The following is a 108,433-nucleotide window of genomic DNA, read 5'->3' as shown; positions in this document are numbered from 1 at the left end:
GCGTCGACATGATCGACGAGTCCGAGGTGCTGACGCCCGCCGACGACGAGTACCACACGGACAAGCGCGACTTCACCTCCCCGTTCGTCTGCGGCGCGCGGAACCTCCCCGAGGCGCTCCGCCGGATCCGCGAGGGCGCGGCGATGATCCGGACGAAGGGCGAAGCCGGCACGGGCGACGTCAACCAGGCCGTCAAACACCAGCGCACGATCAAAAACCAGATCCGGACGCTCACCGGGCTCAACCACGAGGAGCGCGAGAAGTGGGCCCGCGAGCACGGCGCCCCGCGCGACCTCGTCCACGAGACCGCCGAGGCCGGCCGGCTTCCGGTCGTCAACTTCGCCGCGGGCGGCATCGCGACGCCCGCCGACGCCGCGTTGATGATGTACCACGGCTGCGACGGCATCTTCGTCGGCTCCGGTATCTTCGGCGCGGAGGACCCCGAGGCGATGGGCACCGCCATCGTCGAGGCCGTCAACAACTGGGACGACCCCGAGGAGCTCGCCCGGATCGCGAGCGGCACCGGGAAGGGGATGAAGGGCCAGTCCAACGAGGACATGGAAGAAGAAGAGAAGCTCCAGAGCCGCGGCGTTTAAATAGGAATTTTCGGCAGCGCGGCGATTTTTTATAAGTGAACTGCGGTGGCGCGTGCCGACGAGCAGCCGTCAGGCTGCGAGTCGCACGCGCGAGGGAGTCGCGAGCGAAGCGAGCGACGAGGCTGGGGAGGCGTGAGGCTGCGGTGCTGTGCGGTGCGGGGGGGGGACTCAAAGGGGCAGGCGTGAGGACGAAGCACGCCGCAGTAAGCACCGCAGCGAGAGAGCGAGCGAAGCGAGCAACTGAGCGAGGCGCGCAACAAGGCGCGCGAGTCCTCACGCCTGGGGCTTTGGAGGCGTTCCCCGTCGATCTAGAGTCAACGATTTATAAGTGGTCGCCTGGGGCTTTGGAAGTGTTCCCCGTCGATCTACAGTCAGTGATTTATAAGCGAGCGACCGCGCTTATCGAGACTCTTTCTTACGCGTCGAGATCCGACTACTGATCATCCCGACTACGTACCCGACAACTCCGATCACGACCGCGAACAGAAGTCCGTATCTGACGCCGTACTCGATCCCGCCGAGCAGCTCGGCGCGCGCTAATTCGTAGCCGTAGCCCAGCATTCGCGGGTGATTGTACCGCGTCGACTCCGCCCAGCCATCAGTGACGTAGCCGACGAGCGGCGGGAACGCGAACCACCAGAGACCAACGATCCACAGCGACCCGACGGTCGGGACGAGGCCCGCGCTCGCGAATCCAGCCGCGATTGCGATCCCGAGAGCCAGCGCGATCCAGCCAAGGGAGAGCCCGACGTTCAGCCCGAGCGCGAACCCGGCCGAGGCGATCAGGAGGAGCGCGACCACCGCCAGCGCGAGCAGCCGCCTCGCCGGGGAGGCGCCGACGACGTGCGGCGAGGCGCGCACCGCTTGGAGGGCCATGCCCGGCAGGTGCGTCGTCGCGCGCAAAAGCCGTTTGGGGGATTCAGAAGCCGGTTGGCCTCCACAGGAACGATCTCCGGAGCAAATCGACGGGAGAGACGTTCATCGCTCGTCGTCGTCATACACCCACGCCCCGACGACCTCCTCGTCGTCGCCCTCCCGACGCCAGCGGACCGTCACGATGTCCGGGAACCGGATCGGAAATTGTACCCTTTCCCCGTCGATCGCGTCGTCCGGTCCGAGGTCGTCGTCCAACTCGGCCCACGCGACGGTGTCGGACTCGCCCGCCTCGTAGTCCACGCTGACGTCGGTGACGAACACGTCTCCCGCGCGGAGCCGTTCCGTCCCGCCGGTGTGTTCGATGGTCAACCGACTCGGCGCGTCGTCCGCGCCCTGATACTCGAACGCGAAGCAGGCGAACTCCTCGCAGTCCGTCAGTTCGCGGTACCCGAGGGCGCCGAATCCGACCGCGCCCGCGCCGAGGAGGATGACGGCCCGCCGCTTGGGGGACATAGCCCGCCTCACGGAACAGCGATAAATAGGCGTTCGGGCGTTTGTACTGTTTATAAAGTGTTGACCGTGACTCGGCAGCGAACACCTCCAAAGCCCCAGCCGCGAGGAGGTCGCACGCTCGCTGTCGCCCGAAAATCTTTGATTTTCGGGATGACGAGAGAGCTTCGCTCTCTCGAACCACGCTCCTCGGTCGCTCACTTCGTTCGCTCCCTGCGGTGTCGCCGGCGGCTCCGCCGCCGGCTTTCCGTGGCGCGTCGCGCCACGCTACTTACGTCGCCTGCGACCTCCTCGCGACTGCCCCTTTGAGTCCCGCCCCGCACAGCACCTCACGCCTCCCCAGCCTCGTCAGTCGCCTCCGCTTCGCTCCGGCGACTGACTCCCTCGCGGGCGGCTCGCGCCCTCCGGGCGCTCGCCGGCGCGCCGTTCGGATTTTAAATAGCACGGCGCGGTGCGGCCGCCCAATCAGTCGCCGAGATCAACTCCGCAGCGCCTCGACCGGCCGCTCGTTGGCCGCCTTCCACGCGGGGTACGCGCCGCTGACGATCCCCACGCCGACCCCGAACACGAGCGCGAGGAGGAGGTAGTAGGCGTTCGTCCGGTCGAGAACGAGCGCGGCGTCGACCGCGGGCGTCGCCACCACGAGGCCGGCGACGAGCAGGACCGTGAGCAGCGTGCCGGCAGCGGCGCCAGCAGCGCCGATCAGCCCGGCCTCAGCGAGCAGGACGCGCAACACGTCGCGGCGGGCGACGCCGACCGCGCGCATCACCCCGATCTCCTGTCGGCGCTCGACGGTGCTCATCAGCATGACGTTGAGGATCGAGACGCCGGCGACGACGAGGGAGATGGCGCCGAGCCCGAGCAGGAACGTCGAGAGCAGGTTGAAGAACTCGTTGATCTCGTCGACGAGGGCGGCCAGCTCGAACAGGTCTACCCGCTCCTCGCGGGCGTTCACCTCCTCGCGGATGGCGTCGGCCGCGACTCGCGCCTCGGCGCCCGAGTCGGAGACGACGAGCGCCTGCGCGTAGCCGTCCGCCGAGAACGCCGACTCCGGGAGGAAGACCGCGTCGTCGGGCGCCACCGGGCTGAACGTCTGGCTCTCGACTAACACCGCGATCACCCGCACCTGCGACCCCGCTATCTCGACGGTGTCGCCCGCGCCGGCGTCGAGGTCCTCGGCGATGCCCGCGCCGAGGATCGCGCCCTGCCGGTGCCGCTCCGGGAGCCGGCCCTCTGCGGCCTCGTACGCCAGCGCGGGCTCCTCGACGCCGTACACCGTCGCGAACGTCTGGTCGCCCTGCCGCGCGACCGTGGCGCTGTCGGAGTACAGCGGTACCACGGCCGGCTCGCCGACCGCGCGCCGGATCGAGGCGACGTCCGCGTTCGACAGCGACTCCACGCCCGCGTCCGCGTTCGGCGAGATGACGACCTGCGTGCCGATGTCACCGATGGCGTCGTCGGCGCCCAGCGCCAGCACGTTCCCGAAGATACCGAGCGCTGCGACCGCCAGCACGCCGATACAGACGCCCAGCACCGCGAGCACCGTCCGCACGCGGTTCCGCCGCAGGTTCCGTGAGGCCAGTGACACCGCGGGGCCCCAGCCGCGGAGCCACCCCGCGGCACCGGTCGTTGCGCGGTCGCTCTCGCTCATCTGTCTCCCCGATCAATCCGGCGGTCGTCGTCGCGCTCGGGAGCGGTTCCCGGCGCCGGCCCGCCATCGGCCGGCAGCCCGCCGGTCAACACGCCGTCGGTGAGGTCGACGACGCGGTCGGCATACTCCTCGACGAGCGGGTCGTGTGTCACCGCGACGACGGCGACCCCCTCGGCCTTGACGCGCTCGAACTCGCGGAGGATCGCCTCGCCGGTCTCGGTGTCGAGGTTCCCCGTCGGCTCGTCCGCGAGCAGCACGGCGGGCTCGTTGATCAGCGCGCGGGCGATGGCGACTCGCTGCTTCTGCCCGCCTGAGAGCTCGCTCGGTTCGTGGTCGAGTCGGTCGCCGAGCTCGAACCGCCCGAGCAGCGCCGCCGCCCGGTCGCTCGCGTCGCCGGGGTCGAACGCGGTCGGCATCGCGACGTTCTCGACGGCGGTCAGCGTCGGCAGGAGGTGGAAGTCCTGGAAGACGAAGCCGATCGACTCCTTGCGCGCCCGGGTGCGCTCGGCCACCGAGAGGCTCGTCACGTCCGTCCCGTCGAGCAGCCGCCGCCCGGCGGTCGGGTCGTCGAGCAGCCCGAGGACGTTCAACAGGGTCGACTTCCCGGAGCCGCTCGGGCCGACCACCGCGACGAACTCGCCGGGCCGGACCGCGAAGTCGACGTCGTCGAGCGCGACGACCGGCTCGCCGCCCCCGCTCGGGTAGCGCTTGACGACCCCGCGGAGCGCGACGGCGGCGGCGTCGCTCTGGGCGTCGTCAACCGGCGAGCCGTCGTCGTCGACCGCCGCGTCCGCGGGCTCCGCGTCGAGTCCGGCGTCCCCGCTCACGGCGCCGACCCGTCGCGTTGCCGCCCCGTCGAACCGCCGATCCGTCCGGTCCTGACCGCGACGCCGACCGCTCCGGCGAGGCCGACGAGCGCGAGGCCGCTCGCGACCGCGCCCGCGGCTCCCACCCCGCCGGCGCCGATCCGGCCGAGCGTGCCGCCGCTCGCATCGTCGTCGTCGTCCGGCTCAGGGGCCGCCACCGTCAGCGTCTCCGTATACCGGACGCCGCGCTCGGTGTAGGTGACGCGGATCGGGATCTCGTCGGCGACGGAGGCGTTCACCGCGGTCGTCAGGTCGAAGCCGACGAAGTCGCTGCCGCCGAGCGTCCCGACGAAGTACTCCCCGCCCGCCGGCGTCGGCTCGACGCCGGGCGCGTCGCCGACCGAGACCACCGCGCCCGTCATCTCGCCGCTCCCCGCGTTGCCGAGGTTGGCGTCGACGACGACCGCACCGTCCTCGCCCTCACGGACCGTCGCGTCGGTCACGGTCGCCGTCGCCTCGCGCACCGGGTACGTCACCGTTGACCTCGCGATGCGGTCGGCCCCGCGGTCGTTCCGCTGGTCTGTGTCTGCGCGGAACGCGGCGGTGACCGTCACGTCGGACCGCCGGTCGAGCGGCCCGAGGTCGACGATCACCCGCCGCTCCTCGCCGGGCGCGACGTCTTCGACGACGAACGGGCCGACGTCGACCGTTTCCGCGGCGTCGTCGCTGGAGTCGTCCCCGCCGTCGCCCTCAGCCGCGGTCCCGACCGCGCGGAGGCTGACGCGGTCGGCGGTCGTCGTCCCGGTGTTGACGACCGTCACCTCGACGGGCGAGTCGGCGACCGGCTGGGAGTCGTCTTGTCCGTCGCCCGTGTCGAGCCCGCCGCCACCGCCGAAGATGCCCTGGATGCCGCCGACGCCGAGGTCGCCGGCCGAGGCCTCACCCTCGTCGTCGCTCCGGAGGTCCTCGGGGTCGAGCGCGCGGGTCCGCAGGTCGAGCGCGACCTGCGTCGGGCGCACCTCGATCACGGTGTCCCGGCTGACGGTCACGAACTCGCCGCTCGTCGACTGGTTCGCGACCGCCTCGACGGTGAGCCGCTTCTCGCCCGGCTCCTCGAACGCCGTCCACAGCGTCGCGTCGAGCGAGTCGCCCGCCGAGAGGGCGCCGACGCCCGAGACGTTGTCGAGCACGTCGCCGTCGGCGTTTCTGACGCGGATCTCGGTGACATTCGCCGCCGCGGCGCTGCCGCCGGAGTTCGTGACGGTGACGTTCAGCGCCGTCCGCTCGCCGGCGGTCGGGTCGCCCGGGGACGCCTCAACCTCGCCGACGGTGATCCGCGCGTCCGGTACCGCCGCCGCGCCGATCGCGAAGGCCCCGCCGACGGCCGCGAGCAGCGTCAGCGCGGCCAGCAGCGCGGCTGGGGTTCGTGTGTACGTCAATGTCATACCTACTACGCGACTGCCGTGGATATATCCGTCGGCGACGGAAGCGAGGGCCGCGTCAACGACGGAAGCGAGGGCCGTCCCGCCGCTTCGCGAGGGACGCGTCGATACCGGTCTGACGGCTATCGCGCCGCCGGGGCTTCCGCCGGCGACTGTCACCGAGACGTACCGGTTACGGATGCTTTTTCAACGGGCCGACGTAAGTGGTGGTAATGAGCGAACGCGACACCGCGCGAGCGGGTGATCGGCGATGATGGGCGGCAACGACCAGCAGGCGTACGACCGCGGCACGTCGCTGTTCTCGCCCGACGGGCGCATCTACCAGGTCGAGTACGCCCGCGAGGCGGTCTCGCGCGGCGCGCCGAGCGTCGGCGTCCGGACGACCGACGGCGTCGTCTTCGTCGCGATGTCCCGCCCCTCCTCGTCGCTGATGGAGGCCGAGAGCATCGAGAAGCTCCACAAGCTCGACGACCACGTCGGCACCGCGAGCGCGGGCCACGTCGCCGACGCGCGCCAGCTGATCGACTTAGCGCGCCGTCAGTCACAGGGGAACCGCCTCCGCTACGGCGAGCCCGTCGGCGTCGAGACGTTGACGAAGTTCATCACCGACCACATCCAGGAGAACACGCAGCGCGGCGGCACGCGCCCGTACGGCGCCGCCCTCCTCATCGGCGGCATCGACGACGGCGAGCCGCGCCTGTTCGCGGCGGACCCGTCGGGCACCCCTAACGAGTGGAAGGCGACCGTCATCGGCGGCGGCCGGCAGGACATCCAGGGCCACCTCGAAGAGGAGTGGCACGATGACCTCTCGCTTTCGGACGGCATCGAACTCGCGGTCGCGGCGCTGGCCGCCCACGACGACGAGTTCGAGCCCTCGGACCTCGCGGTCGCGGCCGTGACCGAGACCGACGGCTTCCGGACGGTCCCGACCGAGGAGGTCGAGACCGCGTTCGAGGCCGCCGGCCTCGTCGCGGACGACGAGGCGGACGACGACGAAGCGGACGCGGACGCCGACGAGTAGCGACCCCGCTCCGGCGCCGTCGACCGAGCCGCAGTCGGCGTTCGTCAGCCGAATGCGCGGAATTGTATGTCTCACACACAATACTTTTAGCGACGGGAGTCGTATGTTGGCTGTAAAATGCCCGATTCGATGTCCGAACAGCTCCAACGGGACATGGAGTGCGAGGGGTTACTCGAGTGTTTCCACGGCCTGAAGCAGTTGGACAAGGACTGCTACCAGACGCTCGTATCGGCTGACGAGGCGCTCACGATCGACGAGGTCGCCGAACGCGTCGACCGAGAGCGCTCCACCGCCTACCGCGCGGTCCAGCGGCTCCTCAAGGCCGGTTTCATCCAGAAAGAGCAGATCAACTACGAGCAGGGAGGCTACTACCACGTGTACCGGCCGACGGACCCGTCGCAGATCGCCGACGACATGCAGCGGATGCTCAACGACTGGTACGCGAAGATGGGCCAACTCATCGGCGAGTTCGAGGAGAAGTACGAGCAGCCCGAGCGTGCCACGGTCAAAAACTGACCGAGGGACTGACCGGCCGTTCGGGACCAGCTGTTCGTTCGGGACCGGCCTCAACAAGCGGCGCTCCGGGTGAGCGCGGCCGGTGTCGGCCTCGCGTCGGTCCTTCCGGGGAGAACGCAGCCACCGGCCCGACTCCCGGTTCGGCATTCAGAGCGGTTCGTGGTGCGTTCCGCGCACCGTTTCCCGTCGCTATTCCGTAGATCAGGGTCCGTCGGCGTCGGGACAGGCGTACGGGACCGGCGTGAGGATCCGTCCCCTCGGAGACCGCCGAGAAACCCCTCGTTCGACCCCTTGGCGACGACCGAGAGCGACTCCACGGCGCTGGTTCCCTGTCGCTCCGTCGCTTCGTGCGGTTTTTCACGGTCCGGACAGCGCTTTTCAGCTGGCACGTGTGCGGTTTACCCACTACTTTCGAAAACGAATTTGGTCCGTTCTCGCACGGTACGGACACGCGCTGCGCTCGCGCCGGTCGGGATCTCCTCGGCGAGCGACCGTTTCGGACGACGACGACGCGTCCGAAAGGCGGATACAAAAGTGGGAAGACCGAGGGTAGCTGACGCGGCGACGGCGCTCAGAACGTGAACACGTGGTCGGCCTCCTCGGCGGCTTCGAGGAAAGTGACCGCGCCGGCGAACTGCGTCGTCAGATCGTCGTCGATGGCCCCCTGCTCCCACTGGAGCATGTCCAGCGTCGTCGTACACGCGACCGAGGTGACCGCCTCCCCGCCGTCGGCGATCAGTTGATCGAGCATGTCGTAGGGGTTCGGCATCCCCTCGTCGAGCAGCGGCCGAATCGACGAGAGGTCCTTCTCGCCCTCCAACAGGTGCGTCAGCCCGTCGAAGGTGAAGTAGAGGAACACGTCCGTGTCCATCGTCAGCGCGACGTGGCCGAGGTTAGTCGCCATCGCGAGGTTCTTCGGGTCGTCGTCGGAGACGATGATACCGATCTCGTCCATGGTCACTCCCCCTTACGGACGTAGTGCGTGTACACGTCGTCGCCCTCCTCCTGTTCGAGGAGCGTGACGCCGTCGGTGCCGGTCGCCCACCCGTCGATGTCGCTCACGCTGCCCGGGTCGGTCGCGACGACTTCGAGCACTTCGCCGGGGGCGAGGTCGTCGATCGCGCCCTTCGTCTTCACGATGGGCATCGGGCAGCTCAGTCCTTTCACGTCCAGCGTCTCCGCGATGTCGAGTTCGGTGCTCATGTGTAGTGGATTGTGCGCGATAGACAATACTCTCTGGAATGATTTTAATCTTGCGCATATAATCCAATTCTATGATACTACCCGTCGACGTCCGACGGCGAATCGGTCGGCCGACCGCCGATGGCGGCACTTACGCTCGTCGGGACCCAAGGAGGAACCATGTCGACGACCGTCCGCGTTCGCTGTACCGACTGCGCGTACGAGGAGGCGTTCGACTCGCTCCGGCGGGCGCGGACCGCGCTCGAAGACCACGAGCGCGAGACGGGCCACGCCGCCGACTGGGAGATCGGCGGGTTGGCCCCCGGCGTCGAGCGCGCGGGCGACGACGCCGGCGTCTGTGGCCGAGAGGGGTGTGCCAACCCGGACTCGCCGCTCCTCGATCACGACCCGTCGGCCGCCTCGGACCCGAGCGCCTGAGCCCGATTGCCCGGTGGGAGCGACCGCTCGCCGGCCACGCGCCCGCGGCCGCGACACGAACGTCGCGAGGCGTCTCGTTGCCGGTATATTGTACAACAAAAACAATATTACTGTCGGGGACGAACGGTCAGGTATGCGTATCGTATTCGCGACGGACCTATCGGACGCGAACGAGGCGGCGATCGAGTCCCGGACCTGTCTGGAGTGCCTCGACAACATCGGCGTCCGGGAGGTTCACCTGCTGACGGTCGTCCCGGACAACGTCTCCAGCGGGCTGCCGGGGATGGAGGCCGCAACCGACGCCAAAGAAGCGCTCGCCCCGCAGCGACGCGTGTTCGAGCGCGCGGGGTTCGACGTGGAGATCCACGTCGCGCGCGGGACCCCGCACCGGCGCATCAACGGCTTGGCCGAGCGGATCGACGCCGACATGATCGTCGTCGGGTCACGAGGGCAGTCCCCGCTCCGGAACCGACTCGTCGGCGGCACCGTCCGCAACGTCGCGCGGACGGCCGTCAGGCCGCTGCTCGTCGAACGGATCGAGAAGACGCCGGACGGCCACGCGGTCAAGAAGGAACACCTGTTCCGGGACGTGCTGTACGCGACCGACTTCTCCGAGAACGCGGCCCGCGCCTACGACTTCTTCCCGGCGCTGACGGGCGCGACGGAGCGGGCGTCCCTGCTCCACGTCGGCGGCGGAGGCGATCCGGGGGCGACGGGGAGCGCCGAGGAGCGGCTGGACGAACTGGCGACGGACCTCCGCGATCGGATGGGTATCGACGTCGAGACCAACGTCAGGTCAGGGAACCCGGTCGAGGAGATCACGGCCGAAGAAGAGCGCGTGGGCGCGACGGCGACGCTCATCGGCGCGCGCGGGACGAGCCGGCTCCGGCGGCTCCTCCTCGGGAGCACCGCGGAGTCGATCGTCGCGCGCGGGACGAACAACGTCCTGCTCGTCTCACCCGAGGCGACGCCGACGCCGCGGTGACATCGTCGCGGAGACGCCGACCGGGGTTTTTGTCACCGGAGCGCCCACAACGACGTGATGACACGCGAGACGGTCACACACCGCGACGGCCACGTGTACGAGTTCGGTCCGGCGATGGACCCGGTCTACGAGGCCGCCGACGGCGAGTCGCTGACGATCGAGACGGTCGACAGCCTGAACGGCGAGATTCAGGCGGACAGCGATCTGCTCGACGAGATCCCGGAGGAGGTCAACGCCGCGACCGGTCCGATCGCGGTGGCCGGCGCGAGCCCGGGCGACCTCCTCGCGGTGGAGATCGAGGACGTCCGCGTCGCCGAGGACCGCGGCCGCGTGCTCACCGCGCCCGGGTTCGGACTCCGACAAGACGACCCCGAGATCGACCACCCGGCGACGCGGATCACGGAGGTCGCGGGCGGCGGTGCGGCCGATGGCGACGCCCGAGGAGGGGCAATCGACTTCGAGGGGATCGACGTGCCGATCGAGCCCGTGATCGGGACGATCGGGGTCGCCACGGGCGGCGAGACGATATCGACGCTCACGCCCGACGACCACGGTGGCAACCTCGACACGACCGACGTGACCGGCGGGACGACCGTCTACTTCCCCGTCTTCCAGGAGGGCGCGATGCTGGCGATGGGCGACGCGAAGGCCGCGATGGCCGACGGCGAGATGTGCGGGACCGGCGCCGAGATCGCGGTCGAGATCGACGCGACGCTCTCGGTGATCGAGGACCCGGCCGTCTCGCCGGACCGCCCCCTCCTCGACACCGGCGACGCGGTGAAGACGGTCGCGAGCGCCGCGACGTTGGAGGAGGCGGTCGAACTGGCGAACGGCGACATGCTGGATCTTTTGGCCCACCACCACGGCTTCTCGCGCACCGAGGCGTACCTCTTTTCGAGCCTCGCGGGCGGCCTGGAGATCAGTCAGGTGGTCGACCCGCAGGTGACGGCCCGGAACGCGGTGCCGAGCGAGTACCTCTCGCTGCCGTTCTGACGAGCCTCAGCGGTCAGACCGCTCGGCGAACCGCCGCGCGGCGTCGCTCAGGCCGGCGTCGGTCGGCGTCTCGGTCTCGTCGGGTTCGGCGGGCGTCTCGGTCTCGGCGGCGGCAGTGGCGTCGGCGTCGGCGTCCTCGTCGGCCGCCGCGGGTGCGTCGCGATCGTCGGCGACCGCCTCGCCCTCCACGTCCGATGGGTCGGCGTCCGGCGGGTAGTTCAACTCGGCGGGCGGGACGAAGACGGTCTCGACGGCGCGGACGATCTCGTCGACCTGGTCCTCGTCCAGCCGGTCGGCGTACGCCTCACGGACAAGGCCCGGCACCGCGTAGGCGTAGTGGCCGCGGCCGGCGTGGCGGATGAGCCCCGCGCGCCGGATCGGCCGGTGCCGGCTGTAGGCATGCCCGGAGTCGCCGTCGCCGCCGGCGTCGATGTGGGCCGCGACGGGGTCGCTAGCGCCCTCGCGGCGGTAGTGGCGCAGCATGCCGCGGGAGAGATCCGGGAGCGCCTCGATCCGCGAGCGGAGCTCCTCGATGACCGCCTCCCGAGTGCCGAGTTCGATCGCGTCGTCGAACCGCAGCGCGCTCTCGGCGACGTCGTCGCGGGTGACCGGGTCGACGTCGTCCGGCGGGCCCGCCTCCTCATCGGCCGCGGGATCGGCGTCGGAGGCGTCGGGGTCTGCGTCCGCGGCGGAGTCCGCGTCGGCATCGGCGCCGCCGTCGGCGGCGGAGGGGGAGGGTTCGCCGTCGCCCGCGGCGCGCCCCTCGGTCGCGGCGACCGCTTCGTCGTACGACTTCAGCACGGACTGGTCGTCGTCTCCGCCGTCTCGGGCGTTCCGGGCATCCCGGACCTCGTCGGGCCGCCCGGCGTCGAGTCGCTCGGCGCCCGCACGCGAGGGGGCGCCGCCACGGTACGGCGCCTCGGCCTTCCCGAGGAGCGCCTGCGCGAACTGGTCGGCCATGTTGCTCAGGTCGCGGGCCTCCTCCAGCTCGCGTTCGAGGTCGGCGATCCGCCGGTCCTTCTTGTCGAGCTCCTGTCTGAGGTCGGCGATCTCGGACTCGCGGCGTTCCTCCTCGTCGGAGATGGACTGTAGCTCGCCGACGAGGTCGCTGGAGACCGACTTCAGCTCGGGGCGCTCGAAGTCGTCGAGCCCGGGTGTCGCGCCCGCGTCGAACGTCTCCTTGCGGTGGAACTGGATCCGGCGGATCGACTCGTCCCAGTCGGTCATTAAAAAGGCCTCGCCGTCGCCGAGGTCCTCGACCGCGCTCGCGTACTTCGACCCGAGGATTCGCCCGACGACCTTCGTGTCGTTGTCCCAGGTGAGCCGGTGCCAGCAGAGCCAGTCGCATTGGGTGATGAAGTCCTTTTTCACGTCGGCCGGGCGCTGGCTGATCCCGACGATCCCGAGCCCGTGTTTCCGCCCGCGCTTGCCGACCTTGATCAGCATCTTGCCCGTCTCGTCCATCCCGCCGCCCTCGGGGATGTACTCGTGACACTCCTCGATCACGAGCAGGAAGGGCTTCTTGAGGCGCTTCTCCTTCGCGAACAGCTGTTTGACGACCTCCAGGAGGAGCTTGTTTGCGGTCTCCTCTTCGAGGTAGCCGGAGACGTCTAAGATGATCGGGACGTTCTGCTCTAAGGCGAGGTTCGCGAGCTTCTCGGCGTGTTCGGGGGAGACGACGATGTCGCACTCGTCGTCGGCGCCGGCGTGAAGAATTTCATATTCTTCTTTTAAACCGTAATATTCACCGTCAGTGTCCACGATCATGACCGGAAATCCGTTAGATAGCAGATTTTCTATCACGACGCTCGCGGTGTTGCTCTTCCCGGACCCGCTTTTACCCGTGATAAACGACCGGCCGGTGAGCACGTCGACGACCGGGAGCTCGACCGGAGAGCCGGGGTCCGCCGTCGCGTCGCCGCCGATCCCCTCGCTGACGTCCGCGACGTGGATCGTCTCCTCCTCGCTCATACCCGTGTGAGGTGGCGCCCGCCTCATAAACCATCGCCTCGGTCGTCGCTCGGGTGCGCCGGCGGCGTCGAGCGCGGAACGGTCGCGCCGGGCCCGACCGAGGCTCCTTCGAGCGTCCGCAAGACGTATGCCGTCCCCGGGAGTCTGACCGCCCATGGACACCGAGAACACCCTCCTCAACGCGCTGGTCGGCGCGATCGCGTCGGCCGTCCTCTCGTTTACCGGCATCTCGCCGCTCCTCGGCGGCGCGGTAGCCGGATACTTAAATGGCGACGACGGGCTGCGGGTCGGCGCGCTCTCCGGCGCGATCGCGTCGATCCCGATCGTCGGACTGCTGCTGCTCGCGCTGGTGGTCCTTCCGTTCCTGGGCGTCTTCGGGTTCCCGCTCGAAGCCGGTCTCGCGGCCGGGGGGATCGTCCTCGTCGCGGCCGTCATCGTGTTGGGCGGCGTCGCCTACACTGTGGTGTTGAGCGCGCTCGGCGGACTGCTTGGCGTGTACGTGAAAAACGAACTGTAAGTCGGTCGCTGTTACTTATAAATAGCCAAATCCGGATCGTCGGCGAACACCTCCGAAGCCCCAGCCGGGAGGACGGCGCACGCTCGTTTCGCGCTTCAGTCGCTCGCGTTGCTCGCTCCTTCCAGTGCTTACGTCGTCATCAGAACGCGAAGCGTTCTGATTGGCTCACGAGAGCTCCGCTCTCGTGAACGCCTGCGACGTCCTCTCGGCTGCCCCTTCGAATCCCACCCGACCGCGACCGCACCGCAGCCTCACGCCTCCCCAGCCTCGTCGGCCGGCCTCCGCTTCGCTCCGGCCGGCCGACTCCCTCGCGCGTGCGACTCGCGCCCTCCGGGCGCTCGTCGGCACGCGCCACCGCACATCTATTTATCAAGATCGTGTGCGAGAATCGGCCGGCGACGCTGAGCGGAGACGCCTCAGTGCTCGCCGCCGGTGCCGCGTCGGTCGGAGTCGAGGTCGATGTCGAGGTCGTCGAGCAGTTCCTCGGCCTCCTCGCGCTTCTCTTGGTGGTCTTCGAGGAACTCGCGCATGAGCTCTGCGGCCTGCTCCTTACAGCCGCCACAGAGGCGCTCGCCGTTGACGCACTCGGAGTAGACCTCCTTGGTGAGCTCGTCGTCGTCGCCCGCGAGCAGGTAGGCGTACAGCTCGTAGACGGGGCACTCATCGGCCTCGCCGCCGAGTTCGCGCTGCTCCGCGGCGGTGTCGCGGCCGCCGGTGGTCGCCGATCTGACCTTGTCGTAGCCGTCCTCGGGGTCGTCGAGCAGCGAGATGTGGCTCGCGGGGATGGAAGACGACATCTTCCCACCGGTGAGCCCGGTCATGAAGCGGTGGTAGATCGAGGAGGGCTGCCGGAAGCCGAACCCGTCGTGGTCGATCTCGACCTCGCGAGCCAGCGACTCGGCCGCCTCGCGGGTGAGGTCGAACGCGTCGACGTGGCCCTCGAACACGCGCTTCTCGCCGTCGACCGCCTTGATCAGCGCCTCGAACGCCTCGTCGGTCGCGTTGCGGTCGAAGAAGCGCACGCGGGGGCGGAGCGGCTCCTTCCCACCGGCTTCGAGCTTGTCGAGCGCGCTCGACTTCGCGGCCGCGAGGTCGACGCTCTCGCGGTCGCTCTCCGGCGGCTCGTAGTCCGCGAGCCACTCGGCGGCGTCCTCGCAGCGGACGTCGCTTTCCGGGTCCGCGACGTCCGCCGCCAGCGCGTCGTAGGCGGCTCGAACCAGCCGGCGCTCGTCGTCGTCGAGCTCGAAGGAGGCGAACGCCTCGGTCACCTTGAAGTAGCGTACGCGGGTCGCGAGGTCCCGAGTGAGCCGGACGTGGGGGTCCTGGTCGGGGCCGACTGGGATGACTGTGGGTTTCGGCTCGTCGACGAGCTGGGGGTAGAGGATGTCCGCGGTCTGGGTGACGACGCTTTGCATGTGCGAGATGTTCGTCTCGCCGTCGAAGCCGTAGATCGCCTCGAACTCCGAGAAGTTCGCCTTCGAGCCGAGTTCGAAGCCGAGGTCCTGTACCGCCCGGTTGTCGGACTGGCGGTACAGCTCCCCCTCTTCGGCGTCGAAGCCGAGCGCGAGCAGCGAGAGGAGGTAGTTCCGGGCGTGCTCGTCGATCTCGTCCCACGACATCCCCCGCGCGGAGTGGGCCTCGAGGTCGGCGATGAGCCCGAACGCGTCGCCGCCCATCTCCTGGTGCCAGATGATCTCGTCGAACACGAGCTTGTGGCCGATGTGCGGGTCGCCGGTGGGCATGAACCCCGACAGCGCCGCGAACGGCTCGTCGTTCGCCATCGCCTCGGCGACCGCGTCGTACTCGCGGTGGCCGAATATGACGCCCCGGCGCATCAGATAGTGCGGGTCCGGCACGTCGTCGGCGACCTCGTCGAACGCCTCGATACCGAACTCCGCGAACAGGTCCGCGTAGTCCCCGACCGACGCCGACCCCCACGGGTCGAGCGCGACGTCCTCTGTCGGCTCGTCCGCGCGCTCGGTCCCGCCGTCGGTCCGGGGGGGCGTCGACGACCCGCGGGCGCCTGCGGACCTGCGCCCGTCGCCGCCCGTCGTCGCCCCCTCGGGGGTGTCCTCGTCCATACCACTCCTCCCGTCGGTCGACGCAAAAACCGTTCGCTTGCGCGGGACCGGTTGCCACGGGGCGGCGGCCCGAGACGGCCCGCGGCGAGCGGGATCACTCCGCGTGCGCCACCAGCCGCGTCGCGGTCGCCTTCCACCGGATCGAGACCGGGTCGCCGGGAGCGAGCCCGAGCCGCTCGACGCTCTCGGCGGTGATCAGCGCAGCGACCTCGACGTCGGCGTCGCCCCCGTCGCCCGCTCTGACCGCGATCCGGACCGTCGATACCGTCTCGCCGGAGTCGATCGCGGAGACCCGCCCGTCGAGGCGGTTCCGGGCACTCGTCGCGTCGGGGTCGACCGCGCTGGCCGCGTCGTTGACGGTGACGGCGTCGGCCCCGATCCGGACTTGAACCGCGTCGCCGACGGCCACGCGCTCGCGGTCGACGCCGGGGTCGTCCGCCTCGCCGCCGCCGCTTCCGCCGTGGAGTCCGGACAGCTCGCCGACCGCGGTGTCGACGGCCGCGAGCTCGCCGTCGACGGCGGTGACGGTGCCGTCGAGGACCGTCTCGGGCACCGCCGCGGTCGCCGCGAGGACGGCCTGGAGCCGGTCGTAGCGGTCGAGGAGGTTCCGGCCCGACGCGGCGAGCCGGCTCCCGCCGCCGCCCTCGCCGCCCCGCCGGCGCTCGACGAGCGTCCCGTAGGCGTCCTCTAGCGCCTCGATCCGCGAGAGGGCGCGGGCTCGAGAGCGCCCGAGGGCCGCGGCCGCGCCCGCGACCGACCCCGCCGCGTCGACCGCGCGCAGCAGCGCGGCGTCGCGGCCGTCGAACTCGACGCCGTCCTCGATGAGCGCGGCGCGCCCGCGCCCCGCGGCCGCGTCCGGCCCGGGTTCGGTCGGCTCTCCCATGTCCGGACGATGAATCCGGGCCGTGTTGGCGTTTTCGCCCCGACGTCGACCGCCGCACGCAAGCTATATGTGGGCCCGACCCACCGTTGTATCTATGTCGATACAACGGCGCGAGTTCGTGGCGGCGTTGGGCGCGGGGGCGGTCGCCGGTACGGCCGGCTGTTCGGCGGTGGGGGGGAGCGCGGGCGGAGACGGCGGGGGAAGCGCGGGCGACGGGGAAAGCGGGGACGAGAGCGAAAACGGCAACGAGGGTGAGAGCGGGCCCGGCGTCGCCGGCGAGACGCTGACGCTCACGACGACGACGAGCACCTACGACACGGGGCTGCTCGACGCGATCCACACCGGGTTCGAGGAGCGGTTCGGCGTGAGCGTCGACGCGGTCCCGAAGGGGACCGGGGCGGCCCTCCGGACGGCCCGCGACGGCGATGCCGACGTGGTGATGGTCCACGCTCGCGGGCTCGAAGACGAGTTCCTGCGCGACGGGTACGGCGTCAACCGCCGCGACCTGATGTTCAACGACTTCGTGATCGTCGGCCCCGAAAGCGACCCGGCGGGGGTTCAGGGGATGGGCTCCGCGACCGAGGCGCTCACCGCCGTCGCCGAGGCGGAGGCCGCCTTCGTCTCACGGGGCGACAACTCGGGAACGCACACCAAGGAGCTGAACCTCTGGGAGGCCGCCGAGACGGAGCCGGGCGGCGGCTGGTACCAGGAGACCGGGTCCGGGATGGGCGAGGCGCTGAACATCGCGAGCCAGCAGGGCGCGTACACGCTCTCGGACCGCGGGACGTTCGTCTCGCAGCGCTCGACGGTCGATCTCACCGTTCTCGTTCAGGGACCGATCGAGGACGGCCCCGAGATCCTCGCGAACCCGTACGGGATCATGGCGGTCAACCCCGCGGTCCACGAGGACGCCAACTACGACCTCGCGATGGCGTACATCGGCTGGATCACCAGCCCGGACGTCCAGGATGCCATCTCGGAGTATCGGGTGGACGGCGAGCAGCTGTTCTTCCCGCGGGCCGTCTCCGAGGACCCGGACTTCAAGCAGTACGTTCCGGAGGGTTGGAGCAGCGAACGCGACGACGCGGACGCGTAATCGTGCCGATCGAACCGACCGTCCAGCTGGTCCCGGCGCTGCTCGACTCGACCCCGCGGCTGGTCCCGGCGCTGCTCGACGTCTCGTTCAGGGACGGCTACGTCGGGAGCGTCGTCGCCGTCTCGCTGTACGTGAGCCTCACCGCGGTGGCGCTGAGCACGCTCGTCAGCGTCCCGGCCGCGGTCGCGATCGGCCTCGCGGAGTTCCCCGGGAAGGGGTTCGTGAAGTCGGTCGTCAACACCGGAATGGGGTTCCCCAGCGTGGTCGTCGGGCTGGTCGTGCTGTTCGCGGTCTCGAACCAGGGACCGCTCGGCTCGCTGAACCTCGTCTTCACCCGCGAGGCGATGATCCTATCGCAGTTCGTCTTGGCGACGCCGCCGATCACGGCGATCACCCTCGCGGCCGTAAGCGGCGTGGACGACGGGGTCCGCGACGCGGCCCGCGTCCTCGGCGGGACGCGCGTCGACGTGGCACTCGTCGTGATCAAGGAGGTCCGCTACGGGATCGCGACCGCGGTGCTGGCCGGGTTCGGCCGCGCCGTGAGCGAGGTCGGCTCCGTGCTCATCGTCGGCGGGAACATCGCGAGCGCGGACGGGATCTCGAAGACGCGCACGCTGACCACCGCGATCCAGCTCGAAGCGCGGCAGGGGCAGTACGAGACCGCGCTGGTGTTAGGCGCCGTGCTGGTCGCGCTCGTGTTGACCGTCAACGCCGTGGTCGTTCACTTCGGCGACAGCGGGGTGACGCGGTGATGCTCTGCGCGAGTAACGGACTGATGCGCCGGGAGGTGACGCGGTGATGCTCCGCGCGAGTGACGTCTCGAAATCGTACGGCGACGAGACCGTGTTCCGCGACCTCTCGCTCGACGTCGACGCCGGCGAGGTCGTCGCGGTCATCGGGCCCTCCGGCGTCGGCAAGACGACGCTGCTCCGGACGCTCGCGCTCTCCGCGGAACCGGACGAGGGGGCCGTGACGCTCGACGGGACCGACGCGTGGGCGGTCGACGAGGCCGAGCGCCTCGCGCTGCGCCGCCGCGTCGGGATGGTGTTCCAGGAGGCGAGCCTCTTCGACGGGACGGTCGCGCGCAACGTCGAGTACGGGCTCCGCGTCCGGCGCTCGTGGAGCGACAGGATCGCCTCGATCCTCCGCCTGAACGGCGCCGCCGACGCGGTCGACGAGTCCCTGGAGGTCGTGGGACTGGCCGACAAGACCGACGAGCCCGCCGCGTCGCTCTCGGGCGGCGAGGCTCAGCGCGTGTCGTTCGCCCGCGCGCTTGCCTACGACCCCGACGCCCTGCTGCTCGACGAGCCCACCTCGGACCTCGACCCGCGGAACACCGCCGTCATCGAGGACGCGGTCGACGAGGCGAAAGCGAGGGGGATCGGTGTCGCGCTCGCGACCCACGACATGCATCAGGCCGAACGGGTCGCCGACCGCGTCGCGGTGCTACTCGACGACGGGATCACGGAAATGGGGCCGACGGAAGCGATCTTCGAGGACCCGGCGGACGAGCGCACCCGGAAGTTCATCTCGGGCGAGTTGGTGTACTGACTCGCGTCTAGGAGAGGCGGGAGGTCAAATCCGGCGATCCGATTTAGATTGTCGACACCGCTGCGGTGAACCCCTCCAAATCGCGGTCGCTTACTTATAAATGACTGACTGTAGATCGACGGCGAACATCTCCAAAGCCCCAGTCGCTCGCTTATAAATAATCGACTATGGATCGGCGGTGAACATCTCCAAAGCCCCAGTCGCTCGCTTATAAATAATCGACTATGGATCGGCGGTGAATATCTCCAAAGCCCCAGTCGCGAGGACTCGGGGGCCTTGCTGCGCTCCTCGCTCACTTCGTTCGCTGCGGTGCTTGCTGCGGCCGCCTTCGCCCTCGCGACTGCCCCTTTGAGTCCCACCCGCCCGCGACCGTACAGCGCCTCACGCCTCCCCAGCCTCGTCGGTGGTCCTCCGCTTCGCTCCGGACCACCGACTCCCTCGCGCGTGCTGCTCGGCCGCGAGGCGACCTCGCAGGCACACGCCACCGCACCGGTTCTTTATAAGCAATCGACACCGCCGGCTCAGACATCGAAGTCGAGTTCCACCGCGTCGCCGGCGTCGACGTCGCCCGGATCGGTGGCGTTCTCGTCGGCTGCGAACCCCGCGTGAAGGTGCTCGTAGGTGCGCTCTATCGCCTCCACGATCACCTTCGTGTTGCCGGTGACGGGCATGAAGTTCGTGTCGCCGCTCCACCGCGGGACGACGTGCGTGTGGAGGTGGTCGATCGACCCGCCGGCGGCGTCGCCGCCGAGGTTCTGGCCGGTGTTGACGCCGTCCGGGTCCAGGTCGCGTCGCAAGGCTTCGAGCGTCGCCGCCTTCAGTCTCGCGTGGTCGAGGAGGGCCGCGTCGTCGAGGTCGGTCGGGTCCTCGACGTGGTCGTCCGGGATCACCATCGCGTGGCCGGGGTTGTACGGCGCGTTGTTGAGCAGGACGTAGTTGTGCTCGCTTCGGGCGACCACGCGCGCCTCGCGGGCGTCCTCGCGGTCCGGCAGCACGCAGAACGGGCAGCCGTCAATCGGGTCCGAATCGCGCTCGACCCACTCGATCCGCCACGGCGCGAAGATCTGATCCATCAGTCGTCGAAGCCGTGGATGCCCGCGGTCGTCACCTCGACGCCGTCCTCGGTGACGAGCAGGGTGTGCTCCGCCTGGCTCACGAGGGCGTCGTCGTCCTCCTTTAAGACGGGGTACCCCTTGATCGCGTTCGCCTGCTTCAGGCGGCGGAGCGCCATCTCGGCGCGGTCCGTCTCCAGCCACCGCGCCGCGAACGGGAGGTCGTCGAACGCCTCGATCTCCTCTAACGCCTGCCGCGCGCGCCGGTCGCGGACGCTCGCGGAGCCCTGCTGTTCGAAGATCTCCTCGACGGTCCCCTCGCCGACCTTCCCGCGGCCGTCGGTGGCGAACGGCTCGATGGCGACCGCCTGCCCCGGTTCGAGTTCGACCGAGCGGTCGACCCCGCGGTTCGGCACCGTCGGGCCGGTGTGGGCGTCGTAGCGCTGGACGCCGTGACCGGAGAGGTTGAGGACGGGCGTGTAGCCGTAGCCGCGGATCACGTCCTCGATCGCCTGCCCGACGACGCCGACCTCGACGCCGGGTCCGGCCTCGTCGAGCGCGGCTTCGAGCGCCATCTCGGCGGCCTCGACCAGCTCCGGGGTCCCGCTGTGGTCGACCGTCACCGCGGCGTCGGCGATGTAGCCGTCGACGTGGACGCCGACGTCGAGACACACCATCTCCTCGCCGAACTCCGTCTCGTCGTCGCGGCCGGGGGTCGCGTGCGACGCCTCCGGGTCGACGCTGATGTTCACCGGGAACGCGAGGCCGGCCCCCTGCTCGCGGACGAAGTCCTCCGTCCACTCGGCGACTTCGAGGTGGGTCCGGCCCGGTTCGACCATCTCGCGGGCCTCGTTCATCGCCTCGACCAGCACCGCACCGGCCTCGCGGTAGCTCTCGACCGCGTCCTCGTCCAGAGGTCCGTGACTCATGGACTCGGGTTCGGCGACCGCGCGCAAAGAGGTTGCGGAGGGCGGTCGCGCTCTGGCGGACGGTCGACTCGCGGCGGACGGTCGACTCGCGGCGGACGGTCGACCGCGGTCGGATCAGGCGGGCGTTATCTCGACGTACCACTCGTCGGCCGCGGGATTCGCCGTCTCGTGGGTGTACCCCCGCTCCGCCAGCACGTCGTACAGCGGCACCGGCTCGAAGCCGTTCACCAGACAGAGCGACTCTCTGTCGTCGAGATCGTCGAGCGCGGCCATGATGTCGCCGAACGGTTCGCCGTCTATCTCGCGGGCGTCCAACTGCTTGTCCGCGTCGTCGAACGGGTCGGGGCTCATAGGTCGGTCGTGGCGCCCCGCGGTGGTATAGCTCTCCCCGAAGGTGTTCGGGAGTGTCGTTCGAACGCGGCGGCCCGCTTGAACATGTTCGCTCGAAGACGTACGTGACCGGAGCGCGTCCGATCGAGTATGTCGAGTACACCCTCGGAGCACGACTACGACCACGGCGCGGACCCGGTGACCGACCACGTCCACGAGAACTCGTGGTCGGCGAACCTCGAAGGCCCCGAACACGCGGACGACCGCGACCTGCTCGTCCGGCAGGCGATCGATGCGGTCGAACACACGGCCGCGGGCAACCACGTCAACCTCGTCACCCACGGCGACCACGGCCACCCGGAGGCGTACCTCTTCGAGGCACTCGAAGCGGCGTTCGGCGACGATCTCGACGCCGAGTACGTCGAGCAGTGCGGCTGCGGCGGCCACGTCGTCCGCGTCCGCGTCTGAGCGGGGGTGCCCGGGACGCCGGCGGGCCTACTCGCTCTCCTCGCTCTCCTCGGTCGCTCGCGGGAGCCACATCCGTACCACCGTTCCGGTCGGCTCGCGGGTGTCGATCTCGAGGTCGCCGCCGGACTCCGTGACGATCCAGTGGACGAGCCAGAGGCCGAGCCCGCTCGCGTGTTCGAGCGCCGTCTCCCGGGCCTCCGAGAACACCGTTCGCTCGACCGGCGGGATCCCCGGACCGTCGTCGGCCACGTCGAGCCGGAATCGGTCGCCGTCGGCGACGACGGTCGCCTCCACGTGCGGGTTGTCGCCGTCGTTGTGGACGACGGCGTTCTCCAACACGTTCCGTATCGCGGACTCCAACAGCTCGTCCGCGGAGACGACGGCCGACTCGGGGACGGTCACCGTCACCGTCGCTCGCGGGAACGACGACGACAGCGACTCACAGAGCCGGTCGACGAGCGCTGCGAGATCGATCTCGGTCCGGCCCGCGTCGCTGTGGAGCGCGACGTCGATCTCGCGGGCCTGATCGCTGAGGTGGGTCAGCGTCCGGACCTTCCGGTCGATGATGTCGAGGTAGGGGTCGCCCTCCTCGTCGACGTGGTCGCGGAGCAGGTCGGCGTACCCTCCGATGACGTTGGTGTCGTTTTTCAGGTCGTGTCGCAGCACCCGGTTTAACACCTGAAGCCGCTGTTCGTACCGCCGCGCGTCCGTGACGTCGGTGGCGGTGATGACGACCTCGCGGGCGTCCTCGAACAGCCGCTCGATCACCGTCTCGAACCGGCGCCAGCTGCCGTCGTCACAGGCGATCCGGTGCGTTATCGACTGCGGCTCGGCGGTGTCGAAGGCGCGCTCGAAGGCCCGCTGGGCCTCGCGTCGGTCCTCGGGGTGGACCAAGTCGATGATCGGGCGCCCCTCGATCTCGTTCGTCTGATGGCCGAGCAGCCGCTCTATCGACGGGCTCACGTACCGGAGGAGCCCGTCCTCGCCGCAGACCGCGATCACGTTCGGCGACTTCTCGATGAGGGCGCGGTACCGCCGCTGGAGGGTTTCCCGCTCGGTGACGTCGTGGAACAACAGGACCGTCCCGCCGCGGGTCGTTCCCGGCCCGGTGATGTCGTGGACGCCGACCGTCAGGAACCACGGGGCGCCGCCGTCCCCGCCGACCGTCACGCGGAACTCGTCGTCCGACCTCGCGTCGGTCACCGCGTCCGCGACCGCCGGGACGTCGGCGAACACCTCGTCGACCCCGACGCCGAGTTCGGCGTCGGGGAACAGCGCCTGGGCCGGGTCGTTGCGGTCGACCACCCGCCCGTCGGCGTCGCAGACGACGACGCCGTCGGAGAGGTTTGCGAACACCGCGTCGCGGGCGATCGGCGAGACGTCGAGCAGCCGATACCGGAACACGACCCATGCCAGGAGCGCCGGGGTCCCGCTGAAGGCGATCGGGGTGAAGTCGACGAGCCCGTTCTCCGGCCCGACAAACCCCGCGATGCCGGCCGCGCCGAGCGCTAGCGGCGCGACGCCGGCGACGAAGAGGACGGCCGCCTGTCGGCGGAACACGCCGTCGCGGGAGACCGCGGCGTAGCCGAGAACAGCGAAGGTGAACAGGTTGACCGCGTAGGTGTAGCCGACGAACCCGAGCAGCGCGGGCGTCGGCGTGTACTCCAAGACGCGGTAGCCGCCGGCGTCAACGAGGGAGGGCTCTGCGTAGAACAGGGGGTCGACGCCGACCGTCCAGACGGCGGCCACGACCGCGGCGGGGACGACCCAGAAGAGTGCGAAGCGACGGCGACCGAGCCACCCGGTCCGGTCGACGTACGAGAGGACGAAGGCGGGCCACGCCACCGCCAGTCCGGCGGCGCCGAGCCAGACGAAGCGGTTGAAGTACAGCGTGAGACCGAGCGCGGTCGCCGACAGCTGCGCCGCGTACGCCAGCGACCAGACGCCGGCGGTGCCCGCGACGCCGACGAAAGACCAGAGGAGGGCGTGGCCGCCGCGCGAGCGGTTCCCGAGCGCGTAGGCGGCGAACGCAAAGGACGGGACGGCCGCGACAAGCAGCGGAACCGTGTACGGCGTCGGTTGCCACGCCATCGATACCAGATGAATGCGAGACCTCGATAAAAAGGGACCGAATCCCCTAACACGGTTGCGGAGAGTCGATCCCCATGCTCGAACCGGGCGACTCCGCACCCGAGATCACGCTCACCGACCACCGCGGCGAAACGGTTACCGTCGACCCGGCCGCGGCCAGCCACACGGTCGTGTACTTCTACCCCCGCGCCGACACCCCTGGCTGCACCGCCGAGGCGTGCGGTTTCCGCGACGAGTGGGACGCGTTCGAGGCGGCCGACGTCGCCGTCGTCGGGATCAGCGACGACCCGGTCGACGACCTCGAACCGTTCGCCACGGAGTACGACCTCCCCTTCACGCTCCTCTCGGACCCCGACGGCGAGGTGTCGAGCGCGTACGACTCCTACGGCGAGAAGTCGATGTTCGGGAACACCTTCGACGGCGTGTTCCGGAACACGTACGTTCTCGACCGCGAGGGCACCGTCGTCTTGGCCTACGAGGGGGTCTCCCCCGAGGACCACGCCGTCGAAATTCTCGACGACATCCGCGCGCTCGACGACTGAGCGCTGACCGGCCGTCGGCGAGCGGGAACCGCCGGCGGCGGCGGCCACCCGGTAGTATTATTACTTGTCATGAGTCAGGTGAAACGATGCCCTCCAAGCGAACGTTCGCGAAGCGTCTAGCGGCGCTGGCGGCGACCGGGCTGGGAGTCGGCGGACCGATCGACGCCCTGACCACCGAACCGCCGCCCGACGGGACCCTCGCGGTCGATCCGGTCGCGGCCAGAGCCGAGTCGAGCGGCGGCGAGACGGGGAGCGACGGCGTCGCTTCAACTTCCGACGAGCCGCGCTCCGCGGTCGCCGCCGGGACCTACGATCCGGCCGCGGCCGCGTCGAGCGCCGTCGACACCGTCGTGACCGGCCGCGTCGACCCCGCGGCCCTGACGGCGACCGGCCTCCCGAGCGGGATCGGCGGTCGACTCCGGCGACTGATCGACCGGTACGAGAGCGTGTCGCTCGCCGCCGTGCGGCAGGCGACCGGCGGCGCCGCGCTTACGGCGGACGGAGTGGAGGGGTGCGCCGTGGCGGTCGGCGATGTCGACGCCGCCGCGCTGACCGCCGAGCTCGACGCCGATCCTGACGCGGTTCGCGAGGCGGACGACGGCTCCGGGTTCGCCCGGTTCCGGGCGCGGGGCCTCGGGTCGGCCGTCGCCGTGGCCTCCGATGAACTCGTGGCCGGGTACGGCCCGAGCGCGGCCGTCGCCGCGGCACACCGCGACGCCGGCGTCGGCGAGCGCGTCGACGGCGGAACCCGGCGGCAAGCGGGAACGACCGCGAGCTACGGCCCCCTCCCCTCGCTGCTCGGGGGCGACGCGACGGTGTGCGTCGACCTCGGACCGGACGCCCGCGATCACCTCCGGAGCGTGCTCGCCGACGCGCCCGACGAACTGCGCACGGCGGTCGACGCCTCGGGCGCGGTCGGGGCGTCGCTCCGCGTGACCGACGAGAAGGCGGCGACGGGGACCGACGCGAGCGGCGACGCGAGCGACGACGGCGACGCCGAGGACCCGTCCGTCGCGCTGCGGTACGGGGCGGTCGCGGACCCGCGACGCCTCGACAGGGAGACGGCGGAAGCGATAGCGCGGGCCGCCCGCGAGGGAGATCCCTCGCTTTCCGACGCGAGCGTCGCCCGACACGGGCGGACCGTGATCGTCGACGCCGCCGCCGAGCGCGACCTCTTCGCGGCCCACGCCTCGCTGTTCGACGGGAGCGTCGGTGACCCGATCAAGGTGGCCGACGCGTGAGCGACGCCGTCGACCGCGAGAGTGCCAGCCGTGAGAGCGACGCCGTCGACCGCGAGTACGACGCGGACGTATCGACCAGTGACCGACACGCGAGCGAACCCACGATGACGACGACAGACCACACGCCACGACAGCCGTATCGAACGAGGACGAGTCGATGAGTTCCGGGGACTCGCCTCCGAGGACTCCCGACGAACCGACGGATGGCACGGAGGCGACGAGCCCGGATCGATCGCCGACGGCGACCGACCGACAGCGGACACCGACCGAGCGACCGGCCGCGGACGACGCGTCCGGGTCGTTCCTCGACCGAATCGAGACCCGGCACGCGATCGGCGTCGCCGCGGTCCTCGCGGTGGCCGCGGGGCTGCTGGTCGCACCCGGCGTGTACGGCGCCGTGACGGGGCCCGACGGGACGGTCGCCGTGATCGAGATCGACGGCACCATCGACTCGGCGACGGCACAACACGTCGAGGACAACCTCCGCGACGCCCGCACGAACGACTCGATCGAGGCGGTCGTGCTGGAGGTCGACAGCGGGGGCGGCCTGCCCGCGCAGAGCGAGCGGATGTACGCCGCGGTCGACCGCACCGCGTCGGTGATGCCGGTGTACGCCGCCGTCGACACGCTCGGCGCGTCCGGCGCCTACCTCGCTATCGCGCCCGCCGACCGGATCTACGTCGCGCCCTCCGCCCAGGCGGTCGGCAGCGTCGGCGTGGCCGGCACCGCGCCGGCCCCGAACGGCCCGAACGCGGGGACGACCGGCCCGGATAAGGCCGGCGGCGATCCGGACACCCAGCGCGAGCGCCGACAGACGCTCGCGAACCTCTTCGTCGAGAACGTGATCGAGCAGCGCGGCGATGAGATCGAACTCGACCGCGAGGCGATCGCCCACGCCGACGCCTACCTCGGTACCGAGGCCGTCGAGAACGGCTTCGCCGACGAGTTCGGCTTCGTCGACGGCGCGGTCGCCGACGCCGCCACGGAGGCGGAGATCGACGACTACGAGGTCGACACGCGGCGCACGGAGAGCCCCGTACCCGGCGGCATCCCGCTGTTGGAGCGGGACGATGGGACGGTCGTCGTCGCCGACGACTCCGAGGAGACGCTCGGCGACGGACTCATTCTCGCGGTCGCGCCGGCGGCGTGGGACGAGACCGTCGGCGACAACGTCGAGATGACGAGCTACACCGGGCGACCGACCGCGGACGGCGGCGAGGCCGTCGCAGGGACGACGACCGGCGGCGACGGAGACGCGACGAGCGACGAGGGCTCGGCCGCGGCGAACGGGGGTGACGGCGCATGAGCGTCGACCTGCGAACGACGATCGGCGCCTTCGCGCTGGTCTTCCTCGCTATCGTCGGCGTCGCCGCCGTTGGGGGAGTCGTCCTCGACGACGCGCCGCCCGAGACCGACGCGGTCGCGGACGACCACTGGCAGGCGGACGCGGTCGAGCCGGAGACGGCCAGCGAGGGCGGCGAGGTCGAGATGGAGAGCAGCGAGCCGTCGAACACGGTGGTCGTCCACCTCGGCGGCGGGGCGGCCGGACCCGGCGGCGGCACGTCGATCCTGCCGATCGAGGACCGCGACGCGCCCGCGGAGGCGGACGTCGGGGCGCTCGGCGGCGTCCGGCGCGGCGTCGCGCCGCTCACCGCGGCGCTCGTCGAGAACGGCCACGAGGTCCGGTTCTACGGCGGGGCCGTGGGGTCGGAGCCGCTGCCGTCGATGCTCTCGGACGCGGACGCGTTCGTCACCACGAACCCCGGCGCGCTGTCGGCGACCGACGCCGACGCGGTCGAGACGTTCGTCGACGCCGGCGGCCGGACGCTCGTGACGAGCGACCCCGGCGCCGCCGGCGCGCTCACCGACTTCGGCTCGCCGTTCGGCGTCTACGGCGAGGCGGGCTACGTGTACGACATGGAGAACAACGACGCGAACTACCTCAGCGTGTTCGTCGAGCCGACCGGCTCGGGAGCGCTGACGGAGGGCGTCGAGGAGGTCGTCTTCCGCGGCGCCGCGCCTGTCGGGACCGCCGACGGCTCGGCGACGCTCGCCACCCCGGAGACGTCGCGGCTGTCGACGACCCGCGAGACCGGCTCGTACGGCGTTGCGGTCCGGAGCGACTCGCTCGCGGTGCTCGGCGATTCGAGTTTCCTCGAACCGGAGAACGCCGACCGCGCGGATAACGGCATCCTGATCGGCAACGTCGCGGACTTCCTCGTGACGGGCGAGAGCCCCGACGCGTCGTTCGGGTCGCCAACCGGCCCGGGCGGCGCGGCGCCGCCGGGGGGCGCGGTCCCGCCGGGCGGGTCGACGCCGCCGCCCGAGCCGACCGACCCGTCGGGGAACGAGACGGATCCGGCCGGGAACGCGACGGCGTAGCCGACGCTCGGTCGGGACCGGCGCTGCCGCGACTCTCCTACCCCGGGAACCGGATCCCGGCGGCCGCGTCGGCGATCTCGCGCCGTTTCAACAGCCCGAAGCCGAGGACGATGACGGCGAATCCCGCGACGGTGTACGCCGTCACCGGCTCGGCGAGCAGCAGGGCGCCCGCGACGGTGGCGACGACCGGCACGACGTAGGAGACGAGGTTGATCTCGAAGGGGCCGAGCCGGTCGAGCAGCGTGAAGTAGATGGTGTACGCCACCGCCGACGAGAGCAGCCCGAGGAACGCCAGCGCGACGAGCGCGCGCGGCGCCGCGGCGGGGAGCCGCTGGCTCTCGCCCAGCCCGAGGCTGAGCGCGTGGATGGCGAGCGCGCCGAACCCCATCGCCCACCCGGTGAGCGCGACGCTGGAGAACGACGTCTCCACGGTCCGGAGGCCGACGCTGCCCACCGCGACGGCGACGACGCCGACCGCGATCAGCCCGACGCCGACCGCGACGCCCCCGCCGAGGTTCGCGGGGTCCGGCTGCGCGACGAGCCCCACGCCGAGGAACGCGAGGACGACGCCGACCGCGCCGCGCGCGTCGAGGCCGGCGCCGCCGATCCAGACGGCCGCGACCGCCGCGGTCGCGATGGGGACGAGGCTGTAGGTGATCGAGGCAATGCCGCTCGTGGTATACTGCTGGCCGACGAACAGCAGCGAGTTGTTCGCGGCCACCGAGAGTCCGCCGCTGAACCCGATCGCGGCGAGGTCGCCGCGCGTCCGCGGAAACGGGCCGTCCTGCGTGATCAAGACGTACGAGATCAGCGCCAGCGCGGCCACGTCGAACCGGTAGGCGGCGTACAACACCGGCGGGTAGTAGTCGAGGCCGACCTCGATGGCGACGAAGGACCCGCCCCACAGCAGGGCGAGGAGGAGGAACAGCGCGACGTCTCGGTACCGTGACACGGTCGACCGAACGCGCGCCGGGGGTAAAGCGGTGTCCGTCGCGGCCCGGACCGCCGGTGTCGACCCTGTTGCCGGGGCCCTCCCGCTAACGGCCGTCGCCAGGGCCGTCCCGCTGACGGCCCATCTGATCGGGTCGAACCGCTCAGTAGCCGCGGACGATGAGGTAGTCCGCGAGGTCTTCGAGCAGGCTCCGCGATCCGCTCTGGGGAAGGATCTCGAGGTGCTCTTTCGACCGCTCGGTGAGGTCCGCGGCGGTCTCGCGGGCGTACTCGATGGAGCCGACGTCCTCTAACGCCGCCACCGCGTCGTCGATGGCCGCCTCGGTCACCTCCGCGGGCGTGTCGGCGTCGACGAGGCCGTCCACGTCGACCCCCTGCTGGCGGGCGTGGAGGGTGATCAGCGTCTCCTTCCCCTCCACGAGGTCGGAGCCGCGCTGCTTGCCGAGATCCTCCGAGGGAACGGTCAGATCGAGCACGTCGTCTTGGATCTGGAACGCGCGCCCGGAGTCGATCCCGTACTGGTAGAGGGCGTCGACGACCTCCTCGTCGGCGCCGAGGAGGAGGGCGGGCGTCGCAGCGGACGCGCCGTACAGCACCGCGGTCTTCAGCTCGACCATCTCCAGGTACTCGTCGGGGAGGATGTCGTCGCGGCTCTCGAAGGCGACGTCGAGCGCCTGCCCCTCGCAGATCTCGGTACAGGTCGACGCGAGCATCCGCATCGCTTCGAGCCCGTGTTGGGGGTCCGCGCCCGTCTCGGTCATGAACTCGAACGCCTTCGAGTAGAGCGTGTCGCCCGCGAGGATCGCCGTCGAGACGTCGTACGCCTCGTGGACCGCGGGGACGCCCCGACGCAGGTCGTCTTCGTCCATGATGTCGTCGTGGATCAGCGTGAACGACTGGATCACCTCGATGGCGACCGCGGCCCGCATCACGTCGACCGCGTCGCCGTCGAGCGACGGAAACGCGCGGAAGTCGCCGCCCATCGGCTCGGTGCCGGTGACCGCCTCCGCGGCCAGCGTCGTCACCGTCGGTCGGAGTCGCTTCCCGCCCGCTTCGAGGATGTACCGCGTCGCCTCGTACAGGCGCTCGGGCTCCTGGACTGGCAGCTCCTCGTCGATAGCGGCGTTGACGAGGTCACGCCGCTCGCGGATGGCGTCGAGCACCCGCGCCTCCTTCGTCTCGCTCGTCATTCGACGAGCTGGATGGTGGACCCGTTCTGCGTGACGTGGACGTCACGTCCGAGCTTGTACCCCTGCGATGTCGCGAGGTTCACGTACGGCGAGCGCCCCTCCAGCGTCTGGTGGCCGGGGATGAGGTGCTGCGGCTGGAGCGCCTGGAGCATCTCGTAGTGGCCCTCCTCGCGGAGGTGGCCGGAGACGTGGATGTCGTCGTAGAGGCGCGCGCCCTGCATCCGGAGCAGCTGCTCGCTCTGGTAGCGCTGCCCCTCGTTGGTCGGCTCCGGGATGACGCTCGCGCTGAAGACGACCTTGTCGCCGTCGTCGATTTCGTACGGGGTCTCGCCGCGGCCCATCCGGGTTAACATTGCGCGCGGCTCGCCCTGGTGGCCCGTCACGATGGGGAGGAAGTTTCCCTTCCCCTCCTTCATGATGCGCTTGAACGCGCGGTCGACGGACTTGCGGTGGCCGTACATGCCGACGTCGCCCTGGAAGTCGACGAAGTCGAGCCGCTCGGCCGTGCCCGAGTACTTCTCCATCGAGCGCCCGAGGAGGACCGGCTGGCGGCCGATCTCGCGGGCGTACTCGACGAGGGTCTTCACGCGGGCGATGTGGGAGGAGAACGTGGTGGCGACGATGCCGCCGGTGTAGTCCTCCATCGATTTCAGCGTGTCCTCGACGTGTTTCTTCGCGTACGACTCGGAGGGCGTGCGGCCCTTCCGGCCGGCGTTCGTGCAGTCCTCGATGTACGCGAGGACGCCCTCGTCCTGGCGGCCGATCTCGCGGAACCGCTCCATGTCGATCGGGTCACCGATGACGGGGTCGTGGTCCAGGCGCTTGTCGAGCCCGTAGACGACCGCGCCCTCGGGCGTGTGGAGGACCGGGTTGATCGCGTCGATGATGGAGTGGGTGACGTTGACGAACTCCATCTCGACCTGCTCGGAGTCGCCGATCGCCATCGTGGCGCCCGGCTTCATCTTCACGAGGTCGTTGTCGACCTGGAACTTCCCCTCGTCTTCGATCTGCTGGCGGACTAACTCGATCGTGTACGGCGCGGAGACGATTGGCGCGTCGTACCGGTGGGCGAGCTTCGGGATCCCCGCGATGTGGTCGAGGTGACCGTGGGTGGGGACGATCGCTTGGACGTCGCCCTCGAGTTCGCTCATGACCCGGTCGTCCGGGATGGCGCCCATGTCGATCAGGTCGAGGCTGTGCATGCTCTCGGTCTCCACGTTGTCGTGGATGAGGACCTTACTGAGGTTCAGGCCCATGTCGAAGATGACGATGTCCTCGCCCGCGCGGACCGCCGTCATCTGTCGACCGACCTCTTCGTAACCGCCGAGTGTCGCAATTTCGATTTCCATGGTGTGTGCGTGTCTGACGCCGTGGTCGGCGTCGGTCACTGAAACCCCGCAAGGAGCCGTCAGCGCTACGTCCTACCGCGCGTCGTTGAAGGCCCCGCTACGGCCGAGTCGCCGCGACTCACCGTGTCCCGCGGGAGTGTGGTACATCGCTGTACTCCCGGGCGCGTTAAAAACTCCCGGGTTCGGCTCCGCGACGACGGTTCGCGTCCGAACCGGACGTCGACGGCCCGACCCGGGGGCGTCCCGCAAAGCGTTTCACGCTCTCCGTCGAACCGCCGCCGATGTCAGACGTTCCCCGCCGCCGAGCCCTCCTCGCGGCCGCGTCAGGGATCGCCGCCCTGGCCGGCTGCGCCGGCAGCGAGACCGTGTCGAACAGCTACCCGAGCCGACACGAGCGCCGGATCGACGAGTACGAATTGGAGAAGGCGCGCGACGAGCGCGGCGGCGCGCTGGTCGCGTCGGGTGAGGAACTGCCGTCGCTGTCCGCCGACGAACCGGCGCGCCAGCGGCGGCAGACGCGGCGCGTGCTGGTCGCGGACGAGGACCTCGCGGAGCTCACCTTCGCCGAGACGGACGCCGGCGAGCGGCTTCGGTCGTTCCTCGCCGCGACCGACTTCGCGTCGGCGTCGGCGTACCTCCTCGCGATGCCCGTGCGTGCGTGTCGGGAGATCCGGCTCCGATCGGTGTCCGTCGAGCCGGGCGAGCTCGCGGACGGCGACCTCCACCCCCACGCCGACTTCTGTCAGGCGTACCGCCCGGCGGACGTCGACTGCGACGCCGACGAGACGCACACCGTCGGGTTCGCGATCCGAATCCCCGTCGCCGCCGACCGCTCGATGGGGAGCGGAAGCGGCATGGGAAGCTCCTGCCGGCGGGGGGAACCGCCGGCCGTCTTCAACGCGTCGGCGTCCGCGACGGGCGGTGATGGCGCGTGAGTCGCGCATCAAGTTCGCGGCCCGAGTCGCGTTCGAGCCGCGAGTCGCGTTCGAGCCGCGAGTCGCGTTCGAGCCGGGAATCCCCTTCCCGTCGTCGGTTCCTCGCCGGGGTCGCGACGGCGGGGGCGGCAGCGCTCGCCGGCTGCTCCGGGCTCCCCTTCACCGGCGACGAGGAGCGTCCGGAGGCGACGGCGTCGCTCCCGTCCGACGCCGTCGGGTCGGCCGAGTGGCCGGCGTCGCCGTTCCCGGCGACCGTCCCCGCGTCTCTGGCGGACGCCCACGAGGCGCGGGCCCGCGAGCTGCTCGACGACGTCCCGGCCGAGCCGGACGTCCCCAACGCGGCGGTCGCGGCGGCGATCGGCGACGACCGCGAGCAGGCGCGTCGGCGCGCGGACGCCGAGATCTCCGACGAGTGGCCGGTCGACGCCCTCGCCGCGTGGCGCCGGCGCCGGGAGGACGCCGCGGCGGTCCGCGGCGCGTACCGCGCGGCCACCGGCGTCGACGACCGCTCGGATCTGGCCGCGCGGCGCCGCGCGGTCCGCGACGACCGCGCGGAGATCGCGGCCGGTTTAGAGTACCGGGCCGAGTCGCCCGCGACGGCGCTGCTGGCGTACGAACCCGTCGAGTCGCTGCTCGCGGAGTGCGCGGGATACGTCGAGCCCCGCGTGACGTACCCCGGGGATCCCGTCGCCGAGCCGTTCCGCGCCGGCGAGGCAGTCGCCCGCGTCGAGCGCGCGGGGGCGGCCGCGGCCGACGCCGAGGGGCTCCGGAACGCGTCCCTCGACGGGCGCGACGGCGCGGCGCCGCGGTGGGCGTCGCTGGTCGCGGCCGCCGAGGGACTGCGAGGCTCGGTGAGCCGGACGCGGTCGGCCGTCCGCGAGCGCACCGGCGGCGAGGAGCCGTTCGCCGACGAGGACCTGAGCGGCACGGTCGCACAGGAGTTGGCGGCCACGAGCGAGACTCGGGTCGAGTCGGCGGTCGACGACGTCAGGCGGGCATTCGATGCGGGCGAACACGCCACCGCCGTGGTGGAGTCCGGGATCGCGCTGGCCGAGATCGACGCGTTCCGGACGGCCGTCGGCGAGATCCGCGACGGGGAGCACCGGGAGACCCCCACGGAATCGTCAGTGCGGTCGGCCGCGGACCGGGCGCGAGCGGCGGTGAGCGCGGTCGTCGACGGCGGCGATCCGCTGGCGACGCGGCTCGTTCGGCCCGGGCTGGAGATGGTCGGGTACGCCGCCGACCGAGTCGAGGAGGGGTACAGCTCCGCGCGGCGGACGCAGGCGAGTCTGACGTACGTCGCCCTGTACGCGAGCGCGGTCCCGGCGGCGGCGGAGTTCGTCCGCGAGCGGCTGGGGTGAGCCGGGTCGTGTCACCCGGTTCGTGTCAAGCTGGCCGGGCTCGGGGGCTGCGTCCCGGTATTTTTATTACCGCGAGGGGCGGCGATACGGACAATGAGTGGACGACCCCTCGACGTGCTCGAAGCGTCGCTCGAGGAGCCGGTGACGGTACACCTGAAGGACGGCACGACGTACTACGGCGTCCTCGGCGGCTACGACCAGCACATGAACGTCGTCATCGAGCCCGAGGCCGACGTGGACGACCGCGTCGACGACAATCTCGACGGCGAGTTCGCGGTCGCGATCGAAGACACAACGATTATACGCGGCGATAACGTCGTCACCATCAAAGCATGACCGGAGCAGGTACGCCCTCGCAGGGGAAAAAGAACAAGACGGTTCACGTGAAGTGTCGACGCTGCGGCGAGAAGTCCTACCACGTCAAAAAGGAGCGCTGCGCCTCCTGCGGCTTCGGCGAGTCCGCCTCCCGGCGCGACTACGCGTGGCAGTCGAAGACCGGCGACAACTGAGCCGCGGTCTCTTCGGTTTCTTTTCGCTTTTATTTGCGTAGCTGTGCGCTTATAAATAGAGAACCGAAACACGAGAAAGGACTTCAAGACCCAACTGTTCCCTTATAAACGCCTGCTGACTGAAGAGCGGCGAAGACCGCCAAAGCCCCAGCCGGGAGGACTCGCGGCTGCCCCTTTGAGTCCCACCCGCCCCGCACAGCGACCGCACCTCACGCCTCCCCAGCCTCGTCGCTCGCGCTTAAAAGCGCTCGCGACTCCCTCGCGCGTGCTGACTCGCGGCCGCCGGGGGCGGCCGCTCGCAGGCACGCGCCACCGCGTCTGATCAGTTTCGATTCCCCGAACACCCCGCCGGCGAGCCAACCGTTAACCGGGTCAGTCGTCGACCGGGGGTATGGAACTCTCTGTCGTCGACCTCTCGCCGGTCCCCCGTGGCGGCACCGCGGCGGACGCGTTCGCGAACACGGTCGACGCCGCGCGCCACGCCGAGCAACTGGGCTACGAGCGGTTCTGGGTCGCCGAACACCACGGGATGAGCGACCGCCTCGCGGGCACCACGCCCGAGGTGCTGCTCGGGCGGCTCGCGGGCGCGACGGAGTCGATCCGGATCGGGTCGGGCGCGGTCCTTTTGAACCACTACAGCCCGTTCAAGGTGGCCGAGTCGTTCGGCGTCCTCGACGGCCTGGCCCCCGGCCGCGTCGACCTCGGGATGGGCCGCGCCAACGGCTCGCCCGCGTCCGACCGCGCGCTCGGCACCGACCGCCGCGTCGAGAACCCGAACGAGGACCACCGCGAGCGGGTCACCGCGGTCGTGAACCACCTCCGTGACGCCTACCCCGCCGAACACCCATATACCGACCTCTCGGTGCCGGGATCGGCCGAGGGGCCGGCCGTCCCGTGGGTGTTGGGGTCGAGCCCGTCGAGCGGCGAGATCGCGGGGGAGCTAGGGCTCCGCTACTGCTTCGCCGGCTTCATCCGCCCCGGGTTCGCCGAGCGCGCGTTCGCAGCGTACCGCGAGGCGTTCGACCCCGAGAACGGGCCCGGGAGCCTCGACGAGCCGCGCGGGATGGTCGCGGTCAACGCGGTCGCGGCGGAGACGGACGAGGCCGCGGCCCGGCGGCGCGCGCCCGCGGAGGCGACGTTCCGGCGGATGCAACGCGGCGAGCTGGGCGACGAGACGCCGACCGTCGAGGAGGCGGTCGAGGAGCTCGGCGGCGCGCCCGAGCCCACGCCCGCGACGCTCGACGACGACGAGTGGCCGCGGTCGATCTCCGGGAGCCCGGAGACGATTTCGGGGCTGTTAGCGCAGCTGGCCGACCGCGTCGGCGTCGACGAGGTGATGATCCAGCACACCGTGCCGGACCACGACGACGCGCTCGACTCGCACGCGCTGCTGGCCGAGGCGATGGATCTGGACGGGCGGGAATAGTTCGGTCTTGGGGCGGTGGACGTTCTCGATTGCTCAGTTAGATGAGGAAACTGACCGACAGTGACGGATACCGCCAAAGCCCCAGCCGCTTACTTATAAATGGCTGCTGACGGCTCGGTGACTGACACAGCCAAAGCCCCAGCCGCGAGGGCTCGGTGCGCTCGCTGCGGTCCTCGGCGCTCACTCCGTTCGCGCCTGCGGTCCTTGCGTCGCGCGCCGAGCCCTCGCGGCTGCCCCTTTGAGTCCCGCCCCGCACAGCACCGCAACCGCACCTCACGCCTCCCCAACCTCGTCGCTGGCGGCTAGCGCCGCCAGCGACTCCCTCGCGCGTGCTGTCTCGCGGCCGCCGGGGGCGGCCGCTCGCAGGCACGCGCCACCGCAGATTGTTTTATAAACAGTTGTGCGGTCAGGGCCGCACTCGCGCTCCTACTCCACGCGCTCGCGGGCTGCGGCGATAAGCATCGGGAGCATCACGGTCGCGTCGCCGTAGACGGAGGCGTTGCGCGCGTCCTTCTCCAGTTTGCCCCACGAGCGCGCCTCTTCGAGGGTCGCCCCGGAGAGCCCGCCGGTCGCCTCGGGGTCCATCGTGATCTGAACGGCGTAGTCGTACGCCCGCGGCGTGACGAGCATCGTCTGGAGCGTGAAGTTCTTCGGGACGCCGCCGCCGACGAGCAGGCATCCCGCGTCGTCGGCCTCGAAGGCGAGGTCGGTCAGCTCGGTCATATCCGCTAAGGCATCGAGCGTGAAGTCGGCGGTCTGGGCGTACATCCACGCCTGAAGCCCCAGCACGGAGTCCTGGACCGCGGGACAGTAGATCGGCACGTCGCACTCGTAGGCCGCGGCCGCGACGCCCGGCCCCTCCGGGACGTCGTCGCGCTCGTTGACCTCGGCGTTCGCGCGGCCGAGCTCACGCGTGAGGTCGGCGATGGAGACGGCGTCTTCCCCCTCTAATTCCGGGAACACCTCCTCGCGGAGGTGCCCCTCGAACTCGGCGAAGTGCTCCTGCGGGAGGTAGACGTTGTAGATGCGGTCGACCCCCTCGTCGCGGAGCCCCTCGTCGTGCTCGCGGAGGCTCTTCTCGGGGTCGTGGGTGCGCCCGTGGTGGTGTTTCCCGCCGATCGCCTCGATAGCGTCGTGGGTCAGGTTCGCCCCGGTCGTCACCAGCGCGTCGACGTAGCCGTCGCGAATGAGGTCCGCGACGATCCGGCGCATGCCGGCGGGGACCATCGCGCCCGCGAGCGAGAGGAACACCGTACAGTCGTCGTTCTCGAACATCTCCGCGAGCACGTCGCCCGCCTCGTTGACGGCGGCGGCGCCGATCCCCGCGTCCCCGTAGCCGTCGACGAGCTCGCTCACCGTCATTCCGGCGGTCGCGCGCGTGTGGCCGACCGGGTCCTCGCCGAACTCCTCGCGGTGCGGCTCGTGGCCGCCGTGGTCGTGTCCGTCACCGTCGGCGTCCCCGGCGTCGTCTCGCGTCCCCTCGTCGCTGTCGGTCATGGCTCTCGATGGGGTCGGCGCGCGTTTGAAACGACCGATCTACCCACCGGCCGAGCCGCCGCTCACGGGCGGGAACAGCGCAAGCTCGTCGCCCGCCTCCAGCGTCGCGTCGAGCCCCTCGTCGTGGCGGACGCTCCGCCCGTTCCGGAGGACGTTGATGTGGTCCGCGACGGCCCCGTCGTCCATGACGCGGTCGCGCAGGTCCGGGTGCGCGTCCAGCAGCGCGTCGAGCGCGTCGCCCACCGTGTCGCCCGGCTCCGCGTCGACGGCCACGACCCGGTCGCCCGCGATCTCCGCGAGGTCGGCGAACAGCTTCCACTCCATAGCGGATCCCGGCGGGGGCGACTCAAGAGCGTTGCGTCCCGTCGTGTTCGGCACCGTCGTCGTCTGCCCCGTCCGCGTCGCTCCCGTCCGCTGGGTCGGCGTCGCTCCCGTCCGCTGGGCCGTCGTCGCTCCCGTCCGCGTCGTCGGGGCCGGCCTCCGCGTCGAAGTCGGTTCCGTCGTCGAGGTCGTCGAGGTCGTCGAGTTCGGCGTCGCGGTCGGCCGCGGACGCCGGTTCGGCCGTTCCGTCTGCTCCGTCCGCATCCGCCGGCGACGCGGCGGCCGCCTCGAACCGACGGATCGTGCCCGGCCTGCCGACGAGGTACACCAGGTCGCCGGCGCCGAACGCGTACGCGCGCGGCGGGATCGGCTGGACGGATCCCTCGGCCGGGCGGACCGCGGCGACGACGGCCCCGACCTCGCCGACGGTGCTCCCGTCGAGGTCGCTCTCGGCGCCGACCGCGACGGAGGCCATCGTCTCGTCGGCGGTGCGAAGCAGGGAGGCGAACTCGCGGTCCGCCTGCGGCTCCGCGGGCAGCGTCACGAGGCGGTAGCCGCCCTCCGCCGTCAGCCGTTCGGCGTCGGACTCGTCGAGCGCGACGGTGACGGCGTCGCCGGCGACGCCGCGGAGCTCACCGGTCGCGACGCGTTTCGGCTCCGGGTCGTCGCGCCACAGCTGGACCGTGTCACCGACGGTGGCGTTGTTCGGCGGGTCCGCCGCGACCGCGACCGCCGCCGACCCCGGCGCGAGCGTCGGGCCGAGGCCCGCGGCGCGGGAGCCGACGGCGAAGTACTCGACCGTTCCGTCCTCGTCGAGGTCGAGGTCGACGTAGCCGACGCCGTACTCGTCTTTGAGCCGGGCGACGAGCCGCTCGCGGAGTTCCGCCGCCGAGAGCTTCCGCGGGAACAGCAGCGTCGTCTCCGCGAGTTCCGCCTTCTTCTCCGGCGAGACGGGGTCGTACGTGTCCATGTCGCCGATGTCGTCGGCCGGCGGGAGCGTCACCGCCGTGAACCGCCCGACGGCGCGCACGATCCCGCTCAGTTCGCCCTCGAGCTGTTTGGCCCCGGAGAGCGCGAACACGTCGACCGCGAGCCGGTCGCCCGCGTACCGGCCGACGGGGGCCAGCACCGCCGCGACGCCGAGCGAGACGAGGTTGAAGAAGACGCTCTCGGGCGCCAGGAGGGCCGGGTTGTCGCCGATCGCGACCGATCCCAGCGAGGTCGTGTTGAGGTATAAGGCGACGACCGAGACGCCGATCAGGCCCGTCACCCCCTCGGGGATCTCCGTGCGGAAGTACCAGCGGTAGGCCAGCGCCGCGCCCCCGGCCACGAGGGCGGCGACGACCGCGAACGTGACGAGCGTGACCGCCGCCTGGCGCGGGCGGGCGAAGCCGACGTCGACGGCGGCGACCGTGAGGCCGCCCGCGAAGACGCCGGCGTCGACGACCGCCGCGAGCGCGTCCGGGACGGCGGCCGCAGCGAGCGCGGGACTCACGCGGCCACCTCCGCAAACCGATCGAGCGCGTCACGGCTCCCGACGACGAATAAGTCGTCGCCCGCCGACAGCGACTGCGAGCCGTCGGGCGCGATCGTCCACGACTCGTGGCGGGCCGCGAGGACGGCGACGTCGTACGTCTCGCGGACCTCGGCCTCGCCGATCGTGTGGCCGTCCAGCGGCCCGCCGGAGACGACCGAGACCTTCCGGAATCGCTTTCCCGCCCGGCGCAGCAGGGCCGTGAGCTCGTACTCGCGCCGCGTGCCCCGCGACAGCACCAGCACGCGCCCGCGGTCGGCGCGGAGGAGCGCCGCCGCCTCGGAGCGGTCGAGCGCGAGCGTCACGCGTCCCTCGCCGCCGGTCGTCGTCGGCGCGGTCGCCGCCGGCTGGGAGGCGACGGCCTCCTCGCCGCCGTCGGTCCGAGCGTCGTCGTCCGGGTCCGGGTCGTCGCCCGCGGGGGCAGGCTTCGACACGGCCCTGGCGCCCGGCTCCGGCTTCCCGCTCGACCGGGCGGCGATCACGGCGCCCTCGGCGTCGAGGTCGGGGGTGATCACGCGGACGACATCGCCGCGGGCGATGCCGGTCGGGACCAGCGCCGACACGGACACCGCGCGCTTCCCGGCCGGCACCCGCTTCGAGAGCGCGCCGGTCGGCGGCGCGGCCGCCACCGTCGCGCGCGCCTGCTCGTCGATCCGGACCGCCACGTCCGCGAGGTCGAGCTCGGTCTGGAGCCGCTCGGCGAGGCGGTCTTCGAGCTCCGCGAGCGGGAGGTCGGCGGGGAACGTCCAGTCGCCGTCGAGGATCGCGCGTCGGGTGTCGGCCGGCAGCGGCGGGTACCCCTCCATGTCGTTCACCTCCCCGGCGACCTCGACGGAGACGCGCCCCCGGCCGCCGACCAGCTCGATCACGTCGGTCGAGAGGGTCCGGTCGCGGAGCTGTTTGAGCGAGATTCGCTTGGGCACGTTGGCGCCGAGCCGGTCCCCCTGCGCGTGGGCGTACATCGAGAGCATCAGCACTACGACGATCGCCGTGAGGATCGCCGGCGCGCGCTCCGACGACCGGATCGTCTCGTCGTTGAGCGCGAGCAGCCCGCCGTTGACCCCGGCGATAGCGAGCGATAACACGACCACGCCGAGCCCCGGGATCGTCACGTCCGTCACGTACTTGAACACGAACCCCAGGGTCCCGGCCACCAGCGCGGGGACGATCCCGGTGATGACGCCGAGGTAGACGCCGAAGACGATCTCGACGGGCAGCGACATACCCCTTCCAACCGAGGGGTCGGTTAAACGTGCATCGGCGCGGACCGCGCGGCGGGAGGTGCCTCGCGGAGTCGCGCCCCGTGCCGCCGTCGAACCGCGGAGTCGCGCCCCGTGCCGCCGCCGAATTCGTGGGGTCGACTCGCCCTCGCGGGGTTTAAGTTCGGTCTCGGCCACCCGGGGATATGGAGCTGACCCGGGACTGGGTGACCGTTCGGGCGTCGATCCTCCTGACGTTCGCGGTCGCGGTGCTGTCGATCCTCGCCGGGCTCGCCCAGATCGGCGGGCTCGGCGTCGACGGGCCGCTCGCCCCGTACGTCCACCCGGTCGTCCGACAGACGGTCGGGTTCACGGGGACGATAACCGGCTTCGCGATGTTTGGGAGCGGGTTCGCGCTCCGGAGCGGGTACCGCGTGGGGTGGTACACCACGGCCGTGCTGTTGCCGCTGACGGCCCTTCAGGGGCTGATGCAGGCGTCCGTCCTGTCTTTCCCCCTCGTGGCGCTGTCCCTCCTGTCCGCGCCGACGCTCGTGATCAATCGGGGGCGGTTCGACAGGGACTACAGGCCGTCGCCCACGCAGCTCGCGGCCGGCGCGGCGCTCGTGACCGCGGTCTCGTACGGCACGGTCGGCACGTACGCGCTCCGCGACCAGTTCAACGGGGTCGAGACCATCGTCGACGCGTTCTACTTCACCGTCGTCACCGCCTCCACGGTCGGCTACGGGGACGTGATCCCGGCGACCGGCCCGGAGTCCGACATCGCCCAGCTGTTCGTGCTCTCCTCGCTCGTGATGAACGTCGCCGCCTTCGCGGTGGCGCTCGGGGTTCTCCTCACGCCCGCCATCGAGGCGCAGCTCTCCAAGGCGCTCGGAAAAATGACCGACAGACAGATCGATCTCCTCGACGACCACGTCCTCGTCCTCGGCTACGGGGACCTGACGGAACCGATTCTCGAAGAGCTCGACGCCCGCGACGGTGTCGAGTACGCCGTCGTAACGCCCGACGAGACCGCCGCAAGGCGACTCTCAGAGCGCGACATCCCGGTGTTCACCGCGGACCCCAGCGACGTCGACCCGCTCGAACGGGTCAACCTCGACGGGGCCCGCGCGGTCGTCGCCGCCACCGAGGACGACGCGCGCGACGCGCTCGCCATCCTCACCGCCCGGCAGCTCAACCCGGACGTGCGGATCGTCGCGGCGGTGACCCAGCGCGAGAACGTCGACAAGCTCCGCCGCGCCGGCGCCGACCAGGTGATCTCGCCGACGACGCTCGGCGGGCACATCATCGTCGACTGCGCGTTCGGCGCGGACAGCAGGGACGCGACCGAAGGGATCCTCGAGGATATCGACCTCGACGACTGAAGCCGCGGCCGAGTCGACGCCGACCGCTCAGCGGCTCCGCCGCCCCTTCGTCTGCCGGTAGTCCCGACTCAACACATTCTCGCGCATGTGATCGCGGAAGGCGTCGGCCTCGTCGTCGCTCATTACCGTCGGCTCCTTCATCGGCACGAGTTCGAACCCGCGCCCGCGGATGGTCGTCGCGTGTTCGGCGTCGACGTCGAAGGAGTCCGGCCGACGCGTCGTGTACTCGACGGCCAACTCGCGGAGCGGTCGCTCGCCGACCGGCACGATTATCTGCGGGTTTATCATCCGGATCTCCGCGTTGAGGAAGGGCTCGCAGGTCTCTGCCTCCCAGTCCGTCGGCCCGCGCTCGGGGTGTCGACACCGCGTCAGGTTCGTGAAGAAGAGGTTTTGCACGTCCGGTTCCGCGGCGTCCGGCTCCGATCGGACGAAGCCGAGGTCGCCGAAGATCGACTGGACCCGCTCGCCGCCGCCCGAGCCGGTGAAGGGGACGCCGTTGCGCTCGGCGGCTTCGGTCGGCGCCGTCCCGACCACGAGGAACTCGGCGCCGACGTCGCCGTAGCCGTGAACGACGCGGTCGCGGGCGCCGCACAGCTCGTCGCAGTTCTCGCAGTCGGGGTCCATCCCGAACGGGTTCTCGAACTCCGTCTGGTTCGCGTCCACGGTTGCCATGCGCGCTCCGCGTTCCTAAACGCTCCGACGCGGACTGGACTCTGACGGCAGAAATGGAGGGGCAGCGCGTCGCCGGAACGCGACCGCTCAGTTCGGGACGTAGCAGTCGCCGTCGCAGTCGACGAGCCCCTCGTTGCGGAGCGTCTTCAGGATGCTGTATAAGGAGAGCTTCTTCATTCCGAGCGACTCGCCCATCTCCGAGACCGTGGCGTCGCCGTTCGTGGTCAGGTACAGGTACACGAGCTTGGCGCGGGGGGACTGGAGCTCCCGGGGCAGCGCCGGGGCCGCCGCGGACGCGGTTTCCGTCTCGATCATCTTGTCCGATACGTTGGGTTCGACGATAATAAACCCCCTATTCAACAGTCGTCGAAACAGTCGGAACAAGTCGGAGAACGCCTGAAACCGGCGATGTTCGCGGATTCACACGAAAAACGTCGATCGACGAACGATGAATCGACGCGTATCGACGCTCGGTTTCGACCGTCGACGGATAGGAAATCGTGAACGATCCGGATCGATCCGGCGAGAGCGGAACGAGCCCGCGGCGAGGCGCCGCGACCGATCGAGCGTCGCTGGCCGGCTCAGTACGAGCGGCTCTTCGGCTCGTACGTCTTGTTCTCGCCCTCGAGGACGACCGGCTTGTACCACAGCTCCGGCTCGCCGTCGTTCCACGAGATGAGCGTGTGTTTCAGCCAGTTCTCGTCTTTGCGCTCCTGGTGTTCCTTGCGCCAGTGGGCACCCCGGAACTCCTCGCGGGCGAGCGCGCCCATCGTCAGCGCCTCCGCGATGTCGAGAATGTTCCGCGTCTCGATGGTGTGGATGAGGTCGGTGTTGAACGTCCGCGACGGGTCCGACACCGCGACGTCCTTGTACGCCTCGCGAGCCTCGCGGAGGTCCTCGAGGGTCTCCTCTAACCGGCCCTCCTCGCGGAACACGTTGACGTTGGCCGTCATCGTCTCCTGAACGGCGGAGCGGATCTCCGCATGGTTGCGACCCTTGCGCGAGAGCAGCTCCTCAACGCGCTCCTGCGCCCGGTCGACGGCGCCTCCGACGACGCTCTCGGCGTCGGTCGCCACGGCGCCGCCGTCGGCCGCGGCCGTGCCCGAGCCGCCGGCCTCGCCGACCTCGACGCCGAACTCGTAGTCCGCGGGCTGCCAGTCGCCCGAGCGGCCGGTCTCGATCTCGGCCTCGCCCATCTCCTCGCCGGCGGCGTGGCGGCCGGCGCGTTTGCCGAAGACGATGAGCTCGGGAAGCGCGTTCCCGCCGAGGCGGTTCGCGCCATGGACGGAGGCGCAGGCGCACTCGCCGGCGGCGTAGAGGCCGTCGATGACGGTCTCGCCGAACTCGTTCGTCTCGATGCCGCCCATCGCGTAGTGCTGGCCGGGCTTGACCGGCATCGGCTCCGTGAGCCCGTCGGCGCCCTCGAAGTCCTCCGCGAGGTGGAGGATGTTCTCCAGGCGGTCGAGGATGCGCTCCTCGCCTAAATGCCGCATGTCGAGGTGGACGTACTCGTCCTCAATGCCGCGCCCCTCGTTGACCTCGGTCAGCTCGGCGCGGGAGACGACGTCGCGGGAGGCGAGCTCGCCGTCGTTGTTCGCGTACCCGTGTTCGAACATGAACCGCTCGCCCTCGCTGTTGTAGAGGATACCCCCCTCGCCGCGGACGCCCTCGGAGATGAGGACGCCGGTCGACGGCAGCGTCGTCGGGTGGAACTGGATGAACTCCATGTCCTCCATCGGGACGCCGGCGCGGTACGCCATCGCGACGCCGTCGCCGGTGTTCGCCACCGCGTTGGTGGTGTGGTCGAACACCTGCCCCATCCCGCCCGTCGCGAGGATGACGCCGTTCTCGGCGCGGAAGCCGCTTATCTCGCCGCTCTGGATGTCGTACGCGACGACGCCGTGGCAGGTCCGCTCCGCCGGGTCGTCCTCGTCGGTGACGGCCAGATCCATCACGTGCCACTCGTCGTACACCGTGATTCCCCGTTTGACCACCTGCTCGTACATCGTGTGGAGCATCTGGTGGCCGGTCTCGGCGCCCGCGTACGTCGTGCGCGGGAACGAGAGACCACCGAACGGCCGCTGGGAGACGCGGCCGTCGTCCTCGCGGGAGAACGGCATCCCCCAGTGTTCGAGCCGGATGACCTCCTCGGGGCTCTCCTGACAGAGCGCCTCGACCGCGGGCGCGTCGCCGAGGTAGTCGGACCCCTTCATCGTGTCGTACGCGTGGTCCTGCCAGGAGTCGGCGTCGCGCAGCGCCGCGTTGATCCCGCCCTCTGCCGCGCCCGTGTGCGACCGGACGGGATGGAGCTTCGACACCATCGCCACGTCCGCGCCCGCTTCCTGTGCCGCGATCGCCGCCCGGAGTCCCGCCCCGCCGGCCCCGACGACGACGACGTCGTGTTCGTACATTGTTGGTATGTATTTCCGTAAGTTCCGGAGTCCCTTGATACTGTCTGTCGGAATTACCAGAACTTCAGATTGTTTTTGACCGCCTCGCGCTTCAGCTCCTGGATGTGCTCGGTGAGGGGGATGTCCTTCGGACACACCTCCGTACAGGAGAACTGGGTCTGACACCGCCAGACGCCGTGTTCCTGCTCGATGATCTCCAGGCGCTTCTGTTTGATCTCCTCGCCCTCGCGCTCGTCCATCGCGAACCGGTATGCCTTGTTGATCGCGGCCGGCCCGAGATACTCGTTGTCGCCCGCGGCGATGTTACACGAGGACATGCACGCGCCACACCAGATACAGCGCGTGGACATCTTGATCTTCTCGCGGTTCTCCCGGTCCTGGCGCTGCTCTTCGAGCTCACCGTCCGGGTACTCGTTCGTCTGGAAGTACGGCTCGACGGCCTCCATCTGGTCGTAGAAGTGCTCCATGTCGACGACGAGGTCTTTCGTCACCTCGGCGTGGGGGAGCGGCTCGACACGGACCGGCTCGTCGAGGTCCGAGATCTGCGTCTTACACGCCAGCTTCTGGCCGCCGTTGACGAACATCGCGTCGGAGCCGCACACCGCCTGCCGGCAGGAGTGCCGGAAGGTGAGCGAGGAGTCGTACGTGTCGCGCGCGTACATCAACGCGTCGAGGACGGTCATCCCCTTCGTGAACGGGACGTGGAACGTGTCGAACCGCGGCTCCTGTTTCCCCTCGACCTGCGGGTCGTAGCGGAACACCTTCAGCTCAACCGTGCTCTCGTCTGCGGCCGCCTTCTCGGCCTCCTCCTCCTGTCGCTGCTCGCGGCGCTCGGCCGCGCGGCGGCGCTTCTCGGCGCGGCGCTCGTCGCCCTTCGAGGCCGGCTCCGTCTCGGCGTCGGCCTCGGTCGATTCCTCGGTCTGCTTCGGAATTTGCGTGCTCATGGTCTGTTCAGTAGAGTCCGATGCCCGCCCACGCGTTCGCGGTGCGGATTCCCTGGGCGATCAACACGACGCTCGCGGCGACGAGCGTCCACTTGATCACGGTGCGTTTCGTGCCGGTCAGCCCCTGATTGACTAAGGCGTTGTAGACGCCGTTGACCCCGTGGAACGTCGCGGTCACGAGGAAGAGGATCATCAGCGAGTAGTAGCTCAGCTGCTCCATCCGGGCGGAGCTGGCGAGGAACGACACCTCGTCGGCGTGGTGGACGAAGTGGAGCAGGAAGAAGTGGAACGCTAACACGACCAGAAGGAAGACCGCCGTGACCCGCTGGAGGAACCACATCCGGCCGCCCGACTGGAACGAGGAGTAGCGCTCGGCCATCTCAGAACGCCCCCGCGAGGAACGTCGGCACTGACGCGACGGTGATCGCTCCGGTCAAGATCAGCGACGCGTAGAAGCTCTTGTCCTGTGCGTCCAGCCCGACGCCGAGGTCGGTGAGGAGGAGCCGGGTCCCGTTGAGCATGTGGAAGACGGCGACGGCCAGCAGGCCGACCTCAAGGATACGGACGAGCAGCAGTCCCTCTAGCGAGACGATGGTCTGCGTGTACACGTCGTTTCCGGCGGCGATCGCCGCCTCGCCGGCACCGGCCGCCGGAATACCCGTACTCAACACGGCGATATGCGTGAACAGGTACCCGATGAGCACCCATCCCGTGAACTTATGGAAGATCCACGCCCACATCCCCGCCTCGAACTCCCGCCAGCGGCTGAAGTCCTCGATGAGGCCTCGATTGTACGACTGACTCATACCTAACGGTTCTGAACTGGGGTCGTATAGTAGTTTCTAACACGGCGGCCTTCGCTCCCGCGCCGCAGAGCGCCCAGCAACCGCGACACCGGTGAACGACGCCGTGACACGGACGCGGCGGCGCACCGCGGTCGGACTCGCGAACGACGCCCGCCGCCGAGGGGAGATCGTGACGTCTGGGATCCCGACCGTGACGGGCCCGTGAGACCCCGACCGTGACGGCCGTTCGATGGCCGGATCGCGACGGACGTTCGAGGGGCAGATCGTGACAGCGGGTTCCACGCCGCGAACCGTCGCGGAAGCCTTATATGTCCCACTCCCGCTTCTTCGGTCGCAATGGCGAAAGGCGAAGTTGACTTCTTCAACGACACTGGCGGCTACGGTTTCATTTCGACTGACGACGCGGACGAGGACGTGTTCTTCCACATGGAGGACGTCGGCGGCCCGGACCTCGAAGAGGGTCAGGAAGTCGAGTTCGACATCGAGGAGGCGGACAAGGGTCCGCGCGCGTCGAACGTCACCCGTCTGTAAGTCGGCGACGACACCCGAGGCGAATCGGCTTTTTGACTGTTCTCGTCCGCCGAGCGACAGCGCCGAACCGCGTTCCGCCGCGGACGGCCGCCCGCCTCGGCGCCGAGCGGTTTCGGCAGCGAACGACCCCGACCGATAGGGATTTACCGCTCGCTGACTGACCGGTCAGTCAATGAGCGACTCGCCGAGCGCGGCAGCGGAGATCATGGACGGGGTGTACGGCGCCCTCCGCGCTCACGGCTACGCCGACCTGACGATGCAAGACATCGCCGACGAGTGTTCGAAGAGCAAGTCGCTGCTCCATTACCACTACGACACGAAGGAGGACCTGCTCGTCGCCTTCTTAGAGCACATCATCTCCGACTCCGAGGGGCGGATCGCGGCCCGCGCCGACGACCCGCCCGTCGACCGGCTGGTCCAGTTCGTGGGGTGGTTCGTCTTCGCTCCCGAGGAGGCCGACCGCGAGGCGTTCCACATCGCCCTGCTGGAGCTGCGCACGCAGGGCCCGTTCAACGAGCGGATCCGCGAGCAGCTGGCGCGCAGCGACCGGCTGCTTCGGGGGACCGTCGCGGACATCCTCGCGGACGGCATCGAGGAAGGCGTCTTCCGCGACGTCGACGTCGAGGAGACGGCGGCGCTGCTCGTGGCGACCCTCGACGGCGCGCGGACCCGCCAGATCACGCTCGCCGGCTCCGTGCGGGACGACGAGCCCGACGGCTACACCCGCGAGGTCGCCGAGGCGGCGCTCCGGCGGATCGTCGGCCCGCTGCTCGCGGAAGGGGTGGACCTACCGCCGCTCGACGACGCGATCGAGGCGCTCCGACGTGAACCGGACGACTCGGATGGCGAGGGCGCAGACGAGCCCGAATGACCCGCCTCGGGTTCGAGCGGCCGCCGCCGGTGCTGCTCGCGGTGATCGCGAGTACGTTCTTCGTCGGGTTCGGCGGCGGGGTCGTCTTCCCGATCTTACCGAACCTCGGCGCAGTCCTCGGCATCTCGGCGTTCATGGTCGGCGCGATCCTCTCCGCGAACCGGTGGGTGCGGCTCGTCGCGAACGCGCCGGCTGGGGCCCTCGTCGACCGGTACGGGACGCGCACGCCGTTCGTCGTCGGTCTGTTCGTCGAGGGGGTCGCCACGCTCGGCTACGTCGTCGCGCTCGCGATGCCGCCCGCCGAGTCGCTCCGCCCGCTCGCGGCCTCGCTGCCGGCGTTCGCGGCCGGCCCGCTGGTCGTCGGTCCCGAGGAGTGGTTCGCGCCGATCGGGCTCGCCGTCGCACCCGAGACGTGGTTCCTGCTCGCGCGGATCCTGTGGGGGCTCGGCTCCGCGGCCGTGTTCGCGACCGCCTACACCATCGCGGCGGACCTCTCGGACAGCGGCTCGCGGGGGACGAACATGGGCATCGTCCGCGGCGGGATCACGATGGGGTTCCCGGCCGGCCTCGTGCTCGGCGGCGTCGTCTCCGCGGTCGCGGGCAACGTCGCGGCGTTCGCCGTCGCCGCCGCCTTCGCGCTCACCGCGAGCGTCGTCGCGTACCGGTACGTCCCGGAGACGCACGTCACGGGCGACCGCTCCGGGGACTCGATCAAGCCGTGGGAGGTCGACACCGCCGTCCCCGCCGTGACGGTCGGGCTGGTCAACTTCGGGCTGATGTTCGCCTACATCGGCGCGCTGTTCTCCACGCTCGTCCTGTTCCTCGGCGCGAACGACATCTCGCTTTTCGGCCTCGCCCCGCAGGGCACCTCCGGGCTGTTCATGGCCGGCACGGTCGTCTCGGCCGCGTTCTTCATGCTCGCGGGCGGCCGGATCTCCGACACGCGCGACTCCCGGACGCCGATCCTGCTCACGTTCCTCGTCGTCTCGTTCGTCGGGTTCCTGCTGCTCGCCCGGGCCGGGTCGGTCATCTCCTTGGGCCTCGCCTGCGTCTTCATCGGCGCCGGACAGGGCGGGACGAGCGGCCCGATGATGGCCCTGCTCGCGGACCTGACCCCCGACGAGCGGATGGGGCGCGCATCGGGGACGAATAACGTCCTCGGCGACGTCGGCGGGGGCCTCGGCCCGATGGTGTCGCTCCCGCTCATCGAGGCGGTCGGCTTCACCCCCATCTACGCCGCCTGCGCCGCCCTCCCGCTCATCGCCGGGGGCGTCCTCCTCCTCGGCGTCCGGCGGGAGACGGGCTCGTTCCTCCCCGGACGCGTCGCGGACGAGGCGGGTTCGAGCGACCCGTCAAAGGTCGTCGACTCGTAGTCGATTGCGCCCTCGACCCTACGTGGACACAATTTATAGATGATCGAGGCGGTGGCGCGTGCCGACGAGCGCCCGACAGGGCGCGAGTCGCACGCGCGAGGGAGTCGCTGGCTCCCGGAGCGAAGCGGAGGGTGCCAGCGACGAGGCTGGGGAGGTGTGAGGTGCTGTGCGGAGCGGTGCGGGGCGGGACTCAAAGGGGCAGCCGCGAGGGCGAAGGCGGCCGCAGCAAGCACCGCAGCGAACGAAGTGAGCGAGGAGCGCAGCAAGGCCCCCGAGTCCTCGCGGCTGGGGCTTTGGAGGTGTTCTCCGCGGCAGCGACCGCGTATCACCGAGCGGCTGGGGCTTTGGAGGTGTTCTCCGCGGCAGCGACCGCGTATCACCGAGCGGCTGGGGCTTTGGAGGTGTTCTCCGCGGCAGCGACCGCGTATCACCGAGCGGCTGGGGCTTTGGAGGTGTTCTCCGCGGCAGCGACCGCGTATCACCGAGCGGCTGGGGCTTTGGCGGTGTTCGGGGTCGACACGTCGGCAGCCATTTATAAGCGAGCGGCCGGAGGTTCGCTAGCGTTCCACTCGGTATCCCAGGCTCTTTTATAAACACGCGATGGCCCGACGTCGCTCGTCAAACGGGTCGTTCACCGCCGGTTACGCGATATATATGGTGTGCGAACCGCTATCGCCCCCTGCCCGAAAGAACAACCGTTAAAAGTCGGCACCGGGTTCGTACGGACATGGCTGGAACTATCGAAGCGCTCGTCCCCGGCGGGCAGGCCAACCCCGGCCCGCCGCTCGGTCCCGAGCTCGGACCGACGCCGGTGGACGTCCAGGACGTCGTCGCGGAGATCAACGACGAGACCGCTGCCTTCGACGGCATGGAGGTGCCCGTCACCGTCGAGTACGACGACGACGGCTCCTTCACCATCGAGGTCGGCGTGCCGCCCACCGCGGAGCTCATCAAGGACGAGGCCGGCTTCGAGACCGGCTCCGGCGAGCCCCAGGAGAACTTCGTCGCCGACATGTCGATCGAACAGGTGAAGAAGGTCGCCGAGCAGAAGTCGACCGACCTGCTCGCGTACGACACGAAGGCCGCCGCCAAGGAGGTCGGCGGCACCTGCGCCTCCCTCGGCGTCACCATCGAGGGCGAGGACGCCCGGACGTTCGACGACCGCGTCGACGCCGGCGAGTACGACGACGTCCTCGACGAGTAACGCTCCGTTTCGCGGCGCTGCGGTTTTCGGCGGCGTTTTCAGTTCTGATTAGTCACACCACGGGCCGCTCCGCGGGCTCCGGCTCGGGCGGTTCGGTCGCGACCGGCCGCACGTCGGCCCACGTCCAGCCGACGATCGCGGCCGCGGCGACGAGCGCGTAGAACTGGACGAACACGCCGGCGATCGTCCCGAGGATCGGGACCACGGAGAGCACGCCGATCGCGAGCGCGCCGGCGAGGACGACGACCGCGGCGGTGGCCCACCCGGTCGCGTACGCCCGCTTCGTGACGACGCCCCAGAGCGCGCCGACGGCGAACCCGTCGCCGACCTTCCCCGAGTCCGCCACCGCGGCCAGCGCCGCCGGCGTCACGTAGAGCCCGACGAGCGACAGGGCGAGGGCGACGAGCCCGACGACGAGGACGAGGACGCCGACGACGAAGGTACCGAAGAAGGTTCCCGCGCCGCCGTCGGCGGTCCCCGGCACCACGACGAACGCGCCGAGGGTCACCGTCGCGGCGACCGCGACGACCGCGAGCGGCAGCAGCGAGTAGACGAATGCGACGGCGAACGCCTTCAGTCCGTCGACGAAGAGCTCTCCCCACGCGCCGAAGACCGGCGGGTCGTCGTCGCCGTCGGCGGTCCGTCGCAGGACCCGGGCGAGGTAGCCAAAGACGAGGATCGAAGGGATGACGAGCGGACTCGCGAGGAGCAGGAGTCCGCCGATGACGGCGGTGGTAACGGCGTCGTCGCCGTCGCGGAGATAGGTGAGCGATGCTTCTATCATGGTGGTTCTCAGCGTCCGCACGCGCCGTGAGGTATTAAAGTGGTACGACGGCATTCAGCCGCCACCGGAGCCGACGGATTTTATCCGACCGGCCCCGACCCGTCGGTATGCCGGATCTACACCCGATCGCGAAGCGGATCCACAACGTCCAACCCCGACCCGTGCGGCTCGAACTCGACACCGGCGAGAGCGGCGTCTTCGAGTTCTCGTCGACGGAGTTCTTCCAGCGGGAGTTCCGCGGCGAGGGCGTCCGGACCGACACCGACCCCGACGCCGACGTCCGGCTGATCAGCTCCGACGACTACGAGCGGATCCTGCTCGGCCGCTCCGGCCCCGACGAGGAGGGGTGGTCGATGGTCGGCGAAGTGGTCGCGGCCGAGCGAGCCGAGGAGTAGGAGCGCGGCCGAGCGCACCGAGGAGTAGCCGGTCCGCGGCGGCCGCGGGACGCGCTCACCGGACGACGGTAACTGGCACCTCGGCACGGCGGACCACGCCCTCGGCGACGCTGCCGAGGAGGACCCGCGAGAGCCCGGTTCGGCCCCGGCTCGCCAAGACGACGTGGTCGAACGGCTCGTCGGGGTCGTCGCCGTCCTCGCCGACGGGCTTCTCGCCGCCCGCCACGCCGAGGATCGTCTTCGTCGGGCGCCCGACCTCCAGTCGCGTCTCGACCTCCCGATCGACCGCGTCGGCCGCCTCCGCGAGGACCCGCTCGCCGCGCTGTTTGGCGCTGGCGTACCACTGGTCGGACGCCCCCGGGAACCCGCCGTCCGCGCCGGTCGCCGAGTCGGCGGGGTTGATCACGTGGAGCGCCGTGAGGTCGGCGTCGGGCCACTCGGCGGCGGCGAACCCCAGCGCTTCGGCGGCCTCCTCCGACCCGTCGACCGCGACGAGGATGCGTTTGCTCATACGCGGCGGTTCGCCCGCTCCGGCTAAAAAGGGCGGCGGCGAGTTCGGGTCGGCGACAATCCGCGCGGGCGACGCGGATCGGGACCCCGCGATCGGCGAGGTCACAAAACACTTGCCTGCCGCCCGTTCAGCGATCCGCTATGGGAACCCCGTACGCGCAGTCGCAGCTGGCGTCGGTCACCGCCCGCGGCGGCGCGTGGCTCGTCGACATCGTCGCGAGCGTCGCCGTCGCAGCGGTCGTCTCGTCGCTCGTCGGCGTCGTCTCGGCCGGCCTCGCCGACCTCGCCTTCCTCCTCGTCACGGTGGGATGGTACGTCGTCTCGGAGGCGGTCTGGGGCAACACGCCGGGGAAGTGGGCCGCCGGGATCGAGGTCGTCGGGACGGATGGCGAGGAGGTCTCCGCGCTCGCCGCTGTCACGCGGAACGTCACCAAGATGCTCGGCGGGCTCTCGCTCCTGCTGATCCTCGCGGGCGTCGTGTTCATCGCCGACTCGCGCGAAAACCAGCGGCTCGGCGACCGGTTCGCGGACACGATGGTCGTGCGGGCCTAACTGGGTCCCGCCGTCAGTCGTGCCGGGTCACGCACTCCGAGAGCCCGATCAGCTCGACCGGCTCCGAGTTGTCCGGCGAGTAGACGACCATCTGTCCCTTCTCCATGTACGGCACCTTCCCGGCGAGGTTCGTCGGGATGTTGACGCTGGAGATCGCGTCCTCGTCGCCGAGGTTCAAGACGATCTTCGTGTTCACCTGCTTGAACACCGACTCGGCCACGTCCTGCGGGTCTTGGGTGATCAGGAAGAGCCCGAGCCGCTCCTTGCGGCCCTGCTTGGCGGCCTCCGTGAACTTCTGGACCACCTTCTGGGCCTGGACGTTGTCGGCGTCGGCGAGGAAGTTGTGCGCCTCGTCCATCCCGACCAACAGCGGCGTCTCCTTGATCCGGTCGCTCTCCGGGTCGTTCGAGAGCTTGTCGTCGATGAGCAGCCCCGCGACCGCGAGGACGACGATCTCCTTCTGCCGGGAGGTCGGCAGGTGGTAGGTGGGGACGACCGAGAGCCCGCCGGGGCGCACGAGCGTGTGGTCTAACTCCGTGATCGGCTTCGCGTCCTGGTCGAACACGCCGCTCGGGACCCCGCGGACCCGCCGCTTGACGGCGTCGAACGTCGCCTCGTGGACGCGGCCGCCCTCGTGGAGCTCCTCTTTGAGCGCGGGATCGTCGAGGTACGAGAGGAACTGGCTGTAGGTGCCCGAGTCGCCGTAGCTGTCGAAAAAGCGGTTGAGTAGCGTCAACAGCGCGGGGTACTGGTTGTCGTTGAGCCCGGAGCCGGCAACCAGCCACGGCATGTCGTCCGCCAAAGAGAAGGGGATCGTGAACTCGACGCGCTCGGCACGGTGCCCCTCGCCGGGGTACGTCGCGTTCGCGACGCGGGGCACGAGCGCCACCGTATCGTCGTGGCCGCCGTGGGCGATCCCCTCGCGCTCTAAGCGTCGCGCGAACGCGTCGTCCAAGTCGGGGTTGTCGTCGTGCATCTGCGCGTACTCGTCTTGCGGGTCGAACTGGACGACCGCCATCCGCGACTCGCGGCCGTCGCCCATCGGGTAGGTCCGGTCAGAATCGAGGTACTGCCGGAGGACGTTCTTCGAGGCGTGGGTCTTCCCCGACCCGGTGCCGCCGGCGACGAGCGTGTGGCGGAAGGCGAGCGGGTCGCCGTCGGCGTAGTCGTCCTTCACGCGGTAGTCGACCGTGGGCGGCTCCGCCGCGGTCCGGACCTTCTCGCCGCCGACCGAGAGGTGCCCGAGGAAGACGCCGTCGTCGGGGATCTTCAGCCCCGTCTTGATCTCGGCGTCGTCGGCCGCCTCCTCGACAACGGCGCCGGGCTTTGGCACCCGGTCTGTCATCCGCCGTTTCATCCCCTCGCCCTCGCCGTAGACGACGGACATCGGCTCCAAGTCGGCGACGAACTTGTAGTCGCGCTCGGCGAACTCGTCGCGCCGCATCTGCCGGCGGGCGTGGATCTCCGTCGCGTCGTCCGACTGGAACTCCTGTGCGTACTCCAACCCCGTGATCCGGCAGAACAACCGCTCGCCGTCCGGATACGGGATCAGGAGGTACTTCCCGAGGCGCACGGACTCGCGGTTGCCCGTCGTGACGAACGCCTTCAGCGACGTCTCGTCTTCCTCCTCGGCGACGCGGAGCCCCTGCGAGACCGACACGACGCCGAGCCCCGAGTCGCTGCCGGCCGGCGTCGCCTCGTAGTCGGCGAACGCGTCGTCCTCGCGGTCGTCGCCCGCGTCAGGCTCGGGCGCGTCCGGGGGCGCCGCGCCCGCCGCGCCCCCGCCGTCGGCCGCGGACTCGCCTCCGGGGTCGATCGCGGAGTCAGCTCCGCCGTCGCCGCCGTCCCCGGCCTCCACGGCGCCGTCCGCCTCCCCCCGAGCGCCGCCGTCGCCGTCGCCGTCACCGGTGAACTCGGTGAAATCCTCCAGCGTCATGGCGTATTCACCGGTCGCCGGGCCGAAAGCGTTTGCCCTCGCGTCGCGCGAGACGTGACTCCCTCCCGCGGCGCCCTTATCCCGCTCGACCCCGTACCCGTGGCATGATACTCGTTCGCGGCAGCGGCGGCGGAACGGACCTCACCGGCACGGTGTTCGAGCGCGGCGAGGAGCCGCCCGCGTACAAGGGTGCGCCGAACGAGGACGCGCCGTACGTGTGGGTGTGTGACTCCTTCTACGAGGTCGAGAGCGGCGGCTCACCGCTCGTCGTCGACGGCGAGGAGATCCGCGTCGCCTTCGAGGAGCCGATGCCACGCGGGTTCGACACCCGCGACCAGGCGGTCGAGGCGGCCCGCGACCACGTGCGGACGCAGTTCGCGCGGATCGGCGTCGACCCCGCCGACGTCGCGGTCGAGGTGACCGCGGCAGACCCCGCCTGAGACCGTCGGACGGAGACCGCCCGCGGCCACCCTTTTACCCGTTCCGCCCCGGTACGGCCCGTATGTCCGACCCACCGGAGGACTTCGATCCCGAGTCGCGGGAGGAGCGCGAGGTCGCGGCCGCGGCCGCGACCGACCGGTCCGACTTCCTCTCGCTGATGAGCCACACCTACCGCGGCGAGCTCGGGCGGACGAGCTCGTGGCGGACCCGCATCGACCGGACGACCAACTGGGCGGTCGTGGTGACGGCGTCGCTGCTCACGTGGACCTTCTCGAGCGAGTCGCGGCCGCACTACGTGCTGCTCATCGGGCTCGTCATGCTGAGCGTCTTCCTCGGCATCGAGACGCGCCGGTACCGCACCTTCGACGTCTGGCGGTCCCGCGTGCGGCTCTTAGAGGAGAACGTGTTCGCGAACGCGCTCGACCCGGAGGGCGTCGAGGAGTCGAACTGGCGGCGGCTCCTGAGCGCGGACCTCCGCGAGCCGACGATCAAGATGCCGACCGTCGAGGCGGTGTCCCGGCGCCTCCGCCGGGTGTACACGCCGCTCTTCTCCGTGCTCATCGCCGCGTGGGTCGTCAGGCTCACCGTGTTCACGCCGTCCGGAAACGGCGTCGTCGCGACCGCCGCGGTCGGCGCGATCCCGGGCGCGTTCGTGCTCGCGGTCGTGGCCTGCTTCTACCTCGTCGTGCTGCTGCTGACGCTGCGGCGGGCCCCGCGGCGGGCCAAAGGCGAGATGCAGGCCGCCGCCGAGACCGACGACTGGAAGTGAGTCGGCGGCACCCCGCCCGCAACCCCTTTTCGCTCCCGGCCCAACCGGACTGTATGGCCGAGCTACCGGACCGCGTCGTGGGCGACGCGCGGACGAGCGACTTTGGGTGGAACCTCCTCACCGACCTGACCGACATCGGGAACCGCATGGCGGGATCGACCGGCGAGCGCCGCGGCGCCGAGCGCGTCGTCGAGGCGTTCGAGGCCGCCGGTCTGCGGAACGCCGGCCTCGACGAGTTCGAGATCCCCGGCTGGTGGCGCGGCGAGTCGTCGCTGTCGGTGTCGGGCCCGGTCGAGCGCCGCCACGAGAACTCCCACGAGGTGATCGCGCTGCCCGGAACCCCGAGCGGCGAGGTGAGCGCCCCGCTCGTCGACGTCGGCGACGGCACCGACGAGGAGTTCGCGGAGGCGGGCGAGGACCTCGACGGCGCGGTCGCGATGGCTTCCTCGCGCACGCCGGAGAGCCACGACCGGTGGATCCACCGGATGGAGAAGTACGTCGCGGCCGCCGAGCGCGGCGCGGTCGGGTTCGTCTTCCGGAACCACATCGAGGGGGCGCTCCCGCCGACCGGCGAGATCGGCTACCACAACCGACCTGGCCCGATCCCCGCCGTCGGCGTCTCGAAGGAGGTCGGGGACCGGCTCTCGCGGCTCGCCGAGGCGGCCGAGGGTGACAGGGAACGGGGCGGCGACGGTTCGGGAAGCGGCGCCGCCGCTGGGGACCGCCCGACCGTCTCGCTCGACGTCGACTGCCGGAACGAGCCGACCACCTCGGTCAACGCGGTCGCGGAGGTCGGGCCGGAGACCGACGAGGCCGTCTACCTCACGGCGCACGTCGACGCCCACGACGTGAGCGACGGCGCCAACGACAACGGCGCGGGGTCGGCGCTCGTCGCGGAGGTTGGCCGCCTGCTCGCGACCGTCGAGGGCGACCTCGACACCCGGGTGCGGCTCGTCACCTTCGGCTCCGAGGAGATCGGGCTGTGGGGGGCGTACCACGCCGCCGAGACGACGCCGGAGGATGAGATCGCCTGCGTGGTCAACCTCGACGGCGCCTGTAGCTCGCGGAACCTCCGCGTGGGGACGAACGGGTTCGACGGGATGCGCTCGACGTTCGAGGCGGTCGCGGCGGCGTTCGACACGCCCCTGACGGTCGGGGAGACGATCTCGCCGCACGGCGACCAGTGGGCGTTCGTCCAGGAGGGGATCCCGGCCGTGATGGCGTCGACGACGAGCGACCAGTCGGGTCGCGGCTGGGGCCACACCCACGCCGACACCCTCGATAAGCTCGACTCCCGCGATCTCCGCGAGGTGGCGACGCTCGTCGCCGCGGCCGTCTACCGGTTCGCGACTGGCGAGGTCGGGGCGACCCACCGCTCGCGGGAGTCGATCCGCGACGCCATCGACGAGGGCTACGTCGAGGAGCTGAAGACGGGCGGGCGGTGGCCCTACGGCGAGTGACGGCGACGGAGGCGGCGGAGCGAAGCGGCGGCGAGAACGAGTCCGAACGGGCCCGGCGCGGTGGCTCACGGGCCTCGCGACGGTCCGCCGCCCGACTCACTCCTCGTCGGAGCCGTCGCAGACGCCCAGCGGGAGCGACTCGGGGGCGTCGCCGTCGGCGTCGAGACCGGCGTACGCGTCGTCGATGAGCCGGGCGACCAGCGTCTCGGGGCTCACGCCGCGGGCGGCGGCGAGGGCCGCGAGGCGCTCGCACTGCTCGTCCGGCACGGAGACGGTTCCGTCGTCCATGCGCGGCGCTCTGTCCCGAAGCTACAAAAGCGTTGGTCTGACCCCGTTCACGCCGCATCTGTTCGATCTCGCTCACGGACCGCGCCGACCGGCTCGCCCTCGGCGAACCGATCGAACAGCGCGTTCATCACCGCGGACTCGGCGCGCGAGAGGTGTTCCCACACCGTCGTCGAGCCGAGTCCCAGCTCGGCGGCCACCTCCTCGACGCCCACGCCGCCGCCGTGGTCGTAGTAGCCCGCGGCGATCGCGGTCGCGAGGACCTCTCGCTGCCGGTCCGTGAGGTCGTCGAGGAGACCGGACGCGGGCAGTTGCGGCGAGCGCTCGATCGACGCCAGCTCCACGTTCCGGGCCAGCTCCACCTCGTTGCCGCCGCGTTCGAGCTCGCGCATCACCGCCGAGAGGTCGTCGTCCTCCCCCAGGTACGCCGTCCAGCGCTCGACGCCGCCGGAGATGGTCGTCCCCGTTCGGTAGTGGATCCCCATGCGCGAGAACCGGTCCCCGATCCCGTCCCAGTCGGCGGCCGCGGCGTCGATCGTCAGCGCGACGTAGGCGTGGGTGCCCTCGATCGGCGCCAGCGGCTCGGCGGAGACGATCAGGTCGAACTCGCGGAACTCCTCGACGAACGACTCGATCTCCGCCGGCGGCCCGGTGAGCTCCGCGATCCGCTTGCGCTCGGGCCCGCTCCCGGTCATCGAGGAGACGGACCGGTACCGCACCTCCGGGTGGCGCGCGCTCACCTCGCACTCCGGCTCCCCCGCGTGGTGGATCCGGAACGTCACTTCCCGCATGGGTGATCCGATGTCGCCGACGTTCAAACGGGTTCCGGACCGTCGCGAGCCATTTATACCTCCGACCGCGCAACCGAGGACGTGGTGGCGATGACACGTAGCGAGCGGAAGCCCACCCCTTCAGGGTGGATCTGAGCGACACCATTCCGTAGTAAACCACACGCTACGACTCGTCTGGATGTTCCACGTTAGCGAGTCCAGTGTTGACTAACTCGGTGTACGCTTCGGTGAGGGTTCGGTCGGTTTCCTCGGCCCACTCTTTCACTTGTCCGTGGAGCGACCACGGAATATCCACGTTTGGACGCATCAGTGACAAGACTTTAGGACCGCAAGACTATATCAATTGGTGTCGTGAGGCGAACCAACACGTTCGCGGTACGCCCGCTCTCCGACAACGATAAGCGGCTACTGCGGGATCTGTTGGACGCCTCTGCAAGCCTGTGGAACGAGTTGAACTACGAGCGCCGCCAGCAGTTCTTCGACGGCAAAAGCGTGTGGGACACCGCCGACTACCGGAAACAGTACGTCGATGTGCTCGGCTCTGCCACCGCACAGCAGATCATTCGGAAGAACACATCCGCGTGGCGGTCGTTCTTCGCCGCCCGCGAAAACGGAGAGAACACTGCTCCGCCGGGCTACTGGGGCAACGAGGACGACGGCAGAGAACTCCGCACGTTCATCCGCAACGACCAATACACGCTGGAAACCGGCGAGCGATCACGAGTTGAGATCCCAGTCGGCCACGCCCTGAAAGACGAGTACGGACTTGGCTATCACGACCGCCTGCGCCTCGAAGTTGCTGGCAACCCGAAGTGGGATGGCGAACAAGGTCGCTTGGAGATACAGTACGATGAGACGGACGACACGTTCAGGGCCTTTCAGCCTGTCACCGTACCTGATTCTCAGCAGGATTCACCACTGGCTTCGCACGAAGCCGCGCTGGACGTGGGCGCAAACAATCTCGTCGCCTGTACTACCACGACTGGACAGCAGTACCTCTACGAGGGGCGCGACCTGTTCGACCGCTTCCGTGAGACGACCGCGGAGATCGCTCGGTTACAGTCCAAACTCCGTGAGGGACGATACAGCAGCCAGCGGATACGACGGCTGTATCGCACACGGACGAGACGGCGCAACCACGCACAAGACGCACTGGTTCGACACCTGATGGAACGGCTCTACGCCGAAGGGGTCACCACGGTATACGTGGGCGACCTCACGGACGTTCTTTCGACGCATTGGTGTGCCGAGGTGAACGCAAAGACGCACCAATTCTGGGCGTTCCGGGCCTTCATCGAGCGGCTGTCCCACACCGCCGAAGAATACGGTATCACGGTCGAGGTACGGTCAGAAGCCGACACAACGCGAACGTGCCCGACGTGTGGCGAGCAGGACGACACCGACCGGGACGGCGACGTGTTCCGGTGTCCGTGCGGTCACGAAGCCCATGCCGACCTGTGCGCGTCTCGCACGTTCCTCGACAAGCAGGCTGACGAACCCGTTAGGTCGATGGCACGGCCCGTGCGCCTCAAGTGGGACGACCACACCTGGTCGGAGCTATCACACTCTCCCGGGAGGGCCAGTCCCAACGAGGAGCGCACAAACCGGAGTACTGGGGACGGGAAACTTGCCTCTGTGGGGACAGCATAGCCAACATCCCTACCGGAAGAATCCCACTCCTGAAGGGGTGGGAGGATGTCAAGAGTCGGTTACCCCCATAGGAGTCGATTTTTATTAGCAGATATTAATTACAAGCAGGATACAGCGGTACAATCAGCTGTTACAGTAGAATCCGATCTAGGTTAGAGAAGACGTTTGGCCGCTACCCAATTTGTACTTACCACAGTTCCGAGAATGTATCACAATTAAGGTTTTCAGTTAAGCCAGACTTGTGAAATCCGGTTTAGCAGACTCATTTACACAGATACAGTCACATTATGAGTCATCATGAAGGAATGACGTTGCTCTCTCCTCTTCACAAGGAATGATATCACCGCTCTCAACTTTTTGTGTCTGTTCGCCGATTCCCGACTGGGGCAAGTAGTACATTTCTCCTTCTTTGAGTTCTTTATCGCAGGAAATCCAAGTTCGTTTTAGAATATTCTCCCAGTGTAACTGTACACGATATGAGTCGCCAAACGTACTCTCTACTTCACCAATGACTGGTGTATCGTAGCTCAGAGCTTCCATTAACGCAGTTACATCCGCATAGATGTCCTCAAATTGATCCTCTGATATAACCTCATCGCGGTTTGATGTGACCCCTGGATCCCTACCGTGATTTAACGCGTTCCTCAGCTGTGTAACTGGCTGGCTTCCTACAACTGCGGTGTCGATCTTATTTTGAATAATGTCGTATGCCTCCAGTTGTTTGCTCGCCTCAGTGTCAAAGAATTGAATATAATCGCCGATTGCGAACGGACGGTTCCCCTCAACTTCTTTAGCCCACTGATCACCCCAGTAGTTATGACCGTGATATTCTGTGATGATTGCTAAATGTTGTTCCAAGGGTATGATAAGATCGCGCACTAGCGAAGAATGGTCCCCAAAAGTGGTTTGACGATCTGTTCGCACCTGACTGAGTCTATTTGTAATATGACTTGGAAGAGATAGTTGCCAACTCGTTTCGACTGAAACCTGCTCAAGTGATTTATCAACCTGAGGTAAATCCTCGATAGAGCCGTCCTTTACAGTTTTATTATGAAATTGGTGGATATTGATATTCTCTGATGAGCTAATCTCATATCCAATCGGAATATCCCAACTATCTTCAGATTTAATATCTAGTCGGCAGCTAAAATCAATAGGATCTGATAGCGAACTGGGCCCAGTCTGAAAGTATGCCCAATCAAAATATACTCCCGTCGAACTGAGGCTGCGTTCGTATCCTCGTGTCATAATACCCACTATTCATCTAATTGTAATGAATCTGGTTGCCCACCTGTCTATCAATGGAAACACCTTCTATCGCAATCAGTTTATAATCGTGAGCGAGTACGTCGGACTGTGGTGGCCATGACGATCCGTTACCCCCTCTCGAGCCCCTTGTGATGAAGACTTCCTACCGAGCCACCACTTCCACTCTCTGAGTGACTTCTATTACATACCATACTGTGAGATCTACAAATAGTTCTCGGCTCACCCCCACTGAGTTCCTTGTGACAACGTATTTCACCGTGTTACCATTACCGTACTCACCAGCACGCGGCTGGTCCGCACCCTGAACGGTCGTCGTCACGTCGCGGAGCGCCGCTTCCGGGAGGACCGCGGTGAAAGTGGTTGTGAGTGACAGCGTCCGCTCTCTGTCGTGCGGTTTCGATGCGAAATAGAAGGGTGAGTCGTCGTCGAAAGCGGGCGGCGGGCCCGCCGCTCAGTACGAGGCCGCGCGCTTGTCGAGGCCGGCCGCCTCGATGTCCTCGCCGTCGACGGAGGTGCGGAGGACGTCCATCCCGTCGTCGCGGTCGATGTCGAAGTTGCGGGCGTACAGCCCTTCGAGGCGGTCGTATTCGGCCTCCGAGATCGGCGGCACGTCGGCGGCGGCGCTCCACTCGGCGATGTCGTCGCCGTCGCGGAACGTCGGCGTGACGGAGGCGACCTCGTCGTGCGCGAGCAGCCAGCGGATCGCCGCCTGCGCCATCGTGCGCGTCCCGTCCGCGTGGTCGGGGTCCTCGAGGAAGCGGATCGCGTCGACCTTCTCCCAGCCCGTCTCGTACCACTCCTTCGGGCGGTGCGAGCGGTGGTCGCCGTCTTCGAGGACGGTGTCGGGCGTCACCTGCTCGTTGAGCAGGCCGGAGGAGTGCGGGACGCGGGCGATGACGGAGGTGTCGGGGCCGGAGTCGCGGATCGTCTCGACGAAGTGGCGGCCGGGCTCCTGCTCGAAGAGGTTGAAGACGGTCTGGACCGCGTCGAACTCCTCGTACTCGACGGCGGCGTCGCCCTCGGCGAGCCAGCCGATCGAGGGGCCGAGCGCCCAGCCGAGCGCGCGGACGCGCCCCGACTCCTTCCACTCGCGGAGGAGGTCGCGCACCTCGGGGGTGACCTCGTCGACGTTCGCGTTGTGCAACTGGAGCACGTCGACGTAGTCGGTGTCGAGCCGGTCCAGCGAGGCCTCGAACGCCTCGGTGAGGTACTCGCGGTTCAGCTCCTTCGGGAGCTCGCCGTGCCCGGCCTGCGGGTTGTCGTAGAAGTCGTAGCCGATCTTCGTCGACAGCGTCACCTCGTCGCGGCGGCCGTCGATCGCCTTTCCGATTATCTCCTCGCTGTCGCCGTGGCCGTACACGTCGCCGGTGTCGACGTAGGTGACGCCCGCGTCGAGCGCCTCCTCGACCATCCCGACCGCCTGTTCGTCCGAGCGGTCGCCCCACCAGTCGGTGCCGACGACCCACGCGCCGAAGCCGATCTCCGAGACCTCGACGCCCGAGTTACCGAGTTCGCGGTGTTCCATACCCGGCGTTAGGGGCTGGCGCACTTATCGGGTGCGGTCTCAGTCACCGCACGGGAACGCCCCCGCGGTGAGAGGACGGCACCTCCGCCGCGAGAGGACGGCGCCTCCGCTCCGTAGAGGGCGGCACCCCCGACCGGCGTCCGCGCGCGGCGTTCGCACAACCGAATCCCTTTGAGGGACGGCGACGAAGCGGGCCCGATGACAAAGCGACACGTGTCCCTGCCCGACGGCGCGGAGGCCGGGGTCCGAGGGTTCATCGACGAGGTGGACGAGCGGCTCTCCTCGGACGAGGACACCTGCGAGGTCGTCCGCGACGTGTTGATCGACCTCCACGGCGACCGCGAGGCGTGGGAGGCGTGGCAGGACGGGGAGTCGGTGTCGCGCGCCGAGCGCGTCCGCCTTCAGGGGTACGACCCGTGTAACGCGACGCTGGAGTCGGAGTACTACGCCGAGAAGGACGAGGAGCGCTTCCAGCGCTCGAAACACCTCCAGTGGCTCTGGCGGCAGTTCGACGCCACGCCGATGGCCGACAACGTCGAGTTCGCGCTCCGCTTCCGCCAGATGCTCGGGAACCACCTCTTCGCCGAGTGCGGGGAGAACTGCCGCTTCTTCAAGGGGATCTCCGTCACCTACGGCCACAACATCGAGGTCGGCGACAACGTCGTGATCCACGACGACGTCCACCTCGACGACCGCGGGAAGCTGACGATCGGCGACCGCGCCTCGGTCTCCGACGGGGTCCACCTCTACAGCCACGACCACGACATCGTCGACCAGACGGAGGTCCGGAACTTCCACACGATCGTCGAGGCGGACGCCCGCGTCACCTACGACGCGATGGTCCGGGCCGGCTGCCGGGTCGGCGAGAACAGCGTCGTCGGCGCGCGCTCCGTGGTCCAGGGCGACGTCCCCGACCACCACGTCGTCGTCGGCTCGCCCGCCCGCAGCGTCCGCGTGAAGCCGGGCTGGGAGGAGACCGCCGAGGAGCTCGAAGACGGGCGCCTCCCCGACAATCAGGACGACCGCGAGATCGAGTACGAACTCCCCGAGGACCTCGAGCAGTTCGACGAGTTCCAGCGGGACCTCCGGCCGCCGAACTGAGCGTCCGGGGAGCGTCCGGGGGGCAACCGAGGAGCGTCCGGGGAGCGTCCGCTGAGCGGCGGGCGGAGGGAGAACGCGACGGCGACTACTCGTCCGGTTCGTCGACCAACAGCGTGTTCCGCACCAGCGTGGAGATGCCGCGCCGGAGGCGCTCGGTGACGGCCTGATCGGAGATATCGAACGAGTCCGCGAGCTCCTGCGTCGAGATCTGGCGCGGCAGCGAGTAGTATCCGGCCTCGACGGCGTCAGCGAGGGTCTCGCGCTGCGGCGGCGTCAGCCCGTACCAGGGGTCGGCGTCGGGCTTCGTGGGGTTGTAGATCCGGTTTATCGACACGTCGATGTCCTCCTCGACGTAGTAGTCCTGAAACGACGAGAGCGCCTCGTGGGTCGGAAAACGGAGTTCGAGGCACCACGCCTCGGCGTCGCCCGTCGCGTCCAGCAGCACCGCGTCGAGGTCGGGGATCGTCCGCAGCAGTGAGGCGTCGGACGGCTCCCAGTCGAGCGAGTACAGCGTCTCGTCGTCGTGCGTGTCGACGAGTTGGATGTCGTTCACTGAGGGGTGGTCGCGGACCGAGCGCTCGAAGCTCTCCCGCGCGTCGTTCCGGATCCGAATGAACGGGGTTGGTCGCCCGCCCAGCGGCACCATCGTCTCCAGCGTGACCTGCGTGGGGCCTTCCACCCGGAGTATCTGCCCCAGTTCGAACGCCGCAGACGGGATGGTCGCCTCAGCGATAACGCTCATTCGATACGCCCCCGTTCAGTCGCAACCGCGTTAAATTCTCGGTAGCGAGCGTCTCACACCAACGCTCATAACTTGGTATATCATGCTTTTCGGTAGTATTTTCCCGTGAGAAGCCGTATCAGATGACGCAGAGGCACATGACGGCGGACCCTATCTGTCTGCGTGGCGCCGAGTCCGACGCCGCGACGGCGCCGTATCGCAGTCGAGCGCGTTACCTACCATGACAACCGACCCGACTACCAACGACGAGATTACAAGCACGAAGGAGTTCGAGGCCGCCCTCAGCCGAGTAATTCTCGCCGCCCTCGAAAACGACGTCGACCCCCGTGGAACGTGGGAGTACCGCGCCGACGGTGTCGGGTCCGACATGGAAGTCATGGTGGTCGAACTGGCTGACTGACGGCCGAACGGTCGCCCGGCGGTCGCTGGTTTAAAGCCCTTGGTAGGCCATCCCGAACTGATTCGCGGGCGGGGAGAGTCCTCCCCGTATGACGGACGCGCTCGACTCCCTCGGTCCCCCGACGGACGTCTCCGAATCGAGGGACGCCGTCGCGCGTCGCCTCCTAGAGGGCGTCTCCACGCACGCCATCTTCATGCTCGACGGCGACGGGAAGGTCGCGGCGTGGCCCGCCCCGGCGACGACCCTCTACGGGTACGAGGAGGCGGCGGTCCTCGACCGGCACGTGCGGACGCTGTTCGCCGACGACGAGGGGGAGGGGGACGCCGACTCGCTCCCCGAGGACTTCTTCGCGGAGCCGAGCGAGGAGTCGGTCGAGTTCGAGTGCTGGCACCGGCGGGCTGACGGCTCGGTCTTCTGGGCTACGCTGACGCTGTCGCCGCTGTGGAACGACGAGTTCCACGGGTACGCGGCGGTCAGTCGGGACACGACGGCGACCAAGGAGTACGAGCGGATGTTAGAGCGGCAGAACGACCGCCTCAAGGAGTTCACTGACATCCTCGCGCACGACCTCCGGAACCCGCTGAACGTCATCCAGGGGAGCCTGACCCTGTACGAGGAGACCGGGGACGACGAACACCTCGAAACGATCGGCGAGACGACCGATCGGATGGCGCGGCTCGTCGACGACCTGCTTCGCGTCGCCCGGCAGGGGAACGTCGTTAGCGACCCGGAGCCGACCGACATCGGTGAGGTCGTCGAGAGCGCCTGGCGGAGCCTCGGCGGCGACGCCGGGGCGACGCTCACCTACGAGCCCGTCCCGTCGGTGAGCAGCGACCCCGACCGGCTCCGCGAGCTGTTCGAGAACCTCTTCCGGAACAGCGTGGAACACGGTTCCACGAGCAGTCGGGCAGAGCCCGATGACAGTGTCGAGCATGGCTCGACTAGCAGCCGGGCGGAGCCCGGCGACAGCGTGGAACACGGTTCCACGAGCAGTCGGGCGGAGCCCGACGACAGTGTCGAGCATGGCTCGACTAGCAGCCGGGCAGAGCCCGGCGACAGCGTGGAACACGGCGGTAACGTGACGGTCGAGGTCGGCCCGCTCGACACCGGCTTCTACGTCGAGGACGACGGGCCGGGAATCCCCGACGAGATCACCGACGACGTCTTCGACCACGGCTTCACCACGCGCGACGACGGGCACGGCTACGGCCTCTCGGTCGTCCGGACGATCGTCAACGCACACGGCTGGGACATCGTCGCGACCGAGGCGGAGGGCGGCGGCGCCCGGTTCGAGATCACCGGCATCGAATTCCTCGGCTGACGCGGAACAGACGGACGAGGAGCGCGGCAGAACGCACGCGGCGTGCGCGACTCGGCCGAAGCAGGACTCGGGGCGCCGACGGATTTCGTGTGTCCACACCCGGCCAGATAAATGCCATTGTGGACCATCCCGAGGAGGTATCCGCAGATAAAACGAGACGAACGTATGAGGGCGGGAGGAACTCGCCTTCGACTTCTCGTTACCGGGGACCGAGGGCGACGAGATCACCGAGTACCGGCTGGGCGACTACACGAGCGACGGGGCGGTGGTGCTCGTGTTCTACCCGTTCGACTTCAGCCCCGTCTGTACCGAGGAGCTCTGCGGCTTCCGGGACGCGGAGTGGCTCTCCTTCCCCCTCCTGAGCGACACGGAGGGGGAAGTCATCAGGGAGCTCGACCTCGCGTACGACGAGTGGGAACACCACGCCGGCGTGCCGAAGCGGGCGCTCGTCGAGCTCGACGAGTCGCACGACGTCCGCTACAGGTGGCAGACCGAAGACGCGTACAACAGCCCCAACATGGACGAACTCGAACAGACCGTGCTCTCGTTGATGGACGGTCCGGCCCAGTGACCGCTCCCGCGCGGTCGGCGCCTTCGCGTATCGCTCGGTCGTGCCTGACAGACGTCTCGATCGGTGGGTGGAATGGCTGACCGAGCCGATCCTGTCCCCGTCGGAGACACGCCGACGCTCGGGCAAAACGCCCACTGGAACCGCGTCGCACAACGGCTACACGACCCCGAGGGCGACGGCGAGCTTGTGACGGCCGTCGTGTTCGCCGTCGCGGACGCAGAGGGCGTCGACCCGACCGAACTGGAGCTCCGGCTGAACCACACCGTCGACATGGAGGGGATCGATCACGCGTTCTTTGGCCCTGGAACGACGGAAGGCGCTCGGAACGGGACCGAGAGCGTCGAGTTCCGCTACCTCCGCTATCTCGTCAGCGTCCGGAGCGACGGGTGGATCCGCGTCTACGAGCCGCTCGGCCCCGGTCGGACGTGAACGGCAGCGTCAGTTGTGACTCCGGACCCGGTCCGTCACGACCGATCCCTGCGGCCCTTGTCGTCGCGTGGTACCACTCCCCAGTACCGTTATTTGCCAGTAGCGCGTACAAGCAGGTGGTGTTACACGCATGACAGGAAAGCGGATACTGATGATCGTCGGCGACTTCGGCGAGGACTACGAGATCATGGTCCCGTTCCAGGCGCTTCAGGCGGTCGGCCACGAGGTCCACGCCGTCTGCCCGGAGAAGGCGGGCGGCGAGTCGGTCAAGACCGCGATCCACGACTTCCGCGGCGACCAGACGTACCTGGAGACTCGGGGCCACGACTTCGAGCTTACGCACGGGTTCGACGACGTCGACCCGGCCGACTACGACGCCCTGGTCGTTCCCGGCGGGCGCGCCCCCGAGTACCTGCGCGGCTACGAAGAGGTCCTCGACGCGGTGCGGCACTTCTTCGAGGCCGACAAGCCCGTCGCGTCGATCTGTCACGGCCCGCAGATCCTCGCGGCCGCGGGCGTCCTCGACGGCTACGAGCTGACGGCGTACCCCGCCGTCAGGCCCGAGGTCGAGGCCGCCGGCTGCTCGTGGGTCGACGGCGTGACGACCGACGGCAACCTCGTCACCGGGCAGGCGTGGCCCGACCACCCCGAGTGGATCGCGCAGTTCCTCGACCTGCTCGGGACGGAGATCGACAACGAGGCGACGGCGGCGACCGCGGACTGACCCGCCCGGTGGCAGGTGTCGTGTCCGACCCCCGCGCCCTCGCCGTCAACGTCGCCGCTAACACGAACGAGCCCGGCTTCCGCGGGCCCGTCTATCCGGACGGCTCGTTCGCGTACGTGCCGATCCCCGAGTCGGCGGCGACGCTCCCGCGCGAGGAGTTCCCGGTCGACGAGCCGGTTCCGACCTACGGCGACCTCGACCTCCCGTTCGCGGTGCCGGCCGACCTGCGCGAGACGCCCGTCCACGCCGACCCCGAGTTCCCGGGCGTCCACGGCCGCGAGCGGGCGACCTACGGCGACCCCTACGGCGTGAAGGCCGGGCGGATCGCCGCCCTCGACCCCGGCGACTGGCTCCTCTTTTACGCGACGCTCACGCTGCGACCGCGCGGGTGGACGGGCCCGGGCGACGAGGGCCCCGGCGACGCGGGGGCCGACGAGCGCGACGGCGCATGGCTCCGCGAGCGGGATGTCGACGTCGACCGCGACCTCGCGCCCGACTGGGGCGCGTACCTCTTCGCCGGGATCCGGATCGACCGGGTGCTCTCGGCGGCGGGCGACGACGGGGACGACGAGGGCGTCGTCGACCGCGCGGCCGCGACCGAGGCCGCGCCGACCAACGCGCACCTGAAGCGGGACCCCTTCGACGCGCGGGCCGTCGTCGTTGGTGACGCCGGACAGTCCGGGCTCTTCGAGCGCGTCCTCCCGCTGAGCGCGTCCGACGCGGGCGCCGAGGCGAACCCGATCGTCACCGACCTGTCGAGCGACTCCGGGAAGGGGCCCTGGTGGCGCCGCCCGATGGCCTTCGACGCGCCGGCGGCGAGCCGGTTGCTGGCGCGGATCGACGGGATCTGACGGACCGAGCGCGACGCGACGGGCCGGAGGTCCGCTCCCGCCGCCACCGCGATTTATGAGGCTCGCCGCCGTCACGTGCGGTATGAGCGACGAATCCACAGAGACGGCCGAGGAGGCCGCCGACCGCGGCGCGCCGTCGCGGCTCGGCCGCGTCCTGCTCGGCGTCGGCCTCGCCGCGCAGGCCTCCGAGGACTTCCGCGACATGGAGGACACGATCGAGTACGCCGAGTCGGCGGGCGTCCCGATGCCGGACGTCGCCGCGCCGTTCGCCTCCGGCATGATGGTGGTCGCCGGCCTCGGCATCGCGCTCTGGCGGCTCCCCCGGATCGCGACCGGCGCGGCGGTCGCGTTCCTGACTGTCGTGACCGCGACGATGCACGACTTCTGGAACGCCGACGAGGACGACAAAAGCGGGGAGCGGCTCGCCTTCTTCGGCAACCTCGCGATGCTCGGCGGGGCCCTTGTGTTCCTGCGCGAGGCTTATAAGAGGTGAACGGAGGCGCGTGGGACGGTTCCGGCGCCGCAGCCGCTCGTTTATAAATAACTGACCGTGGATCGGCAGTGAACACCTCCAAAGCCCCAGTCGCGAGGCCGCAGTACGCTCGTTGTCGTCCGAAAATCTTCGATTTTCGGGATGACGAGAGAGCTTCGCTCTCTCGAACCACGCTCCCCGCTCGCTCCGCTCGCTGCGGTGCTTACGTCGTCATCAGAACGCCTCGCGTTCTGATTGGCTCACGAGAGCTCCGCTCTCGTGAACGCCTACTGCGGCCTCGCGACTGCCCCTTTGAGTCCCACCCCACCCCGCCCCACACAGCACCGCAGCCTCACGCCTCCCCAACCTCGTCAGTCGCCGTCGCTTCGCTCCGGCGACTGACTCCCTCGCGCGTGCTGTCGCCGGCGCTTCGCGCCGGCTTCCAGAGGGACCTTCGGTCCCTCGCGGCTCGGCCGCAAGGCGGCCTCGCAGGCACGCAGGGAGGCGCGACGCGCCTCTTGCAGCCGGCGGCTCTGCCGCCGGCGACGCCACCGCGTGTTTATTTATAAATCGCCGGCGTCCAGCGGGTCCTCCAGCTGGCCCATCACCGCCTCCATCGCGTCGGTCGCGGTGAGCAGCCCGACGACCTCGCCGTCCTCGATGACTAAGGCGAGCTCCTGTGACTCCGCCTGGAACTGGTCGTACGCGTTGCTGACGCTCGCGTCCGCCGATATCGTCATCGGCGGGGCCGCGACGTCTTCGAACGTCAGGTCGCCGTTTCGGAGCTCGTCGTAGCGGCTCACGATCGAGGGGGCATACACGATCCCCTCGAAGTCACTCAGGTCGCCGCCGACGAGGGGGAACCGGCTGTGCGGGGTGTCGCGGATCCGGTCGAGGTTCTCCTCGGCGGAGGCGGTCGTCGACAGCGAGATTATCCCGTCGGCCGGCGTCAGCACCTCCCGCACGGCGAGTTCGTCGACGTCGAGCGCGTTGAGGACCTCCTCGCGGCGCTCCTCGGGGAGCTCGACCTCCTCCATCATGGAGCCGAGGCGGGTGCGGAGCTCCGCGCGCGTCTCCAACACCTCCTCTTCGGCCTCGGTCCACGACCCGGTCATCTCGACGCCGAACAGGCCGAGCGTCGCCTTCGCGACCCAGTCGCCGAACTTGATCAGCGGCGAGATGAGCCACGCGAACCAGTAGAGGGGCCGCGCGCCGTAGTTGGCGACCTGCTTCGAGCGCTCGACGCCGAGGTACGTCGGCGTCTGCTCGCCGTGCGTCAGGTGGACCATGTTGATGATAAAGAAGCCCAGAAGCGAGCCCGCGCCGGCGGACGCGAACGCCGTGCTCTCGAAGAGGGGGGCGAAAAGCGCCGCGAGCCCCGGCTCGGCGACGATGCCGAGCGCGATGCTCGTCCCCGAGATCCACACTTGACAGGTCGTCAGGTAGAACTCTAAGTCGTCGGTCATCTCCCACGCGCGCCGCAGCCCGGGGGTGTCCATCTCCGATTCGGGGTACTGCCGTAGCCGCGTCAGCCCGAACTCGATCGCCACGAAGTACGCGTTGATCAGGATGAGGAGGACGCCGGCCGCCACGCGGAGGGCGACCTCCGTCGGGGGCATCGCCGTCGCGAGGGGGATCATCGTCTCACCGATCTCGGTTCGAACGTAAAAATGGTCGAGAACGGGAGACGACGCGAGAGCGGACGGACGCTCGAATCGCTACGCGTAGTCCTCGTACGTCGGGAGCCCGTCCTCGGGCGGGAACTCCTCGACCGGGACGGTCGTCTCGTCGCCGCTTTCCATGTTCTTCACCGTGTACTCGCCGTTCTCTAAGTCGCGCTCGCCGACGACCACGACCGTCTCGGCGTTGATCGAGTCGGCGTAGCCGAGCTGCGCGCCGAACGAGCGGTCGGAGACGTCCTGCTCGACGACCACGTCGTCGCCGAGCGCGCGGAGGTCGCTCGCGAGCGCGGCGGCCTCGCTCCGCGTGTCGCCCACCGAGAGGACGTAGTAGTCGGTCGAGAGCGCCTCGTTGGGCCAGACGCCGGCGCGCTGACAGAGGAGCTTCAGGGTGGCGTGACCGGGCGCGACCCCGACCGCGGGGGTCGGCTGGCCGCCGAAGCTCTCGATGAGGTCGTCGTAGCGCCCGCCGCCGAAGACGGAGCGGGACACCTCTCCCGTCGAGTCGAAGCACTCGAAGACGACGCCGGTGTAGTAGTCGAGCCCGCGGGCGGTCGTCAGCGACACCTCGCAGAACTCGCCCGCGCCGAAGTCGTCGGCCGCGGCAAGCACGTTCCGGAGGTTCTCGACCGCGTCCTCGACCGACTCGTCGCCCGCTGCGGCGACCGCGTCGAGGTCGTCGACAGTCTCAACGCCCGAGATGAGGTCGTCGAAGTCACGCGCGGTGTCGCGCGAGAGGCCGGCGTCGGAGAGGAGTCCGACGTACTCCCCGTCGTCGACCTTCGCGCGCTTGTCGACCGCGCGGATCGCGGCCGCGGTGTCGACCGCCTCGGGGTCGTCGGCGAGCGAGCGGACGAGGCCGCCGAGGATGTCGCGGTGGGAGACGCGGAACTCGAAGTCGTCGCCGGTGAGGCCCAAGTCGGTCAGGGCGTCGGCCGCGACCGCGAGCACCTCGGCGTCGGCCTCGGGCGCCGACGAGCCGAACACGTCGATGTTCGTCTGGTAGAACTCGCGGAAGCGGCCCTGCTGGACCTGCTCGTAGCGCCAGAACGGGCGGGTGGAGACCCACTTGATCGGCTTCGACAGCTCCTGGCCCTTCGCGACGACCATCCGGGCGACGGTGGGCGTGAGCTCCGGCGTCAGCGAGACGCCGCGGCCGCCCTTATCCTCGAAGGCGTACAGCTCCTCGACGATCTCCTCGCCCGACTTGTCGACGTACATCTCCGTCCGCTCTAAGGCGGGGGTGGCGATCTCGCGGAAGCCGTGCCTTGCGGCCGCGTCCTCGACCGCGTCGGTCACCTCGCGGCGGGCGGACTGCTCGCCGGGGTAGAAGTCGCGGAATCCCTTGAGGCCGTCGTACATGGGTGTCGGTTCGACGAGCGCCCGCTTGAAAGCATCCTTTCGGGGGCGGGGCTCGCCTGCTCGGTGCGGAGGTCGCGGCCGGGGGAGGACGGCCCCGCCTAGTCGCGCTGGTACTCCTTCTGGAACCCGCGGAACTCGGTCCGGTGGGCCTCCTCGTCCGAGAGCAGCGTCACGGCGAGGTCCTCCGTGACCGGGTCGTCGGCGTCCTCGGCGGCGTCGATCAGGTCCCGGTACGTCGCGATCGCGTCCTCCTCGGCGTCGAGCACGCCGTTGATGACGGCCAACACGTCCGTCGAGTCCTCGGGCGGCTGTAGCGACTCCTGGCCGGCCGTGAACTCGGCGGAGCCGGGCGGGCGCGCGCCGAGCTGTTTGAGCCGCTGGCCGAGCTGTTCGGCGTGGCCGAGCTCCTCTTGAACGTCCTGCTTGAGGCTCTCTTTAATCTCCTCGGCGCGGACGCCGTCGAGGACGATCGCGTTCGTCTGGTAGTTCATCACGGTCTCGATCTCGTCGGCGTACGCCGTCTTGAGCAGGTCGACGACTCGTTCGGATGACATGCTCGACGCTACGCCCGCGGGGTCGAAAGTAGTACCGGCGGTTCCACGTCGATGGGAGGCCGTCGGCCCCGGACGGGGCCGCGCGCGGCGACCGGCCGCGGCGGACGAGGGGACGGCCGGGGGTCAGTCTGTTCGGCCGCGAACGTACGTCTGGTCGTGGTCGGGGAACACGTCGTTTACGGTCTCCTCGCCGTACTCGTCTGCGATGAGCGTCCGGAGCTCGTCCTCGTAGTCCGCCTTGGGGACCTCCTCGCTCGGCCCCTGCTGGACGTCGAAGGTGGCGTCGACGAGCTGGTCGACGGCGTGGCGGCCGAACCCGGAGAGCGGGGAGATGTAGTCGACGCCGTTGCGGTCCTCGAGGCTCTGCGCCTGCGCCCGCGACACCGTGGGGACCCGGTCGTCGCGGCGCGTGCCGTCCGCGATGGCGTCGACGTCGAGCGCGGAGATGGCCTCTAAGGCGTGCTCGTGGACGCGCTGGATCCCGTTGCGCGGGTAGCCGTCGGCGACCATGGTCTCGGCCGCGCTCTCGGCCACCTCGCGGTCGAGGTCGACCCGCTCGAACGGGAACCCGAGTTGGCCGGCCGCGCGCTCGGCGTGCTCCCAGTCGTCCGTGAGCCCGAAGCTCCCGGTGACGCAGCGGACGTCGTAGAACCGGTCGAGCAGGTGGGCGGCGAGCGAGGAGTCTTTCCCCCCGCTGTACAGCAGCGCGAGCTCCATCTACCGCCGCCGGATGTCGAAGCTCTTCTGGTCGGGCTGGAGCTCTTTGAGCAGGTCACGCATCTGGTCTTCGTCGATCTGGCCCTGAATACGGCCGCTCTGTGCCAGCGCGGCGACCTGTTTTTTTACCTTCTCGCCGAACTGGGGCTTCGACATCTCGACCGCGTTGAGCCGCTGGCGCGCGCCGTCGGTCAGGTACTGTTTCAACACGGCCTCCTGTTGGGCCTCGGCGCGCTGCTGGGCCTCCTGCTGGGCCTCGGCGGTGTCGCCCTCGCCGCCCTGTCGCTCGCGGAGCTCTTCCATCTTCTGTTCGCGCAGTTCCTCGAGCCGTTCGTCGTCGGGGTTGCCGCTCATACCCGCCCGTTCTCGGTCCGCGCGAAAAACCATTTCGGCGGTCGCGACCCGCGCGGAGCGGCCGGACGCGGCCGGACGCCCGTCGACGGCAACGCGGGCGGTCCGCGCCGTTTAAACGGATCCTCGGCGTAGCCGGCGTCAATGAGCGAGTCGCGGGAGTTCTGTCCGCGCTGCGGCGACCCGGTCCCCGAGCGGCGCGACCCCCTTCCGGGCGAGCCGCGCGGGCGAGACGCACTGCTCTGTGACGACTGCTACTTCGAGGACTTCGACCTGGTCGACGCGCCCGACCGGATCGAGGTGCTGGTCTGTTCCGGCTGCGGCGCCGTCAGGCGCGGCGAGTCGTGGCGCGACGTCGGCGCGCGCGACTACACCGACGTCGCCGTCGACGAGGTCGCGGAGGCGCTCGGCGTCCACGTCGACGCCGAGGACGTCGAATGGGGGGTCGAACCCGAGCAGGTCGACGAGAACACGGTCCGGATGCACTGCCGCTTCTCCGGCGTCGTCCGCGGCACCCTGCGCTCGGCGGAGGTGACGGTTCCGGTCAAAATCTCGCGCGGGACCTGCGACCGCTGCGGGCGCATCGCCGGCGGCTACTACGCCGGGATCGTTCAGGTGCGGGCGGACGAGCGGGACCTCACGCCCGCCGAGCGCGCGGAGGCGCTCGACATCGCCGAGACGTACGTCGCCGACCAAGAGGCCGACGGCGACCGCGAGGCGTTCATCACGGAGGTCAAAGAGACCGACGACGGGCCGGACATCAAGCTCTCCTCGAACCGGCTCGCGCAGAACGTCGCGACGCGGATCACCGAGTCGCTCGGCGGGAGCTTCGAGTCGTACCCGACGCTCGTCACCGAGGACGGCGACGGCAACGAGGTGTACCGCGTCACCTTCGCGGTCCGGCTGCCGAAGTACGCGGAAGGCGAGATTCTCGACCCCGAGGACGGCGACGGGCCGGTCCTCGTCACGGGCGTCTCGGGCCGGCTCCAAGGCGTGCGCCTCGCGACCGGCGACGAGTACACCTCCGCGTTCGCGGACGGTGAGGCCCCCGACGCGACCCGGCTCGGCACCCGCGAGGACGCGGCGGAGACGACCGTGGTGACCGTCGAGGACGAGAACGCGATCCAGGTGCTCGACCCAGTCACCTACGAGGCGAAGACCGTCCCGAACCCGGCGTTCGTCGACGACGACGCCGACGCGGTCCTTGCGTTCGAACACAAGGGCGAGGTCCACCTCGTGCCGGAGGAAGGGACCGAGTCGGCTCCGAGTCGAGACTGACGGGTCCCTCTGGGCCGTTTCGGCGGAGGAACTGATCGTTCGTGGGAGCGCGTCGCAAAAGCGGGTGGGCGCGTCGGCGGCGCCAGCGGGGACGGGGCACCGTTCAGTCGGCGCGGGCGGGCTGTTCGCGCCCGAGCGCGGCGGCGCGCTCGGACTCCGTTACGTCGATGCCGCGGCGTTCGAGCTGCTCGATGAATTCGGCCTCGCTAAGCCCTGCCTGTGCGGCCGCCTGCGACAGTGTCAGGGTTCGCGCACCGTACAGCGTCAGCGCACTCGACAGCCCGTTCGTGGCCATACACCCAGTAGTCGGGTGAGGGATTATGAAGGTTACTACTTCATTGAGGGACCTGATACACCTTATACGATATATATTGACGGATGATCGGGACGGGAATCATAATACGATCCGGTCTCACCGACCTCGCCCGCAGGAGTTATACGCCTCTGCGGTCGACACGGCGGCATGGACAGACAACAGCTCATGGCGCTGTTCTTCGCGTTTCTCATGGTGAGCTCCATGGTCGCGTACGGCGTCTCGCTGCTCTAGCGGTCCATCCCCGTCAGCCGTCGCCCCACACGTCCGACAGCGGGTGGTTCTGCCGCCGCTCCGCGTCCTGCTCAGATCGGGTCCGGACCGACCCGTCGCCCGTCGCGTCGCCGTCGCCGGCTTCGGACCCGGCGCCGCCGCGAGACGACCCGCCCGCGTTCGCACCGCCCGACTCGCCCGAGCGGCGGCTCCGCCGGCGCCCCGCACCCGCTCCGCTCGGGGGCGACGCGTCGATGCCGTCGAGCGCCGCGTCGGGGTCGAACGCCGGCAGCGACGGGGTCGTCATCGCGTCGACCTGGTCGCGGAACCACGCGGGCGTGTCGGCCTCGGCGCGCTCGAAGAGGTCGAGTAAGGAGTCGTCGGCGAGGTACGTCGCGCCGTGGTCGTCGGGCGCGCGGACGACGCGCCCGCAGGCCTGAATGACGGTGCGCAGCGCCGTTCGGTGGTACCACGCCCACTGGCCGTCCTCGAGGCGGCGGGCGACCCGCGAGTCGTTCGTGTTCCGGTACGGCGCCTTACACACCACCTGCCAGCGACAGAGGTCCCCCTTCAGGTCCAGCGCTTCCTCCATCTTCACCGAGACGAACACCTCGGGGTCCGGGCTCGCCTTCCACGCCTCCAGCTCGGCGTCGCGGTTCTCGCGGTCGTGACGCCTGACGCGCGCGGCGACGCCGAACTCGCCGAGGCGCTCGGTGAGCCGCTCGGCGATGTCGTACGAGTGCGCGTGGATCAGGCCCTTCTCGTCGGGGTGTTCGGCCATCAGCCGGACGATCAGGCGGGCGATCTTCGGCACCGTCTCGTCGCGGTGCTCGTACGTCATCGACCCCTGCGTCACGTCGTACAGCGGGCGGTTCGCGAGGGGGAACGTGTGCTCGACGTCGACGAGGGCGACGTCGGCGGGGTCGAGCCCGACGCCCCGGCAGAACGCCTCCTTCGAGAGGATGGTCGCCGACAGCAGCGCGAACCGGTTGCCGCGGTCCCACACGGTGTGCCTGAGGTACCGGGCCGGGTCGAGCGGCTTGATATCGATCGCCGACCCCTCGCCGCCCGACTGGTCGACGACCCACGTCGTCGGCGACTCCGGGTCGCGGTAGTCCTCCAGGAACCAGCCGAGCTCGCTTATCAGCTCCTGGAGCCGGTCGCGCCGGGCGACCTCCTCGCGGTCGAGCTCGGGTTGGCCGACCAGCTCGTCTTTCGCTCGGATCGCCACATCGCGGAGGGTCTCGACGAACCGCGCGGTCCGGTCGAGCGCGTCTTCTTCGGGGCCGGCGTCGGCAGCGACGTCGGGGACGCCGACGTCGTCCCACACCGGGACGCGCTCGGGCGATATCTCGATGGTGGCGTACATCTCGGCCCACTCCGCGAGCCCGTGCGCCTCGTCGATCACGACGACGTCGCGCTTCCGGAATACCTCGGAGCCGGCGGTGCGCATGAAGTACGCTAACGTCATGGCCGCGAAGCGGTTGCCGGACGCGATGGCGCGGTCGGAGAAGTACGGACAGCGGTGCCGGATCGAGCAGTCGAACCCCTGCTGGCGCGCGCAGGGCGCGCGGTTCACGGGCGTGTCGTGCTCGCCGGGGAGGACGCAGTCGTAGTTCGACTTCCCGCGGATCACCGCGAGGTCGTCGAGCAGGTCGTCGGCCTCGACGTCGTCGATCTGCGACACCTGCGGGGTCGTGTAGTAGGCACCGGTCGCCTCGCTGGGGGCCGCCTCGCCCGCGGTCTCGGCCGCGCCCATGATCGCCCGGGCGAGCAGCGACTTGCCGCTGCCCGTCGGCGCGCGTACCAGCACGACCCGGTTGCCCGACGCGAACGCGTCGCGGATGTCGTCGAGGGCCTGCTTCTGTGCCCCGCGGAAGTTCGGCGCGGGGAACTCGGCGGGGATCCGGCTCGGGTCCACACGACGCCCTCGCGCGCTGGCGGAATTAAACCCTCGCTTAGGTGTCGCGCCCGCCGCGCCAGACCCCGCCAGCTATTCGTAGCCGGACGCGAGAGGGACGACGGAGCGATGGAAGACGACGGCATCCTCGGGTCGCTGTCCGCCGTCGGCCTGCTGAGCCTCTGTTGTATCGGGTTCGGTGGGCTGGCGGGCGGGGCGGCGGTGATCGGCGGCTCCGCCTCGGCGAGCGCGTTCGCGACCGGGGCGACGAGCGCTCGCGGCGCGCTCATTTCCGGGGGCGTCACGTTTGCGACCGTGTTCGTCGCCGCCGCGGTGATCCGCTGGCGGCTGAATCGGTGAAGGCGGCGCAACCACGGGCTGGGATCACGCCCGCCCGTGCGTCTCGATGTTCTCCCAGACGACGGCCATCAGCTCCCCGGTCTTCGTCACGAGGTCCTCGACGGCGTCCTCGTCGACGCCGGCCGCGGACGCGCAGCCGAGGTCGCGGATCGCCTTCGTCGCCGAGACGTGGTGGACGTGGACGCGGTCGTCGCCGGCGCGCTCGTACACGACCGTGGTACACGGGAGCATTCCGGCGAGGGTCGGGTCGATGCGCAGCGCGTCGTACGCGATCTCGGGGTGACAGACGACGATAAGCGCCGTCCGCTCGACGTCGTCGTGGCCGAGCATCCCCTCGATCATCTCGTCGAGTCGCGTGACCCGCACCGTTTCGAAGTCGGCGAGCTCGTGTTCGAGCTGGACGAACGGCACCGCGTCCTCGAAGGGGAGGTCGACGGTCGTGTGGAGCGCCTCGTCGGCGGTCGGCGCGGGGAGTGCGGCGTCGCTCATGCGAACTCCTCGCACGGTGTCGAGTAAAGCCCGTTCCGCCGTCTCAACAACTGCCGCTACCTCCGACGGGAACCGCTTCCCCCGCAGGAACCGCTCCGCCCGCGGGGACCGCCGACGCCCCGCCGAGGGGAGCGACGCCGCCGAGACGGACTTATCCGGCGCCCGCCCGTTGTGAGCGTATGATCGAGTTCGAGCGCGAGGCCTACGACGACGTGGTCCGTCGCGCCGACGCGGGCGGCGCCGAGGAGGTCTGCGGCGTGCTGGCCGGGACGCGCCGCGACGGCGACGAGCCGAGCGTCGTCGCGCGCGCTCACGAGGCGGAGAACGTCGCCGACGCGCCCGAGACCCGGTACCGGATCGACCCGGAAACCCAGCTGGAACTGTTCGAGTCGATCGAGGCGGACGGCCGCGACGTGGTGGGCTTCTACCACTCGCACCCGACGGGACCGGCGCGCCCGAGCGAGACGGACGCCGCGCGGGCGACCTGGCCCGGCTACTCGTACGTCATCTGCGCGCTGGACGGCCGTCCGTTCGTCGGGTCGTGGCGCTGGCGCGGGGACGAGGCGGGGTTCGAACAGGAGACGGTGGCGGTCCGAAGCGTGCAGTAGGAGTTTCGAACGGCGCCACGCCGGTCCGCGCTACTCGCCGGCCGCAGGCGTCGCGTCCGCGTCGGCCTCGTCGGCCGCCCGGCGGTCGCGGACGACGAGGACGGGGCCGACCGATGCGGCCGCGACGCGTTCGCTCTCCTCGCCGAACACGAACGACCGGAACGAGGGCGCGCGCTCGCCCATCACGACCGCGTCGTGGCCGGGGACCGCGTCGACGAGCGCGTCGAACGGCGAGCCCGCCGCCGCCAGCGTCGTTTCGACGTCGATCCCCGCCTCGCGGAGCCGGTCGGCCGCGACCGCCAGCCGGGCTTGGGTGGTGTGGGGGCGGTCGTGGTCCGCGTCGCCCGCGTCGACAGCGTCGTCGGCGACCGCGACCGTGTCGCGTTCCCCGGACGTGTCGGCGTCCGTCGCGTCGTCGTCGCCGGCGGGCGGCCGCTCCCCCGCCGCGAGAAACAGCGTGACTCCGATGTCGCGGTCGCCGACGAGCGCTTCGACGAACGAGAGGACCCGGTCGGCGTCGACGTCGCCCGAGAGCGACACGAGGAGCCGGTCGACGTCGCCGGTCGTCCCCGGGACGGCGAACGCGTCCGCGTCGACCTCGTCGGTCACCCGCTCGATCGTCTGCTCGCGGTCGTGCGTGAACACGAGGCGGTGGTCGGCCGCGCCCCCCGCGGCCGCGAACTCCTGGCTGACGTCCTCTAAGGCGGACGTCGCGCGCTCCTCGAACTGGAGCCGGGCCTGATCCGGCGGCGTCTGTTCCGGCAGGACGTGATAGCCGAGCACGGTCACGTCGACGGCGCCGAGCAGCGAGATCAGGCCGGGCGAGACGCTCCCTCCGTCGAGCACCGCGATGGGTACGAGCACGCGTGTCATGTCACAGGGCCCCCTTGAGCGACACGTCGCGGGCGTAATAGAAGTACCACCCGGCCGTGGCGGCGATGACCGCGATCCCGACGAGGATCGAGAGCCCGTTCATGAAGGCGATCAGCCCGAAGCTGGCGAGCGCGCCGCAGACGGGGACGACCGGGCCGCCGGGCACGACGAAGTCGGGGTCGTACCACTCCGGCCGGTCCCGACGGATGGCGACGAGCGCGACGCACATCAGCCCGTACATGATCAGGTGGAGGAAGGAGGCGACCTCGGCGAGCAGCCGGACCTGCCCGGTCGCCGCCAGGACGACGACGGGGCCGCCGGCCATGCCGAGCGCGACGTGCGGCGTGCCGTACCGCAGGTTGATCCGGCTCGCCCACCGCGGGAGGAGCGCGTCCTTCGATACCCCGTAGATCGCCCGCGAGGTGCTGAGGATCGACGCGTTCGCCGACGACATCGTCGCCAACAGCCCGCCGACGATGATCACGAGCGCCCCCGCCGGGCCGAGCAGCGCCCGCCCGACCTCGACCATCGCGGTCTCGCCGGCGGAAAGCAGCGCGTCCCGCGTGAAGATGTTCGTCGCGACGAAGATGGTCAACACGTACAGGACCGTGACAATCACCACCGAGCCCACCATCGCCAGCGGGAGGTTCCGGCCGGGGTCTTTCATCTCCCCGGCCACCGTCGCCACCTGCGCGAACCCGAGGTAGGAGGTGAACACGAGCGCGGCGACCGAAAGGACCGGTCCGATCCCCCAGACGTCGGCGGCCTGCCCGGACGGCGTGTCGACGGCGACGACCCCGAACGCCTCCAGCAGTCCGAACCCGAGGAAGGCGACAAGCATCGATAACAGCAGCGCGACGATCCCGTTCTGGAGCTTCGCGGCGTTCTCGGTGCCCGTGACGTTCAGGACGGTGAACCCGACGCCGGCGAGGACGGCGATCGCGGAGACGACCGCGTCCGCCCCGGCGCCGACCGCGATCCCGACCTGCGCGAGCGCGTCGAGCGCGTAGTAGCCGAGCCCGACGAGGTAGAACGCGGTCGCGAACACCAGCCCGAGCCACAGCGACAGCCCGATAACGGTCCCGGCGAGCGTCCCGAGCCCCCGGGAGATGAAGTAGTAGCCGCCCCCGCTCCGCGGCATCGCCGTCGCGAGCTCGGAGGTCGGGAGCGCCACGAGGAGCGCGATCACGCCGCCGACCGTGAACGAGGCCGTCGCCGCGGTGCCGATCTCCCCGCCGGCGAGCCCGGGGAACACGAAGATCCCGGCGCCGATCATCGTCCCGATCCCGATGGCGAGGCCGCCCGTCAGCCCGATGGTGCGCTCGAGCTCGGCGTCGTCGGTGATCGTCGCCGTCCCCGTCTCGACGACCGACTCCGCGACCGGGGCGTCGCCGTCGAGGTTGCGGCCGCTCGGCCCGTCGGTCATGCGTCACCGGATACGGACAGCCGTCTGATAAGTGTGGGGCGACGAGGGGCCGCGAGGAGAGCGCTGTTGCGATCGAACTCCGTCGCGGTCAGCGCGTCGGCACAGGCCGGCGTACCTCGTCGGATCTCACGCGATGCTCTTCGGGAAGGAAACCGCGAAAGGAGAAATGCTCCGGCTGGGATTTGAACCCAGGTCCTTGCCGTGAGAGGGCAAGATGATTGGCCGGACTACACCACCAGAGCACGTCGGTTCGTCGCAATCTACGGTAGGAAAGACGATAGTAAAACAGTTCCGTTTCGACGCCGCCGTGTCCCGGTTTATCGTGGCGCGTCTCGCTCAGACGTCGACGGCGAACGGTGCCGGTCCGGCCGCGAAATCGCCCGCTGCGTCCCCGATCGCGGCAAGGAGGTCGGCGACGGCGTCGAGGTCGGTCGTGTCGATCACCTCGACCGGCGTGTGCATGTACCGGTTCGGGATCGAGACGTTGAGCGCGGGGGTGCCGTCGCGCGCCGTGTAGAACGCGTCCGCGTCGGTGCCGGTCCGGGTGCCGGCCGCCTGGAGCTGGACGTCGACGTCGGCCTCCGCGGCCGCGTCGCGCGCGAGGTCGACGAGGACCGGGTGGTTCGCGCTGCCGCGCCCGATCACCGGGCCGGCGCCGAGCTCGACCGGGCCGCGGCGCTCGCGGTCGACGTCCGGGTTGTCGGTGGCGTGCGTGACGTCGACCGCGACGAATGCGTCGACGTCGTCGAGGTCGACGCCGACCATCCGCGCGCCCTGGAGCCCGACCTCCTCTTGGACGGTCGAGACCGCGTAGACGGTGGCGTCGACGTCCGCCTCGGCCGCGCGGCGGAGGCCCTCCGCGGCCGCCCACGCGCCGGCCCGGTTGTCGACCCCGCGGGCGGCGATCCGGTCGCCGACGAGCTCGCGGCGGCCCGTCGAGAACGTGACCGGGTCGCCGACCTCGACGTGCTCGCGCGCCTCGTCGGCGTCCGCGGCGCCGATGTCGACGAACTGGGCCGCGACGTCCTCGTACTCCTCGTCGCCTCCGTCCCGCAAGTGGATCGCCGTCTGCCCGACGACGCCCTGGACCGGCTCCTCGGCGTGGACCGTGACGTGCTGGCCCTTCGAGACGGTGCGGTCGGAGCCGCCGATCCGCCCGATTCGGAGGAACCCGTCGTCGAGCACGTCGCGGACGATGAACCCGATCTCGTCGGCGTGACCGGTGACGGCGACCGTCGGCGCGTCGGGGTCGCCCTCGTGGACCGCGACCGCGTTGCCATAGGCGTCGGTGTCGACCCGGTCCGCGAACGCGCGGACGTAGTCGGTCCAGACGCGCTGGGCGGCCGTCTCGAAGCCCGAGGGGCTCGGCGTCGCGAGGAGGTCGTCGAGGAACGCGCTGCGTTCGTCGTCCATGCCGGTGGCTGTGCGGCGGCCGGCAAGAAAACGTCGGTGTCGGCGGCGTACCCCGCGCGTTCGGCGCCCGGACCGTCGACGAGTCCGCGGGTACGGGAACCCGCCGCGAGTCCGCCGGCGCGCGGACCGGTCGACACAAGCGCTTTGAGGCGGCCGCCCGTCGGATCCGTATGGACATCCTCCGAAGCGTCCGGGCCGTCGCCGAGGCGGAGGGACCGGGCGTCGTCGACTGGGACCGGGCCGCGGCGGCCGCGAGGGACGCCACGGACCCCGGATCGATCGCGCTCACCGACGCGGAGCGCGCGGGGTACGCCGCCGACGTCCGCGACGCGCGCTCGCGGCTGGCCGAGGTGGCAGGGATCGAGTTCGACGTGCCCGACACCGTGGAGGTACAGAACCGCCACCACTGGATCGACGCGAGCGTCGGCACCTTCCGGCGCGTGATGGACCCGATCGAGGCGGCCGCGGCGGACCCCGGCGGCCCGGACGGGACGTTCGACGTGACGCCCGCGAAGCGCCCTCCGGCGTTCGCGCGGGACCTCTCGCGGGTCGCCAACACGGGCTCGATGGCGTTCGCGCTGGGCTTCCTCGCGCGGAACGTCCTCGGCCAGTACGACCCGCTGCTCCTCGCCGACGAGCCGGACGCCGACCACGGGCTCTACTTCGTCCACCCGAACATCGTCGCGGTCGCGAGCGCGCTCGACGTCGACTACCCCCGGTTCCGGCGGTGGATCGCGTTCCACGAGGTGACCCACGCCGCCGAGTTCGGCGCGGCGCCGTGGCTCCCGGAGTACCTCGAGTCGCGCGTCGAGCGCGGCGTCGAGGGGATGGTCGGCGGCGCCGGGGGCGCGGGCCGCGGACTCGACCCCGACGCGTTCGCGGAGCTCCAGGCCGCGATGACCGCGGTCGAGGGGTACGCCGAGGTGCTGATGGACCGCGCGTTCGACGGCGAGTACGCGGACCTCCGGGCGAAGCTGGACGAGCGCCGCGGTGGGGGCGGCCCCGTGCGCCGGCTCGCGCAGCGCCTGCTCGGGCTGGGGCTCAAGCGCCGGCAGTACGAGCGCGGCGCCGCCTTCTTCCGGCACGTCGCTGACGCGCGCGGCGTCGAGGCCGCCGGCGCCGTCTGGGAGCGCCCCGAGAACCTCCCGACCGCCGGAGAGATCGACGACCCCGAGGCGTGGCTCGTCCGCGTCGACCCCTGAGCGCAGCGAACCGACTCACTCCAGTTCGAGGTCGCGCTCTCGGCTGTCCCCGATCCGGCCGGACTCGACCCGGTCGAACCGCTCGTCGAGGTCCTCGGTCGCTAACAGCCGGTCGAGCTTCCGCTCGAACTCCGCCTCGTCTATCTCGCCGGTCGCGTAGCGCTCGCGTAACGCCGCGATCGGCCGGTCGGCTGAGGCACCGATTTCGGTCGACGCGTCGGGGTCGTCGGACGCGACGAGCGGGAAGTCCTCGCCGAGCACCAACACCAACGGGATGAGGATGAAGAACCCCGCGATGAACGTCGCTGGGATCAGCGCCTCCAGCGGGCCCGGGATGATGACGGCGAAGAGCGACGTGAGCCCGAACGAGAGGATCCCGATGAGGCCGATGAGCCGGTTCTTCTCGAACGTGGGGAGGGCCATACCCGACGGATTTCGTCGCGTCGACAAAAGCGTACTGCCGGGTCGGGCGGATTTTCACCGTCGCACGCGACCGACGGCTATTCGTCGCGGGCCCGCCCACGGCGATCCGTGCTCAGGTACGTGACGACGAACCCGGGGAAGGTGCGCGAGGCGGAGCGGTACCTCCCGGACGGCTCGGTGGAGCGGCTCGACTTCGACTACACGGAGGTCCAGGCCGACGAACTCGGCCCGATCGCGGCGCGGGGGGCCCGCGAAGCGTACCGCCACGCGGACGCGCCGGTCCTCGTCGACGACGCGGGGCTGTTCGTCGAGGGGCTCGACGGCTTCCCCGGACCCTACTCCTCGTACGTCGAGGACACCCTCGGGGTCGAGCGCGTCCACGAGATCGCCGCCGACCTCGACGACCGCCGCGCCGCCTTCCGGTGCGTGCTCGGCTACTGCGACGGCGAGGGGTTCGCCGCGAGCCCCGACCCCGTCGACCGAGGCGACCGCGACGTGGCCGCGGCGGCGGGCCCGGACGAGGGCGAGGATGACGGCGACGGCGCGGACGGTCCCGAGACCGACCCGCTCCCGGTCAAGCTGTTCGAGGGGTACGTCCCGGGCCGGATCGTCGCCCCGCGAGGTGACGGCGGGTTCGGGTACGACCCGATCTTCGAACACGACGGCGAGACGTTCGCGGAGATGGACACCGACCGGAAGAACGCGGTGTCGCACCGCGGGCGAGCCCTCGAAAAGTTCGCGGAGTGGTACGCGGACCGCTGAGGGGCGCGGCGGCGGGCCGCGGGCGACGACGCCCGGGCCGAGCCCGTTTCAGGCCGCGGCCGTGATCGCGTCCGTGAGGAGCTCGGAGCCGAGCGCTATCTCGCGTTCGGTGACGTCGAGCGGCGGGAGGATCCGGAGGACCTTATGGCCGCACGCGAGCGTGAGGAGGCCGCGATCGAACGCGTGCTCCACGACCGCGTCCCGGCGCTCCTTCGTGTCGAACTCGACGGCGAGCAGGAGTCCCTTCCCGCGGACGTCCGCGACGGCGTCGAGTTCGGCGTCGCGCAGCGTCTCTTTGAACTGCCGGCCGCGGACGACGGCGTTGTCCATGAGGTCGGCCTCCTCGATGGCGTCGAGCGTGAGCGCGCCCTGCGCCGAGGCGATCAGGTCGCCGGCGCCCCACGTCGAGGAGAGGCGCCCCGTCTCCTCGGGGAAGACGTCGCTCCGCGAAACGGTCGCGCCCACGCGGAGCCCCTTCGCGCTCGATATCACGTCCGGCTCGTACGCATAGTGGTCGGATCCCCACATCTCGCCGGTGCGGCCGACGCCCGACTGGATCTCGTCGGCGATCAGCGTGATGTCGTGTTCCTCGGCGAGCGCCGCGATCTCGTCGGTGAACGCCTCGGAGGGGAACCGGTAGCCGCCCTCGCCCTGGATCGGCTCCATGATGAGGTACGCCACGTCGTCCGGGTGAACGTTGCCGCGCTTCGGGTCGAGCTTGCGGCGGAGCCGCGAGACGCCGTCGGCGAAGAAGCCGCACGAGCAGGTCTCCGGCGAGCAGGTCCGGTCGTCGCAGTACGGGACGTCCATCACGCCGCTCACCTCCGGGAACTCGCGGCGGTAGACGGACTTCGAGCGGTTGAGCGAGAGCGCGCCCAGCGTCCGCCCGTGGAACGCCCCGTCGAAGGTGATCGCGTACTTGGCGCCGTCGGCGGCGTCGTAGGCGATCTTGATGGCGTTCTCGACCGCCTCCGCCCCGGAGTTCGAGAGGAAGACGGTGTCCATGTCGTAGTGGCTCGTCAGGTCCGTCAGGCGGTCCATCAGCCCAGAGGCGCCGGGGATCCCGTCGCCCGGCGCGGGGCCGCCCGCGGCGTAGAAGTCCTGGCCGGCGATCTTCAGCGGGTCGACGAGGTCGAACTCTTCGAGGCGGTCCATGATGAGCGGGTTGTTGTACCCGAGCGGCGCGGCGGCGACGTGGCTGGTGAAGTCTAAGAGGACGTTGCCGTCGACGTCGGTGCAGAACGGGCCCTCGGCGGGGGCGGTGCGGTCCCAGACGAACTCGTAGACGTAGGTGCTCGGCGCGGCCGACTCGTGGTGGTACTCGACCCACTCGCGAGCGCGCTCGCCGGGGAGGTCCGTGACGGCGGGCGTGACGGTGTCGCGATCCATGAGCCGCGGTGGCACGCAGATGGAATAAATCCGGGGCGATCGCGAGATAGTTGGAGAATTCTCCAACGATCGTTCGCTCGGCGGTATCCGCGGTGACGACCGGATCCGTCGGTGCAGCGCCGCGAAGCGTGTGGTCGGTTCGGAGACGCGCTCGACCGCAAATGTTAAATAATCTCATAATTCGGCAGATTTTTATAGAATAGCAATCGTAGTTTCGGATGCGTTCGAGGTGGTCAGCAATGCCCATGCTCGAACCGGCCAACACGTGGACGCAGGGACTCGACTTCCCGAGCCGACTGCTTGAATCCGGTAGCAACGACTACGAACTGTACGAAGAGGACGGCGAGTTCGTCCTCTCAGTCGAGCTCCCCGGGTTCGACCCGGCGGAGATCACCGCCTCGTGGAACGACGGCGTGCTCAACGTCGCCGGCGAACACGAAGACGAGCGCCGCGGGACCCGCCGGACGTACCACCGGCGGTTCCGCTTCCCGAAGGCGATCGACGAGGACGCCATCGAGGCCGAGTACCGGAACGGCATCCTGACGGTCCGGCTCCCGGTGACCGTCGAGGGCGCCGTCTCCGGCACGGAGATCGAGATCAAGGGCTGACCTCGGCGCCGTCCGCCTCGACCGACCGGCGCCGCGCCGGTCGCTATCCCTCCCCTCCGCGCGTTTTTCGACCGCACGTCCCGGTTTTTCGCGTCGATCCGAGCCGCCCGTGTCGGAGCCGACCGCGACGTCGACCCCGCACGCCTTTTAGCTCCCGACGCGACGGACGAGGCATGAACCGCGAGGAGTTCGCCGCCAGCATCGACCACACCGTCCTCGGCCCCGAGACGACCCCGGCCGACGTGCGGACCGTTCTCGACGAGGCCGCCGCTCACGGGATGAACGCCTGTGTCCCGCCGTGTTACGTCGCCGAGGCGGTCGCGTACGAGGCCGACCCCGAGGCGGTCGCCACCGTGGTCGGGTTCCCGCACGGGCAGCACGCGCCCGCGATCAAGCGCGATGAGGCGGTCGCGGCGTGGGAGGCCGGCGCCGGCGAGATCGACATCGTGATCAACGTCGGCCGGCTGAAGGCGGGCGACGACGGCGCGGTCGCCGACGAGCTGGCGGACGTCGTCGCGGCCGTGCCCGTCCCGGTGAAGGTGATCATCGAGACCGCCCTCCTCGACGACGCCGAGAAGCGCCGCGCCTGCGAGGCCGCCGTCGCCGCGGACGCCGACATGGTGAAGACCTCGACCGGCTTCGCCGACGGCGGCGCGACGGTCCCCGACGTCGAACTGATGAGCGAGTACCTGCCGGTGAAGGCCTCCGGCGGCGTCGGCTCCTACGAGGAGGCGACCGCCATGCTCGAGGCGGGCGCCGTCCGGATCGGCGCCTCCTCCGGCGTCGCCATCGTCGAGGGATTCTCCGAGTGAGCGTCGCCGTCGCCGAGGGATTCTCCGAGTGAGCGTCGCCGTCGCCGTTCTCTCGGCGTGAAAATCCAGCGCACGGATTTAAAACTGGAGCGCGTACGGCGGGGTATGAGCCACCAACAGGGATCGCGTGGATTCGACCTCGACGCGGCGTTCAAGGCGTTCGGCGCGGTCGGCATCGCCATCTCGCTCGCGCTCATCGTGGCCGTGTTCGCGCTGACCGACCCGTTCGGCGACTACGTCACCGCGTCGCCCGCCGTCTTCGGCACCCTCCTCTCCGCCGCGCTCGTCGCCGCGGTCGGCTACACGACGTACGCGCTCCGTCGGCGACAGTAACCGGGCACGCGCCGCCGGCGTTCGACCGTCCCGCCGGCGTTCGACCATCCCGCCGGCGTCTGACCGCGCCGCCGGGAGACATAAACCGCTCGCGGGCGGACGGTCTCGCATGACCGACGAGTCGACGGACCCGGCGGTGGAACGCTTTCTCGACCGAGCGGCGGCCGCGCTCGACGACTACGACGAGGGGTACGCCGACGCGGACGCGACGCTGGCGACGCTGCGCACCCACGTCGACGAGCTGGCAGCGCGCGTCGAGGAGCGCGAAGCCGACGAGGAGTCGTAGCTGGACCGACGACGAGAGCGCGTCCCGAACGGCTAGGGTCCGGCCCCGATCAGCTCTCGCACGCGGCCGACGTACTCCGCGAACGCGGCGTCGCCGCGCTCGCGCGGGCGCTCGACGTCGACGTCGACGACCTCGCGGACGCGCCCCGGCTCGGCGGCCATCACGACGACCCGGTCCGCGAGCGTCACCGCCTCCGCCACGTCGTGCGTGACGAAGAGGACGGTCTTCCCCGTCGACGCCCACACGTCGAGCAGTTCGCGCTGGAGCATCTCGCGGGTCTGGGCGTCGACCGCGCCGAACGGCTCGTCCATGAGGAGGAGGTCCGGATCGACCGCGAGCGACCGGGCGATGGCGACGCGCTGTTTCATGCCGCCCGACAGCGACTTCGGGTACGCGTCGCGGAACTCCGTCAGCCCGACGAGGTCGAGCATCTCCTCGACCCGCGCCTCGCGCTCGTCCGGCGAGCGGTCGCTCCGTTCGAGGCCGAACCCGACGTTCTCCGCGACGGTCAGCCACGGGAACAGGTGGTACTCCTGGAACACCACGCCCATGTCGGTCGTGGGGCCGGTGACCTCGGTGCCGTCGAGGAGGACGCGGCCGTCGGTCGCCTCGGTAAGCCCGGCCACGATCCGGAACAGCGTGGTCTTCCCGCAGCCAGACGGGCCGACGAGGCAGACGAACTCCCCGTCCGCGACCGAGAAGGACACGTCGTCGAGCGCGCGCACCGAGCCGCCGTCGCCGTCGCCGGAGTACGTCTTGCCGACCCCGTCGAGGGCGACGCTCGCCGCCGCAGGGGAGAGGGGAGCGCCGTCGGCGTCGCCGTTCACGCCCGCCACGCCAACGCCCTCCGTTCGACCGCGCGGAACGCCACGTCGACGAGCAGGTACATCAGGCTCAACACGAGGATGTACGCGATCGCCCGGTCGACGCGCAGGTTGTTGCTGGCGCGGATGATCTCGCGGCCGACCCCGGGGACGCCGAAGATCTCCGAGGCGACGACGAGCATCCAACACCGTCCCAGTCCGGTCCGGATCCCGGTCAGGATCCCCGGCATCGACGCGGGCAGCACGATCGAGCGCACCGCGTCGAGGTCGCCGCGCACGCCGAGCGTCCGCCCCACGTCGAGCAGGTCCTCGCTCACGCCCTCCACGGCGCCGTACGCCGCGTAGAAGTTGATCCAGAACGCGCCGACGGCGATGATGAAGGCGGCGCCCCAGTCGTTGATCCCGAACCACGCGATCGCGAAGCCGATGAGCGCGAGCGGCGGGACCGGGCGCAGCGTCCGGACGAGCGGGGCCGTCAGGTCGTCCAAGAGTCGGCTCCATCCGAACGCGACGCCGGCGGCGACCCCCAGGCCCGTCCCGGCCATCGTGCCGGGGACCCAGTGGCTGACGCTCTGGAGCAGCGCCGCCGTCATGTCGCCCGCGGCGAGCTCGCTCGCGAACGCCCCCGCGACCGCGACCGGCGAGGGGAGGACGAACGGGTCCTGCGTGAGCGAGACGGCGTACCAGACGGCGAGGAACCCGACGACGCCCGCGGCGCCCCGGAGGAGTCGCCGGCCGTCACCGAGGCCGATGCCCGCGAGCGCCTCGTCCTCGCCGACGGGCGATGCGGTTTCGGTCGCCATCAGAGCGAGTCGTACACCTCGAGGTCGAATACCCGGTCGTTCGACAGCTGTTCGTCTATCTGGCCGTTCCCGGCCGCGAACTCGGCGAACACCTGCGTCGCGTCGGTGATCTCGTTGGGGTCGGTGATGAAGTTCGACAGCGGCGAGTCGAGCGCGTTCCGCGCGCGGTCGGCGGGCATCCCGATCCCCTCCTCGACGTGGGCGGCGGTCGCGTCCGGGTTCGCCTCGATGAACTCGGTCGCGCGGACGTGCCCCTCGAGGAACTGCGCCGCGACCGGCGAGTCCCGGACCGCGTCGCTCATCAGGGTGACGGCGGCCGGCTGCCCGGGGAGGACATCGGCCGCGGTCCGGAGCATCGTCACGGACGACTCCTCGGCCTGCGCGATGGTCGGCACCGGCTCCATGATCGAGGTGCCGTCGATCTCGCCGTTGGCGATCGCCTGCCAGACCGAGCTAGCGCCGTTGATCTCGATTATCTCCACGCTGTCGTTCGCCTCGGGGTCGACGCCGACGTCGCGGAGCCAGTAGCGGAGCAGCACGTCCGGGACGCTTCCCTGCGGGAACGTGCCGAAGGTGAACGGCTCGCCCTCCTCTTCTTCCCACGCCGCGAACGCGTCCGCGCCCTGCGCCTCGAACGTCTCGTGGAACGAGGACTCGGCCATGATCCCCATCGGTTCCCGGATGTTCGCTGCGGTCACCCGTGCCGAGATGCCGCGGTCGATCGCGATCATCGCGGGGACGATCCCGAACATCGCGACATCGATGTCGCCGCCGCCGAGCGCCTGGACGATCGCCGGGCCGTCGGTGAACTCCTGGCCGGATATCTCGGCGTCGATCTCGGAGAAGTACCCCTCGCCTTCCATCACGTACCACTGGAGGTCCGGGTAGATCGGCATGTGCGCGACCGTCACCTCGTCGAGTCCGCCGCCGCCGCCGCCGAGACAGCCGGCGAGGCCGACCGTTGCGGTACCGCCCGCAGCTGCGAGGAACGACCGCCGCGACGCTGTCCGCGTTGGTTCGTACATACGAAGGGAAGTGGTTCCGCGGGGAACACCCTCGCGTCACCAGCAACGGAAGCGCGTTCCGGTGACGGCCGAGAAGCACCGAAAACAGCGTCCGAGACCCCGAAATAAGCCATTCGAGGGTTTCGAACGGCCCGGGAACGTCACGGAACGCCGCAATTTTTGCGACTTCGTCGCCGATTCGGTCGCGGCGGTCGGCCCTCGCGGCGGTCGCGGCGGTCGTTCAGCCCTCCTCGACCGCCTCCTCGTCGAACAGCCCCAAGTCCTCGGCGACGAGGTCGGCGAGCCGGTCTTTGATCGCCGGGTCGACCTCGGCGACGGCCTCGCCGTCGTGTTTCTGGGCGTTGTGTTTGTCGAGCGCGTCCGCGAGGTCGTCGAGCGGCACGCGGGTCTCCGTCTCGCACTCGTCGCAGACGATCGGGACGGACGGCTCGTCGGTGGACATTACGCCGACAATCGCCCGTGTCGGATATATGCCTTCGGGCGGCGGGGCCGGGTCCGGCGGGCGACCGGGACCCGGACGCCGGCGTCGGGTGAGCGACCTTGGCCCGGACCCTGGCGCCGAGCGAGCGACCTTGGCTCGGACCCTGGCGCCGAGCGAGCGACCTTGGCCCGGACGTCGACGTCGGGGGGACCAACGGCCCGGACGTCGACGTCGGGGGGACCAACGGCCCGAACCGCCACCGTCTACTGACCCCGCCGCGAACCGCGACCATGGACGTTCTCGTGACGGGGGCGGCGGGCGGGATCGGCGGCGGCGTCGCGCGCTCGCTCGCGGCCGCCGGCCACGAGGTCCTCGGGGTCGACCGCGACGCAGCGGGGCTCGCGGACCTGCCGGACGGAATCGAGACCGCCGTCGTCGACCTCCGAGACGAGGCGGCCGTCCGCGACCTGCTCGCGGACCGCCCGCTCGACGCGGTCGTCTCCTGCGTCGGGGGGTACGAGATCGCGGCGATCGAGGACACTTCGGCCGAGGCGTTTCGCCGCCAGATGGAGACGAACCTGACCGCGGTACACGCGACCGTCGCCGCGGCGCTCCCGACGCTCCGCGAGCGCGGCGGCCGGGTCGTCGTCGTCGGATCGATGGTGGGGTCGGTCCCGCTGCCGTACCACGGCGCGTACAGCGCCGCGAAGGCCGGCCTCGACGGCTACGTAAGCGCGCTGCGCCGCGAGGTCGCGCACCGCGGGGTCGACGTCGCGCTGGTCGAACCCGGCCCCGTCCAGACCGGGTTCAACGAGCGGGCCGCGTCGGCGGTCGAGAAGGCGAACGGCGAGGGGGCGAACGGCGAGGGAGCGGGCGAGGAAAGCCCCTACGCCGACGCCTACCGCGCGTTCGAGGGGTACTCGCCGGCCGCCACGGACGTCGAGACGGTCGTCGAACGCGTGGTGACCGCGACGACCGCGGACCGCCCGCGGACGCGGTACCGGGTGAGCCGCCGGGCGCGGTGGCTGCCGCGCCTCGCGCGCGTCCTCCCGGACCGGCTGTACGACCGGCTCGTCCGCGCCGGGCTCCCGGGCGGGGTCCTGTGGCGGTTGCTCCGCCGGTGAGCGGCTCGGTCCGCCGCGAGAGACGCGTCGGGCGTTAGTCGTCGGCCGCGCCGGACGAGGACCCCTCGGCGCCGGACGGTCCCTCCGACTCCTCCGCGTCGTCGGCGACCTCCGGTTCGGACGAATCAGGCTCAGTCTCGTCCGCCGCGTAGAACTCCTCCGGCGAGGCGTCGATCCGCTCGAACTCGCCGAAGTCGCGCTCGTGGTGGCGGATCATCTGCTCGACGGTCCACGCGCTGTACCGCTCGGAGTACTCCCAGTCGGCGTCCGCGTCGTCCACCTCGAAGCGGCCGTCGGTGGCGAGCGCGGCGTACAGGTGGTAGAAGCCGAGGACGACGTCGCCGAAGTCCTTCGCCTCGCCGCCGATGGCGCGGCGCTTCTCGGCGAGCTCTTCGCGGCCCGCGTCGGTGAGCGCGAAGTACTTGCGGTCGGGCTCGTCGGCGCGCTCGACCCGCTCGGCGACGCCCTCCTCCTCGAACTTGTAGAGGATCGGGTAGACGGAGCCGTAGGAGGGCTCCCAGTGCCCGCCGCTGATCTCCGTGATCTCGCCGAGCAGCTCGTAGCCGTAGCGAGGGCGCTCGTCGAGCAGCTCCAACACGAGATACGAGATCAGTCCTTTCGGCGGGCCGCTTTTCCGCATCGTCCCTACGTCGCCGAGTCGTCGTGAAAGGGTTTCGGTCCCGGCGATACGCCGTCGAACCGCGGGGTCGAACCCCGAGGTTGACCCCCGAGCCCGTTCAGGTGTTTGGATCGCTCCGAAAGGCGTCGTCCGACTCGGCCGAGAGCGTCCGGATGGTCTCGTGGATCCCGACGACGAGCGCCGGCACGACGATCATGAAGAGGTGCTCCTCGATCGGGATCCCGAACAGGTCGTACCCGGTGCGCAGCGCGATCTCGAAGACGCCGACCTCCAGCGTGTACCAGTCCCAGAGGTACGCGATCGGATACAGGGTGGCGACCGTCCGAGCCGCTTCACGGAGCGCGCCGGCGTAGCGGAGCAGGCCGACGGCGAGCGCGCCGAACGCGACCTCGGTGGCGAGGTACGTGTACGGCCCGAGAACGGTGATGTCCGGAATCGCGGTGCCGGAGAGCGGTCGGAACCAGACGGCCACGAGCAGGAGGGCCAAGAAGACGTAGGCGCCGCGGATCAGGAGCATCGTCGCGACCGTCGGGCCGGCCCGGCTCGCCACCAGCGCGACCGAGCCGAACGCGAGCGCCGCGGCCGGCGCCGACGGCGGGAATAGCCCGGCGACCGTTCCCCAGAGGACGCCGACGAGCCCGAGCATCAGCAGGGAGAACGCCAGCGTCCGGGCTCGTTTTCGGCCGAGGAGCACCGAGACGGTCCGCTTGTCGATCGACTTGTCATACGCGTAGTCCTGTTCGTCGTCGATGACCTTCACCCCGGCGAGCGTCACGAGGAAGACGAGCGCGAAGCCAAGTATCGTCGCGCTCACTGCGGTCGTCTGGACGTAGAAGCCGCCGAGCAGCGCGAGCGCGATGCCGGTCGGATACCCCAGCGTGGTGGTGATCGGGTTCGTGTCGAGCTGCGGCGCGTGGAGGAATCCGACGAACCAGGTCGGGAGGGTGACGAGCGCGGCGCCCGGGCCGACGAGCACGGCGAGTGCGAGCGTACAGGCGGCGAAGCCGACGCCGGCGGCGAGGAGGGAGAGGCGGCAGCCGCGGACCGTCATCGGGTGGTCGTCGTCCTCGCCGCGCCGGTGGAAGTCGACGTAGCCGTCCTTTACGTGCGCCGTGTACACGGCGAAGAAGATCGCGGTCATGTGAACCGCGCCGGCCGAGAGCGCGAACTCGCCGGCGACGGCCGCGCCGAACCACGAGGCCGCCAGCGGCGGTAACATGAACACCGGGTGGACCTGCGAGAGCAACGCCCGCAGATCCGCCCGGGGTCCGCGTTCGTGCCGAGCGATTGCCATGCGTTACCAATACGCTGATCACGATTTATTGCTTTGGAAGTTTCAGAGTATCGACCATTCAACTCGTCGAGAAGAGTTCGGTCCCGGCGACGCGGCGACGACCCGCAAACCCCTAAGTCGCGGGGACCCAACCCGGCGTATGGTCGAGGCTCCACAGACCGCCGAAGGGTGGTTCTCGCTGCACGACTTCCGCGCTATCGACTGGGACGCCTGGCGCGAGGCGCCCGAGTCCGAGCGCCGACGAGCGATCGAGGAGGGTGAGGCCTTCCTGAAACACCGCGAACTGGTCGCCGACGCCGACGCGGGCGAGTCCGCGCTCTTCTCCGTGCTGGGACACAAGGCCGACCTCCTCTGTATCCACTTCCGGCCGTCGCTCGACGACCTCTCCGCGATCGAGCGCCGCTTCGAGGACACCGCGCTCGCGAAGTTCACGGAGCGCGAGACCTCTTACGTCTCCGTCACCGAGGTGTCGGGGTACGTCTCGGACGACTACTTCGAGGAGGGGGCCGACGCCGTCGACGAGGGGCTGCGCCGATACATCGAGGGGAAGCTCAAGCCCGAGATCCCCGACGACGAGTACGTCAGCTTCTACCCGATGAGCAAGCGCCGCGGCGAGGAACACAACTGGTACGACCTCAAGTTCGAGGAGCGCGCCGACCTGATGGCCGGCCACGGCGAGGTCGGCAAGGAGTACGCCGGCAAGATCAAGCAGGTAATCGCCTCCTCCGTCGGCTTCGACGACCACGAGTGGGGCGTCACGCTGTTCGGCGCCGACCCAACCGACATCAAGGACATCGTCTACGAGATGCGATTCGATCCAGCCTCCTCGCGGTACGGCGAGTTCGGCGACTTCTACGTGGGCCGCCGGTTCCCCCCGAGCGACCTCGACGCCTTCCTCGCCGGCGAGACGGTCCCGACCGGGCGCGATCCCGAGGGGGACGGCGCCGGCCATCACGGTGAAGGCGGCCACGGCGAAGGCGGTCATCACGGCCAGGGCGGCGGCCACAGCGAGGGCGGCGGCCACAGTGAGGGCGGCGGCCACAGTGAGGGCGGCGGCCACGGCGACGGCGCGCACGGGCGCGGCGAGGGACACGACCACTCGGGCGCCGGCGGCGGCTCCGCCCACGGCGACCATCCGCACGGCGACGGCGAGGCCGGCGGCGAGGGCGACCATCCCCATGGCGAGGGGGAGACCGGCGGCGACGGTGGCCACGACGACGAAGCGTCGGACGAGGACATCCGCGGCGAGCTCGCCGACCTCGACATCTACGCCGGGAAGCCCCACGGCGAGGACGTGTACGCCACGGTGCTGTACAGCGAGGCCGACGTGGACGCGCTGTTCGACGAGGTCGAGGGGCTGCGCGGCAACTTCGACCACTACGGCACGCACGTCAAGACCGCGGTGTACGAGGGCCGCCACACCGACCGCGCCGCAGTCGTCTCCATCTGGGACACGGCGTCGGCGGCCGAGACCGCGGCCGGGTTCCTCTCCGAGCTGCCCGACATCGTCGCGCGCGCCGGCGAGGAGTCCGGCTTCGGCACGATGGGGATGTTCTACACCGTCAAGCCAGACTATCAGTCGGAGTTCGTCGCCACCTTCGACGACGTCGGCGACCTGCTCGGCGAGATGGACGGCCACGTCGAGACCGACCTGATGGTGAACACCGAAGACGAGAACGACATGTTCATCGCCAGCCAGTGGAACGCGAAGGAGGACGCGATGGCCTTTTTGCGCTCCGACGAGTTCTCCGAGACGGTCCAGTGGGGCCGTGACGTGCTCGCCGACCGCCCGCGACACGTCTTCTTGGCGTAAGGTAGCCTGACTGGCGAGACTTTTTATATACTCGACAGCGGACCGGTGGCGAGCGCGGCCAAAGCCCCAGCCGCTCGCTTATAAATGATCGACGGTGGATCGACGGCAGATACCTCCAAAGCCCCAGCCGTGAGGCGGGCGCACGCTCGCTGCGGTCCTCAGTCACTCGCTCCGTTCGTTCCTTGCGGTCCTTGCTTCGCCTGCGCCCGCCTCACGGCTGCCCCTTTGAGTCCCACCCCGCCCCGCGCAGCACCGCAGCCTCACGCCTCCCCAGCCTCGTCGGTGGTCCTCCGCTGCGCTCCGGACCACCGACTCCCTCGCGCGTGCGACTCGCGCCCTGCGGGCGCTCGTCGGCACGCGCCACCGCCCCGTCCGGTCACTTATAAATCGTGTCTCCGCCGCGGCGGCGCGTCCGCCGCCCCGGGCCCCCTCCGCCGACCGCCGGGTTTTAGGTGCCGTTGCGGCGAACGAGGGTCCATGTTCGACACCATCGTGGTCGCGACCGACGGCTCCGACAGCGTTCGGCGGGCCGTCTCGGTCGCGGTCGACGTGGCGGCGCGGTTCGACGCCGAGGTCCACGCGGTGTACGTCGTCGACGCCGGCGAGGTCGAGTCGTCGCCCGACACGGTCCAAGATGACCTCCGGGACGCGCTCGACGACGAGGGGAGCGACGCGCTCGACCGCGTCGCGGACGCGGCCCACGACCGCGCCGACGACCTCGACGTGACCATCGAGGTCCGCGAGGGGCGCCCCGCCTCGGAGATCGACGCCTACGCCCGGTCGGTCGACGCCGACCTCGTCGCGATGGGCACCCGGGGGCGCCACGGAGAGAACCGCTTCCTCATCGGCTCCGTCGCGGAGCGCGTCGTCCGGACCTGCCCCGTCCCGGTGTTGACGGTGCGACAGCTGACCGAGGAGGACCCGCGGCGCACGACGATCTGAGCGCCGCGAGGGCGACGCGCCCGCTGCGCGGCGCGAGAGCGGCGGAGTTTTCCGGCTGCCGCCCGCCTCGACGGTATGGACGACGACCTCATCGAGACGGGGGAGGCCCCGCGGTCGCGGTACACGAAGCTGCCGGGGAAGGGGTTCTTCTACCCCGACTCGCTGGACGACGAGCGCGCGGAGCGACGAGCGAGGGAAGCGATCGAGGGCAGCGAGGCGGTCGTGATCGCCGACGGCGACGCCGACGGCCTCGCCTGCGCGGCGATGGTCCGCGAGGCGTACGACGCCGCGCTCGACGTCGCGCCCTTCGAGGACGCCATCGCGGCGCGGCTGGCGGACGATGACGACGAATCGGACGAGACGGCGGCAGACGACGGAGAGAGCGAGAGCGATGGCGACGACCCCCTCGCCGACGCCCACGCCGAATCCCCGGTCGGGCTGCTCTCGGCGGGCCCGTACTCGATAGACACCGCGCTCGAACGCGTCGAGGCGTACGCCGACGACGGCATCGACCTGTTCGTCTGCGACCTCTGTCCCGACGACTACGAGTGGATCGCGGAGCCGCTTGAGGCGCTCGCGGCGTCGACCGATTCGATCCGCTGGTTCGACCACCACCAGTGGGACGACGCGACCGCCGCCGCGGTCCGCGAGGCGGGCGTCGACCTCGTCGTCGGCGACTCCGACGAGGAGTGCACCGCAGACGTGACGCTCCGCTCGCTGGAGCACGCGTTCGACGACCGCTGGGCCGAACTCGCCGAGGTCACGCGCGACCACGACCTCTGGCTCAAGGAGGACCCGCGCTCCGACGACCTCGCCGACTACTCCTACTGGGCCGGCGCCGAGGAGTACGCGGCCGTGATCGGCGCCTACGGCGTCGACCTCCCCGAGACGGTGCGCTCGTTCGTCGAGGAGCGCCGCGTCGAGAAGGAGGCCAGGATCGACCTCGCGGTCGACCGCGCGGTCACTCACGAGGTCGGCGACTGGCGCGTCGCGGTCACCTACGGCCGCTGCTCGCAGAACGAGGTCGCGGAGCGTCTCCGCGAGGCGGGCGCCGACGCCGCCGTGATCGTCAAGCCCGCGGGGTCGGCCTCGATCCGGGGCTCCGAGGACTTCCGGCACGCCCACGAGGTCGCCGGCCGGGTGAACGGCGGCGGTCACCCGCAGGCCGCGGGGTGTAAGCCCGACATCTACGACGACATGCTTGATTACGCCCACCACTGGAGCACCGAAGGGCAGGCGTGTAAGCGCGTCATCCTCGCGGCGTTCGAGGCCGTCGCCGCGGAGGTCGCGGCCGAGGAGGACGACGCCGAGGAGGGCGACGCCGACGGCGCCGCGGCGGCCGAGTAGGGGCGTCGAGAAACGAGCGGTGTCGGCCGTGCCTACGAGGCGGACGGCGACATCTCGATGTTGAGGCTCTTCTGGACCAGCTGGGTGAACGCCATCGAGCAGAGGAAGTACCAGAGGATCCACATCTGGATCGGACCGACGATCCCCGTGTCCCAGGTGACCGTGCCGGCGAGCGGGACGACGAGCTCCTGCGCGGCGACGGCCGGGTACGCGGCGTCCGACCCGCGGTACCCGATCACCCAGAACATCCAGAGGAACGCGGGGATGGTGAGGAACATGATCCACACCATCGGGCGGAACTGCTCTTTGAACATGCCGAGCTGGTCGCCCATCGCCTCCATCTGCTCTTCCTGAATCGCGTCGAGCGCCTCGTCGTCGTCGCGCTCCTCGGCCTCCTTCCGGCGCTCCTGGATGTCCTTCATCCGCTCCTGGTAGGCGCCCATCTTCTCCATGTCCATCAGCCCGGCGCGAAGCAGCGTCGAGTACAGCCCCGTCCCGAGCGCGATCACCATGATCACGACGTAGAAGGGGACAACGTTCAGAAGGGGGCCGAGGACCACGTCGATGCCCCCGGCGATCGCGTTACGGACCGGGCCGACCGCGTAGCCGACGAACGCGCCGACCGTCGCCAGTCCCGCGAGCTTGTCCCACTTCGACCAGGTGGTCGTCTCGGGCGTCTCCACGTCGCTCCCGTCGGAGTCCTCCTCCATGCCGGCCTCGATCCCGTCGCGGTCGGCGAGGGCGAACCCTTCCTCGCCGTCGACGAGGATCTCCTTTTCGATGAGCCGGCCCCACTGCCCGCTGGTAATCTCGTCGCGGACGTCGACCCAGCGGACCTCGCCGCCGCTGGCGTTGTCGAGGACGACTTGAATGGCGTCCCGCATCTCGCCGTCCTCGCGGACCAGCGAGCGGACTCGCCGTTCGACTTTGCTCATTAGCGGCTGATTAGCGGTCGACGGTTAAGAACCTTGTAGGATCGCCGCTCAGATCTGCCCCCGCGACGGCGCGGATCCCCCTCGCTGCGTCGCGGCTTAGTTCTCGACGACGTCCCGGATCCGGTCGAAGACCTCGTCGGGGGTCGCCTCGCCGTCGACCTCGACGAGGACGCCCTCGTCGCGGAAGTGGTCGACCACGGGCTCGGTGTTGTCGTAGAACACTTCGAGGCGCTCGCGGGCGGTCTCCTCGGTGTCGTCCTCGCGCTGGATCAGCTCGCCGCCGCAGTCGTCGCAGACGCCCGGCTCCTCGGGCGGGTGGAAGTCGACGTGGTAGTTCGCGCCGCAGTCGTCGCAGACGCGGCGACCGGTGAGTCGGTCGACGAGGACCTCCTCGTCGACGTCGAGGAGGATGACGGCGTCGAGGTCCGTAATCTCCGAGAGGTACTCGGCCTGGTCGAGGTTGCGCGGGTAGCCGTCGAGGACGAACCCGTCGGCGTCAGAGAGCGCGGCCTCGACGATCTCGTTGACAACCGGATCGGGCACCAGTTCGCCCGCGTCCATGAACGACTTCGGCGTCCCGTACTCAGTCTCCATCTCCTTGTTCGCGCGGAGCGCGTCGCCGGTCGTGACGTGTTCGACGCCGTACTCGTCGGCCAGCTTCGCGCTCTGTGTCCCTTTTCCGGCGCCGGGCGCCCCCAACAGCAGAATTCGATGGCTCATACCGGAGCGGTCGCGGGCTGCCCCTAAAGGCTTGAAGATTCCGGCCAACGCTACTCGTCGGCGTCGTCCGGATCGACGTCCTCGTCGTCGCCCGCGTGAAGCCGGAGCCCCATCTCCAGCTCGAAGCTCTCGGCGTCGGAGGTCTCGAAGCCGATCTTCTTGTACAGCGAGACAGCGGCGCGGTTCCACCGCTCGACGGTGAGCCACACCTTCTCGACCTCGTTCGCCTGCCCGTGGCCGAGCAGCCCGCGGATGAGGTGCGTGCCGATCCCGGCGCGCTGGTACTTCTGGTGGACGAAGATCGCGAGCTCGTAGGCGTCGCCGTCGGGAACGAGCGTCGCGTGGCCGGCGGCCTCGTCGTCGCACCACGCGATCACGTTGTAACAGTCGCCAGGGAGGATCGCGTCCAGCCACTCGCGGATGCGTTTCTCGCCACCCGGCGGGATCCCCTGCGCGCGGTCGGCCGGATCGAAGGCGTCGTACATCTCGACGAGCGCCTCGCGATCCGCTTCGTCCCCCTCGTACGGCCGGATCTCGATCACGCGGTCCTCGCGGTCGGTGAACGTGGTCGGCGGCGGCGGGAACTCGTCCGCCACCGCGTCCGGGTAGCCTCGGTCGCTCATCTGACCAGCGTGACCGACGTCTTGGCGTTCAACAGGACGAACTCCGCGATCGACCCGATCGTGATCTTCCCCATCGGACTCGTGTGGCCGCCGCCGAGGACGATCTCCTCGAACGCCTCCGTCTCGGCGATCTCCACCAGGCGGCTTCCGGGGTCGCCCTCGACGCGTCGCACCTCGGCGTCGATCTCGGCCTCCTCGACGGCCGTCTCGGCGCGCTCCATCACCTCGTCGGGCGACACCGAGGAGTCCTCGTTGTCGACCACGGCGATCGTGAGGTCGTCGTTCGCGACCGCCGCCCGTTCGACCGTCCGGTCGAGCGCGCGGAACGAGTCGTCGCTGCCGCCGATCCCGCAGAGCACTTTCATGTGCCACCCCTCCACGCGACGATACAAAAGTGGATCTCCGAGCGGTCGACCACCGACAAGGCTTTTGCCCGCCCGCGGGGTTTCGAACGTATGAGCGATCATACCGGTTCGGCGGCCGACTCGGCCGACGAGACCGGCGACTCCGCCGCGGACCGGTCCCCACCCGAGGACCGGTCCCCCTCCGAGGGCGGCGACGGGAAGCCCGACTCCCGAGCGGGTGACGGAACGGACGAAGGGACACCGACCGCGGAGCCGGGCGCGACCACGGCCGACGAGCAGGGGTCGTCCGCGACCGGCGACGAGCAGGGGTCGTCCGCGACCGGCGACGACCGGGACGCGACCGGCGAGGAGCCCGACGAGGACGTGCCGCGGGACGTCCGGAAGTACGAGCGGTTCAAGAAGATGGACGGCGCGCGCTACGAGCGCGTCAACGAGTTCCTCCGCGACCGGACGTACATCACGGCCCGCGAGTGGGCGATCGCGCGGCTCTGCGCCGACTTCCGCACGGAGACCGGGGTCGAGATGACGAAGATCGGCGAGAACCTCCCCGAGCTCGTCCCCTTCATGACCGACACCTACACGCCGCAGGCGGTCAACCAGGCGCGCTACTCCTTCGAGGAGAAGGTGACGAAGGCGGGCGCGACGTTCCTCTACGGCGCGATGTCCGGCTTCTTCACCGCCGAGGACCTAGACGAGATGATGTACGAGGTGACGGAGGTCGCGAAGTTCCTCCTCGAAGTGGAGGGCGTCGACCTCGCGGTTGCCGACGAGCTGGAGGCCGAGGACAAGATCAGCGAGGTGATGCGCGACGTGCGCGCCTCCTCGGCGGACCTCCGCGGCGAGGAGGTGCGCTGTCCCGAGTGCGGGCACGTCCACGAGCCGACCGAAGAGTGACGATGGACCGGTTCCCGGGGGCGGCCGACGCGAGCCCCGACCCGACCCTCGTCGTCGACGGCGACGGCGTCGTCCACGCCGGCACGCCGAGCGTCGAGGCGGTGTTCGGGCTCGAGCCGGCGGCCCTCGCGGGACGCTCGATCGACGACGTGTTCGCGGACCCGACCGAGACGGAGTGGAACGGCTCCACGTCGATAGCGGCCTTCGAAACGGGTTCGGACGACGGCGACGACGCCCGCTCCGCGATCGCCCGGGACGAAGCGAGTGTCGAGGGGGCGGACGACGGCTTCCGACACGACGTGGAAGCGCTGGTCGACGCGGTGCGCGCCGGGGACTCCCGGTCGCTCGCCGACGGGTTTGAGCTGGTCGTGCGGCGCGGCGACGGCGTCACGGTCCCGGTCCGCGTCAGCGTCGGCGCCTTCGAGCTCGACGGCGACCCGTACGCGGTCGTCACCGCGATAGACGTCTCGAACGAGCGGACGCGACAGCTGGCGCTCCGGCGCCGTACGGAGACGCTCGAATCGCTCCACGAGGCGACCAGGGAGCTGCTGAAGACGACGGACAGGGAGGCTGCGGCCGAGGCGGCGGTGTCGTACGTCGACGACGTGCTGGGCCACCCGATCGCCGCGATCTGGCTGTACGACGAGGACGCGGACGCGCTCGAACCGATCGTCTGGACCGACACCGCCGACGCGGTCGTCGGCGAACACCCGACGTTCGCGGCGGACGGGCGGAGCATCACCTGGGAGGCCTTCGAGAGCGGCGAGCCAACCTACGTGGCGGACGTCGCCGAGGAGCCGGACCGCTACGACGACGACGCGACGATCCGCAGCGAGCTCGTCGTCCCGCTCGGGCGGTACGGCGTGTTGAACGTCGGCGCGACCGTCCCCGACGCCTTCGACGACTCCGACCTCGCGGTGGCGCGAATCTGGGCGGCGACGGTGACGTTGGTGTTCGTCCGAATCGAGCGGGAGCGGCAGCTCCGGCGGCGCGAGGCGGAGGTGGCCCGCGAGCGCGACCGCTTAGAGGAGTTCGCCAGCCTCGTCTCGCACGACCTGCGGAGCCCTCTCAACGTCGCCGCCGGCAACCTCGAAATCGTCACCGACCGCCTCGCGAGCGAGTCGATAGACGTCGAGGAGCTGGGCGCGGTGAAGCGGTCGCTCGACCGCATGGACGCGCTCATCGAGGACCTGCTCGCGCTGGCGAGACAGGGCTCCGGGATCGACGGGACCGAGCCCGTCCCGCTGGCCGACCTCGTCGCCGAGTGCTGGGAGACCGTGGACACCGAGTCGGCGACGCTGTCGGTCGAGACGGACGCCGTCGTCGCCGCGGACCGGAGTCGCCTGCGACAGGCGCTGGAGAACCTCTTCGGCAACGCGGTCACCCACGCGGGCCCAGCCGTCGCCGTCGCGGTCGGCGTACTCCCCGACGGCGACGGCTTCTACGTCGAGGACGACGGGCCCGGGATCGACCCCGCGGACCGCGAGACGGTGTTCGAGGCGGGGGTGACGAGCGACCCGGACGGGACGGGCTTCGGGCTAAAAATCGTCGCCGAGGTCGCCGAAGCGCACGATTGGACGGTCGAACTCGCCGAGAGCGAGACGGGCGGCGCGCGGTTCGAGTTCCGCGGCGTCGACGTCGAGTCGGGCGAAGAGCGGGAGTAGGCCCCGCTCAGTCGTCGGCGGGCGCCGCGCTCGCGGGGTCGAGCCCGTCGCCGTGGCCGGGGACGGTGCCGTCGTCGTTCCAGCCGCGGAGCGAGTAGTACTCCGAGAGCGCCGCGTCGAACCCCTCGATGGCGTCGGCGTACGGGAGCGTGTCGTCGCTCCGGTCGAAGCCGCGGGCGTTGTTGAACGCGCGCTCCAGTTCGACGATCCGAGCGCCCAGCGTCTGAAGGACGTCGTAGTCGGCGTCGAGCAGCGCCGCGAGCCGGTCGTCGGTCACCGTCCCCCGCGAGAACTTACAGACGACCGCGGAGTCGAGGACCGCGTTGCGGTTCTCCTTCGCGACGAGCTTCGGCGGCTTCCCCGCCAGTCCCTGGGGGTCGAGCGCGTCGTCGGGGTCGACGAGCGGGTACTCGTAGGGGTAGAACTCCCCGTACATGTGGTCGGCGCCGCGGTTCGCGGTCGCGAACGCGAGCCCCTGCCCGTTGAGCGCGCGACCGTCGTGGCCGGAGAAGGCCATCCCCTTCACCGTCCAGTCTTCGGCGCCGAACTCCTCGCTGGCTCGGTGGACGCCCTCCGCGAGCTTGTCGCCGACGCCTTCGCGGTAGGCGATCTGCTCGACGAGCGAGCGAACGAGGTCGGCGTTGCCGAACTCGTCTTCGCTCTCTAAGAACATCGAGACGACGTCGCCACAGGAGATGGTGTCCATCCCCAGCTCGTCGCACAGCTCGTTCGCGCGCATCACGTCGACGACGTCGTCGACGCCCGCGTTCGAGCCGAACGCCATCACCGTCTCGAACTCCGGCCCCTCCGTCTCGACGCCCGTCTCCTCGTCGCGCGTGGGGAGCTTACAGGCGAACGCGCACTGCGAGCAGGTCCCCTTCTCGTACTTTTTCTCCTCGACGCGGTCGCCGGAGATCCCCTCGACGCCCTCGAAGGAGGTCTCCGCGAAGTAGTACGACGGGAGCGCGTCCACCTCGTTTGCGAGCTCCGTCACGCTCGTCGTCCCCTGCCGTTTCATGATCGAGTCGGAGGTGGCCGCCTCGCGGTGGACCTCGCCCGCCTCGTCGGGCCAGTCGAGCTCTACCGCGGCGTCCGCATTGCCGTCGAAGGTGAGCGCTTTCACGCCCTTCGAGCCGAGGACCGCGCCCAGCCCGCCGCGCCCGAACGCCCGCGTGTCCGAGGTCATGATCGACGCGAACCGGACCGCGTTCTCGCCCGCCGGCCCCACGCAGGCGACGTGTTCGGGCCCCAGATCGCGCGTCTCGGCGAATCGGTCGGAGACGGCCGACACCTCGGCCGCCGCCAGGTCCGGGACCTCCTCGAAGGTCACGTCCGGCTCGCCGTCCGCGCCGACCTCGCGGACGTGGACCGCGAGCAGCTCGTCGCTCGCGCCGACCAACTCGACCGCGGCGTACCCCGCGCCGGTGAAGTTCCGCGAGAGGAACCCGCCCGCGTTCGACGACAGCAGGCCGTTCGTGAGCGGCGAGAGGCCCGTGGCGGCCATCCGCCCCGTGTAGGAGGTCGTCGAGTACTGCATCGGCCCCGTCGAGAGGTAGAGGCGGTTCTCCGGGCCGAGCGGATCGGCGTCGAACGGGATCCGGTCGTACGCGAGCGACGTGTTGAGCCCGCGGCCGCCGACGAACGACGCGAGCCGGTCGTCGATCGGCTCCGTCGACGCGGTCCGCTCGGTCAGGTCGATCGTGAGGAGCGGCCCCTGTGCGTGTCTCATGGGGCCACAGAGCATGCGGGCGGCGATAAAACTCGGGGTGGTCGCAGTTTAAATATCAGATAGCGGCGGTGCGATCGCTTATAAAGAACGGTGCGGTCGGCGCGTGCCTCCGAGTGGCCGCCGAAGGCGGCCGCGAGGAGCACGCGCGAGGGAGTCGCGAACGCCCGCAGGGCGTGAGCGACGAGGCTGGGGAGGTGTGAGGCGCGGTTGCGGTGCTGCGCTGGGGAGGACTCAAAGGGGCAGTCGCGAGGACGGCGCAGGCGACGTAAGCATCGGAAGAAGCGAGTGGAACGAGCGACTGAGGAGCGCAACGAGCGTGCGCCGTCCTTGCGACTGGGGCTTTGGAGGTGTTTGCCGCCGATCCGTTATCAACCATTTATAAACGGACGGCTGGGGGTTTGGCGGTGTCCTACCTCGGAGGCATATGTGAGTTCGTGACAAAATTACCCACTTCAAACCTGCTAACTGAAGGGGTTATCAGCGGTCTCCAAGCGTGTGAAACCCTCAACCACGTCGAAGTCGTCGTCAAAGGAGTAGAGGTACTCAACGCCTTCCCGATTCAAGTACGCGGCGATGGTCGCGTCCACGAACGAGAGTTCGCTGTGTTGGCGAAAAAGTGGCTGTGCGGCGTTAAAATCCACATTCGGGGAGTGGACAATCTCGAAATGGGCGCCCTCGATAAGCCGATCCAGCAGTCGGTTCGCGGCATCTGTGCCAAGTTTCTCGCGAGAGAGATTCAGTAGCTCCGCGACGACGTAGTCCGTCAGGACGGCGTTCGGAAGTTCCCCGTGGTCGATTCCGCGGACGATCTCCAGAGCGCGGTCGTGGTATTCGTCGCGGGCGCTGGCACTGGCGAAGAGGACGTTAGTGTCCAAGAGGGCAACCGCCATCACTCCCCTCCGAACTCGGCCTCCGCTTCGACGGCGTTCGTCTCACCGGCGTCCACGGGTTCGAAATCGTCGAACACGCCCTCGCGTTGATGGACGATCTCGACCGAGAGCGCACCGCTGTCGTCTGTGGTCCACCGGAGTTTATCACCCGGCTCGATGTCGAGTCGCTGGCGGAGGTCTGCCGGAATCGTGACCATCCCCCGATCGCTGACCGTCGTTTCCTCGGACCTCTCCTCAGTCGCCATACCGGGATATTCTGGTTCGACTCTCATACATGTTTCTCCACATGTGGAGGAAGTAGGCAGCCGAAGATGCGGCTTCACCGTGCTTCCGAAGCTAATCGTCGAGGACGTGGTGTGTCACCGCGTCCGCCCCGGACTCCGTCGTCTCCAGCGTCGCGACCCGGAACGCGTCGTCCGCGCCCTCGACCGGAATCGGAAGCCCGCCCGGGTTCACGCGGACGGTCCCGTCGCGTTCCTCGACGCCGTGCGCGTGGGTGTGCCCGTGGAACACGTAGTCGTAGTCACCGCAGTCGACGAGCGCGTCGACGAGGACGCCGCTCGTGCCGTGCGTGATCGCGACGTCGACCGCGTCGGTTTCGCTCGCACCGTCGAACGAGAGCGCGGCAGCCTCGCCGTGGTACTCGCCGAACGCCTCGACCGTCGACTCGACCGCCCACTCGCCGTCGTTGTTCCCGCGGACCGCGTGGAAGTCGAAGCCGGCGTCGAACGGCGTCACGGAGAAGGGCGCGACGAAGTCGCCGCAGTGGACGACCGCGTCGACGCCCTCGCGCTCGAACAGCGAGACGGCCGCCTCGACGGCGGCGAGGTCGTCGTGCGTGTCGGAGACGATGCCGATTCGCATACCGACCGGACGCGAGCGCGCTACTTCAATCTCCGCCTACTCGCCGGTCAGCGCCTCGCTCGCGGGCGCGAAGTCGATGGTCTCCCCGCGTCCCTTCTCGCTCGCGCGCTCGTACAGCATGTGCGCGGCCGCGACCGTCTCCACCCCGGTCCCGCCGGAGTCGAAGACGGTCACCTCGTCGTCGCCCGTCCGGCCGGGGTGGTCGCCCGCGATAACCTCGCCGAGGTCGGCCGCGATCCCCTCCCCTTCCTCGATCAGGTCGGCCTCGACGGCGGCGAGGTACGAGCCGGCGTCCTGCGTCGCGCGCGCCCGGAGGTCGGGGACGTACGTCGCCCGCGCGACGAGCGCCGGCGGGAGTTCGTTCTTCTTCGGGTGGTACTGTCCCATCGCCGTGACGTGCGTCCCCGGCTCCACGTCGGCGTCGGCGATCACGGGGTCGCTCGCGGTCGTCGCGGTGATGACGACGTCGGCGCCCGCCAGTGCGTCGCTCGCGCTCGCGACCGCCGACACGTCGGCGTCGAGACGGTCGTCGAAGTCGGCGGCGAACGATTCACGCTTCTCCGCGGTCGGC

Annotated in this window: 117 protein-coding genes, 1 tRNA gene and 1 pseudogene (2 of these 119 running past the window's edge); 55 read left to right on the top strand and 64 right to left on the bottom strand. The window is 69.8% G+C overall.

Annotated elements, in window-relative coordinates:
- Positions 1-596: the 3' portion of a pyridoxal 5'-phosphate synthase lyase subunit PdxS gene (gene pdxS / locus F3H13_RS04535; RefSeq protein ID WP_149797858.1), read on the top strand. 313 nt of this gene lie to the left of the window's left edge; 596 of the gene's 909 nt are visible here — the last part of the coding sequence; the start codon falls outside the window, past its left edge; its stop codon occupies positions 594-596.
- 399 nt (positions 597-995) lie between these two features.
- On the opposite strand, the gene F3H13_RS04525 is transcribed toward pdxS, so the two are convergent.
- The 5 genes from F3H13_RS04525 to F3H13_RS04505 all read right to left on the bottom strand — a co-directional run bounded on the left by F3H13_RS04525 (position 996) and on the right by F3H13_RS04505 (position 5,884).
- Positions 996-1,472, bottom strand: coding sequence for a hypothetical protein (locus F3H13_RS04525; protein ID WP_149797856.1), 477 nt, complete (start codon positions 1,470-1,472; stop codon positions 996-998).
- Positions 1,473-1,574: 102 nt separating this feature from the next.
- Positions 1,575-1,985 carry a hypothetical protein gene (locus tag F3H13_RS04520; protein ID WP_149797855.1) on the bottom strand — a complete coding sequence of 137 codons (411 nt, stop codon included), beginning with the start codon at positions 1,983-1,985 and terminating at the stop codon, positions 1,575-1,577.
- 475 nt (positions 1,986-2,460) lie between these two features.
- Positions 2,461-3,633, bottom strand: a complete 1,173-nt coding sequence (locus F3H13_RS04515) for an ABC transporter permease (protein ID WP_149797854.1) — start codon at positions 3,631-3,633, stop codon at positions 2,461-2,463.
- Positions 3,630-4,460, bottom strand: coding sequence for an ABC transporter ATP-binding protein (locus tag F3H13_RS04510; RefSeq protein ID WP_149797853.1), 831 nt, complete (start codon positions 4,458-4,460; stop codon positions 3,630-3,632). The genes F3H13_RS04515 and F3H13_RS04510 overlap by 4 nt, the downstream gene beginning before the upstream one ends.
- Positions 4,457-5,884 carry a hypothetical protein gene (locus F3H13_RS04505; RefSeq protein ID WP_188127997.1) on the bottom strand — a complete coding sequence of 476 codons (1,428 nt, stop codon included), beginning with the start codon at positions 5,882-5,884 and terminating at the stop codon, positions 4,457-4,459. Before F3H13_RS04505 ends, F3H13_RS04510 begins: the two co-directional genes overlap by 4 nt.
- A 247-nt stretch (positions 5,885-6,131) precedes the next feature.
- Here F3H13_RS04505 and psmA point away from each other — a divergent pair, with 247 nt between their 5' ends.
- Positions 6,132-6,902, top strand: a complete 771-nt coding sequence (gene psmA / locus F3H13_RS04500) for an archaeal proteasome endopeptidase complex subunit alpha (protein ID WP_188127996.1) — start codon at positions 6,132-6,134, stop codon at positions 6,900-6,902.
- A 117-nt stretch (positions 6,903-7,019) separates the two neighbouring features.
- On the top strand, positions 7,020-7,418 hold the full coding sequence (locus F3H13_RS04495; protein ID WP_149797852.1) for a helix-turn-helix domain-containing protein: 399 nt from the start codon (positions 7,020-7,022) through the stop codon (positions 7,416-7,418).
- A gap of 571 nt (positions 7,419-7,989) precedes the next feature.
- Here F3H13_RS04495 and F3H13_RS04490 read toward each other — a convergent pair.
- Complete coding sequence (locus F3H13_RS04490; RefSeq protein ID WP_149797851.1) at positions 7,990-8,373, bottom strand: DsrE family protein; 384 nt, start codon at positions 8,371-8,373, stop codon at positions 7,990-7,992.
- 2 nt (positions 8,374-8,375) lie between these two features.
- Positions 8,376-8,621: a sulfurtransferase TusA family protein gene (locus tag F3H13_RS04485; RefSeq protein WP_149797850.1), complete on the bottom strand. Its 246-nt coding sequence runs from the start codon at positions 8,619-8,621 to the stop codon at positions 8,376-8,378.
- A gap of 159 nt (positions 8,622-8,780) precedes the next feature.
- Between F3H13_RS04485 and F3H13_RS04480 the strand changes: the two genes are divergently transcribed.
- From F3H13_RS04480 to F3H13_RS04470, 3 genes are all read left to right on the top strand, one after another.
- Positions 8,781-9,038, top strand: coding sequence for a DUF7542 family protein (locus F3H13_RS04480; protein WP_449405058.1), 258 nt, complete (start codon positions 8,781-8,783; stop codon positions 9,036-9,038).
- A gap of 133 nt (positions 9,039-9,171) precedes the next feature.
- Positions 9,172-10,023, top strand: a complete 852-nt coding sequence (locus tag F3H13_RS04475) for a universal stress protein (protein WP_149797848.1) — start codon at positions 9,172-9,174, stop codon at positions 10,021-10,023.
- 57 nt (positions 10,024-10,080) lie between these two features.
- On the top strand, positions 10,081-11,016 hold the full coding sequence (locus F3H13_RS04470; RefSeq protein WP_149797847.1) for an acetamidase/formamidase family protein: 936 nt from the start codon (positions 10,081-10,083) through the stop codon (positions 11,014-11,016).
- A 6-nt stretch (positions 11,017-11,022) separates the two neighbouring features.
- On the opposite strand, the gene F3H13_RS04465 is transcribed toward F3H13_RS04470, so the two are convergent.
- Positions 11,023-12,987 carry an ATP-binding protein gene (locus F3H13_RS04465; RefSeq protein WP_149797846.1) on the bottom strand — a complete coding sequence of 655 codons (1,965 nt, stop codon included), beginning with the start codon at positions 12,985-12,987 and terminating at the stop codon, positions 11,023-11,025.
- Positions 12,988-13,141: 154 nt separating this feature from the next.
- Here F3H13_RS04465 and F3H13_RS04460 point away from each other — a divergent pair, with 154 nt between their 5' ends.
- The gene (locus F3H13_RS04460; protein WP_149797845.1) at positions 13,142-13,504 is read left to right on the top strand and encodes a DUF5518 domain-containing protein; all 363 of its coding nucleotides are present in this window, start codon (positions 13,142-13,144) and stop codon (positions 13,502-13,504) included.
- Positions 13,505-13,920: 416 nt separating this feature from the next.
- Here the strand turns inward: F3H13_RS04460 and F3H13_RS04455 are convergent, their stop codons facing one another.
- Together F3H13_RS04455 and F3H13_RS04450 are read right to left on the bottom strand one after the other, a co-directional pair.
- Positions 13,921-15,585: a tryptophan--tRNA ligase gene (locus F3H13_RS04455; protein ID WP_149797844.1), complete on the bottom strand. Its 1,665-nt coding sequence runs from the start codon at positions 15,583-15,585 to the stop codon at positions 13,921-13,923.
- Positions 15,586-15,679: 94 nt separating this feature from the next.
- Entirely contained in the window at positions 15,680-16,468 is a 789-nt protein-coding gene (locus F3H13_RS04450; RefSeq protein ID WP_149797843.1) for a TOBE domain-containing protein, read from the bottom strand.
- A gap of 94 nt (positions 16,469-16,562) precedes the next feature.
- On the opposite strand from F3H13_RS04450, the gene F3H13_RS04445 reads away from it, so the two are divergent.
- The 3 genes from F3H13_RS04445 to F3H13_RS04435 are packed head-to-tail and all read left to right on the top strand — an operon-like array spanning position 16,563 to position 19,115.
- On the top strand, positions 16,563-17,564 hold the full coding sequence (locus F3H13_RS04445) for a substrate-binding domain-containing protein (protein WP_149797842.1): 1,002 nt from the start codon (positions 16,563-16,565) through the stop codon (positions 17,562-17,564).
- A gap of 2 nt (positions 17,565-17,566) precedes the next feature.
- On the top strand, positions 17,567-18,316 hold the full coding sequence (locus F3H13_RS04440; protein ID WP_188127995.1) for an ABC transporter permease: 750 nt from the start codon (positions 17,567-17,569) through the stop codon (positions 18,314-18,316).
- Between the two features lie 46 nt (positions 18,317-18,362).
- Positions 18,363-19,115 carry an amino acid ABC transporter ATP-binding protein gene (locus tag F3H13_RS04435; protein WP_149797841.1) on the top strand — a complete coding sequence of 251 codons (753 nt, stop codon included), beginning with the start codon at positions 18,363-18,365 and terminating at the stop codon, positions 19,113-19,115.
- 521 nt (positions 19,116-19,636) lie between these two features.
- On the opposite strand, the gene F3H13_RS04430 is transcribed toward F3H13_RS04435, so the two are convergent.
- The 3 genes from F3H13_RS04430 to F3H13_RS04420 form a co-directional block, all read right to left on the bottom strand.
- A complete protein-coding gene (locus F3H13_RS04430) occupies positions 19,637-20,188 on the bottom strand; it encodes an HIT family protein (protein ID WP_149797840.1) in 552 nt (183 codons plus the stop codon).
- Complete coding sequence (gene map / locus F3H13_RS04425; protein WP_149797839.1) at positions 20,188-21,096, bottom strand: type II methionyl aminopeptidase; 909 nt, start codon at positions 21,094-21,096, stop codon at positions 20,188-20,190. The genes F3H13_RS04430 and map overlap by 1 nt, the downstream gene beginning before the upstream one ends.
- A gap of 114 nt (positions 21,097-21,210) precedes the next feature.
- The gene (locus F3H13_RS04420) at positions 21,211-21,447 is read right to left on the bottom strand and encodes a DUF2249 domain-containing protein (RefSeq protein WP_149797838.1); all 237 of its coding nucleotides are present in this window, start codon (positions 21,445-21,447) and stop codon (positions 21,211-21,213) included.
- A 129-nt stretch (positions 21,448-21,576) separates the two neighbouring features.
- On the opposite strand from F3H13_RS04420, the gene F3H13_RS04415 reads away from it, so the two are divergent.
- Positions 21,577-21,894: a CGCGG family putative rSAM-modified RiPP protein gene (locus F3H13_RS04415; protein WP_149797837.1), complete on the top strand. Its 318-nt coding sequence runs from the start codon at positions 21,577-21,579 to the stop codon at positions 21,892-21,894.
- A 27-nt stretch (positions 21,895-21,921) separates the two neighbouring features.
- Here F3H13_RS04415 and F3H13_RS04410 read toward each other — a convergent pair whose 3' ends face one another.
- Positions 21,922-23,985: a histidine kinase N-terminal 7TM domain-containing protein gene (locus F3H13_RS04410; protein ID WP_149797836.1), complete on the bottom strand. Its 2,064-nt coding sequence runs from the start codon at positions 23,983-23,985 to the stop codon at positions 21,922-21,924.
- A gap of 74 nt (positions 23,986-24,059) precedes the next feature.
- On the opposite strand from F3H13_RS04410, the gene F3H13_RS04405 reads away from it, so the two are divergent.
- From F3H13_RS04405 to F3H13_RS04390, 5 genes are all read left to right on the top strand, one after another.
- Positions 24,060-24,527 (top strand): peroxiredoxin, encoded by a 468-nt coding sequence (locus F3H13_RS04405; protein ID WP_149797835.1) that lies wholly within the window; start codon positions 24,060-24,062, stop codon positions 24,525-24,527.
- A gap of 86 nt (positions 24,528-24,613) precedes the next feature.
- Positions 24,614-25,768, top strand: coding sequence for a hypothetical protein (locus F3H13_RS04400; protein WP_149797834.1), 1,155 nt, complete (start codon positions 24,614-24,616; stop codon positions 25,766-25,768).
- A complete protein-coding gene (locus tag F3H13_RS16110) occupies positions 25,765-25,929 on the top strand; it encodes a hypothetical protein (RefSeq protein ID WP_188127994.1) in 165 nt (54 codons plus the stop codon). Before F3H13_RS04400 ends, F3H13_RS16110 begins: the two co-directional genes overlap by 4 nt.
- Positions 25,926-27,074: a S49 family peptidase gene (locus tag F3H13_RS04395; RefSeq protein WP_149797833.1), complete on the top strand. Its 1,149-nt coding sequence runs from the start codon at positions 25,926-25,928 to the stop codon at positions 27,072-27,074. Before F3H13_RS16110 ends, F3H13_RS04395 begins: the two co-directional genes overlap by 4 nt.
- Positions 27,071-28,150, top strand: a complete 1,080-nt coding sequence (locus F3H13_RS04390) for a hypothetical protein (protein WP_149797832.1) — start codon at positions 27,071-27,073, stop codon at positions 28,148-28,150. Before F3H13_RS04395 ends, F3H13_RS04390 begins: the two co-directional genes overlap by 4 nt.
- Positions 28,151-28,187: 37 nt before the next feature.
- Here F3H13_RS04390 and F3H13_RS04385 read toward each other — a convergent pair whose 3' ends face one another.
- From F3H13_RS04385 to F3H13_RS04375, 3 genes are all read right to left on the bottom strand, one after another.
- Positions 28,188-29,102 carry a DMT family transporter gene (locus F3H13_RS04385; RefSeq protein WP_149797831.1) on the bottom strand — a complete coding sequence of 305 codons (915 nt, stop codon included), beginning with the start codon at positions 29,100-29,102 and terminating at the stop codon, positions 28,188-28,190.
- Between the two features lie 142 nt (positions 29,103-29,244).
- A complete protein-coding gene (gene idsA3, locus F3H13_RS04380) occupies positions 29,245-30,291 on the bottom strand; it encodes a geranylfarnesyl diphosphate synthase (protein ID WP_149797830.1) in 1,047 nt (348 codons plus the stop codon).
- Complete coding sequence (locus tag F3H13_RS04375) at positions 30,288-31,640, bottom strand: ribonuclease J (RefSeq protein ID WP_121596176.1); 1,353 nt, start codon at positions 31,638-31,640, stop codon at positions 30,288-30,290. Before F3H13_RS04375 ends, idsA3 begins: the two co-directional genes overlap by 4 nt.
- 281 nt (positions 31,641-31,921) lie before the next feature.
- Here F3H13_RS04375 and F3H13_RS04370 point away from each other — a divergent pair, with 281 nt between their 5' ends.
- The 5 genes from F3H13_RS04370 (at position 31,922) to F3H13_RS04350 (ending at position 35,871) form a co-directional block, all read left to right on the top strand.
- The gene (locus F3H13_RS04370; RefSeq protein WP_149797829.1) at positions 31,922-32,575 is read left to right on the top strand and encodes a hypothetical protein; all 654 of its coding nucleotides are present in this window, start codon (positions 31,922-31,924) and stop codon (positions 32,573-32,575) included.
- A complete protein-coding gene (locus tag F3H13_RS04365) occupies positions 32,572-33,936 on the top strand; it encodes a twin-arginine translocation signal domain-containing protein (RefSeq protein ID WP_149797828.1) in 1,365 nt (454 codons plus the stop codon). The genes F3H13_RS04370 and F3H13_RS04365 overlap by 4 nt, the downstream gene beginning before the upstream one ends.
- Before the next feature lie 93 nt (positions 33,937-34,029).
- Positions 34,030-34,272 (top strand): LSM domain-containing protein, encoded by a 243-nt coding sequence (locus tag F3H13_RS04360; RefSeq protein WP_149797827.1) that lies wholly within the window; start codon positions 34,030-34,032, stop codon positions 34,270-34,272.
- A complete protein-coding gene (locus tag F3H13_RS04355; protein WP_017344112.1) occupies positions 34,269-34,445 on the top strand; it encodes a 50S ribosomal protein L37e in 177 nt (58 codons plus the stop codon). Before F3H13_RS04360 ends, F3H13_RS04355 begins: the two co-directional genes overlap by 4 nt.
- A gap of 391 nt (positions 34,446-34,836) precedes the next feature.
- Positions 34,837-35,871, top strand: coding sequence for an LLM class flavin-dependent oxidoreductase (locus F3H13_RS04350; RefSeq protein ID WP_149797826.1), 1,035 nt, complete (start codon positions 34,837-34,839; stop codon positions 35,869-35,871).
- Between the two features lie 426 nt (positions 35,872-36,297).
- On the opposite strand, the gene F3H13_RS04345 is transcribed toward F3H13_RS04350, so the two are convergent.
- From F3H13_RS04345 to F3H13_RS04330, 4 genes are read right to left on the bottom strand one after another with little or no spacing between them, the layout of a single operon-like run.
- Positions 36,298-37,368 (bottom strand): deoxyhypusine synthase, encoded by a 1,071-nt coding sequence (locus tag F3H13_RS04345; RefSeq protein WP_149797825.1) that lies wholly within the window; start codon positions 37,366-37,368, stop codon positions 36,298-36,300.
- A gap of 39 nt (positions 37,369-37,407) precedes the next feature.
- Positions 37,408-37,692, bottom strand: a complete 285-nt coding sequence (locus F3H13_RS04340) for a ubiquitin-like small modifier protein 1 (RefSeq protein ID WP_149797824.1) — start codon at positions 37,690-37,692, stop codon at positions 37,408-37,410.
- Positions 37,693-37,714: 22 nt separating this feature from the next.
- Positions 37,715-39,184, bottom strand: a complete 1,470-nt coding sequence (locus F3H13_RS04335; RefSeq protein WP_149797823.1) for a potassium transporter TrkA — start codon at positions 39,182-39,184, stop codon at positions 37,715-37,717.
- Entirely contained in the window at positions 39,181-40,446 is a 1,266-nt protein-coding gene (locus F3H13_RS04330) for a potassium channel family protein (RefSeq protein ID WP_149797822.1), read from the bottom strand. The genes F3H13_RS04335 and F3H13_RS04330 overlap by 4 nt, the downstream gene beginning before the upstream one ends.
- Before the next feature lie 182 nt (positions 40,447-40,628).
- Between F3H13_RS04330 and F3H13_RS04325 the strand changes: the two genes are divergently transcribed.
- The gene (locus F3H13_RS04325) at positions 40,629-41,804 is read left to right on the top strand and encodes an NAD-binding protein (RefSeq protein ID WP_149797821.1); all 1,176 of its coding nucleotides are present in this window, start codon (positions 40,629-40,631) and stop codon (positions 41,802-41,804) included.
- Positions 41,805-41,831: 27 nt separating this feature from the next.
- On the opposite strand, the gene F3H13_RS04320 is transcribed toward F3H13_RS04325, so the two are convergent.
- The 6 genes from F3H13_RS04320 to sdhC all read right to left on the bottom strand — a co-directional run bounded on the left by F3H13_RS04320 (position 41,832) and on the right by sdhC (position 46,637).
- Positions 41,832-42,467 carry a uracil-DNA glycosylase gene (locus F3H13_RS04320; protein ID WP_149797874.1) on the bottom strand — a complete coding sequence of 212 codons (636 nt, stop codon included), beginning with the start codon at positions 42,465-42,467 and terminating at the stop codon, positions 41,832-41,834.
- 96 nt (positions 42,468-42,563) lie between these two features.
- Complete coding sequence (locus F3H13_RS04315) at positions 42,564-42,791, bottom strand: helix-turn-helix domain-containing protein (RefSeq protein ID WP_053770751.1); 228 nt, start codon at positions 42,789-42,791, stop codon at positions 42,564-42,566.
- Between the two features lie 266 nt (positions 42,792-43,057).
- A complete protein-coding gene (locus F3H13_RS04310; RefSeq protein WP_149797820.1) occupies positions 43,058-44,887 on the bottom strand; it encodes an FAD-binding protein in 1,830 nt (609 codons plus the stop codon).
- 53 nt (positions 44,888-44,940) lie between these two features.
- Positions 44,941-45,831, bottom strand: a complete 891-nt coding sequence (locus F3H13_RS04305) for a succinate dehydrogenase/fumarate reductase iron-sulfur subunit (protein ID WP_149797819.1) — start codon at positions 45,829-45,831, stop codon at positions 44,941-44,943.
- A 7-nt stretch (positions 45,832-45,838) separates the two neighbouring features.
- Complete coding sequence (locus F3H13_RS04300; protein WP_004596874.1) at positions 45,839-46,210, bottom strand: succinate dehydrogenase hydrophobic membrane anchor subunit; 372 nt, start codon at positions 46,208-46,210, stop codon at positions 45,839-45,841.
- Between the two features lies 1 nt (position 46,211).
- The gene (gene sdhC / locus F3H13_RS04295) at positions 46,212-46,637 is read right to left on the bottom strand and encodes a succinate dehydrogenase, cytochrome b556 subunit (RefSeq protein ID WP_149797818.1); all 426 of its coding nucleotides are present in this window, start codon (positions 46,635-46,637) and stop codon (positions 46,212-46,214) included.
- A 336-nt stretch (positions 46,638-46,973) separates the two neighbouring features.
- Here sdhC and F3H13_RS04290 point away from each other — a divergent pair, with 336 nt between their 5' ends.
- The 4 genes from F3H13_RS04290 (at position 46,974) to F3H13_RS04270 (ending at position 50,616) form a co-directional block, all read left to right on the top strand.
- Positions 46,974-47,168, top strand: a complete 195-nt coding sequence (locus tag F3H13_RS04290) for a cold-shock protein (protein WP_004596869.1) — start codon at positions 46,974-46,976, stop codon at positions 47,166-47,168.
- 172 nt (positions 47,169-47,340) lie between these two features.
- Entirely contained in the window at positions 47,341-48,039 is a 699-nt protein-coding gene (locus F3H13_RS04285; protein ID WP_149797817.1) for a TetR/AcrR family transcriptional regulator, read from the top strand.
- A complete protein-coding gene (locus tag F3H13_RS04280) occupies positions 48,036-49,412 on the top strand; it encodes an MFS transporter (protein WP_149797816.1) in 1,377 nt (458 codons plus the stop codon). Before F3H13_RS04285 ends, F3H13_RS04280 begins: the two co-directional genes overlap by 4 nt.
- A 727-nt stretch (positions 49,413-50,139) precedes the next feature.
- Positions 50,140-50,616: a 50S ribosomal protein L11 gene (locus F3H13_RS04270; protein ID WP_149797815.1), complete on the top strand. Its 477-nt coding sequence runs from the start codon at positions 50,140-50,142 to the stop codon at positions 50,614-50,616.
- 52 nt (positions 50,617-50,668) lie between these two features.
- Here F3H13_RS04270 and F3H13_RS04265 read toward each other — a convergent pair whose 3' ends face one another.
- On the bottom strand, positions 50,669-51,400 hold the full coding sequence (locus tag F3H13_RS04265) for a DUF4013 domain-containing protein (protein ID WP_149797814.1): 732 nt from the start codon (positions 51,398-51,400) through the stop codon (positions 50,669-50,671).
- Positions 51,401-51,507: 107 nt separating this feature from the next.
- On the opposite strand from F3H13_RS04265, the gene F3H13_RS04260 reads away from it, so the two are divergent.
- Positions 51,508-51,795 carry a transcriptional regulator gene (locus F3H13_RS04260; protein WP_149797813.1) on the top strand — a complete coding sequence of 96 codons (288 nt, stop codon included), beginning with the start codon at positions 51,508-51,510 and terminating at the stop codon, positions 51,793-51,795.
- A 55-nt stretch (positions 51,796-51,850) separates the two neighbouring features.
- Here the strand turns inward: F3H13_RS04260 and F3H13_RS04255 are convergent, their stop codons facing one another.
- Complete coding sequence (locus tag F3H13_RS04255) at positions 51,851-52,306, bottom strand: universal stress protein (RefSeq protein WP_149797812.1); 456 nt, start codon at positions 52,304-52,306, stop codon at positions 51,851-51,853.
- Positions 52,307-52,446: 140 nt separating this feature from the next.
- Here F3H13_RS04255 and F3H13_RS04250 point away from each other — a divergent pair, with 140 nt between their 5' ends.
- Positions 52,447-52,857: an RDD family protein gene (locus F3H13_RS04250; protein ID WP_149797811.1), complete on the top strand. Its 411-nt coding sequence runs from the start codon at positions 52,447-52,449 to the stop codon at positions 52,855-52,857.
- Positions 52,858-52,870: 13 nt separating this feature from the next.
- Here the strand turns inward: F3H13_RS04250 and F3H13_RS04245 are convergent, their stop codons facing one another.
- Positions 52,871-54,793: an ATP-binding protein gene (locus F3H13_RS04245; RefSeq protein WP_149797810.1), complete on the bottom strand. Its 1,923-nt coding sequence runs from the start codon at positions 54,791-54,793 to the stop codon at positions 52,871-52,873.
- 104 nt (positions 54,794-54,897) lie between these two features.
- Here F3H13_RS04245 and F3H13_RS04240 point away from each other — a divergent pair, with 104 nt between their 5' ends.
- The 3 genes from F3H13_RS04240 to F3H13_RS04230 all read left to right on the top strand — a co-directional run bounded on the left by F3H13_RS04240 (position 54,898) and on the right by F3H13_RS04230 (position 57,463).
- Positions 54,898-55,233, top strand: coding sequence for a DUF7113 family protein (locus F3H13_RS04240; RefSeq protein ID WP_149797809.1), 336 nt, complete (start codon positions 54,898-54,900; stop codon positions 55,231-55,233).
- A gap of 62 nt (positions 55,234-55,295) precedes the next feature.
- Entirely contained in the window at positions 55,296-56,003 is a 708-nt protein-coding gene (locus tag F3H13_RS04235; protein WP_149797808.1) for a DUF2270 domain-containing protein, read from the top strand.
- Between the two features lie 53 nt (positions 56,004-56,056).
- On the top strand, positions 56,057-57,463 hold the full coding sequence (locus F3H13_RS04230; RefSeq protein ID WP_149797807.1) for a M28 family peptidase: 1,407 nt from the start codon (positions 56,057-56,059) through the stop codon (positions 57,461-57,463).
- 96 nt (positions 57,464-57,559) lie between these two features.
- Here F3H13_RS04230 and F3H13_RS04225 read toward each other — a convergent pair whose 3' ends face one another.
- Positions 57,560-57,751 (bottom strand): hypothetical protein, encoded by a 192-nt coding sequence (locus F3H13_RS04225; protein ID WP_149797806.1) that lies wholly within the window; start codon positions 57,749-57,751, stop codon positions 57,560-57,562.
- A 47-nt stretch (positions 57,752-57,798) separates the two neighbouring features.
- The gene (locus F3H13_RS04220) at positions 57,799-58,539 is read right to left on the bottom strand and encodes a helix-turn-helix domain-containing protein (RefSeq protein ID WP_149797805.1); all 741 of its coding nucleotides are present in this window, start codon (positions 58,537-58,539) and stop codon (positions 57,799-57,801) included.
- A gap of 351 nt (positions 58,540-58,890) precedes the next feature.
- Here F3H13_RS04220 and F3H13_RS04215 point away from each other — a divergent pair, with 351 nt between their 5' ends.
- Positions 58,891-60,189: an RNA-guided endonuclease InsQ/TnpB family protein gene (locus tag F3H13_RS04215; protein WP_149797804.1), complete on the top strand. Its 1,299-nt coding sequence runs from the start codon at positions 58,891-58,893 to the stop codon at positions 60,187-60,189.
- A 285-nt stretch (positions 60,190-60,474) separates the two neighbouring features.
- Here F3H13_RS04215 and F3H13_RS04210 read toward each other — a convergent pair whose 3' ends face one another.
- Positions 60,475-61,437 carry a hypothetical protein gene (locus F3H13_RS04210; RefSeq protein WP_149797803.1) on the bottom strand — a complete coding sequence of 321 codons (963 nt, stop codon included), beginning with the start codon at positions 61,435-61,437 and terminating at the stop codon, positions 60,475-60,477.
- A 472-nt stretch (positions 61,438-61,909) separates the two neighbouring features.
- Positions 61,910-62,983 carry an aldo/keto reductase gene (locus F3H13_RS04205; protein WP_149797802.1) on the bottom strand — a complete coding sequence of 358 codons (1,074 nt, stop codon included), beginning with the start codon at positions 62,981-62,983 and terminating at the stop codon, positions 61,910-61,912.
- 198 nt (positions 62,984-63,181) lie between these two features.
- Between F3H13_RS04205 and F3H13_RS04200 the strand changes: the two genes are divergently transcribed.
- A complete protein-coding gene (locus F3H13_RS04200; protein WP_149797801.1) occupies positions 63,182-64,084 on the top strand; it encodes an acyltransferase in 903 nt (300 codons plus the stop codon).
- 85 nt (positions 64,085-64,169) lie between these two features.
- On the opposite strand, the gene F3H13_RS04195 is transcribed toward F3H13_RS04200, so the two are convergent.
- Positions 64,170-64,826 (bottom strand): helix-turn-helix domain-containing protein, encoded by a 657-nt coding sequence (locus F3H13_RS04195; RefSeq protein ID WP_149797800.1) that lies wholly within the window; start codon positions 64,824-64,826, stop codon positions 64,170-64,172.
- Between the two features lie 220 nt (positions 64,827-65,046).
- Here F3H13_RS04195 and F3H13_RS04190 point away from each other — a divergent pair, with 220 nt between their 5' ends.
- The 7 genes and pseudogenes from F3H13_RS04190 (at position 65,047) to F3H13_RS04160 (ending at position 69,615) form a co-directional block, all read left to right on the top strand.
- On the top strand, positions 65,047-65,226 hold the full coding sequence (locus F3H13_RS04190; protein WP_149797799.1) for a hypothetical protein: 180 nt from the start codon (positions 65,047-65,049) through the stop codon (positions 65,224-65,226).
- A gap of 88 nt (positions 65,227-65,314) precedes the next feature.
- A complete protein-coding gene (locus tag F3H13_RS04185; protein WP_149797798.1) occupies positions 65,315-66,547 on the top strand; it encodes a two-component system sensor histidine kinase NtrB in 1,233 nt (410 codons plus the stop codon).
- A gap of 196 nt (positions 66,548-66,743) precedes the next feature.
- A pseudogene (locus F3H13_RS04180) lies at positions 66,744-67,118 on the top strand (redoxin domain-containing protein); the annotation flags it as partial.
- Positions 67,119-67,190: 72 nt separating this feature from the next.
- A complete protein-coding gene (locus F3H13_RS04175; protein ID WP_188127993.1) occupies positions 67,191-67,547 on the top strand; it encodes a HalOD1 output domain-containing protein in 357 nt (118 codons plus the stop codon).
- A 130-nt stretch (positions 67,548-67,677) separates the two neighbouring features.
- Entirely contained in the window at positions 67,678-68,271 is a 594-nt protein-coding gene (locus F3H13_RS04170) for a DJ-1/PfpI family protein (protein ID WP_149797796.1), read from the top strand.
- A 20-nt stretch (positions 68,272-68,291) separates the two neighbouring features.
- Positions 68,292-69,122, top strand: coding sequence for an Nmad3 family putative nucleotide modification protein (locus tag F3H13_RS04165; protein WP_149797795.1), 831 nt, complete (start codon positions 68,292-68,294; stop codon positions 69,120-69,122).
- 82 nt (positions 69,123-69,204) lie between these two features.
- Entirely contained in the window at positions 69,205-69,615 is a 411-nt protein-coding gene (locus F3H13_RS04160; protein WP_149797794.1) for a DoxX family protein, read from the top strand.
- A 542-nt stretch (positions 69,616-70,157) separates the two neighbouring features.
- On the opposite strand, the gene F3H13_RS04155 is transcribed toward F3H13_RS04160, so the two are convergent.
- From F3H13_RS04155 to F3H13_RS04135, 5 genes are all read right to left on the bottom strand, one after another.
- The gene (locus tag F3H13_RS04155; RefSeq protein WP_149797793.1) at positions 70,158-71,234 is read right to left on the bottom strand and encodes a CNNM domain-containing protein; all 1,077 of its coding nucleotides are present in this window, start codon (positions 71,232-71,234) and stop codon (positions 70,158-70,160) included.
- A gap of 78 nt (positions 71,235-71,312) precedes the next feature.
- Positions 71,313-72,635: a histidine--tRNA ligase gene (gene hisS / locus F3H13_RS04150; RefSeq protein WP_149797792.1), complete on the bottom strand. Its 1,323-nt coding sequence runs from the start codon at positions 72,633-72,635 to the stop codon at positions 71,313-71,315.
- A gap of 98 nt (positions 72,636-72,733) precedes the next feature.
- On the bottom strand, positions 72,734-73,189 hold the full coding sequence (locus tag F3H13_RS04145; RefSeq protein ID WP_149797791.1) for a DUF892 family protein: 456 nt from the start codon (positions 73,187-73,189) through the stop codon (positions 72,734-72,736).
- Between the two features lie 123 nt (positions 73,190-73,312).
- The gene (locus F3H13_RS04140) at positions 73,313-73,906 is read right to left on the bottom strand and encodes a DUF7411 family protein (RefSeq protein WP_149797790.1); all 594 of its coding nucleotides are present in this window, start codon (positions 73,904-73,906) and stop codon (positions 73,313-73,315) included.
- A complete protein-coding gene (locus F3H13_RS04135; protein ID WP_149797789.1) occupies positions 73,907-74,260 on the bottom strand; it encodes a DNA-binding protein in 354 nt (117 codons plus the stop codon).
- A gap of 141 nt (positions 74,261-74,401) precedes the next feature.
- On the opposite strand from F3H13_RS04135, the gene F3H13_RS04130 reads away from it, so the two are divergent.
- On the top strand, positions 74,402-75,535 hold the full coding sequence (locus tag F3H13_RS04130) for a 60S ribosomal export protein NMD3 (RefSeq protein WP_149797788.1): 1,134 nt from the start codon (positions 74,402-74,404) through the stop codon (positions 75,533-75,535).
- A gap of 103 nt (positions 75,536-75,638) precedes the next feature.
- Here the strand turns inward: F3H13_RS04130 and F3H13_RS04125 are convergent, their stop codons facing one another.
- Positions 75,639-75,830: a UPF0175 family protein gene (locus tag F3H13_RS04125; protein ID WP_096394851.1), complete on the bottom strand. Its 192-nt coding sequence runs from the start codon at positions 75,828-75,830 to the stop codon at positions 75,639-75,641.
- A gap of 265 nt (positions 75,831-76,095) precedes the next feature.
- Entirely contained in the window at positions 76,096-77,982 is a 1,887-nt protein-coding gene (locus F3H13_RS04120) for a helicase C-terminal domain-containing protein (protein WP_149797787.1), read from the bottom strand.
- 108 nt (positions 77,983-78,090) lie between these two features.
- On the opposite strand from F3H13_RS04120, the gene F3H13_RS04115 reads away from it, so the two are divergent.
- Positions 78,091-78,321: a hypothetical protein gene (locus tag F3H13_RS04115; protein ID WP_149797786.1), complete on the top strand. Its 231-nt coding sequence runs from the start codon at positions 78,091-78,093 to the stop codon at positions 78,319-78,321.
- Positions 78,322-78,345: 24 nt separating this feature from the next.
- Here the strand turns inward: F3H13_RS04115 and F3H13_RS04110 are convergent, their stop codons facing one another.
- Positions 78,346-78,810, bottom strand: coding sequence for a DUF302 domain-containing protein (locus F3H13_RS04110; protein ID WP_149797785.1), 465 nt, complete (start codon positions 78,808-78,810; stop codon positions 78,346-78,348).
- Positions 78,811-78,989: 179 nt separating this feature from the next.
- Here F3H13_RS04110 and F3H13_RS04105 point away from each other — a divergent pair, with 179 nt between their 5' ends.
- Positions 78,990-79,418: a desampylase gene (locus F3H13_RS04105; RefSeq protein ID WP_149797784.1), complete on the top strand. Its 429-nt coding sequence runs from the start codon at positions 78,990-78,992 to the stop codon at positions 79,416-79,418.
- 30 nt (positions 79,419-79,448) lie between these two features.
- Here F3H13_RS04105 and F3H13_RS04100 read toward each other — a convergent pair whose 3' ends face one another.
- The 4 genes from F3H13_RS04100 to F3H13_RS04085 all read right to left on the bottom strand — a co-directional run bounded on the left by F3H13_RS04100 (position 79,449) and on the right by F3H13_RS04085 (position 83,130).
- Positions 79,449-80,291, bottom strand: a complete 843-nt coding sequence (locus tag F3H13_RS04100) for a universal stress protein (protein WP_149797783.1) — start codon at positions 80,289-80,291, stop codon at positions 79,449-79,451.
- A 1-nt stretch (position 80,292) separates the two neighbouring features.
- Complete coding sequence (locus F3H13_RS04095) at positions 80,293-81,717, bottom strand: APC family permease (protein WP_149797782.1); 1,425 nt, start codon at positions 81,715-81,717, stop codon at positions 80,293-80,295.
- Positions 81,718-81,884: 167 nt separating this feature from the next.
- A tRNA-Glu gene (locus tag F3H13_RS04090) sits at positions 81,885-81,959 on the bottom strand.
- Positions 81,960-82,053: 94 nt separating this feature from the next.
- The gene (locus tag F3H13_RS04085; protein ID WP_149797781.1) at positions 82,054-83,130 is read right to left on the bottom strand and encodes a M20/M25/M40 family metallo-hydrolase; all 1,077 of its coding nucleotides are present in this window, start codon (positions 83,128-83,130) and stop codon (positions 82,054-82,056) included.
- A 170-nt stretch (positions 83,131-83,300) separates the two neighbouring features.
- Between F3H13_RS04085 and F3H13_RS04080 the strand changes: the two genes are divergently transcribed.
- A complete protein-coding gene (locus F3H13_RS04080) occupies positions 83,301-84,332 on the top strand; it encodes a zinc-dependent metalloprotease (RefSeq protein ID WP_149797780.1) in 1,032 nt (343 codons plus the stop codon).
- Positions 84,333-84,347: 15 nt separating this feature from the next.
- Here the strand turns inward: F3H13_RS04080 and F3H13_RS04075 are convergent, their stop codons facing one another.
- Positions 84,348-84,755: an SHOCT domain-containing protein gene (locus F3H13_RS04075; RefSeq protein ID WP_149797779.1), complete on the bottom strand. Its 408-nt coding sequence runs from the start codon at positions 84,753-84,755 to the stop codon at positions 84,348-84,350.
- A 108-nt stretch (positions 84,756-84,863) separates the two neighbouring features.
- Here F3H13_RS04075 and F3H13_RS04070 point away from each other — a divergent pair, with 108 nt between their 5' ends.
- Positions 84,864-85,517: a non-canonical purine NTP pyrophosphatase gene (locus F3H13_RS04070; RefSeq protein ID WP_149797778.1), complete on the top strand. Its 654-nt coding sequence runs from the start codon at positions 84,864-84,866 to the stop codon at positions 85,515-85,517.
- Positions 85,518-85,565: 48 nt separating this feature from the next.
- Here the strand turns inward: F3H13_RS04070 and F3H13_RS04065 are convergent, their stop codons facing one another.
- Positions 85,566-86,906 (bottom strand): aminotransferase class III-fold pyridoxal phosphate-dependent enzyme, encoded by a 1,341-nt coding sequence (locus F3H13_RS04065; protein ID WP_149797777.1) that lies wholly within the window; start codon positions 86,904-86,906, stop codon positions 85,566-85,568.
- 245 nt (positions 86,907-87,151) lie between these two features.
- On the opposite strand from F3H13_RS04065, the gene F3H13_RS04060 reads away from it, so the two are divergent.
- From F3H13_RS04060 to F3H13_RS16105, 4 genes are all read left to right on the top strand, one after another.
- Positions 87,152-87,514: an Hsp20/alpha crystallin family protein gene (locus F3H13_RS04060; RefSeq protein WP_149797871.1), complete on the top strand. Its 363-nt coding sequence runs from the start codon at positions 87,152-87,154 to the stop codon at positions 87,512-87,514.
- 173 nt (positions 87,515-87,687) lie between these two features.
- Positions 87,688-88,326: a deoxyribose-phosphate aldolase gene (gene deoC / locus F3H13_RS04055; RefSeq protein WP_149797776.1), complete on the top strand. Its 639-nt coding sequence runs from the start codon at positions 87,688-87,690 to the stop codon at positions 88,324-88,326.
- Positions 88,327-88,431: 105 nt separating this feature from the next.
- Positions 88,432-88,659, top strand: a complete 228-nt coding sequence (locus F3H13_RS04050) for a hypothetical protein (RefSeq protein WP_149797775.1) — start codon at positions 88,432-88,434, stop codon at positions 88,657-88,659.
- A gap of 109 nt (positions 88,660-88,768) precedes the next feature.
- Complete coding sequence (locus tag F3H13_RS16105) at positions 88,769-88,945, top strand: hypothetical protein (protein WP_188127992.1); 177 nt, start codon at positions 88,769-88,771, stop codon at positions 88,943-88,945.
- A gap of 32 nt (positions 88,946-88,977) precedes the next feature.
- Here the strand turns inward: F3H13_RS16105 and F3H13_RS04045 are convergent, their stop codons facing one another.
- The 4 genes from F3H13_RS04045 to F3H13_RS04030 form a co-directional block, all read right to left on the bottom strand.
- A complete protein-coding gene (locus F3H13_RS04045) occupies positions 88,978-89,781 on the bottom strand; it encodes an ABC transporter ATP-binding protein (RefSeq protein WP_149797774.1) in 804 nt (267 codons plus the stop codon).
- Positions 89,769-90,572: an ABC transporter permease gene (locus F3H13_RS04040; protein WP_149797773.1), complete on the bottom strand. Its 804-nt coding sequence runs from the start codon at positions 90,570-90,572 to the stop codon at positions 89,769-89,771. Before F3H13_RS04040 ends, F3H13_RS04045 begins: the two co-directional genes overlap by 13 nt.
- Positions 90,572-91,597: an ABC transporter substrate-binding protein gene (locus tag F3H13_RS04035; protein WP_149797772.1), complete on the bottom strand. Its 1,026-nt coding sequence runs from the start codon at positions 91,595-91,597 to the stop codon at positions 90,572-90,574. Before F3H13_RS04035 ends, F3H13_RS04040 begins: the two co-directional genes overlap by 1 nt.
- Before the next feature lie 220 nt (positions 91,598-91,817).
- Positions 91,818-92,039 (bottom strand): hypothetical protein, encoded by a 222-nt coding sequence (locus F3H13_RS04030; RefSeq protein ID WP_149797771.1) that lies wholly within the window; start codon positions 92,037-92,039, stop codon positions 91,818-91,820.
- 269 nt (positions 92,040-92,308) lie between these two features.
- On the opposite strand from F3H13_RS04030, the gene F3H13_RS04025 reads away from it, so the two are divergent.
- Positions 92,309-93,142, top strand: coding sequence for an SDR family NAD(P)-dependent oxidoreductase (locus tag F3H13_RS04025; RefSeq protein ID WP_188127991.1), 834 nt, complete (start codon positions 92,309-92,311; stop codon positions 93,140-93,142).
- 34 nt (positions 93,143-93,176) lie between these two features.
- Here F3H13_RS04025 and F3H13_RS04020 read toward each other — a convergent pair whose 3' ends face one another.
- Together F3H13_RS04020 and F3H13_RS04015 are read right to left on the bottom strand one after the other, a co-directional pair.
- A complete protein-coding gene (locus F3H13_RS04020) occupies positions 93,177-93,782 on the bottom strand; it encodes a PadR family transcriptional regulator (protein WP_149797770.1) in 606 nt (201 codons plus the stop codon).
- Between the two features lie 97 nt (positions 93,783-93,879).
- Positions 93,880-95,076, bottom strand: coding sequence for a lycopene cyclase domain-containing protein (locus F3H13_RS04015; RefSeq protein WP_149797769.1), 1,197 nt, complete (start codon positions 95,074-95,076; stop codon positions 93,880-93,882).
- Between the two features lie 139 nt (positions 95,077-95,215).
- Here F3H13_RS04015 and F3H13_RS04010 point away from each other — a divergent pair, with 139 nt between their 5' ends.
- The 3 genes from F3H13_RS04010 (at position 95,216) to F3H13_RS04000 (ending at position 99,178) form a co-directional block, all read left to right on the top strand.
- Entirely contained in the window at positions 95,216-96,889 is a 1,674-nt protein-coding gene (locus tag F3H13_RS04010) for a heme-binding protein (protein ID WP_149797768.1), read from the top strand.
- 477 nt (positions 96,890-97,366) lie between these two features.
- Positions 97,367-97,831: a universal stress protein gene (locus F3H13_RS04005; protein WP_149797767.1), complete on the top strand. Its 465-nt coding sequence runs from the start codon at positions 97,367-97,369 to the stop codon at positions 97,829-97,831.
- A gap of 75 nt (positions 97,832-97,906) precedes the next feature.
- Complete coding sequence (locus F3H13_RS04000; RefSeq protein WP_149797766.1) at positions 97,907-99,178, top strand: DHH family phosphoesterase; 1,272 nt, start codon at positions 97,907-97,909, stop codon at positions 99,176-99,178.
- Between the two features lie 32 nt (positions 99,179-99,210).
- On the opposite strand, the gene F3H13_RS03995 is transcribed toward F3H13_RS04000, so the two are convergent.
- From F3H13_RS03995 to F3H13_RS03980, 4 genes are all read right to left on the bottom strand, one after another.
- On the bottom strand, positions 99,211-100,113 hold the full coding sequence (locus F3H13_RS03995) for a DUF106 domain-containing protein (RefSeq protein WP_149797765.1): 903 nt from the start codon (positions 100,111-100,113) through the stop codon (positions 99,211-99,213).
- A 96-nt stretch (positions 100,114-100,209) separates the two neighbouring features.
- Positions 100,210-100,833 carry an adenylate kinase gene (locus tag F3H13_RS03990; protein ID WP_149797764.1) on the bottom strand — a complete coding sequence of 208 codons (624 nt, stop codon included), beginning with the start codon at positions 100,831-100,833 and terminating at the stop codon, positions 100,210-100,212.
- Between the two features lie 50 nt (positions 100,834-100,883).
- On the bottom strand, positions 100,884-101,456 hold the full coding sequence (locus tag F3H13_RS03985) for a GNAT family N-acetyltransferase (RefSeq protein WP_149797763.1): 573 nt from the start codon (positions 101,454-101,456) through the stop codon (positions 100,884-100,886).
- The gene (locus F3H13_RS03980; protein ID WP_149797762.1) at positions 101,453-101,821 is read right to left on the bottom strand and encodes a universal stress protein; all 369 of its coding nucleotides are present in this window, start codon (positions 101,819-101,821) and stop codon (positions 101,453-101,455) included. The genes F3H13_RS03985 and F3H13_RS03980 overlap by 4 nt, the downstream gene beginning before the upstream one ends.
- A gap of 90 nt (positions 101,822-101,911) precedes the next feature.
- On the opposite strand from F3H13_RS03980, the gene F3H13_RS03975 reads away from it, so the two are divergent.
- On the top strand, positions 101,912-102,715 hold the full coding sequence (locus F3H13_RS03975) for a DUF5806 family protein (protein WP_149797761.1): 804 nt from the start codon (positions 101,912-101,914) through the stop codon (positions 102,713-102,715).
- Positions 102,712-104,379, top strand: a complete 1,668-nt coding sequence (locus F3H13_RS03970) for a sensor histidine kinase (RefSeq protein ID WP_149797760.1) — start codon at positions 102,712-102,714, stop codon at positions 104,377-104,379. Before F3H13_RS03975 ends, F3H13_RS03970 begins: the two co-directional genes overlap by 4 nt.
- 7 nt (positions 104,380-104,386) lie before the next feature.
- Here F3H13_RS03970 and F3H13_RS03965 read toward each other — a convergent pair whose 3' ends face one another.
- The 5 genes from F3H13_RS03965 to F3H13_RS03945 form a co-directional block, all read right to left on the bottom strand.
- Positions 104,387-106,108: an aldehyde ferredoxin oxidoreductase family protein gene (locus tag F3H13_RS03965; RefSeq protein WP_149797759.1), complete on the bottom strand. Its 1,722-nt coding sequence runs from the start codon at positions 106,106-106,108 to the stop codon at positions 104,387-104,389.
- Positions 106,109-106,569: 461 nt separating this feature from the next.
- Positions 106,570-106,998, bottom strand: a complete 429-nt coding sequence (locus F3H13_RS03960) for a type II toxin-antitoxin system VapC family toxin (RefSeq protein WP_149797758.1) — start codon at positions 106,996-106,998, stop codon at positions 106,570-106,572.
- Positions 106,998-107,243 carry an AbrB/MazE/SpoVT family DNA-binding domain-containing protein gene (locus F3H13_RS03955; RefSeq protein ID WP_149797757.1) on the bottom strand — a complete coding sequence of 82 codons (246 nt, stop codon included), beginning with the start codon at positions 107,241-107,243 and terminating at the stop codon, positions 106,998-107,000. Before F3H13_RS03955 ends, F3H13_RS03960 begins: the two co-directional genes overlap by 1 nt.
- A 91-nt stretch (positions 107,244-107,334) precedes the next feature.
- The gene (locus F3H13_RS03950) at positions 107,335-107,862 is read right to left on the bottom strand and encodes a metallophosphoesterase (protein ID WP_149797756.1); all 528 of its coding nucleotides are present in this window, start codon (positions 107,860-107,862) and stop codon (positions 107,335-107,337) included.
- A 36-nt stretch (positions 107,863-107,898) separates the two neighbouring features.
- Positions 107,899-108,433, bottom strand: partial view of an ornithine cyclodeaminase family protein gene (locus F3H13_RS03945; protein ID WP_149797755.1) — the 3' portion only. It continues 467 nt past the right edge of the window; the window shows 535 of its 1,002 coding nt (coding positions 468-1,002); its start codon lies beyond the right edge, outside the window; it ends in the stop codon at positions 107,899-107,901.

This window comes from Halorubrum xinjiangense (assembly GCF_900102375.1).
In the GTDB taxonomy this organism is placed as follows: domain Archaea; phylum Halobacteriota; class Halobacteria; order Halobacteriales; family Haloferacaceae; genus Halorubrum; species Halorubrum xinjiangense.
Note: the sequence above shows the minus strand (reverse complement) of the source record. Positions and strands in the feature narration are given on the sequence as shown.

Bases quoted from the DNA above. Each gene is read 5' to 3' on its own strand.
- F3H13_RS04525 (WP_149797856.1), bottom strand. From the start codon at position 1,472: ATGGCCCTCCAAGCGGTGCGCGCCTCGCCGCACGTCGTCGGCGCCTCC.
- F3H13_RS04520 (WP_149797855.1), bottom strand. From the start codon at position 1,985: ATGTCCCCCAAGCGGCGGGCCGTCATCCTCCTCGGCGCGGGCGCGGTC.
- F3H13_RS04515 (WP_149797854.1), bottom strand. From the start codon at position 3,633: ATGAGCGAGAGCGACCGCGCAACGACCGGTGCCGCGGGGTGGCTCCGC.
- F3H13_RS04505 (WP_188127997.1), bottom strand. From the start codon at position 5,884: ATGACATTGACGTACACACGAACCCCAGCCGCGCTGCTGGCCGCGCTG.
- psmA (WP_188127996.1), top strand. From the start codon at position 6,132: ATGATGGGCGGCAACGACCAGCAGGCGTACGACCGCGGCACGTCGCTG.
- F3H13_RS04495 (WP_149797852.1), top strand. From the start codon at position 7,020: ATGCCCGATTCGATGTCCGAACAGCTCCAACGGGACATGGAGTGCGAG.
- F3H13_RS04490 (WP_149797851.1), bottom strand. From the start codon at position 8,373: ATGGACGAGATCGGTATCATCGTCTCCGACGACGACCCGAAGAACCTC.
- F3H13_RS04485 (WP_149797850.1), bottom strand. From the start codon at position 8,621: ATGAGCACCGAACTCGACATCGCGGAGACGCTGGACGTGAAAGGACTG.
- F3H13_RS04480 (WP_449405058.1), top strand. From the start codon at position 8,781: ATGTCGACGACCGTCCGCGTTCGCTGTACCGACTGCGCGTACGAGGAG.
- F3H13_RS04475 (WP_149797848.1), top strand. From the start codon at position 9,172: ATGCGTATCGTATTCGCGACGGACCTATCGGACGCGAACGAGGCGGCG.
- F3H13_RS04470 (WP_149797847.1), top strand. From the start codon at position 10,081: ATGACACGCGAGACGGTCACACACCGCGACGGCCACGTGTACGAGTTC.
- F3H13_RS04465 (WP_149797846.1), bottom strand. From the start codon at position 12,987: ATGAGCGAGGAGGAGACGATCCACGTCGCGGACGTCAGCGAGGGGATC.
- F3H13_RS04460 (WP_149797845.1), top strand. From the start codon at position 13,142: ATGGACACCGAGAACACCCTCCTCAACGCGCTGGTCGGCGCGATCGCG.
- F3H13_RS04455 (WP_149797844.1), bottom strand. From the start codon at position 15,585: ATGGACGAGGACACCCCCGAGGGGGCGACGACGGGCGGCGACGGGCGC.
- F3H13_RS04450 (WP_149797843.1), bottom strand. From the start codon at position 16,468: ATGGGAGAGCCGACCGAACCCGGGCCGGACGCGGCCGCGGGGCGCGGG.
- F3H13_RS04445 (WP_149797842.1), top strand. From the start codon at position 16,563: ATGTCGATACAACGGCGCGAGTTCGTGGCGGCGTTGGGCGCGGGGGCG.
- F3H13_RS04435 (WP_149797841.1), top strand. From the start codon at position 18,363: ATGCTCCGCGCGAGTGACGTCTCGAAATCGTACGGCGACGAGACCGTG.
- F3H13_RS04430 (WP_149797840.1), bottom strand. From the start codon at position 20,188: ATGGATCAGATCTTCGCGCCGTGGCGGATCGAGTGGGTCGAGCGCGAT.
- map (WP_149797839.1), bottom strand. From the start codon at position 21,096: ATGAGTCACGGACCTCTGGACGAGGACGCGGTCGAGAGCTACCGCGAG.
- F3H13_RS04420 (WP_149797838.1), bottom strand. From the start codon at position 21,447: ATGAGCCCCGACCCGTTCGACGACGCGGACAAGCAGTTGGACGCCCGC.
- F3H13_RS04415 (WP_149797837.1), top strand. From the start codon at position 21,577: ATGTCGAGTACACCCTCGGAGCACGACTACGACCACGGCGCGGACCCG.
- F3H13_RS04410 (WP_149797836.1), bottom strand. From the start codon at position 23,985: ATGGCGTGGCAACCGACGCCGTACACGGTTCCGCTGCTTGTCGCGGCC.
- F3H13_RS04405 (WP_149797835.1), top strand. From the start codon at position 24,060: ATGCTCGAACCGGGCGACTCCGCACCCGAGATCACGCTCACCGACCAC.
- F3H13_RS04400 (WP_149797834.1), top strand. From the start codon at position 24,614: ATGCCCTCCAAGCGAACGTTCGCGAAGCGTCTAGCGGCGCTGGCGGCG.
- F3H13_RS04395 (WP_149797833.1), top strand. From the start codon at position 25,926: ATGAGTTCCGGGGACTCGCCTCCGAGGACTCCCGACGAACCGACGGAT.
- F3H13_RS04390 (WP_149797832.1), top strand. From the start codon at position 27,071: ATGAGCGTCGACCTGCGAACGACGATCGGCGCCTTCGCGCTGGTCTTC.
- idsA3 (WP_149797830.1), bottom strand. From the start codon at position 30,291: ATGACGAGCGAGACGAAGGAGGCGCGGGTGCTCGACGCCATCCGCGAG.
- F3H13_RS04375 (WP_121596176.1), bottom strand. From the start codon at position 31,640: ATGGAAATCGAAATTGCGACACTCGGCGGTTACGAAGAGGTCGGTCGA.
- F3H13_RS04370 (WP_149797829.1), top strand. From the start codon at position 31,922: ATGTCAGACGTTCCCCGCCGCCGAGCCCTCCTCGCGGCCGCGTCAGGG.
- F3H13_RS04360 (WP_149797827.1), top strand. From the start codon at position 34,030: ATGAGTGGACGACCCCTCGACGTGCTCGAAGCGTCGCTCGAGGAGCCG.
- F3H13_RS04355 (WP_017344112.1), top strand. From the start codon at position 34,269: ATGACCGGAGCAGGTACGCCCTCGCAGGGGAAAAAGAACAAGACGGTT.
- F3H13_RS04350 (WP_149797826.1), top strand. From the start codon at position 34,837: ATGGAACTCTCTGTCGTCGACCTCTCGCCGGTCCCCCGTGGCGGCACC.
- F3H13_RS04345 (WP_149797825.1), bottom strand. From the start codon at position 37,368: ATGACCGACAGCGACGAGGGGACGCGAGACGACGCCGGGGACGCCGAC.
- F3H13_RS04340 (WP_149797824.1), bottom strand. From the start codon at position 37,692: ATGGAGTGGAAGCTGTTCGCCGACCTCGCGGAGATCGCGGGCGACCGG.
- F3H13_RS04330 (WP_149797822.1), bottom strand. From the start codon at position 40,446: ATGTCGCTGCCCGTCGAGATCGTCTTCGGCGTCTACCTCGGCGTCATC.
- F3H13_RS04325 (WP_149797821.1), top strand. From the start codon at position 40,629: ATGGAGCTGACCCGGGACTGGGTGACCGTTCGGGCGTCGATCCTCCTG.
- F3H13_RS04315 (WP_053770751.1), bottom strand. From the start codon at position 42,791: ATGATCGAGACGGAAACCGCGTCCGCGGCGGCCCCGGCGCTGCCCCGG.
- F3H13_RS04310 (WP_149797820.1), bottom strand. From the start codon at position 44,887: ATGTACGAACACGACGTCGTCGTCGTCGGGGCCGGCGGGGCGGGACTC.
- F3H13_RS04305 (WP_149797819.1), bottom strand. From the start codon at position 45,831: ATGAGCACGCAAATTCCGAAGCAGACCGAGGAATCGACCGAGGCCGAC.
- F3H13_RS04300 (WP_004596874.1), bottom strand. From the start codon at position 46,210: ATGGCCGAGCGCTACTCCTCGTTCCAGTCGGGCGGCCGGATGTGGTTC.
- sdhC (WP_149797818.1), bottom strand. From the start codon at position 46,637: ATGAGTCAGTCGTACAATCGAGGCCTCATCGAGGACTTCAGCCGCTGG.
- F3H13_RS04290 (WP_004596869.1), top strand. From the start codon at position 46,974: ATGGCGAAAGGCGAAGTTGACTTCTTCAACGACACTGGCGGCTACGGT.
- F3H13_RS04285 (WP_149797817.1), top strand. From the start codon at position 47,341: ATGAGCGACTCGCCGAGCGCGGCAGCGGAGATCATGGACGGGGTGTAC.
- F3H13_RS04280 (WP_149797816.1), top strand. From the start codon at position 48,036: ATGACCCGCCTCGGGTTCGAGCGGCCGCCGCCGGTGCTGCTCGCGGTG.
- F3H13_RS04270 (WP_149797815.1), top strand. From the start codon at position 50,140: ATGGCTGGAACTATCGAAGCGCTCGTCCCCGGCGGGCAGGCCAACCCC.
- F3H13_RS04265 (WP_149797814.1), bottom strand. From the start codon at position 51,400: ATGATAGAAGCATCGCTCACCTATCTCCGCGACGGCGACGACGCCGTT.
- F3H13_RS04260 (WP_149797813.1), top strand. From the start codon at position 51,508: ATGCCGGATCTACACCCGATCGCGAAGCGGATCCACAACGTCCAACCC.
- F3H13_RS04255 (WP_149797812.1), bottom strand. From the start codon at position 52,306: ATGAGCAAACGCATCCTCGTCGCGGTCGACGGGTCGGAGGAGGCCGCC.
- F3H13_RS04250 (WP_149797811.1), top strand. From the start codon at position 52,447: ATGGGAACCCCGTACGCGCAGTCGCAGCTGGCGTCGGTCACCGCCCGC.
- F3H13_RS04245 (WP_149797810.1), bottom strand. From the start codon at position 54,793: ATGACGCTGGAGGATTTCACCGAGTTCACCGGTGACGGCGACGGCGAC.
- F3H13_RS04240 (WP_149797809.1), top strand. From the start codon at position 54,898: ATGATACTCGTTCGCGGCAGCGGCGGCGGAACGGACCTCACCGGCACG.
- F3H13_RS04235 (WP_149797808.1), top strand. From the start codon at position 55,296: ATGTCCGACCCACCGGAGGACTTCGATCCCGAGTCGCGGGAGGAGCGC.
- F3H13_RS04230 (WP_149797807.1), top strand. From the start codon at position 56,057: ATGGCCGAGCTACCGGACCGCGTCGTGGGCGACGCGCGGACGAGCGAC.
- F3H13_RS04225 (WP_149797806.1), bottom strand. From the start codon at position 57,751: ATGGACGACGGAACCGTCTCCGTGCCGGACGAGCAGTGCGAGCGCCTC.
- F3H13_RS04220 (WP_149797805.1), bottom strand. From the start codon at position 58,539: ATGCGGGAAGTGACGTTCCGGATCCACCACGCGGGGGAGCCGGAGTGC.
- F3H13_RS04210 (WP_149797803.1), bottom strand. From the start codon at position 61,437: ATGACACGAGGATACGAACGCAGCCTCAGTTCGACGGGAGTATATTTT.
- F3H13_RS04205 (WP_149797802.1), bottom strand. From the start codon at position 62,983: ATGGAACACCGCGAACTCGGTAACTCGGGCGTCGAGGTCTCGGAGATC.
- F3H13_RS04200 (WP_149797801.1), top strand. From the start codon at position 63,182: ATGACAAAGCGACACGTGTCCCTGCCCGACGGCGCGGAGGCCGGGGTC.
- F3H13_RS04195 (WP_149797800.1), bottom strand. From the start codon at position 64,826: ATGAGCGTTATCGCTGAGGCGACCATCCCGTCTGCGGCGTTCGAACTG.
- F3H13_RS04190 (WP_149797799.1), top strand. From the start codon at position 65,047: ATGACAACCGACCCGACTACCAACGACGAGATTACAAGCACGAAGGAG.
- F3H13_RS04185 (WP_149797798.1), top strand. From the start codon at position 65,315: ATGACGGACGCGCTCGACTCCCTCGGTCCCCCGACGGACGTCTCCGAA.
- F3H13_RS04175 (WP_188127993.1), top strand. From the start codon at position 67,191: ATGGCTGACCGAGCCGATCCTGTCCCCGTCGGAGACACGCCGACGCTC.
- F3H13_RS04170 (WP_149797796.1), top strand. From the start codon at position 67,678: ATGACAGGAAAGCGGATACTGATGATCGTCGGCGACTTCGGCGAGGAC.
- F3H13_RS04160 (WP_149797794.1), top strand. From the start codon at position 69,205: ATGAGCGACGAATCCACAGAGACGGCCGAGGAGGCCGCCGACCGCGGC.
- F3H13_RS04155 (WP_149797793.1), bottom strand. From the start codon at position 71,234: ATGATCCCCCTCGCGACGGCGATGCCCCCGACGGAGGTCGCCCTCCGC.
- hisS (WP_149797792.1), bottom strand. From the start codon at position 72,635: ATGTACGACGGCCTCAAGGGATTCCGCGACTTCTACCCCGGCGAGCAG.
- F3H13_RS04145 (WP_149797791.1), bottom strand. From the start codon at position 73,189: ATGTCATCCGAACGAGTCGTCGACCTGCTCAAGACGGCGTACGCCGAC.
- F3H13_RS04140 (WP_149797790.1), bottom strand. From the start codon at position 73,906: ATGGAGCTCGCGCTGCTGTACAGCGGGGGGAAAGACTCCTCGCTCGCC.
- F3H13_RS04135 (WP_149797789.1), bottom strand. From the start codon at position 74,260: ATGAGCGGCAACCCCGACGACGAACGGCTCGAGGAACTGCGCGAACAG.
- F3H13_RS04130 (WP_149797788.1), top strand. From the start codon at position 74,402: ATGAGCGAGTCGCGGGAGTTCTGTCCGCGCTGCGGCGACCCGGTCCCC.
- F3H13_RS04125 (WP_096394851.1), bottom strand. From the start codon at position 75,830: ATGGCCACGAACGGGCTGTCGAGTGCGCTGACGCTGTACGGTGCGCGA.
- F3H13_RS04115 (WP_149797786.1), top strand. From the start codon at position 78,091: ATGGAAGACGACGGCATCCTCGGGTCGCTGTCCGCCGTCGGCCTGCTG.
- F3H13_RS04110 (WP_149797785.1), bottom strand. From the start codon at position 78,810: ATGAGCGACGCCGCACTCCCCGCGCCGACCGCCGACGAGGCGCTCCAC.
- F3H13_RS04105 (WP_149797784.1), top strand. From the start codon at position 78,990: ATGATCGAGTTCGAGCGCGAGGCCTACGACGACGTGGTCCGTCGCGCC.
- F3H13_RS04100 (WP_149797783.1), bottom strand. From the start codon at position 80,291: ATGACACGCGTGCTCGTACCCATCGCGGTGCTCGACGGAGGGAGCGTC.
- F3H13_RS04095 (WP_149797782.1), bottom strand. From the start codon at position 81,717: ATGACCGACGGGCCGAGCGGCCGCAACCTCGACGGCGACGCCCCGGTC.
- F3H13_RS04085 (WP_149797781.1), bottom strand. From the start codon at position 83,130: ATGGACGACGAACGCAGCGCGTTCCTCGACGACCTCCTCGCGACGCCG.
- F3H13_RS04080 (WP_149797780.1), top strand. From the start codon at position 83,301: ATGGACATCCTCCGAAGCGTCCGGGCCGTCGCCGAGGCGGAGGGACCG.
- F3H13_RS04075 (WP_149797779.1), bottom strand. From the start codon at position 84,755: ATGGCCCTCCCCACGTTCGAGAAGAACCGGCTCATCGGCCTCATCGGG.
- F3H13_RS04065 (WP_149797777.1), bottom strand. From the start codon at position 86,906: ATGGATCGCGACACCGTCACGCCCGCCGTCACGGACCTCCCCGGCGAG.
- F3H13_RS04060 (WP_149797871.1), top strand. From the start codon at position 87,152: ATGCTCGAACCGGCCAACACGTGGACGCAGGGACTCGACTTCCCGAGC.
- deoC (WP_149797776.1), top strand. From the start codon at position 87,688: ATGAACCGCGAGGAGTTCGCCGCCAGCATCGACCACACCGTCCTCGGC.
- F3H13_RS04050 (WP_149797775.1), top strand. From the start codon at position 88,432: ATGAGCCACCAACAGGGATCGCGTGGATTCGACCTCGACGCGGCGTTC.
- F3H13_RS16105 (WP_188127992.1), top strand. From the start codon at position 88,769: ATGACCGACGAGTCGACGGACCCGGCGGTGGAACGCTTTCTCGACCGA.
- F3H13_RS04040 (WP_149797773.1), bottom strand. From the start codon at position 90,572: ATGGCGACCGAAACCGCATCGCCCGTCGGCGAGGACGAGGCGCTCGCG.
- F3H13_RS04035 (WP_149797772.1), bottom strand. From the start codon at position 91,597: ATGTACGAACCAACGCGGACAGCGTCGCGGCGGTCGTTCCTCGCAGCT.
- F3H13_RS04030 (WP_149797771.1), bottom strand. From the start codon at position 92,039: ATGTCCACCGACGAGCCGTCCGTCCCGATCGTCTGCGACGAGTGCGAG.
- F3H13_RS04025 (WP_188127991.1), top strand. From the start codon at position 92,309: ATGGACGTTCTCGTGACGGGGGCGGCGGGCGGGATCGGCGGCGGCGTC.
- F3H13_RS04020 (WP_149797770.1), bottom strand. From the start codon at position 93,782: ATGCGGAAAAGCGGCCCGCCGAAAGGACTGATCTCGTATCTCGTGTTG.
- F3H13_RS04015 (WP_149797769.1), bottom strand. From the start codon at position 95,076: ATGGCAATCGCTCGGCACGAACGCGGACCCCGGGCGGATCTGCGGGCG.
- F3H13_RS04010 (WP_149797768.1), top strand. From the start codon at position 95,216: ATGGTCGAGGCTCCACAGACCGCCGAAGGGTGGTTCTCGCTGCACGAC.
- F3H13_RS04005 (WP_149797767.1), top strand. From the start codon at position 97,367: ATGTTCGACACCATCGTGGTCGCGACCGACGGCTCCGACAGCGTTCGG.
- F3H13_RS04000 (WP_149797766.1), top strand. From the start codon at position 97,907: ATGGACGACGACCTCATCGAGACGGGGGAGGCCCCGCGGTCGCGGTAC.
- F3H13_RS03995 (WP_149797765.1), bottom strand. From the start codon at position 100,113: ATGAGCAAAGTCGAACGGCGAGTCCGCTCGCTGGTCCGCGAGGACGGC.
- F3H13_RS03990 (WP_149797764.1), bottom strand. From the start codon at position 100,833: ATGAGCCATCGAATTCTGCTGTTGGGGGCGCCCGGCGCCGGAAAAGGG.
- F3H13_RS03985 (WP_149797763.1), bottom strand. From the start codon at position 101,456: ATGAGCGACCGAGGCTACCCGGACGCGGTGGCGGACGAGTTCCCGCCG.
- F3H13_RS03980 (WP_149797762.1), bottom strand. From the start codon at position 101,821: ATGAAAGTGCTCTGCGGGATCGGCGGCAGCGACGACTCGTTCCGCGCG.
- F3H13_RS03975 (WP_149797761.1), top strand. From the start codon at position 101,912: ATGAGCGATCATACCGGTTCGGCGGCCGACTCGGCCGACGAGACCGGC.
- F3H13_RS03965 (WP_149797759.1), bottom strand. From the start codon at position 106,108: ATGAGACACGCACAGGGGCCGCTCCTCACGATCGACCTGACCGAGCGG.
- F3H13_RS03960 (WP_149797758.1), bottom strand. From the start codon at position 106,998: ATGGCGGTTGCCCTCTTGGACACTAACGTCCTCTTCGCCAGTGCCAGC.
- F3H13_RS03955 (WP_149797757.1), bottom strand. From the start codon at position 107,243: ATGGCGACTGAGGAGAGGTCCGAGGAAACGACGGTCAGCGATCGGGGG.
- F3H13_RS03950 (WP_149797756.1), bottom strand. From the start codon at position 107,862: ATGCGAATCGGCATCGTCTCCGACACGCACGACGACCTCGCCGCCGTC.